74 protein-coding genes and 3 tRNA genes are annotated in these 88,424 nt (G+C 66.4%); 31 read left to right on the top strand and 46 right to left on the bottom strand.

Translation table 11 applies throughout. The features are described 5' to 3' along the window. Window positions 1-480 precede the first annotated feature (480 nt). Entirely contained in the window at window positions 481-1,299 is an 819-nt protein-coding gene (locus tag V3B48_RS02835) for a S1/P1 nuclease (RefSeq protein ID WP_010484081.1), read from the top strand. A gap of 11 nt (window positions 1,300-1,310) precedes the next feature. Then, complete coding sequence (locus tag V3B48_RS02830; protein ID WP_121504468.1) at window positions 1,311-2,111, top strand: MBL fold metallo-hydrolase; 801 nt, start codon at window positions 1,311-1,313, stop codon at window positions 2,109-2,111. Window positions 2,112-2,168: 57 nt separating this feature from the next. Here the strand turns inward: V3B48_RS02830 and V3B48_RS02825 are convergent, their stop codons facing one another. The 3 genes from V3B48_RS02825 to V3B48_RS02815 are packed head-to-tail and all read right to left on the bottom strand — an operon-like array spanning window position 2,169 to window position 4,289. Beyond that, a complete protein-coding gene (locus V3B48_RS02825) occupies window positions 2,169-2,732 on the bottom strand; it encodes a hypothetical protein (protein ID WP_329893122.1) in 564 nt (187 codons plus the stop codon). After that, a complete protein-coding gene (locus tag V3B48_RS02820; RefSeq protein ID WP_329893121.1) occupies window positions 2,729-3,931 on the bottom strand; it encodes a TonB family protein in 1,203 nt (400 codons plus the stop codon). The genes V3B48_RS02825 and V3B48_RS02820 overlap by 4 nt, the downstream gene beginning before the upstream one ends. Then, a complete protein-coding gene (locus tag V3B48_RS02815) occupies window positions 3,924-4,289 on the bottom strand; it encodes a BlaI/MecI/CopY family transcriptional regulator (protein ID WP_014648244.1) in 366 nt (121 codons plus the stop codon). The genes V3B48_RS02820 and V3B48_RS02815 overlap by 8 nt, the downstream gene beginning before the upstream one ends. Before the next feature lie 118 nt (window positions 4,290-4,407). Between V3B48_RS02815 and V3B48_RS02810 the strand changes: the two genes are divergently transcribed. Further along, window positions 4,408-4,965, top strand: coding sequence for a flavin reductase family protein (locus V3B48_RS02810; protein ID WP_285301627.1), 558 nt, complete (start codon window positions 4,408-4,410; stop codon window positions 4,963-4,965). A gap of 34 nt (window positions 4,966-4,999) precedes the next feature. Beyond that, entirely contained in the window at window positions 5,000-6,952 is a 1,953-nt protein-coding gene (locus V3B48_RS02805) for an acetyl-CoA hydrolase/transferase C-terminal domain-containing protein (protein ID WP_285301626.1), read from the top strand. Between the two features lie 125 nt (window positions 6,953-7,077). Here the strand turns inward: V3B48_RS02805 and tkt are convergent, their stop codons facing one another. From tkt to V3B48_RS02740, 13 genes are all read right to left on the bottom strand, one after another. After that, the gene (tkt, locus tag V3B48_RS02800; RefSeq protein ID WP_049461813.1) at window positions 7,078-9,075 is read right to left on the bottom strand and encodes a transketolase; all 1,998 of its coding nucleotides are present in this window, start codon (window positions 9,073-9,075) and stop codon (window positions 7,078-7,080) included. Between the two features lie 423 nt (window positions 9,076-9,498). Beyond that, window positions 9,499-10,818 carry a dicarboxylate/amino acid:cation symporter gene (locus V3B48_RS02795; protein WP_032127858.1) on the bottom strand — a complete coding sequence of 440 codons (1,320 nt, stop codon included), beginning with the start codon at window positions 10,816-10,818 and terminating at the stop codon, window positions 9,499-9,501. 57 nt (window positions 10,819-10,875) lie between these two features. Continuing rightward, window positions 10,876-12,591 (bottom strand): BatD family protein, encoded by a 1,716-nt coding sequence (locus V3B48_RS02790; protein WP_329893120.1) that lies wholly within the window; start codon window positions 12,589-12,591, stop codon window positions 10,876-10,878. Next, window positions 12,588-14,462, bottom strand: coding sequence for a tetratricopeptide repeat protein (locus tag V3B48_RS02785; RefSeq protein WP_329893119.1), 1,875 nt, complete (start codon window positions 14,460-14,462; stop codon window positions 12,588-12,590). The genes V3B48_RS02790 and V3B48_RS02785 overlap by 4 nt, the downstream gene beginning before the upstream one ends. Next, window positions 14,459-15,463 carry a VWA domain-containing protein gene (locus V3B48_RS02780; protein ID WP_032127855.1) on the bottom strand — a complete coding sequence of 335 codons (1,005 nt, stop codon included), beginning with the start codon at window positions 15,461-15,463 and terminating at the stop codon, window positions 14,459-14,461. Before V3B48_RS02780 ends, V3B48_RS02785 begins: the two co-directional genes overlap by 4 nt. Then, window positions 15,460-15,909, bottom strand: a complete 450-nt coding sequence (locus V3B48_RS02775) for a DUF4381 family protein (RefSeq protein ID WP_329893118.1) — start codon at window positions 15,907-15,909, stop codon at window positions 15,460-15,462. Before V3B48_RS02775 ends, V3B48_RS02780 begins: the two co-directional genes overlap by 4 nt. Continuing rightward, window positions 15,906-16,835, bottom strand: coding sequence for a DUF58 domain-containing protein (locus V3B48_RS02770; protein ID WP_329893117.1), 930 nt, complete (start codon window positions 16,833-16,835; stop codon window positions 15,906-15,908). Before V3B48_RS02770 ends, V3B48_RS02775 begins: the two co-directional genes overlap by 4 nt. 8 nt (window positions 16,836-16,843) lie before the next feature. Beyond that, window positions 16,844-17,869, bottom strand: coding sequence for a MoxR family ATPase (locus tag V3B48_RS02765; protein ID WP_032127852.1), 1,026 nt, complete (start codon window positions 17,867-17,869; stop codon window positions 16,844-16,846). Between the two features lie 196 nt (window positions 17,870-18,065). Beyond that, window positions 18,066-20,036, bottom strand: coding sequence for a type IV pilus secretin PilQ family protein (locus V3B48_RS02760; protein WP_329893116.1), 1,971 nt, complete (start codon window positions 20,034-20,036; stop codon window positions 18,066-18,068). 21 nt (window positions 20,037-20,057) lie between these two features. Further along, a complete protein-coding gene (locus V3B48_RS02755; RefSeq protein WP_329893115.1) occupies window positions 20,058-20,591 on the bottom strand; it encodes a pilus assembly protein PilP in 534 nt (177 codons plus the stop codon). Beyond that, the gene (gene pilO / locus V3B48_RS02750; RefSeq protein WP_005410857.1) at window positions 20,588-21,244 is read right to left on the bottom strand and encodes a type 4a pilus biogenesis protein PilO; all 657 of its coding nucleotides are present in this window, start codon (window positions 21,242-21,244) and stop codon (window positions 20,588-20,590) included. The genes V3B48_RS02755 and pilO overlap by 4 nt, the downstream gene beginning before the upstream one ends. Next, entirely contained in the window at window positions 21,241-22,119 is an 879-nt protein-coding gene (locus V3B48_RS02745) for a PilN domain-containing protein (RefSeq protein ID WP_329893114.1), read from the bottom strand. The genes pilO and V3B48_RS02745 overlap by 4 nt, the downstream gene beginning before the upstream one ends. Further along, window positions 22,119-23,177: a pilus assembly protein PilM gene (locus V3B48_RS02740; protein WP_010484061.1), complete on the bottom strand. Its 1,059-nt coding sequence runs from the start codon at window positions 23,175-23,177 to the stop codon at window positions 22,119-22,121. The genes V3B48_RS02745 and V3B48_RS02740 overlap by 1 nt, the downstream gene beginning before the upstream one ends. 219 nt (window positions 23,178-23,396) lie before the next feature. Here V3B48_RS02740 and V3B48_RS02735 point away from each other — a divergent pair, with 219 nt between their 5' ends. Both V3B48_RS02735 and V3B48_RS02730 read left to right on the top strand, forming a co-directional pair. Then, on the top strand, window positions 23,397-25,820 hold the full coding sequence (locus V3B48_RS02735; protein ID WP_071229171.1) for a penicillin-binding protein 1A: 2,424 nt from the start codon (window positions 23,397-23,399) through the stop codon (window positions 25,818-25,820). A 565-nt stretch (window positions 25,821-26,385) separates the two neighbouring features. Further along, window positions 26,386-27,030 carry a hypothetical protein gene (locus V3B48_RS02730; protein ID WP_329893113.1) on the top strand — a complete coding sequence of 215 codons (645 nt, stop codon included), beginning with the start codon at window positions 26,386-26,388 and terminating at the stop codon, window positions 27,028-27,030. A gap of 281 nt (window positions 27,031-27,311) precedes the next feature. On the opposite strand, the gene V3B48_RS02725 is transcribed toward V3B48_RS02730, so the two are convergent. The 9 genes from V3B48_RS02725 to V3B48_RS02685 form a co-directional block, all read right to left on the bottom strand. Beyond that, window positions 27,312-28,055, bottom strand: coding sequence for a hypothetical protein (locus tag V3B48_RS02725; RefSeq protein WP_071229172.1), 744 nt, complete (start codon window positions 28,053-28,055; stop codon window positions 27,312-27,314). A 69-nt stretch (window positions 28,056-28,124) separates the two neighbouring features. Continuing rightward, a complete protein-coding gene (locus tag V3B48_RS02720; protein ID WP_329893112.1) occupies window positions 28,125-33,239 on the bottom strand; it encodes an ESPR-type extended signal peptide-containing protein in 5,115 nt (1,704 codons plus the stop codon). Between the two features lie 59 nt (window positions 33,240-33,298). Further along, window positions 33,299-34,006, bottom strand: a complete 708-nt coding sequence (locus V3B48_RS02715) for a pilus assembly protein (protein WP_329893111.1) — start codon at window positions 34,004-34,006, stop codon at window positions 33,299-33,301. 18 nt (window positions 34,007-34,024) lie between these two features. Next, window positions 34,025-35,161, bottom strand: a complete 1,137-nt coding sequence (locus V3B48_RS02710; RefSeq protein WP_329893110.1) for a CfaE/CblD family pilus tip adhesin — start codon at window positions 35,159-35,161, stop codon at window positions 34,025-34,027. Next, the gene (locus tag V3B48_RS02705) at window positions 35,158-37,890 is read right to left on the bottom strand and encodes a TcfC E-set like domain-containing protein (RefSeq protein ID WP_329893109.1); all 2,733 of its coding nucleotides are present in this window, start codon (window positions 37,888-37,890) and stop codon (window positions 35,158-35,160) included. Before V3B48_RS02705 ends, V3B48_RS02710 begins: the two co-directional genes overlap by 4 nt. Window positions 37,891-37,942: 52 nt before the next feature. Then, a complete protein-coding gene (locus tag V3B48_RS02700) occupies window positions 37,943-38,449 on the bottom strand; it encodes a CS1 type fimbrial major subunit (protein ID WP_329893108.1) in 507 nt (168 codons plus the stop codon). Window positions 38,450-38,658: 209 nt separating this feature from the next. Continuing rightward, entirely contained in the window at window positions 38,659-38,805 is a 147-nt protein-coding gene (locus V3B48_RS02695) for a hypothetical protein (protein WP_329893107.1), read from the bottom strand. Window positions 38,806-38,839: 34 nt separating this feature from the next. After that, window positions 38,840-39,202 carry a NirD/YgiW/YdeI family stress tolerance protein gene (locus V3B48_RS02690; protein ID WP_329893106.1) on the bottom strand — a complete coding sequence of 121 codons (363 nt, stop codon included), beginning with the start codon at window positions 39,200-39,202 and terminating at the stop codon, window positions 38,840-38,842. Window positions 39,203-39,311: 109 nt separating this feature from the next. Further along, window positions 39,312-40,079 carry an alpha/beta hydrolase gene (locus V3B48_RS02685; RefSeq protein WP_329893105.1) on the bottom strand — a complete coding sequence of 256 codons (768 nt, stop codon included), beginning with the start codon at window positions 40,077-40,079 and terminating at the stop codon, window positions 39,312-39,314. A gap of 93 nt (window positions 40,080-40,172) precedes the next feature. On the opposite strand from V3B48_RS02685, the gene V3B48_RS02680 reads away from it, so the two are divergent. Further along, window positions 40,173-40,946 (top strand): helix-turn-helix transcriptional regulator, encoded by a 774-nt coding sequence (locus V3B48_RS02680; RefSeq protein ID WP_285301610.1) that lies wholly within the window; start codon window positions 40,173-40,175, stop codon window positions 40,944-40,946. A 156-nt stretch (window positions 40,947-41,102) separates the two neighbouring features. Here the strand turns inward: V3B48_RS02680 and V3B48_RS02675 are convergent, their stop codons facing one another. From V3B48_RS02675 to V3B48_RS02650, 6 genes are all read right to left on the bottom strand, one after another. Beyond that, window positions 41,103-42,380 (bottom strand): citrate synthase, encoded by a 1,278-nt coding sequence (locus V3B48_RS02675; RefSeq protein ID WP_032127838.1) that lies wholly within the window; start codon window positions 42,378-42,380, stop codon window positions 41,103-41,105. 296 nt (window positions 42,381-42,676) lie between these two features. Beyond that, window positions 42,677-42,919 carry a type B 50S ribosomal protein L31 gene (locus V3B48_RS02670; protein WP_005418951.1) on the bottom strand — a complete coding sequence of 81 codons (243 nt, stop codon included), beginning with the start codon at window positions 42,917-42,919 and terminating at the stop codon, window positions 42,677-42,679. An 88-nt stretch (window positions 42,920-43,007) separates the two neighbouring features. After that, the gene (locus V3B48_RS02665; protein WP_032127836.1) at window positions 43,008-43,946 is read right to left on the bottom strand and encodes a nucleoside hydrolase; all 939 of its coding nucleotides are present in this window, start codon (window positions 43,944-43,946) and stop codon (window positions 43,008-43,010) included. Window positions 43,947-44,349: 403 nt separating this feature from the next. Next, window positions 44,350-45,252 carry a sulfurtransferase gene (locus V3B48_RS02660; protein ID WP_329893104.1) on the bottom strand — a complete coding sequence of 301 codons (903 nt, stop codon included), beginning with the start codon at window positions 45,250-45,252 and terminating at the stop codon, window positions 44,350-44,352. Next, the gene (locus V3B48_RS02655; RefSeq protein ID WP_032127895.1) at window positions 45,249-46,052 is read right to left on the bottom strand and encodes a CoA pyrophosphatase; all 804 of its coding nucleotides are present in this window, start codon (window positions 46,050-46,052) and stop codon (window positions 45,249-45,251) included. Before V3B48_RS02655 ends, V3B48_RS02660 begins: the two co-directional genes overlap by 4 nt. A gap of 136 nt (window positions 46,053-46,188) precedes the next feature. Next, a complete protein-coding gene (locus V3B48_RS02650) occupies window positions 46,189-46,890 on the bottom strand; it encodes an FKBP-type peptidyl-prolyl cis-trans isomerase N-terminal domain-containing protein (RefSeq protein ID WP_032127896.1) in 702 nt (233 codons plus the stop codon). Window positions 46,891-47,057: 167 nt separating this feature from the next. Between V3B48_RS02650 and V3B48_RS02645 the strand changes: the two genes are divergently transcribed. From V3B48_RS02645 to nth, 3 genes are read left to right on the top strand one after another with little or no spacing between them, the layout of a single operon-like run. After that, a complete protein-coding gene (locus V3B48_RS02645; RefSeq protein WP_032127897.1) occupies window positions 47,058-47,840 on the top strand; it encodes an enoyl-CoA hydratase-related protein in 783 nt (260 codons plus the stop codon). Window positions 47,841-47,844: 4 nt separating this feature from the next. Next, complete coding sequence (locus V3B48_RS02640; protein WP_329893103.1) at window positions 47,845-48,198, top strand: hypothetical protein; 354 nt, start codon at window positions 47,845-47,847, stop codon at window positions 48,196-48,198. Beyond that, the gene (nth, locus tag V3B48_RS02635) at window positions 48,198-48,890 is read left to right on the top strand and encodes an endonuclease III (RefSeq protein ID WP_049463598.1); all 693 of its coding nucleotides are present in this window, start codon (window positions 48,198-48,200) and stop codon (window positions 48,888-48,890) included. The genes V3B48_RS02640 and nth overlap by 1 nt, the downstream gene beginning before the upstream one ends. Before the next feature lie 81 nt (window positions 48,891-48,971). Here nth and V3B48_RS02630 read toward each other — a convergent pair whose 3' ends face one another. Next, a complete protein-coding gene (locus V3B48_RS02630) occupies window positions 48,972-50,204 on the bottom strand; it encodes a porin (RefSeq protein ID WP_032127900.1) in 1,233 nt (410 codons plus the stop codon). A gap of 552 nt (window positions 50,205-50,756) precedes the next feature. Here V3B48_RS02630 and pstS (V3B48_RS02625) point away from each other — a divergent pair. The 11 genes from pstS (V3B48_RS02625) to rnt all read left to right on the top strand — a co-directional run bounded on the left by pstS (V3B48_RS02625) (window position 50,757) and on the right by rnt (window position 60,387). Beyond that, entirely contained in the window at window positions 50,757-51,773 is a 1,017-nt protein-coding gene (gene pstS, locus V3B48_RS02625) for a phosphate ABC transporter substrate-binding protein PstS (protein WP_329893102.1), read from the top strand. A gap of 413 nt (window positions 51,774-52,186) precedes the next feature. Further along, the gene (gene pstS, locus V3B48_RS02620; protein WP_329893101.1) at window positions 52,187-53,275 is read left to right on the top strand and encodes a phosphate ABC transporter substrate-binding protein PstS; all 1,089 of its coding nucleotides are present in this window, start codon (window positions 52,187-52,189) and stop codon (window positions 53,273-53,275) included. 82 nt (window positions 53,276-53,357) lie between these two features. Then, window positions 53,358-54,326, top strand: coding sequence for a phosphate ABC transporter permease subunit PstC (gene pstC, locus V3B48_RS02615; protein WP_008267250.1), 969 nt, complete (start codon window positions 53,358-53,360; stop codon window positions 54,324-54,326). Then, window positions 54,326-55,189 carry a phosphate ABC transporter permease PstA gene (gene pstA / locus V3B48_RS02610; protein WP_032127902.1) on the top strand — a complete coding sequence of 288 codons (864 nt, stop codon included), beginning with the start codon at window positions 54,326-54,328 and terminating at the stop codon, window positions 55,187-55,189. The genes pstC and pstA overlap by 1 nt, the downstream gene beginning before the upstream one ends. 19 nt (window positions 55,190-55,208) lie before the next feature. Continuing rightward, window positions 55,209-56,039, top strand: coding sequence for a phosphate ABC transporter ATP-binding protein PstB (pstB, locus tag V3B48_RS02605; RefSeq protein ID WP_005408788.1), 831 nt, complete (start codon window positions 55,209-55,211; stop codon window positions 56,037-56,039). Window positions 56,040-56,136: 97 nt separating this feature from the next. Beyond that, window positions 56,137-56,844, top strand: coding sequence for a phosphate signaling complex protein PhoU (phoU, locus tag V3B48_RS02600; protein ID WP_008265615.1), 708 nt, complete (start codon window positions 56,137-56,139; stop codon window positions 56,842-56,844). A gap of 205 nt (window positions 56,845-57,049) precedes the next feature. Next, on the top strand, window positions 57,050-57,409 hold the full coding sequence (locus V3B48_RS02595) for a hypothetical protein (protein ID WP_049421602.1): 360 nt from the start codon (window positions 57,050-57,052) through the stop codon (window positions 57,407-57,409). Further along, window positions 57,396-58,271 (top strand): DUF692 domain-containing protein, encoded by an 876-nt coding sequence (locus V3B48_RS02590; RefSeq protein WP_180855169.1) that lies wholly within the window; start codon window positions 57,396-57,398, stop codon window positions 58,269-58,271. The genes V3B48_RS02595 and V3B48_RS02590 overlap by 14 nt, the downstream gene beginning before the upstream one ends. Beyond that, window positions 58,264-59,019: a putative DNA-binding domain-containing protein gene (locus V3B48_RS02585; protein WP_180855167.1), complete on the top strand. Its 756-nt coding sequence runs from the start codon at window positions 58,264-58,266 to the stop codon at window positions 59,017-59,019. Before V3B48_RS02590 ends, V3B48_RS02585 begins: the two co-directional genes overlap by 8 nt. Window positions 59,020-59,045: 26 nt before the next feature. Further along, window positions 59,046-59,567, top strand: a complete 522-nt coding sequence (locus V3B48_RS02580) for a DoxX family protein (RefSeq protein WP_121503829.1) — start codon at window positions 59,046-59,048, stop codon at window positions 59,565-59,567. Between the two features lie 235 nt (window positions 59,568-59,802). Beyond that, window positions 59,803-60,387: a ribonuclease T gene (rnt, locus tag V3B48_RS02575; RefSeq protein ID WP_005408782.1), complete on the top strand. Its 585-nt coding sequence runs from the start codon at window positions 59,803-59,805 to the stop codon at window positions 60,385-60,387. Between the two features lie 95 nt (window positions 60,388-60,482). On the opposite strand, the gene V3B48_RS02570 is transcribed toward rnt, so the two are convergent. The 3 genes from V3B48_RS02570 to V3B48_RS02560 all read right to left on the bottom strand — a co-directional run bounded on the left by V3B48_RS02570 (window position 60,483) and on the right by V3B48_RS02560 (window position 65,831). Then, window positions 60,483-63,509 (bottom strand): two-component regulator propeller domain-containing protein, encoded by a 3,027-nt coding sequence (locus V3B48_RS02570; RefSeq protein WP_329893100.1) that lies wholly within the window; start codon window positions 63,507-63,509, stop codon window positions 60,483-60,485. A 177-nt stretch (window positions 63,510-63,686) separates the two neighbouring features. Then, on the bottom strand, window positions 63,687-65,096 hold the full coding sequence (locus tag V3B48_RS02565; protein WP_329893099.1) for an ATP-binding protein: 1,410 nt from the start codon (window positions 65,094-65,096) through the stop codon (window positions 63,687-63,689). A 6-nt stretch (window positions 65,097-65,102) separates the two neighbouring features. After that, window positions 65,103-65,831, bottom strand: a complete 729-nt coding sequence (locus V3B48_RS02560; RefSeq protein ID WP_005408779.1) for a response regulator — start codon at window positions 65,829-65,831, stop codon at window positions 65,103-65,105. A 204-nt stretch (window positions 65,832-66,035) separates the two neighbouring features. On the opposite strand from V3B48_RS02560, the gene V3B48_RS02555 reads away from it, so the two are divergent. From V3B48_RS02555 to V3B48_RS02545, 3 genes are read left to right on the top strand one after another with little or no spacing between them, the layout of a single operon-like run. Further along, window positions 66,036-67,277, top strand: coding sequence for an efflux RND transporter periplasmic adaptor subunit (locus V3B48_RS02555; protein WP_329893098.1), 1,242 nt, complete (start codon window positions 66,036-66,038; stop codon window positions 67,275-67,277). After that, complete coding sequence (locus V3B48_RS02550; protein WP_329893097.1) at window positions 67,274-69,232, top strand: MacB family efflux pump subunit; 1,959 nt, start codon at window positions 67,274-67,276, stop codon at window positions 69,230-69,232. The genes V3B48_RS02555 and V3B48_RS02550 overlap by 4 nt, the downstream gene beginning before the upstream one ends. Next, window positions 69,229-70,668 carry a TolC family protein gene (locus V3B48_RS02545; RefSeq protein ID WP_049463608.1) on the top strand — a complete coding sequence of 480 codons (1,440 nt, stop codon included), beginning with the start codon at window positions 69,229-69,231 and terminating at the stop codon, window positions 70,666-70,668. Before V3B48_RS02550 ends, V3B48_RS02545 begins: the two co-directional genes overlap by 4 nt. 76 nt (window positions 70,669-70,744) lie before the next feature. On the opposite strand, the gene rlmB is transcribed toward V3B48_RS02545, so the two are convergent. From rlmB to rnr, 3 genes are all read right to left on the bottom strand, one after another. Then, window positions 70,745-71,488: a 23S rRNA (guanosine(2251)-2'-O)-methyltransferase RlmB gene (rlmB, locus tag V3B48_RS02540; protein WP_005408775.1), complete on the bottom strand. Its 744-nt coding sequence runs from the start codon at window positions 71,486-71,488 to the stop codon at window positions 70,745-70,747. A 93-nt stretch (window positions 71,489-71,581) separates the two neighbouring features. Beyond that, window positions 71,582-72,076: a GFA family protein gene (locus tag V3B48_RS02535; protein WP_279943068.1), complete on the bottom strand. Its 495-nt coding sequence runs from the start codon at window positions 72,074-72,076 to the stop codon at window positions 71,582-71,584. Window positions 72,077-72,159: 83 nt separating this feature from the next. Then, window positions 72,160-74,625: a ribonuclease R gene (rnr, locus tag V3B48_RS02530; protein WP_032127913.1), complete on the bottom strand. Its 2,466-nt coding sequence runs from the start codon at window positions 74,623-74,625 to the stop codon at window positions 72,160-72,162. A 128-nt stretch (window positions 74,626-74,753) separates the two neighbouring features. Between rnr and V3B48_RS02525 the strand changes: the two genes are divergently transcribed. Next, window positions 74,754-74,838 (top strand) — tRNA-Leu (locus tag V3B48_RS02525). 54 nt (window positions 74,839-74,892) lie between these two features. Here V3B48_RS02525 and V3B48_RS02520 read toward each other — a convergent pair. The 3 genes from V3B48_RS02520 to V3B48_RS02510 all read right to left on the bottom strand — a co-directional run bounded on the left by V3B48_RS02520 (window position 74,893) and on the right by V3B48_RS02510 (window position 76,818). After that, a complete protein-coding gene (locus tag V3B48_RS02520; protein WP_329893095.1) occupies window positions 74,893-75,279 on the bottom strand; it encodes a cupin domain-containing protein in 387 nt (128 codons plus the stop codon). A 75-nt stretch (window positions 75,280-75,354) separates the two neighbouring features. After that, entirely contained in the window at window positions 75,355-75,771 is a 417-nt protein-coding gene (locus V3B48_RS02515; protein ID WP_329893094.1) for an AraC family transcriptional regulator, read from the bottom strand. A 486-nt stretch (window positions 75,772-76,257) separates the two neighbouring features. After that, window positions 76,258-76,818 carry an XRE family transcriptional regulator gene (locus V3B48_RS02510; protein ID WP_032127916.1) on the bottom strand — a complete coding sequence of 187 codons (561 nt, stop codon included), beginning with the start codon at window positions 76,816-76,818 and terminating at the stop codon, window positions 76,258-76,260. A gap of 101 nt (window positions 76,819-76,919) precedes the next feature. Between V3B48_RS02510 and V3B48_RS02505 the strand changes: the two genes are divergently transcribed. Continuing rightward, on the top strand, window positions 76,920-77,831 hold the full coding sequence (locus tag V3B48_RS02505; protein WP_279913209.1) for a DMT family transporter: 912 nt from the start codon (window positions 76,920-76,922) through the stop codon (window positions 77,829-77,831). Between the two features lie 38 nt (window positions 77,832-77,869). Beyond that, window positions 77,870-77,954 (top strand) — tRNA-Leu (locus V3B48_RS02500). A gap of 78 nt (window positions 77,955-78,032) precedes the next feature. On the opposite strand, the gene V3B48_RS02495 is transcribed toward V3B48_RS02500, so the two are convergent. Beyond that, window positions 78,033-78,779, bottom strand: a complete 747-nt coding sequence (locus V3B48_RS02495) for a sulfite exporter TauE/SafE family protein (RefSeq protein ID WP_049461873.1) — start codon at window positions 78,777-78,779, stop codon at window positions 78,033-78,035. Window positions 78,780-78,878: 99 nt separating this feature from the next. Between V3B48_RS02495 and V3B48_RS02490 the strand changes: the two genes are divergently transcribed. Together V3B48_RS02490 and V3B48_RS02485 are read left to right on the top strand one after the other, a co-directional pair. After that, window positions 78,879-79,778, top strand: a complete 900-nt coding sequence (locus tag V3B48_RS02490; protein ID WP_329893091.1) for a LysR family transcriptional regulator — start codon at window positions 78,879-78,881, stop codon at window positions 79,776-79,778. Window positions 79,779-79,828: 50 nt separating this feature from the next. Continuing rightward, a tRNA-Leu gene (locus V3B48_RS02485) sits at window positions 79,829-79,913 on the top strand. A 174-nt stretch (window positions 79,914-80,087) separates the two neighbouring features. Here the strand turns inward: V3B48_RS02485 and emrB are convergent. From emrB to emrR, 4 genes are read right to left on the bottom strand one after another with little or no spacing between them, the layout of a single operon-like run. Then, on the bottom strand, window positions 80,088-81,674 hold the full coding sequence (gene emrB / locus V3B48_RS02480) for a multidrug efflux MFS transporter permease subunit EmrB (RefSeq protein WP_032127920.1): 1,587 nt from the start codon (window positions 81,672-81,674) through the stop codon (window positions 80,088-80,090). Window positions 81,675-81,681: 7 nt separating this feature from the next. Further along, window positions 81,682-82,860, bottom strand: coding sequence for a multidrug efflux MFS transporter periplasmic adaptor subunit EmrA (gene emrA / locus V3B48_RS02475; RefSeq protein ID WP_049399501.1), 1,179 nt, complete (start codon window positions 82,858-82,860; stop codon window positions 81,682-81,684). An 11-nt stretch (window positions 82,861-82,871) separates the two neighbouring features. Further along, window positions 82,872-84,365 carry a multidrug efflux transporter outer membrane subunit EmrC gene (gene emrC, locus V3B48_RS02470; protein WP_180867856.1) on the bottom strand — a complete coding sequence of 498 codons (1,494 nt, stop codon included), beginning with the start codon at window positions 84,363-84,365 and terminating at the stop codon, window positions 82,872-82,874. Next, window positions 84,362-84,805, bottom strand: a complete 444-nt coding sequence (emrR, locus tag V3B48_RS02465; RefSeq protein ID WP_126928107.1) for a multidrug efflux system transcriptional regulator EmrR — start codon at window positions 84,803-84,805, stop codon at window positions 84,362-84,364. The genes emrC and emrR overlap by 4 nt, the downstream gene beginning before the upstream one ends. Before the next feature lie 172 nt (window positions 84,806-84,977). On the opposite strand from emrR, the gene V3B48_RS02460 reads away from it, so the two are divergent. Then, window positions 84,978-85,859, top strand: a complete 882-nt coding sequence (locus V3B48_RS02460) for a helix-turn-helix transcriptional regulator (protein ID WP_049399506.1) — start codon at window positions 84,978-84,980, stop codon at window positions 85,857-85,859. Between the two features lie 60 nt (window positions 85,860-85,919). After that, window positions 85,920-88,163 carry a DNA topoisomerase IV subunit A gene (gene parC / locus V3B48_RS02455; RefSeq protein ID WP_121503835.1) on the top strand — a complete coding sequence of 748 codons (2,244 nt, stop codon included), beginning with the start codon at window positions 85,920-85,922 and terminating at the stop codon, window positions 88,161-88,163. The last annotated feature ends 261 nt before the right edge of the window (window positions 88,164-88,424 follow it).

Raw genomic sequence — 88,424 nt, 5'->3', positions numbered from 1 at the left:
GATCCTGGTTACGGATCGTCGAGATCTAGGCTCGCACGGCGGCCCACGCCGGCTCTCGACGCCTACGCTGCCAGATTCCGATCAGATAAGGCTCGATCGGCGCATCCATGCGGCGAACGGTCCCGATCACCCCACCCTCTCCACCCTTCCCATCTGCGCGCGCGTGCCAGCTCAAGCAAAGGCAAGAGCAGAAACAGAACCTGAACATCCGAGGCGTAGTGGTTGCCTGTAATTGCAGGAGGCCGATTTTGATCCTGCATTTGTTTTTGATGTTGCCTTTGACGTTTGCATCCGTCTTCGCGGCCATGTTTGGAGGGGAGCGCAGCGGGAGGGGCGGCGGGACCGTTGGTGCCATGGATGGCGCCATCGAGCCCCCATGGATGGGTTTACGGCGTGTCCCGCCGCCCCTCCCGCTGCGCTCCCACTTCGGAACAGGAACGCGCCGCTCTTCAATCCACCTACCCCCGCTAGAATGTGCGCATGAAAGCCCTGCACTCCCTGTTCCTCGCCGCCGCCCTGGCGCCGGCCCTGCTGTCCGTCTCCGCCCCCGCCCATGCCTGGGGCGCGCAAGGCCACCGTCTGGTCGCCGAAGTCGCCGACGCCCGCCTCAACCCCACCGCCCGCGCCGAAGTGGACCGCCTGCTGGCCACCGAACCGGATGCCACGCTGGCCAGCATCGCGCCGTGGGCCGACCAGCTGCGCGCCAAAGACCCGGGCCTGGGCCGTCGCTCGGCCGGCTGGCACTACGTCAACATCGCCGAAGACAACTGCCACTACGAAGCACCGAAGCACTGCAAGAACGGCAACTGCATCGTCGAGGCCCTGAAGGCACAGAGCGCCATCCTCGGCGACCGCAGCCTGACCGACGGCGAGCGCCTGCAGGCGCTGAAGTTCGTCGTGCACCTGGTCGGCGACATCCACCAGCCGATGCACGCCGGTTACGCCCACGACAAGGGCGGCAACGACTTCCAGCTGCAGTTCGGCAACCGCGGTACCAACCTGCACTCGCTGTGGGACAGCGGCATGCTCAACACCCGCAAGCTGGACGACGCAGGCTATCTCCCGCTGCTGCAGAGCCAGCGCGCGCCGAAGCTGGCGCGCCAGTCCAACCCGCAGCGCGACCCGCAGACGTGGGCCGAGGCCAGCTGCCGCATTTCCATGCAAGCTGGCGTTTATCCGGCCACGCGTAAAATCGGTGACGAATACACCGAGCGCTACCGGCCGCTGGCCGAAGCGCAGCTGCGACTGGCCGGTGAGAACCTGGCGCAGTTGCTGAACCGCGTGCTCGGCACGCGCTGAGGAGAGTTCCGATGCCGGTCCAGGTGCAGTCGTTCTTCCACCGTGACAGCAACACCTTCAGCTATCTGGTCAGCGACCCGGCCAGCGGCGAGGCAGCGCTGATCGACCCGGTCCTGGACTACGACCCGGATACCGACGCCAGCAGTGAAGCGCCGCTGCATGCCGCGTTGCAGGCCATCGAACAACAGGACCTGCAGCTGCGCTGGCTGCTGGAAACCCACGCCCACGCCGACCATGTGTCGGCCGGGCGCCGCCTGAAGGAGCGCTTCCCGCAGGCCACGCTGGCCATCGGCGAAGGCATCCGCGCGGTGCAGGCCACCTTCGCACCGCGCTACGGCCTGCAGCTTCCTGCGGCCGATGAGATCTTCGATCACCTGTTCAGCGATGGCGAAACCTTTGCTCTGGGCGAACTGCGCTGTCAGGTGATCGCCGTGCCCGGCCATACCAGCGACAGCATCGCCTACCTGATCGACGATGCGCTGTTCACCGGTGACTCGCTGTTCATGCCCGACGGCGGTACCGCCCGCTGCGATTTCCCGGGTGGCGATGCCGCGCAGCTGTACCGTTCGATCCAGCGCCTGCTGGCCCTGCCCGATGCGACCCGCGTGTTCGTCTGCCACGACTACGGTCCGGGTGGTCGTGCATTCGCCAACGAAACCACCATCGGCGAACAGCGCGCACACAACATCCACGTGCATGACGGCGTGGCCGAGGCGGAGTTCGTCAGCGTGCGCCAGGCACGCGATGCGACGCTGGAAGAACCCAAGCTGATGCAGCCCGCGGTGAAGGCCAACATCCAGGGCGGGGCCTGATCCACGCCGCTGCGCTCGCCGGGCATGGCCCGGCGCTGCCCCGGTCATCGCAAGCGGTCATTTTCCCTGCGTACGCACCACGTGCTGTCCCTTCACGATCTCGAAGGTGAAGGCATACTGCAGGGTGACCGCCACCGGCTCGACGCGCTCGGCGCCGCGACAGTCGCCACGGTCGGCAGGCACCTTGCCAGCCGCGAAGTGGCAGACCGCTGCGGACGAGTACTTCCACATCGCCACGGCTTCCTGCGCCGCCTGCAGCAGGGGCGCATTCTCGCCTGCAGCACCTGCCGCGCACTCAGGGCGATCGGTCAGCGGCACGCTGCGTTCGACACTGCCCTGTGCATCAACCACCACCTGCAGGCAGATGGTGGTCGGTGCCAGCTCCGCACGCGGGTCACGATCACCGACCTCCGGATCCGGCGCCGCGTACAACTGCGGCATCCGGTAGCCCTCGCTCGCGCCCAGCGAATACGTCTGCACTTGCCCGCTGCCGCCACCGGCCTGCGGCCGCAGGCGCTGATGGCCGACATTCTCGCTGCGGGTATCAACGGTGGTCAGGCGATCCTGGGTCGCGCATCCTGCCAACAGCGCCGCCATCATCAACAGCGGCGCGGTCTTCACTGGGAGTCCTCGGTGTTGTCCATGGCATAGGTGATCGGAATCTTCACAGCCCCTGCAACGGGCTTTCCGTTCTTTATCGCCGGACGATAGGTCCAGCTCCGCGCAGCGGCGATCGACACCGCATCGAACACACCCGGATTGGTTGCGCTGAGCACCTGGACGTCAGTCGGATGGCCCTTGGCATCCACTTCCACGCGCAGGTTCACCACGCCCACCTGTCGCTGTTCGAACGCGGACTTCGGATAGGACGGCGGCGACATCTTGTCGACCTCTATCTCCCGATCCATGGCGGCCACTGTCTGGCCGTCTGCGGCTGCACCGCCCTGGCTGGCCCACGCCACCGCGCCCATTCCCAGACACAACCCGACCACCAGCACCTGCCCCGACACCCACGGCAATGCCTTCCGCTTGGACTGCTTCAACATGGCGATACGCTCCTTCAACACGGGTTGGCTGCGCCAATGGCAGACCGCTGGCGCAACCGGATGGACCAGCTGCGCCTTCAGCAGCGTGCTGGCGTAGAGACCGCGCAGCGCAGGCTGCGGGGCAATGGTGCGGGCATCGCAGGCCAGCTCCTGGTCACGCAGGAATCGGCGGGAGGCCCACGGCAGAAGCGGATGGAACCAGAACACCGCGCGTGCCATCAGCAGCGCCCCATTGGCCCAGTGATCGCCATTGCGACGGTGGCTGCGCTCGTGCTGCAGGATCAGGCCCTGCTCCTGTGCGGTGAACTGCTGGTCGAAATCCGGGCCTACCACGATGCGCGGACGCCACAGGCCGACCAGCGCGGGCAGGCCCGGGTCGGCGCTGGCCTGCCAGCTGCCATCGGCGCGTGCACACAGTTGGCCCATGCCACGTTCAAAGCGCCGCTGCGCACGTAGATCGCGTAGCAGACAAAGGACCGCTCCCACCATCCATGCCAGCAGCAACAGCCCGGCCCACGGCAACGACTGCCCTGCCATGCCTTCGACGGCGCCGGGTACCACTTTCAGCGGCAGCGTTGGCACATGCTCCAGAAGTGCCACCTGCGGCAACGGCAGCATCAGTGCCAGCAGCAGCAACGGCAGCAGCCACCAGCTGCGGTAGGCCAACGCCACGCCCCCCAGCCGCACCAGCAAGGGTCGCAGCACCGCCAGCACGACCACGCCCACCGCCAGCCACAGGCTGGCCTGCCACAGCCCATCGAGCAGCTCAGTCATGGTCCAGCTCCTGGATCAGTTTCTTCAGTTCGGCGATGTCCTGCGCACTCAACTGGCCGCGTTCGCTGAAGTGCGCAACCAACGGCGCAACGCGCCCTTCGAAGACACGACCAATGAAGTCCTGGCTCTGCGCCTCCACCCAGGCCTGCCGCTGCAGCAGCGGCCGGTACAGGTAGCGCCGGCCATCGCGCTCGGCAGTAATCGCGCCCTTGGTCAGCAGGCGGTTGAGCAGGGTCTTGATGGTCGGCTCGGCCCAGTCGCGGTGGGCCAGTGCGGCGACCACGTCATCGGCGCTACGCGGTGCCTGCTGCCATAGCACCTCCATCACAACGGCTTCGGCTTCGCTGATCGGAGTCATGGTTTACATCCGTAATCGACGACCTGATTACGCGCGTAATCGAATCGTCTGTCAAGCCCCTCGACTCCAGGTTCATCCCGGCTGCGCCAGCATCGATTCCTCCCGCCCCAGGCCCCGGATGAAAGCGCTGCCCAAGAAGGAATTCCCGGTCGAGCAGGCCCGCCGCTTCCTCGAACCCGGGCCGGTCGTGCTGGTCAGCACCGCCTGGCGCGGCCAGCGCAACCTGATGACGATGGGCTGGCACATGGTGATGGGCTTCTCGCCTTCGCTGGTCGCCACCTACCTGTGGGACGCAAACCACAGCCATGCGCTGGCGCGTGGCAGCGGCGAGTGCGTGATCAATGTGCCGGGTGTGGAACTGCTCGATACCGTGGTGGACATCGGCAACTGCAGCGGCCGCGAGGTCGACAAGTTCACCCGTTTCGAGCTTGATGCGCTGCCCGCGCGCGAGGTCGGCGCGCCGCTGGTCGGGCAATGCCATTCGTGCTTCGAATGCCGCTTGTACGACGACAGCCAGGTGGCGTCGAACAACCTGTTCATCTGGGAAATCGTACGCGCCCATGTTGCGCCCCGGCCGAAACTACCGCGCACGATGCATTACCGGGGCGATGGGCAGTTCATGGTGTCTGGCGCCGAAGTCTCCCGTCGACGGCGGTTCAAGCCCGACATGCTGTAATGCCCGCACTCCCCCACACGCAGGACCGCCGCGCATGACCGAACACCTCACCGACCTGGACGCCGCCGTCGACTGGTTGTTTGCGCGCGTGGACGGGCCGCTGCGGATCGGGGCACCGCTGGCACTGGGCAAGCCGCATCGGCTGCTCAATGCCCTTTACGCACGCGTCGAGCACGATCCGTCGCGGCCGCTGCAGCTGTATACCGCGCTGTCGCTGAACCCGCCGAAGGCGCGCGGCAACGGCCTGGAAGCGCGCTTCATGGCGCCGTTCGCGCAGCGCCATTTCGGCGACGATTTCCCGCGCCTGGCCTATGCCGATGCGATCGCGCGCGACGCGTTGCCGGCACATGTGCAGGTGGAAGAGTTCTACATGCAGTCCGGCGCCCTGCTCGGCTCGCGGCAGGCGCAGTCCAGCTATACCAGCCTGAACTACACCCACGCCGCCGATGCGGTGGCGCAGCGCGCGCCGCAGGTGATCGTGCAGAAGGTGGCGATGCGGCCGAACGACCGCCGGCTCTCGCTGTCGTGCAACAACGACATCACCCAGGACACGCTGGATGCGATGACCGCTCGCGGGCTGCCTCGCCCGCTGCTGATCGCCGAGATCGATCCGCAGCTACCCTACCTGGGTGGCTCGGCCACGGTCGATGTGTCGTTCTTCGATCTGGTGATCACCCCGCCACCACCGTACCCGGCGTTGTTCGGGCTGCCGCGGCAGCCGGTCGGCGATGCCGACTACGCCATTGGCCTGTATGCCAGCACGCTGGTGCGCGACGGTGGCACCCTGCAGATCGGCATCGGCACGCTGGCTGATGCACTCAGCCATGCGCTGGTGCTGCGCCACACCGACAACGCGCGCTACCGGCGCGTGCTGCATGCGCTGGATCCGCAGCTGGCCAGCCACCCGCTGGTGCAGGAAATCGGCGGACTGGATCCGTTCGAGGTCGGCCTGTATGGCTGCAGCGAAATGCTCAACGAGGGCTTCCGCCGGCTGGTGCAGACCGGCGTGATCAAGCGCAAGGTGCACGATGACCTGGCGCTGATGCAACGCATCGAGAACGGCAGCACGCTGTCCATCGACCACGCCACCCTGGCTGCCGAGGGCGAGTATCTGCATGGCGCCTTCTACCTGGGCTCGCCGGAGTTCTACGAGTGGTTGCGCACGCTGCCGGAAGACGAATGCCGTGCGATCGGCATGCGCCGCATCAGCGAGATCAACCAGCTGTACGGTGGCAACGAGACACTGGAACGCCTGCAGCGCCGGCACGCGCGCTTCTTCAACTCCTGCATGATGGCCACCGCGCTGGGCGCGGCGGTGTCGGATGCGCTGGATGATGGACGTGTGGTGTCCGGCGTGGGTGGTCAGTACAACTTCGTGGCGATGGCACATGCGCTGCCGGAAGCGCGCAGCGTGCTGATGTTCCGCGCCGCGCGCGATGACAAGGGCCAGCGCGAATCCAACGTGCGCTGGAACTACGGGCACACCACCATCCCGCGCCACCTGCGCGACATCTACCTCAACGAATACGGCATCGCCGACCTGCGCGGCCTGACCGACGAGGACTGCGTGCATGCGATGACCGCAATCACCGAGGCCCCGTTCCAGGGCGGCCTGCTGCAGCAGGCACACGCCGCGCGCAAGCTGCTGGCGGCCACGCAACCGGATCCGGAGCGCCAGCAGCGCAACACGCCGCAGGCACTGGCCGCGGCACTGGCACCGTTCCGCGTCGATGGCAGCCTGCCCGACTATCCGTTGGGCAGCGACTTCAACGAGATCGAGCAGGTGCTGGTGAAAGCGCTGGGCTGGCTGAAGGCCAACACGCAGACCCGCGGCGACAAGCTGCGCACGGTCTGGGCGGCGCTGCGGCAACCGGCTGGCGACGGCGATGCGGTGTACCTGCAGCGCATGGGCCTGCAGGCACCCAAGGATTTCGGCGAACGCCTGGACGCGCGACTGCTGCGCCTCGCACTGGCACGCACCGCCTGAAAAAAGGGACGGAGGGGATTAAGTCGTTTGTGCATAAACGACTTAATCCCCTCCGTCCCCTTTTTCTTGCGGCAAAGAAAAGGCCGGCGTGCGCCGGCCTTTCCCTTCCTGCTTCGCGAGGCTGCTTACAGCGCCTTGGCCGCTTCCACCACGTGGGCGGTGGTGATGCCGAAGTGCTTGTACAGCTGGTCGGCGGGGGCCGAGGCACCGAAGGTGTCGATACCAATCACCGCACCGTCCAGGCCGACGAACTGGCGCCAGAAACCGGTGACACCGGCTTCCACCGCAACGCGCTTGCGCACGGCGTTCGGCAGTACCGATTCACGGTAGGCCGCATCCTGGCGCAGGAACACGTCGGTGGACGGCATCGAGACCACGCGGGTCTTGAGGCCGGCCGCATCCAGCTGGGCCTTGGCTTCGGTGGCCAGCGAAACTTCCGAACCGGTGGCGATCAGGATCACGTCCGGGGTACCGGCGGCATCGGCCAGCACGTAGCCACCGCGCTCGATCTGGGCGATCTGCTCGGCGTCGCGCGGCTGGTGCGGCAGGTTCTGGCGGCTGAACACCAGGCAGCTCGGACCATCCTGACGGGTGATCGCAGCCTTCCAGCTCACCGCCGACTCGACCGCATCGCACGGACGCCACACGTCGTTGTTCGGGATGTAACGCAGCGAAGCCAGGTGCTCCACCGGCTGGTGGGTCGGACCGTCTTCGCCCAGGCCGATCGAGTCGTGGGTGTAGACGTGGATGGCGTGGGCCGGGATCAGCGCGCTCATGCGCACGCCGTTGCGGGCGTAGTCGCTGAACACCAGGAAGGTGGCGTCGAACGGAATGAAGCCACCGTGCAGGGCCAGGCCGTTGGCGATGGCGGTCATGCCGAACTCGCGCACGCCGTAATACACGTAGTTGGCGTTGGCGTCGTCGCTGGCAACCGACTTGCTGCCCTTCCACAGGGTCAGGTTGGAGTGCGCCAGGTCGGCCGAGCCACCGACGATTTCCGGCAGCAGCGGGGCGTAGGCTTCGATGGCCAGCTGCGACGCCTTGCGCGAAGCGATCGTCGGGCCTTCAGCGGCCACCTGGGCGATGTAGGCATCGGCCTTGGCAACGAAGTCGGCCGGCAGCTCGCCGTGCGAACGGCGGGTCAGCTCGGACGCTTCAGCCGGGTACTGGCTGGCGTACTTGTCGAACAGCTGTTCCCACTCGGCCTGGCGCAGGGTGCCAGCGCCATTGGCGCGCCAGCCGTCGTAGATCGCCTGCGGAATCTCGAACGGACCGTACTCCCAGCCCAGCTGCTTGCGGGTGGCTTCCAGCTCGTCCTTGCCCAGCGGAGCGCCGTGGCTGGATTCCTTGCCCGCCTTGTTCGGCGAACCGAAACCAATGGTGGTGCGGCAGCAGATCAGGGTCGGCTTGTCGCTCTGCGACAGCGCGGCCTCGATGCCGGCCTTGATGCTTTCCGGGTCGTGGCCATCGACATCGCGCACGACGTTCCAGCCATAGGCCTCGAAACGCTCCGGGGTATTGTCGGTGAACCAGCCCTCGACGTTGCCGTCGATGGAGATGTGGTTGTTGTCCCAGAAGCAGACCAGCTTGTGCAGGCCCCAGGTACCGGCCAGCGAAGCGGCTTCATGCGACACGCCTTCCATCAGGCAGCCATCGCCCATGAACACCCAGGTGCGGTGGTCGACCACTTCCAGTTCCGGGCGGTTGAAGCGCTGTGCCAGCAGCTTCTCGGCCAGGGCGAAGCCCACGGCATTGGCGAAACCCTGGCCCAGCGGGCCGGTGGTGGTTTCCACGCCCGGGGTCTCGTGGCGTTCCGGGTGGCCGGCGGTGTGGCTGCCCAGCTGGCGGAACAGCTTCAGCTGCTCGATCGGCAGGTCGTAACCGCTCAGGTGCAGCAGCGCGTACTGCAGCATCGAACCGTGGCCGTTGGACAGCACGAAACGGTCGCGGTTGAACCAGTGCGGGTTGCTCGGGTTATGGCGGAGATAGTCGTTCCAGAGGACTTCGGCAATGTCGGCCATGCCCATGGGCATGCCGGGGTGGCCGGACTTTGCGGTTTCAACCGCATCGGCGGCAAGGAAGCGGATGGCGTTGGCCAACTGGCGACGGGTAGGCTGCGTCATGGTTCTGTCGGAATCGGGAGGCGGCCGCGGACGTGCGGGCGGCCTATTGTCCCATAGTCGCCGGGCGGGGGGTCGGTTCACCTTGCCCGGTCGTGGGGGGGGGGGGGGGGGGGGGGGGGGGGGGGGGGCGGGGGGCGGGGGGGGGGGGGGGCGCCGGGCGGGCGCGCCCCCCCCCCCCCGTGCCGGCCGCTGGCCGGCAGTTGCGCAGAATTCAATGAAGATCATGAAGTTGCCGGCCAGCGGCCGGCACTACCCGCCCCCGGAGTTCGGGGGCTGCGCCATAGGCGCCGGGGTGTGGAGGCCGGTAAGGGGGGCCCGCGATTCGCATCGCGAAACGTGGGAGCGGCAGCGCGCATGCGATGACGCGTACCCGGCCAGCGGCCGGCACTACCGCCCCGGAGTCCGGGTGACGGGAATCCGGTCTCAGTCCTGCTGCGGGCCCAGCGCCGGGCCGTCGTGGGACTCGCCCTTGGCCACCAGCGTGGTCAGGGCCAGGTCGCCGGTCACGTTCAGCGCGGTGCGGCACATGTCCAGGAAGTGGTTCACGCCCAGGATCAGGCCGATGCCCAGCGGGTTCACGCCGACCATCGCGCAGATCATCGCGACCACCGGCAGCGAGCCCGACGGCACACCGGCAGTGCCGATGCCACCGAGGATGCAGACCGCCATCACCATGATCTGCTGGCCGATGCTCAGGTCCACGCCGAAGAACTGGGCCAGGAAGATCACCGTCACGCCCTCGAACAGCGCGGTGCCGTTCTGGTTGGCGGTGGCGCCCACGGTCAGCACGAAGCGCGACACGCGCTGCGGCAGGCCCATCTGGTCGGCCACGCGCAGCGCGGTCGGCAGGGTGGCGTTGCTGGAGGCGGTGGAGAACGCCATCACCGTCGCTTCCTGGGTATCGCGGAAGAACGACAGCGGCGAACGACCGGACAGCCATACGGCCGTACCGTAGCTCACCACCATGTGCAGGCCGAGTGCCAGCACCACCACGCCCACGTAGGCACCGAGGCGGATGATCAGCTCGAAGCCGAACAGCGCGGCCAGGTTGAACATGAAGCAGGCCACCGCATACGGGGCCAGGCGGATGACCAGGTTGATCAGGGTCATCGAAATTTCGAACACGCCTTCGATGGCGCGGCGCAGCGGCGCGACCTTCTCGTTGTCGGTCAGCACCATGCCGATGCCGAACATCAGCGCGAAGAACATCAGCGACAGGATCGCGCCGTTGTCAGACGCGGCCTGCAGCACGTTGCTCGGCACGATCGACAGCAGCATGTCCATGCCCTTCGGCGTGCCGTGGATGCCCGCGACAATCTCCTTGCTGCGCTCGGCGTTCTCCGACAGCATCATCGCAGCGACCTGCGGGTCGACGCCGACACCCGGCTTGAGCAGGTTCACCAGCACCAGCCCGATTCCCACGGCAATGCCGGACAGCAGCACGGTATAGGCCAAGGTCTTCCAGCCGATGCGGCCAAGGGCGCGGATGTCGCCCATCTCCGACACACCCATGATCAGCGCCGAGAAGATCAGCGGCACGATCAGCATGAAGATCAGGTTGAGGAACAGGCCCGACGCCGGGGTGGTGATGTAGTCCATTACCCACTTGGCACCGGCCTGCAGACCATCGACGCTGCCGCCCAGGGCGTGCACGATCAGTCCCAGGATCAGGCCGATCGCAAAGCCGATGCCCATCTTCCAATGCAGGGGCAACTTCTTCTTGTCGGCAGCAGCTGCTGTCATGCGCGGGTTTCCTCGAAAAATGAATGCACTCTAACAAAGCGCGCAAGCGGCGCCGGTTCAGGTTCGCCGCGGCGGATACAGCGGCGCCAGGCCAGTGTCAGCGGTGCCGGCAGCCGCCGACCAGTGCGGTCCGTCACGGAAGGCCTCGCGCAAGCGCGCACGCAGCGACGCCAGGTCGCCCTGCCCACCCCAGCGCGCCTGCTGCAGTTCCTGCAGCACCTGGCGCTGGGCGGCATCCTCAAGCCGCGCGATGACCTGCTCGATACGTTCGACACCGGCCATCGCACACAGCTGCGCTTCCACCTGATCAAACCCTTCACCATCCAGCGCGCGGCGCAGTTCGGCCACGCCGGCACGTCCAGTCGCCACAGCCGGCACAGCGCCCTTGGCCGCCACGGGCGCCGCCACGCGCGGGCGACGGCCTCGCTGCCAGCCCCACAACAGCGTCAACAGCCACAGCAACGCCAGGCCGATGGCGGCGCCCATCCACGGCCATGGCCGCTCGGACAAACCACTGGCGCGCGGATCGGTCGCCGCGATACGGCTGTCCTGGCCATCGCCATCCGGCAGCGCCGCATCGGTGTCGATCGGCGGCAGCGGTGCAGGTGGCGCACTGCCAGCCCCGTTACCGGCCACCACGGCCAGCGTCAGGTCCGGCAGCTTCGCTTCCTGTGCCTTGCCATTGCGCACGTCCCACCACGGCAGGCGCGGCCCCGGCACCACCAGCGAACCCGGCTGGCGCGGCACGATCGAATAGCGGCGGGTGATCTTCAGCCGCGGCGTACTGCCATTGAAGGTCTCTTCGTACTGCGCAGGTTCGGCGAACACCTGCGCGGCGTTGCCGACGTCGGGCACCGGCAGATCGGTGAACTGCGCGCGGGTGGCGCCTTCGGCAATCGCCTCCACCACCACGTTGGCCGCCTCGCCGGTACGGGCGCTGGTCGGTGCACTGGTGTAGCGCAGCTGCAGGCCCTGCAGCGGCAGCCATGGCTGCGGCGCGTGTGCCGGTTGCGCCTGCACCTGCAACGTGCGATCGGCGCCGGTGGCATTCATGCGCCCGTCGCCGCCGCCGAAGAAATCGTCGAAGAAGCCACCGGCACTGCGCCCGCTGAAGCGCGCACCGGCCAGCCGAAGTGCACCGCTGCGCTCGGGGATCAGCAGGAAGCGCCGCTCGACCACGTTGTAGCGGCGGCCGTTGACCTGTCGCACATCGGTGCGGTCATCGCCCACCCGCTGCAACGACGCGCCGGCCGGTGTATCCAGCACCAGTTCGCCGGAGGCCAACTGCGAAGCGAAATACAACCGCACCACCACGCCTACGCTCTGCTGCACATACGGTGTCTCGTCATCGACAGCGGTTTCGATGAACGCCACCGCATTGCTGTCGGGACCGGCCACGGCAGCGGCATCCACCTGCAGGGTCAACGGTGCGGTACGTACGCTGCCCACCTGCAGGCCCGGCACCACCAGTGCACCGCTACGCCGTGGCGTGAGTGCCACGCCATACAGATTGCGCTGCTGCATGCTGCCATTGCTCCACGCTACCTGGCGGCTGCTGGTCTGCCCGCTGAGGTCGAAGTCGGTGCGCAACGGTGTGAAGTCAGGGGCGCCCTGGTCGCTCTCGACATTGAGCGTGACCGTGTCGCCCATCGCGATGCGGTCGCGGTCCAGCCACGCACGCGGCTGCGCCCAGGCCAGCAGCGGCAGCCACAGCAGCAGTGCCGCCAGTACCTGTCGGGGCCAGTGCCCGTGCATGTTGATCGCCCGCGTCATCGCCCTTCCCTCTTCCTGCGTTCGTTTTCCAGCTGGAACTTGGCCCGCAGCAATGCGCCCGGATCATCCGGCACGCGTCGCATCCACGCCTCCACCGCCTGCTGCTCCTCGCGTTGGCGTGGGGTGGTGCCGTCGCTGCCTGGCACGGGCTTGCCATCCTGATCGCCTTTGCCCTCACGTGCCTGCTGAATGGCCTGCTGCATGCGCTGGCGCTGCTGCTCATCAGCCTGGGCCTGCGCTTTGGCATCCTCCACCTGTGGTGGCGCCTGCTGTCCATCGCGGCCGCGCTCGCCGGGCTGCGGGCTCGACTGGTTCTTGTCGTCACCGGGATTGGGCTGGCCCTGCTGACCCGACTGCGGCTGTCCCTGACCGGGATTCTGCTGGCCCTGCTGCGGCTGCTGGCCCTGCGGATTCTGCTGGCCCTGCGGATTCTGCTGGCCCTGCGGATTCTGCTGGCCCTGTGAATCGTTCTGCTGCTTCTGCTGCCCGTTCTGCGGTGGCTTCTGCTGATCCTGGCCTTTGCCGCCCGACTGCTTGCGCTTGCGCGCGGCATCGACCACGGCACGGTTGGCGACCGCATCGGCCATGCCGGGATGCAGTGCCAGCGCGCGGTCGTAGGCGGCAATGGCTTCGTCGTAGTTGCCCTGGCGGGCCAGCGTATTGGCCAGGTTGTACCAGCCCGCATCGCTGTCGATTCCCTCGAACTGCTTGCGGGCACTGGCGAAATCACCGTTGCGGTAAGCCTGCGCACCTTCGGCCAGACGCTGGTGCTGCACCTGGTCGGCGCGCTTCCACAGCGTGCCCTGCGCCGGCGGTGCGGCCGGCACCGCAGGCGCCTGCGCCTGCACATCACTCATCCATGGCAGCAGGCCCACCGCCAGCACCGCCGCCAGCAGCGCGCGGCGACGGAAAGCGAGCAGCGCCAGCAGCATCACCGGTGGCAGCAACCAGAACCCTTCATCACGCCATTGCTTGCCCTCGCCGGGCCGCTGCGCTGCAGTACCCTCGCGTGCATCAAGTACGCCCAGCGCACGCAGATCACTGTCATCGGTGGCGATGCGGGCATAGCGGCCTCCGCCTGCGGTCGCCACCGCACGCAGGCTGCCTTCATCCAGCGCGGCCTGGCGGATCTGCCCAGTGCCATCCCGGTACGCCGCACCGGCAGATGTGCCCAGCCCCAGTACCGACACCTGCATGCCGAGGCTGCGCGCCTGCGCTGCGGCCAGTGCCGCTTCATCATCCGCCTGATCGCTGACCAGCAGGATCTGCCCCCGCAATGCCCCGATCTGGCGCATCAACCGCGTCGCCCAGTCGATGCCACGGTCGGCGCGTTGTCCGTCGCGCGGCATCACATCCGGCGACAGCGCGTCCAGATACAGCGCGACGTTGCTGCCGTCATCGGTCAGCGGTGCCACGGTGTAGGCATCCTCGGCATAGACCACCAGGCCCACCTGGCCACCCTGGCGGGCACGCAGCAGCTCGCCCACTTTCGCCCGAGCCTGCAGCAGGCGCGACGGCGGCAGATCGGTAGCATTGATCCGGCTGGACAGATCCAGCACGACCAGCAGCGGTGCGCTGGCCTGGAACATCGGTTGTGCCTGCTGCCGCCAACTCGGCCCAGCCATGGCCAGCGCTGCCAGGGTCCAGCCCAGCAGCACGGCCCAGGGCAGGCGTGCACGGCGGCGCGTGCCCGCAGCCAGCAGATGCGGCAACAGGTGGGCATCCACCGCTGTTCGCCACACGTCGCTGCGCCGCTGCCGATACAACGCCACCGCGATGATCAACGGCAGCGCCAGCAACGCCCACAGCCATTCCGGACGCAGGAAGTGCAGCGCGTTCCAGTCGGGAAGATTCGAAGCAAGCGCGATCATCGGCGACGCTCCGGCCACAGCCAGGCCAATGCGCCCAGCAGCAAGGCCAGGCCCAGCGCCCATGCATAGCGTTCCTCGCGCGGTCGCAGGCTTGGCCCCTTCGCGGCGATCGGCTCCAGCCGGTCCAGTTCGGCATAGATGCCGGCCAGCTGTGCAGTGTCGCGGGCGCGGAAGAACTGGCCGCCGGTCATGCTCGCGATCTTCTTCAAGGTAGCCTCGTCGACCGGATCCTGGTCGGCGGAAATGGGAATACCGAACAGGCGCATGCTGCCATCACCGCCAAAGGCGACGGTGTGGATACGCACGCCCTCGGCACGCGCGACTTCGGCGGCACGCAGCGGTTCCAGCACGCCGGCATTGCTGACGCCGTCGGTCAGCAGAATCAGCACGCGCTGGCCTTCAGGCTGGCTGCGCAGGCGCTTCACCGCCAGGCCGATGGCATCACCGATGGCGGTCTCGCGCCCGGCCAGGCCGACCACGCTGTCGCGCAGCTGGTCGCGCACGCTGGCCAGATCGGCCGTAAGCGGCGTCAACGTGTAGGCGCGGTCGCCGAAGATCAGCAGGCCGATGCGATCACCGGCGCGGCGATCGAGGAAGTCGGCCAGCACCGCCTTCGCGGCAGTGAGGCGATCCACCGCCTGCCCGCCCAGCACCATGTCGCCCTCGCCCATGCTGCCGGACACGTCCATCGCCAGCATCATCTGCCGGCCCTCCTGCGGCGGCGTGATCGCTTCACCCAGCTGTTGCGGGCGAGCCAGTGCGACGCACAGCGCGCACCAACCCAGCCACAACAGCAGCGTGCGCAGCCACGACACGTCAACGCGGCCGCCACCGGACAGCGCTTGCAGTTCCGTCGCCGCATAGGGCACCCGCAGCGCAGCGCCGGGATCGGCACGACGCTTCCACCAGCGCATCAGCAACGGCAACGGCAGCGCCAGCAGGGCCAACGGCCACGCCAGCTGCAGGTCCGGCCATGGCCAGTAACTTGCCAGCAGATTCATCGGCGCCGCTCCAGCAGCATGGCCAGATAGCGCTCGCGCGCCCAGCTGCGCAGCGCCGCCACATCGTTGGCGTCCACCAGTGGGCGATAGGCGCCTTCCGCCAGCAGACTGCGACGTGCCGCGGGCAGCGTGCCTTTCGGATCCACGCGCTGCCACCAGGCGTCATCGCGCAGGGATTCACTGCCGGGCTGCGCCAGGCGTGCGGCGCGACGCAGCAGTCCGGCGATGGCCGCCAGTTCCGCAGCAGCATCGGCGGTAGATGCCAGCTCCTGATCGAACAGCTGCAACCAGCGCTGGCGGCGACGGCGACGTTGCCACCAGAAGAAGGCCGCCACCACCAGCAACAGCAGCACCACGCCGCCGATCATCAGATAGCCCGGTGCCGGCGGCCACCATGATGGGGCGGGTGGCACCTGCACATCGCGCAGCGGCAGGTTCGCGCTCATGCCGGCACCTCGGTCGGTGACGGCGCCAGCCAGGCGTCGCTGGCTGCATCGGTGGACAGTACCTGCACGTCGACGCGGCGTGCGCCGAGCTGGCGCCGCAGCGCCTGCAACGGTTCGACGAAGTGCGCCTGCCAATGTGCCTGCACCTCGCTGCGGCGCAGGTCGAGACCGATGCGCTGCTGCGCGGTCTGGAACTGCAGCGCGGCCGAGGGCGGCTGCATCTCCAACGGATCGACCAGCAGCACCAGGCTGAGGTCATGGTGCTGGGCCAGCGCGCCCCAGCGCGCCGGTGGAATGCGGATGGCCTGCTGCGGATCGGCCAGCACCAGCACACGTGCACCCGGGCGCAGGACGCGACCGGCATGGTCCAGCGCACGTTCCAGGCCAAGGTCATCGGCCGGGGGCTGCGCATACCAGCGGGTGAGCGCGTCCAGCACGCGCAATACGCCGCGCGGGCCGCCTGCCGGTGCAATCGGTGGTTCACGGTCGCTGCCACGCAGGGCGCCGATGCGATCGCCACGACGCTGCGCCGACCACGCGGCGACGGCGCCCGCGCGTGCAGCCTGCACCGATTTGAAGCGCACGCGGGTGCCGAAGTACAGGGCCGGCGAGGTATCGGCCACGATCAGGCTGACCCGCTCGCGTTCGGCCTGGAACAGCTTGGTGTGGGCACGTCCGGTACGCGCGGTCACCCGCCAGTCGATATGCCGTGCATCATCACCGGCCACGTACTCGCGTGACTCGGCATATTCCATGCCACGCCCGCGCAGCGGCGACGGCGCCTGCCCGGCATTGCCGGCGCGGCCACGGCGTGGCGGCGGCGGTCGCTGTGCAAGGCGGCGCAGCGCCACCAGTTCGGACAGTTGCGGGCGCAGCCCGTCACCGTCACTGACGGAGGAGGCGTGGTGCAGGGATGGATCGGTCATGCGCAGGCTCAGGGTGCCGGCACCCGGGCCAGCAGCTCCTGCACCAGGCGCTCACCATCCCAGCCTTCAGCGGTGGCTTCGTAGCTGGGCAGCACGCGATGGCGCAGCACGTCGGCAGCAACCGCTCGCACGTCATCGGGGGTGACGAAATCGCGGCCAGCCAACCAGGCGCGCGCACGCGCGCAGCGCTCCAGCGCGATGGAACCGCGCGGGCTGGCGCCCCATGCAATGCGGCGGCCAAGGCCAGCGTCATAGCGCGACGGATCACGCGAGGCCAGCACCAGCTCGATCAGGTAGCGTTCCAGCGCCGGCGCCATGTGCAGGTCCAGCACTTCGCGGCGGGCATCGAACACATCCTGCATCGGCAGCTTTTCCGGCGCTTGTGCGGCTTCGCCCAACGCACCACGGGCGCGCTCGCGAGCCAGGCGCAGGATCTCCGATTCGGCGGCCTGGTCCGGGTAGCCGATGCGCACATGCATCAGGAAACGGTCCAACTGCGCTTCCGGCAGCGGGAAGGTGCCTTCCTGCTCGATCGGGTTCTGCGTGGCCATCACCAGGAACAGCGGCGGCAGCGCGTAGGTGTGGCGGCCCACGGTGACCTGGCGCTCGCCCATCGCTTCCAGCAGTGCCGACTGCACCTTGGCTGGCGCGCGGTTGATTTCATCGGCCAGCAGGATCGGATGGAAGATCGGGCCGGGTACGAATTCGAAGCGGCCTTCCTGCGGGCGCCAGATCTCGGTGCCGGTCAGGTCGGCCGGCAGCAGGTCCGGGGTGAACTGCACGCGGGCGAAGTCGGCCTCCAGGCGCGAGGCCAGCGCGCGGATCGCCGTGGTCTTGGCCAGGCCCGGAGCGCCTTCCACCAGCAGGTGGCCATCGGCCAGCAGCGCGATCAGCAGGCGTTCGACCAGCGCGGCCTGGCCGACGATCTCGGCCGACAATGCGTCGCGCAGCTGGCTGAAAGCGGCATGCAGGCGGGAGGTGGCCGGCGCGGACGGCGGCGAGACGGTTTCGGGCATCGGCGGTGGCAGGTTCATGGGGGCCTTTGACCGGCGCGGGACGGCACGGGTTCCCGACATCATCGCAGGGTGCCCTGCGAATGGCATCAAGAACGGCTGAACGGCCCATCCACGCATGGCGTGGATCTACTGGACATGGGGGCGTGGATCTACCTGTGCGAACGCAGAAGGGCCGCGCATGGCGGCCCTTCTGCGTTTCGCGGGTGACGCGGGCTCAGTTCTGCTTGGCCACGCGCAGCACCTTCGGGGTCACGAACACCAGCAGCTCGGCCTTGTCCTTGCTGCGGCCACGCTTCTTGAACAGGTTGCCGAGGAACGGGACATCACCCAGGAACGGGACCTTGCTGATGCTGTTGCGATCGGTGAACTCGTACACGCCGCCGATGACCACGGTCTGCCCATCCTCGACCAGCACCGCGGTATTGACCTCGCGGCGGTTGATCGACGGCACGGTACCGTAGCCTTCCAGCTGGATCAGCCGATCCACTTCATCCTTCTTCACCTGCATGTTGAGGAACACGCGGTTGTCGTTGGTGATGGTCGGGGTGACCTTCAGCTCCAGCACCACTTCCTTGAACTGCACATTCGGCGTGGCGACACCACCCGCACCGGCACTGATGGTCACGTAGCCGATTTCCTTACCCTGCTTGATCAGGGCCTCGCGCTGGTTGGTGGTGACCACGCGCGGGTTGGAGATCACTTCGCCACGCGACTCTTCCTGCATGGCCGACAACTCCACGTCCAGCAGGTAGCCCGCATTGAGAATCGACAGTGCCAGCGAGCCTGCCGGGTTGGTCGATGCCGCCGGCATGGCCCAGTTCAGGCCACGGGTGATCGCCGAACCGACCGGAATCGGCGCCGGGCCGGTGCTGCCGCCCGCCACCCAGTCGCGGTACGCCTTGGCGTTGGTCGCATTGGCTTCGACCTGCGCCTTCCGGGTTGCCTCATTGGCTTCCAGATTGCCACTGAAGTAGGCGTTGTCACGGCTGCCGCTGATGCCGAACCGCGCACCCAGCTCACGTGCGAACGTATCGGTCGCGATGACGATGCGGCTCTCGATCAGCACCTGGTCGACCGGGCGGTCGATCACGTTGATCAGCTCACGCATGCGTGCGATCTTCTTCGGAATGTCGCTGATCATCAGCGTGTTGGTGCGCTCGTCGGCGACGATGCGGCCACGGCCGGACAGGAAGCCACTTTCCTCCTGCGACGACCCACCACCACCGCCACCTGCACCACCCCCACCGCCACCACCGCCGATGCCCTTGGCTTCGGTCAGGGCTTTGAAGATCTGGGTGGCGCTGTGGTAGTTGATCTGGACGTAATCGGTCACCAGGTCTTCGCGGTTCTCGATGGCGATGCGAGCGTCTTCCTTCTCCTGCTCGAACTTGGCCAGTTCGGCCTGCGGGCCGACCCAGATCACGCTGCCGTCGCGTCGCTTGTCCAGGCCCTTGGCACGCAGCACGATGTCCAGCGCCTGGTCCCACGGCACGTTGACCAGGCGCAGCGTCACATTGCCCTGCACCGAGTCGGAGGCCACCACGTTGAGGTTGGACTCTTCGGCGATCAACTGCAGCACGGTGCGCACCGGCACGTCCTGGAAGTTGAAGGTCACCGGCTTGCCGGTGAAGCCACGCTGGCCGACGGCCTTTGCCGCCTGGGTGACGCTGCCTGCGGTCACTGCACCGACGGCGGCCGGAGCCTGCCGCGCGCTGATCTCGACCACGTATTCGTTGCCGCTCTGGTAGGCCAACGACTCCACCGCACCACCGGTGCTCAGCACCAGCTGGGTGCCGGCGCCGGACGGTTTGGCGTCGATGCGCTGCACCGGCGTGGCGAAGTCGACGACATTCAGGGGCTTCTGCAGGTTGGCCGGCAGGCGGGCATTGCCGACGTCGACCACCACGCTGTTGCCCTGCGTGCGCAGGTCCGGGATCGCGCCTTGGCCGTCAAACTGCACGATCAGGCGGCCCGCGCCATCATCGCCGCGCTTGAAATCGATCTTGGCCACCGACAGGCCGGCGGGTGCCGCGGCCGGTGCGACGGTGGTGCCCACCGGCTTCTCCGCCGGTGCGGCGGCCAGCGCCGGAGCGCAGGCCAGCATCAGCGCGACTCCCAACGCGCTGACACGGTTCAAGGTAGAGCGCCGGATGGGACGCAGCCCCTTGGCTTGGTGAAAGGTCATCGTGCTATCCCCAGTAAACGATCATTGATCTTCAAGCGAGAGCGTTGCCGGCCGTTCCAGCCAGCCGCCCGCGCCATCCGGCACCAGCTCGATCAGCTCCACACGGTCTTCGAAGACCGCAGTGACCCGCCCGTCGCTCTGCCCCAGGTAACCGCCCGGGCGCACCCGGTAGGTCACCTTGTCCGGCCCCATCACCAGCGCGACGGTGCCGCCGCCGGTGCCGATGGTACCGACCATGTCCAGTGCGTCCAGCGGGAAGCCCTCCAGGGGCTCCTTGCGCCGGTTCGGATCCGGCCGCAATCCGCCATTCCCCTGCGGATTGGTCCAGGCATCGGTGAACGGATCACGCAGGCCCTGCGCGGAGTACTCGAAGGTCTCGAACTGCTGCATCACAGGCAACGGTTCCAGCGGCTGCGCCGGCCGGGCACGTTCGCTTTCCACCCACTTCTCGAGATTCGGCGCGTCGCCCGGCGTGCTGGTCACGCCACGGCCGCAAGCGGCCAGCAGCAACACGGCAGCGACCATCCCGCAACGTGCAAAGAAGGAACGGATCACTTGCTGCCCTCCTTGCCGGCTTCAGCCTTCTGCTGTTCCTGCACCTCGGTCTCGTCGAGATACCGGTAGGTCTTGACCGTGCCGGACAACTCCAGCGCACCGGCACGTGAACCGCCACCCGCCTTGTCCGCAGGCTTCAGGTTGATGTCGTGCATGGTCAGGATCACCACGCGCGGCAGCGAGGCCACGCCACTGACGAACGCACCGAACTGGTGGTAGCTGCCCACCATCTTCAGCTTGATCGGCTTCTCGGCGTAGAACTCCTTGACCTGCTCCTGTTCCGGCTCGAACAGCTGGCTGGTCAGGCCGCTGGACAGCGCGGTCTGCGAAATGTCGATGATCAGGTCCGGCATTTCGGTCTTGCTGGGCAGCTGCCGCAGCATCTGCTGCAGCACCTGCTCCATCTGCGCCAGCTGCTGCTTCAGCGGCCCCAGGTTCACCGCGCGTTCCTGCTGCTTGGAGAACTCGGTACGCAGATCGCTTTCCTTCGATTCCAGGCTGGCCAGTTCATCGCGCTTGCCGCTGATCAGCAGCATCCACGCAACGAACATGATGACCAGCGCCAGCAACGAACAGAAGACGATCTTGGCCTTCTGCGGCCAGTTGCCGATGTCGTTGAAATCCAGGTTCTTCAGATCGATTTTCTGGCTCATGCGCGATCCCCCTGCAGCGGGGCGTAAGAGGCCTGCGGCGGCTGCGCCAGGCGGCTGCCCTCAGGCCTGGCGGCCGGTGCCGGTGCAGCGGGCTGGTTCGGCTTGGCCGGTGCAGGCGCAGTGGCCGGAGCGCTGGCGGGCGCTGCTGCCGGGGCCGCCGCCGGTGGGGCCGGAGCCGATGCTGGTGCAGCGGCCGGGGCCGCCGCATCGGGGCCGGCGGCAAGCGCCGCCACGGCGGGCGTCGCAGCCGGCGCGGCCGCCACGCTGCCATCAGCATTCAAACCGGGGGTGCCGGTCTCTTCACTCTGCGCAGGCAGCTTCACCGTGACCTTGAACATGTACGGCAGTGCCTTGATGTCCGATACCGGGCCGGCTGCACTCTTGTCTCCGGCACTGGCCTGGATGATCGACAGCTCCGGGTTGGTCATCCAGCCGGAGGTTTCCAGGTTGCGCATGTAAGCCGACACGCGTGCATTGGACTGGGTGCGTCCCTCGAGGGTGAGCATGTCCCCTTCCTGCTGCAGGGCGGTCAGCACCACGCCGTCAGGAATCGTACGCACCAGCGCATCGAACAGGTGCACCATCTGCGAGCGCTTGGCCTGCAGTTCCTCGATCACCTTCTTGCGGGCCAGCAGGCGGTCCTTCTGGGCGTCGAGGCGGTCGATCTCCTTGTTCTGTTCCTTGACCTTCTCGATCTCGGCTTCCAGATAGGCGTTGCGGTCCATCTGGCCGCTCACCTGGCGGTCGTAGTAGAACCAGATCACCAGCGACAGCAGCAGGCCACCGATCGCGGCCATGCCCAGCATTGCGTAGAACTCGCGCTGGCGTTGCTTGCGCCGCTCGGCGCGCCAGGGCAATAGATTGATGCGTGCCATCAGTCGAAGCTCCTCAGCGCCAGACCGGTTGCGATCATCAGCGCGGGGGCATCCTGGGCCAGCGCATGCGCGTTCACCTTCGGCCCCAGGGTCATCTGCGCCAGCGGGTTGGCGACCACGGTCGGCACGCCCAGCTGTTCCTCGACCATTTCCGGCAGACCGCCCAGCACGGCGCAGCCGCCGGCCAGCACGATGTGATCAACGCGATTGAACTCGCTGCCTGCGTAGAAGAACTGCAGCAGGCGGCTGATCTGCTGGACCGTGGCTTCCTTGAACGGCTCCAGCACTTCCATCTCGTAGCTTTCCGGCAGCCCGCCCTGGCGCTTGGCCAGTCCGGCTTCCTCGTAGCTCAGGCCGTAGCGGCGCATGATCTCGTCGGTCAGCTGCTTGCCACCGAACACCTGTTCGCGGCTGTACAGGCTGCGGCCGCCGCGCAGGACATTGAGGGTGGTCATGGTGGCACCGATGTCGACCAGCGCGACCACACCCTCGATGGATACCGGCAGCTCGCTGGCGACCAGGGCATAGGCGTTCTCGACCGCGAAGGCCTCCACGTCCATCACCTTGGCCTGCAGGCCACCCAGCTCCAGCGCCGACTGGCGCAGTTCCACGTTCTCCGAACGCGACGCGGCCAGCAGCACCTGGACCATCTCCGGGTTGTTCGGGATCGCCCCGATCACCTCGAAGTCCAGGTTCACTTCCTCGATCGGGTACGGAATGTAGTTGACCGCTTCCAGCTCGATCTGGGCTTCCATGTCGTTCTCGTCGAGCTCGGCCGGCATCGGGATCACCTTGGTGATCACCGCCGACCCAGCGACGGCGGCAGCGGCCAGCTTGGCCTTGCTCCCCGAGCGGTTCATCGCGCGGCGGATGGCCTCACCCACGGCCTCCACTTCCACGATGTTCTTCTCCACCACCGCATTCGGCGGAAGAGGTTCCACAGCGTAATGTTCCACACGAAAACGATTGCCACTGCGGGACAGCTGCAAAAGCTTTACCGCAGTCGAACTGATGTCGACGCCTACAAGCGGCGACTGACTTTTTGGGATGAGCCCCACGGTTTCTCCCCTGCCGACGGGCACTTGGACGCAAGACCTGCGCCCGAGCATTAATAACGTATTCTTAGCAAATGGCAACGGCCCTGCTGTGAAGTCCCTCACGGATTCACCATGCAGCCCCTGACTGTTCCCCTTGCGCTCCCCGGTGCCGACCCCAGCCGCCACCTTGCGTAATCTATACTCTGCGACCACGAAATTCGCAATCGGAATCTGAACCCGATGACTCGACTCCGCCGCTGGCTGCGCTGGATCTTCCTGATTGTCCTGGTCCTGGCGCTGATCGGCGCGGCCGCCGTGGGCGGTCTGTACTACGCCGTGTCCTCCAAGCTTCCCGACGTGCAGACCCTGCGCGACGTGGAAATGCAGGAGCCCATGTACGTCTATGCCGCCGACGGCAAGCTGATGGCGGTGTTCGGCGAGACCCGTCGTACCCCCATCACCATGAAGGACGTGCCCGAGCGCCTGAAGCAGGCGTTCCTGGCCACCGAGGATGCCCGCTTCTACGAGCATGGCGGTGTGGACTACATGGGCATCGGCCGCGCGGTGTGGCTGCTGGCCACCACCAACGACAAGCGCGTGCCGGGTGGCTCCACCATCACCCAGCAGGTGGCCCGCCAGTTCTTCCTCAGCTCCGAGTACAGCTACACCCGCAAGCTGGCCGAGATCCTGCTGGCGCGGAAGATCGAGTCCGAGCTGAGCAAGGACGAGATCTTCGAGCTGTACCTGAACAAGAGTTTCTTCGGCAACCGTGCCTACGGCGTGGCCGCCGCCGCCGAGTTCTACTACGGCAAGAAGCTGAACGAGCTGGACCTGGATGAAATGGCCTCGCTGGCCGGCATCCCCAAGTTCCCGTCTTCGGGCAACCCGATCTCCAACCCGGAACGTGCCCGCCAGCGCCGCGACAACTACGTGCTGCAGCGCATGGCCGACCTGAAGTTCGTCAGCCAGGCCGAGGCCGACGCGGCCAAGGCCGTGCCCATGCACGCCACCGCGCATGAGCCGCCGGTGCAGGTCGATGCCCCTTACGTGGCCGAGCTGGTGCGCCAGGAAATGATCGCCCGCTTCGGCGGCGATGTGGTCAACAAGGGTTACCACGTCACCACCACCATCGATGCCACCCTGCAGACCGCCGCCAACCAGTCGGTGCGCGACGGCCTGCTGCTGTACGACCACCGCCACGGCTGGCACGGCGTGGAGAAGCAGGTGCAGGTGGGTGCCGGCGAAGACGCCGCTGCCCTGGCCGAGCACCTGCGTGGCATGTACGGCCAGGCCGGCCTGCTGCCGGCCATCGTCGCCAGCACCGGTGCCGATGGCAGCGCAACGGTGGTGCTGGCAAACCGCAGCGAGATCGTGCTGCCGGCCGGCGCCGCCAAGTGGACCAACAAGACCCCGGGCAAGCTGGTGCAGCGCGGCGACATCGTGCGCGTGCGCGCCGGTGCCAAGGAAGGTGAGTGGCTGCTGGACCAGATCCCGCGCGGCCAGTCCGCGCTGGTCTCGCTGGATGCCCACAACGGCGCGCTGAAGGCGCTGGTGGGTGGCTTCAGCTTCTCCGGCAACAAGTTCAACCGCGCCACTCAGGCCCGTCGCCAGCCGGGTTCGAGCTTCAAGCCGTTCGTCTACGCGGCTGCCTTCGACAAGGGTTACAACCCGGCCTCGATCGTGCTCGACGCCCCGGTCGTGTTCCGCGACCGCCGCGGCAAGACCTGGGCCCCGCAGAACGACGGTGGCGGCTTCCGCGGCCCGATGCGCCTGCGTGAAGCGCTGGTGCAGTCGCGCAACCTGGTCTCGGTGCGCCTGCTCGATGGCATGGGCGTGGACTACGCGCGCAAGTACATCAGCGAGTTTGGCTTCGCCGAATCGGAACTGCCGCCGAACCTGTCGATGTCGCTGGGTACCGCCTCGCTGACCCCGCTGTCGGTGGCCCGCGGCTACGCCGTGTTCGCCAACGGCGGCTCGCGCGTGGATACGTGGCTGATCGACCAGGTCAATGACCGCGACGGCAACCTGGTGTTCAAGGAAAACCCGGCACTGGCCTGCCGCGACTGCGCCGGCAGCAGCGACCAGCCGGTCAACCAGGTGGTGGACGGCTTCAACTTCGGTGCCCCGGCCCCGAAGGTGGACCCGGCCGCTGCCGCCAAGGCCGAAGCCAAGACCGAAACCCCGGCCGCGCCGGTCAACCCCGATGCCCGCACCGCTCCGCGCGCGATCGACGCCCGCACCGCGTACCAGCTGGTGTCGATGATGCGCGACGTGGTCCAGCGCGGTACCGGTGCCCAGGCCAAGGTGCTCGGCCGCGAGGACGTGGGTGGCAAGACCGGCTCCACCAACGACCACCGTGACGCCTGGTTCTCCGGCTTCGGCGGCCCGTACGTGACCACCGTGTGGGTGGGCCGCGACGACTTCCGTTCGCTGGGTTACCGCGAATACGGTGGCAAGGCCGCCCTGCCGATCTGGATCGACTACATGCGCACCGCGCTGAAGGACACCCCGATCGCACAGAACGAACCGCCCAGCGGCATGGTCCAGGCCACCCTCAACGGCGCCACCGAGTGGGTGAAGGTGGAAGACATGGACCGCCTGACCGACTACGACCTGAACCTCAATACGCCGCAGGCCGACGCCGCCGCGTTCGATATCTTCTGAGGAAGGGTTCGGTAGGTGCCGCTCTGGTAGATGCCAACCTCGGTTGGCGCCGATGCCGCCCCGGTAGTTGCCAACCTTGGTTGGCGCCGATGCCGCCCCGGTAGTTGCCAACCTTGGTTGGCGCCGATGCCGCCCCGGTAGCTGCCAACCTTGGTTGGCGCCCCGTGCCGACCAAGGTCGGCACCTACCAAAGCGTTGGTGGGTGCCAACCTTGGTTGGCACCGATGCAGCTCTGGTAGCTGCCAACCTTGGTTGGCGCCCTGTGCCGACCAAGGTCGGCACCTACCAAAGCGTTGGTGGGTGCCAACCTCGGTTGGCACCGATGCCGCCCCGGTAGTTGCCAACCTTGGTTGGCGCCCTGTGCCGACCAAGGTCGGCATCTACCAAAGCGTTGGTGGGTGCCAACCTCGGTTGGCACCGATGCCGCCCCGGTAGTTGCCAACGTCGGTTGGCGCCCCGTGCCGACCAAGGTCGGCACCTACCAAAGCGGTTGCATCCGCCATACCCACGCAGATGTCACATCCGTGCGCTAGTCTGTAGCCAGGTCGCAACAGGGAGTCATCGCATGCATCGCGCCCGTCAGCATGCTGCCAGCCAGACCCGCGAGCGGCGCCACCGCCTCGCCCACGAAGCCGCCCGCCTGATGGCCGAAGGCGGCATCCGCGACTACCACCAGGCCAAGTTGAAGGCCGCCAGCCGGCTCGGCATCCACGACGATGCCTCCCTGCCCCGCAATACCGAGATCGAAGACGCCCTGCGCGAGTACCAGCGGCTGTTCTCCGGGCCCCAGCACGGCAACGAACTGCAGCGCCGCCGTGAAGCCGCCATGCGTGCTCTGGAGTTCCTGCACGGCTTCTCCCCGCGCCTGGCCGGTCCGGTACTGGACGGCACCGCCGACGCCAACAGCCCCGTGCAGCTGCACCTGCACAGTGACGACCCGGAAGCCGTGCATCGCTTCCTGGACGAACACGGCATCCCCGCCGAATCGCGAACACGCCGCCTGCGCATGGACCGCGAACGCTGCCTGGACGTGCCGGTGTGGGTGTTCAGTGCCGAAGAGCTGACCTTCGACCTCGCGGTGCTGCCGTACGACGCCCTGCGCCAGGCGCCGCTGTCGCCGGTGGATGAGAAGCCGATGCGGCGCGCATCCGTGACACAGTTGCGGCAGGTGCTGGCCGAGGCGGAGATCACCGCGTATATCGGCGGGTGATGGTAGCGCCGGTCCATGGCCGGCGAGCGCAGCGGTGCCTGCCTTGGGTGGGTGCGGACCGTTGGTCCGCACTGTGCTTCGGGCATTTCGATGGCTGACCGGAGAGCAGTCGAGCATGGCTCGACTCTACAGGGGCGCTGCACCCGTGTTTGGTAGGTGCGGGCCGCTGGTCCGCACTGTGCTTCGTGCATTTCGATGGCTGAGCGGAGAGCAGTCGAGCAAGCTCGACTCTACAAAAGCGGTGTTACCTGCTCTGGCAGATGATGCCCATCTTGCTCCCGCTACCAGACAAAACGGGTATCGCGCAGCGGGTCGCTGAGCAGCCGCGGCAACCACGGTGCGGGGGCACGCTGCGGATACTCCCGCATCATCTGTGCGTGCATTGCCTGCAGGTCCCGCAACACCCAGGACTGGTAGTAGATGTCGTTGAACCCATCCGACCAACCACTCTTCACCCGCTCATGCTCGTCTGCCTCCAACGACGGCATCTGGTCCAACGACACCTCCAGGATCGTCGCCAGCGCAGCGTTGATCTGCGCATTCTCAACACCCGCCTGGCGCACGTAGTCCAATCGATCGAGGACCCGCCGGCAATCGTAGGGAAAGCACCCACCTGTGGCCATGATGTAGTCAGCGATGTCCGCCAGCATGTCGGCTTTCAGCCGCCACACCACTTCGCTGTCCATCACCTGCCGTACCCGTATCGTGCGCAGCGTGCTTGCCCGCACCTCCTCCGGCGTAGTGAACGGAGCACCCGGCGTGCTGCCCGCGTGGCGCACCAGCACGATGCGATGGATCGCCTCCCTGGTGACACCCTCGATGCGCAGCGCCGCTGTCTCCGGGTGCACGCGCGGCGTCGGCACGCTCAGCATCCGCCACATGTACCACAGCACCAGCAACAGACCGGCGATGCACAGCCCGCTCATCAGCGTCCACAGATCCAGGTTCCGTGTGTAGTAGCGATAACGCGCCCGCCAGATGTAGAACGTGCGATAGCTGATGATTCCCTTTACCCATCTGTACATCGCCATCTCCTGGGCGAGGACCCCGGCGCGGCGGGGTGGAGTACGCGCGTCACGCCGGGGCTCCATGGCTTACCAGCCGATGCCCACACCGACGCCCATGCTGCGCTCACCGCTGTTGGTGAACGCCCCATTGAGGCTGAAGGTGGCCGAGCCCTTCTCGTTGAGCACGCGCTGGTAGCCCACCGCCATCGCCGACTCACCCTCGCTGTAACCCACGCCCGCACCGAGGCGGTTGTAGGTAGCCAGGCCGGCGGTGTTCATCGCCATCGCGCTCTGTGCACTGCTCATCGCCGCCATGCGGTTGAAGCGCTTGTCCATCTTGTCCAGGCGACGCTCGAAGTTGCTGATCGCACCGTCGGTGTACTCGTTGGCGCGGGCCAGCATCTTCTCCAGCTCGGCGGTGTCGACCTGCGGCTTCGGCGAGTCGTCCTTGTTGGCCTTCGGCTGCGGCGCTGGCTTGTCGCCCTCGCCTACCGAGGCGACCTGCTGGGAGTCCTTGCCTTCCGGAAGCACAGGAGTTTCCTCGGCCTGCGGCTTCGGCACCGAGGACGACGCCAGTGCACGCGGAGCCGGGGCGTCGTCGATGCGCTGCTCCAGCCCATCCATGCGGCCGTTGAGCTGCTGCTGCATCGAATGCAGCTGGCCACCGTTGACCGCGTCACGGCTGCCGGCCGCGATCAGGCCGTTTGCCACGTTGGAAATGACCACGCCGTTGGCACCGGCGAGGGTGAGCTGGTTGACACCATCGGCGCGGACCGAGGGGGTGTCCTGGAACACGGAGCGGAGCTGGGTTTCGACCTTGTCCACGCGCGAGGTGTTGGTGACGACCGCACCATCCAGCGCCTCCAGTGCACCATTCAACGTGGACCGCGCCTGGCCCTGGACATTGAAGCTCGGGCCGACGATGTTGCCGTTGGCATCCACCTCGCCGCCGAGGGTGGAGAGCGCACCGCGCAGCTGGCCGACGGTGGCGGCGTTGTGGTTAGCGGTGCCGTTGGCGATGTTTACGAGGCGGCGCTTCGTTCCAACATTACCAAACGATGCAACTCCTGCCTCGGTCGCATGAGAGCTGGTTCCGAACGCGATAGAACCGTGGGCTCCGGGTTCGACCCTTGATCCAACGCCGAACGCAATGGCTCCGATTGCACCCGGCTCGCCAGCCCTACCAACCTCAGCTCCAGTCCCGATGGCAAAGCTGGAATCTGAGCCTTCGTAGACAGTAGATGCTCGTCCGAGGGCAATTGAGTTTCTTCCCATTGCTTTGGCGAATGTTCCAATCGCCGTGCCACCCTCAATGCCCGTCTTTGCCAAGTTTCCAATGGCGAGACCAGCCGGACCAGCCTGAGCCTGACCATATTCAGGAGCCGTGCCCACGCTGAGGTATTGACCGATGCCTTCCAAGGCCGACACACGGCTATTGGTCTTATAGAGCTGACTGCCGCGCACTACGTCCGAGCTATCAGCCGAAAGCTTCCCCTCGGCCACGCCAGTCAAACGCGCACCACCGAAGTCGATCGGGCCGTTTGCATCCATCTCTCGCATCGCCTGCTGCCCCATCTCCCGCTCCTTGCGCATCGCCTCCAGATCATTCCGATTCTGCGAGATCTTCTGCTCTGCGGCGTACAGCTGGTTGCCCGTTACGGCATCACGGCTTCCTGGGGCCACCCGGCCGTCGGCAAGATTGGTCAGCACCATGCCATTCACGCCATTCAGCGCGATCTGGCTCATGCCGTCGGCACGGGCCGAAGGTGAATCCTGGAAGATCGAGCTGAACTGACCTTCCACCTTGTCCGCGCGACGGCCGGCGGTGATGACGGCGCCGTCCAGTGCCATCAGCGCATCCTCGACGGTGCTCTGCGTTCCGCCCTGTACCGTGTAGGCCGGGGCAATGATGTTCCCGTTACCGTCCATGCCTGCTCCGCCGCCGAGGGTGGCGAGAGAATCCCTGAGCTGAGAAACGGTGGTGGCATTGTGGTCGGCGGTGCCTCTTTCAACATTGACAAGTCGGCGCTTTAGCAGCCCACCACCGACAGAAACCGTGGAAGCCTCCTCAGCGATTGAACCATTGCCAAGCGCAACGGAGTTCGTAGCTCCCTTCTGCACGTAGCTGCCTGCGCCAACCGCCAGCCCATTCGCTTCCTCAACTCGCGAGCGTGACCCTAATGCAAAACCGTTCTCCGCATCCTCAGCAACTCCGGACGCGCGCCCGATCGCTACCGAGTTTGTTGCCCGCGCCTTCGCATAACTTCCGATAGCAACACCACCCTCGCCAACAAGTGACGCCTCCGCGGAATCTCCAAGTGCAATCCCCAAGCGACCAGCCTGCGCCTTCACATCATCTATCGGCGCGCCAACCGCCATGAATTTCGATTTTCCCTCAATCTCCCCAATCCTACGACCGGCTTCTTCAACAGCGACCGTGGCTGCCTGCACTGCGGTGTTGGTCGTATACAACTGCCCACCATTCACGGCATCGTTGCTCCCTAGACTCAACACGCCGTTCGCGACACCCGTAATCCGTCGACTCAAACCGAGGCTGTTATGCACATCCAGTAGGCTGCCGCTGTTCCTCTCACCCAGACGCACACTGCCAGCCGGAGAAGCTTGTGCTACCAGCCCGCCCAGCACCGCTGTCTCGGCCAGCGCCTTGGACGCATCCCCCTTTGCGGCCGCAGCTTCCGTGCCCGCAGTCTTGGCAATGCCCTCCACCGTCGCCACCTTGTCATTGGTGGCGTTGAGCTGCCTGCCGTTGACGGCCTCATAGCTGCTGGCGCTGACCACTCCATCAGCCACACCAGTCAGCTTCCGGTTCGCGTTCGCGCTGTTGCGCACATCCAAAACGGTGCCGCTGTTCTTCTCACCGATACGGACATTACTGCTGGCACTGGCCTGGCTGAGCAGCCCGTTGAGCGTTCCTACCTGGGTCAGAGCGGTGTTTGCGCTGGTCTTGGCCGCGCTTGCATCACTCAGCGCAATACTGACGTTGCTGTTGGTCGCATTGAGCTGCCTGCCCGTCACCGCATCGGTGCTGGTGGTGGACAACGCTGCATCGGCAACACCGGTGATCTTACGACTCGCATTGGCGCTGTTCCGCACGTCCAGAACGGTGCCGCTGTTGGCTGCGCCCAGGCGGACATTGCCCGACGCAGAGTTCTGGCTCAGAAGCCCGGAGAGAGTATTGGCCTTGGTCAGCGCAGTGTCTGCATTGGTCTTCGCGGTATCAGCAACGGATCGTGCGGCCGTGACATTGCTGTTGGTCGCATTCAGCTGCTTGCCTGACACAGCGTCAGTGCTCGTCGTACTCAGCGTGGCGTCTGCCACGCCGGTGATCCTGCGGCTGGCGTTTGCGCTGTTGCGGACATCCAGAGCCGTACCACTGTTGCCTCCACCCAGTCGCACACTGCCTGAAGCAGACGTCTGTGCCACCAGGCCGCCCAGCGCTTCGGTTTCCATCAGCGCCTTGGTGGCGCTCACCGTTGCAGCTTCAGCTTTCGACTGCGCGGTGCTGGCCAAGCTGTGTACCGAGGCAACCCGCTCGTTGGTGTAGTTCAGCTGGTTGCCTGTCACCGCATCGGTACTGCCTTCGGCGACGGTGCCATCGGCAATCCTCTGGATTTTCCGCAGCAACGAATCACTGCCTACAGAAACCGAGTCAGCGGTATAGGTAACCGACCCTGCCCCCAGGGCGACAGCGTTTCTGTGATTGGCCAACGCCCGATCTCCCATCGCCACGGAGCTGGCGCTAAGCGCTCTGGCACCGTAGCCGAGTGCGGCGGCGTACTGTGCATCGGCCTCGCTGGAGGCCCCCAACGCCATCGCGTGGGCAGCCTTGGCCTTGCTCGAATAGCCGAAGGCCATGCTGTACTCGGACTGCGCCTGGGCACCAGTGCCTACCACCACCGCAAAACCACCTGATGCATTGGCGTTGAATCCCACCGCCACGGCACCGTTGCCACTCCAGGCATCTGCACCGAGTGAGACACCTGCGTTCGACCCGGAGAGCTTGTTGCCTGCCGCATCCACGCCGGTACGGGCGCCGTGGCCCACCGCTACGCCGCGTCCGTTGTAGGCCACCGCATTGCTGCCAATGGCCGTACTTGGGCCGTAGCTGCCAGCCTCCGCAATGGAACCTTTTCCCACAGCAAGGTTTGTGGCATCAATCCTGTTGCTGGCGTTCTGCGCCAGGGTGCGTACGGCGGCTACATCGGATTTGACGGTGCCAATCGCACTTTCGGCCGTTTCCAGCTTCTTGTTGGTAGCGTGAAGCTGCTTGCCCGCTACCGCATCCGTGCTGGCATCGTTAACGCGGGCGTCAGCGACATTAACGATGCGACGCTTGATGGACGCACTTCCAACGGAGACCGTCGCCTCCTCGGTCGCAACCGAGCCCCGCCCAAGCGCAGTTGCGTTTGCAGCATATGCCTTCGCCTCATAGCCAATGGCGACGCTGTCATAACTTGCCCAGGTCTGCCCACCGAGCGCGATTGCGCCGGTCCATCCATTCGTGCCAGCGGATGCATTTCCACCAATTGCAATCTTGGAGATGCCAGCTCCCGAGTTGGTCTTCGCTCCACTACCAACGGCAATCGAGTTCAGTGTAAGTGCGCGCGCATCGTGCCCCACCGCGACAGATCCGATTCCATCAGCCAAGGAGTCTGCACCAAAGGCTGAAGCATGGCCGCCCTTCGCAGTTGCCCTGTATCCCATTGCCGAACTCAGTACGCCATCAATGCGCGCCCTTGGGCCAAATGCAGCGCTCTTCTCCCCGGCAACTGTTGTTGTATACCCGAATGCGGCGCTGTAGTCGCCCTGAGCTTTTGCTGCAAAGCCAAAGGCACCGCTGTAGCGACCTGGCGCGTCAGCGGCGTCGCCGTACGTAGTTGACCACGGTCCCGCCCCCATAATCCCAGAGCCCACAGAGAGAAATTCGGTGATTGGCTTTGCCGCACGAAAGATCAGCACATCGTTACCATCGAGCTCGCACTTTGGACCGCTGCTGTGCGCTGAGCAGCTCAAGGTATCGGCGTGCACTGCCGGCACACCAGTAGCCATCGACAGCACCAATGAACCACGTACAAGGCGAGCTACGCGTGCGTTCTTACGACCTCTGGCCGAGGTGATCTCGCTTGCCACCACCCAACACTGCTTGGCTGTATTCCAGATACGACGGTAGATGTGATTCATGCTCATTCCTTAACAAGACAAGGGAAATGAAGCCCCGCGCTTACGCAGGGCGATAGAGGTCAGGCGCTCGGCGCCAGAGTTGTTACGTGATCGCGATAGCTGTCGTTCGACAGTCGGTACTGCAGCTGCAGAGTGCTGCCCGACTGGAGCTGGAACGGCAAGGTCAGCGCAGCATCGGGGTAGAGACTTCTGGACAGCTCAAGTGGCGTGCACACACCACTGGTACTGCACTCGGCAGCACCGGTGATGCCCACACGCAGCGTGCCGGTGTTGCGCAGGGTGTTGCCCTGCAGTTGCAGATCCACGCTGCCCTTGGCAGGCACGACGTTCACCAGCGCACCCCAGACCAGGCTGACGCCGACGTTGGCCTGCGCCGCCTGCTCATCGCCTTCCAGGATGGTGCCGTCGGGGCCCTTCACGCCCTCGAAGTAGATGCGATAGGCCGCCTCTTTTTCGACGGTCTGCAGCGGAATCACCCGTATCAGGCGATTGCCACCACCACTGAGTGCGAACTTGCCGGGGGTGATGGCAATCGCCGCATCGGCGGCTTCCACTTCGATCTCTTCCTCACCCACCTGCGCCGGGTTGTTGATGCGCAGCAGCCGCGCCTGCACGTACTGCGGCTGGGTGGATTGCGAGTACACGCGGATCTTTGTGCCGTGCTTTGCATCCACCGCTGCACGCATCGGATGAATGGACAAATTGGCCTGTGCCGGTGGGACCAGCAGTGCGCTCAACGGCAACAGGCAGAACAGCAGCTTCTTCATGATGAGCCTCCGTGGGGATCAGGGCTTGGCGGTCGGCACGCGCAGCTCTACCGTCAGCTCGCCGTCGTAGAGGCCGGGGCGTTTGCTGGCGATGGGCGTTGGCGGTGTTTCCAGCGTCAGGGGCGTGGGCACGCAGTACACGGGTTGGCTGATGCCCGGCAGCAGCACCATGCGCAGTTGGGCGCTGTCGATATCGCGCAACAGCTGCTCCTCGCCGTGCTTCATCGCCAGGCGATTGCCGCCATAGTTCAGACCGACTTGATAGTCGAGGCGCTGGGTGTCATCGCTGCCGCCGTCCTGATGCCAGACCGCAAAGTCCCGACCTGGTGGTGGCCGCGGCCCGCTGTCGCGCACGGTGACGCCGAGGAACTCGCTCTGCGAACCCAAGCCGTCGTACAGGCACATGTCTACGTCCTTGCGCCCGGCGACCTCCTTGCGGATGGGGTCGTAGCGCAGGTCCATGTTGACCAGGGGTGCAACGCCGTCGAAGCCCGGGAAGTAGATCGAGATCGCGTCGTAGTCGGTGACGGTGAAGTCGAAGTTGAATACGTACTTTGCTAGATGCTGGGCTGGCGGCTTCCTCAGATAGAGATCAAGCGCGCCCTGCCAATGTCCTGCTGTTAGATGAGTTAGCTCAGGGGCAAGAATTCGAAGTCCTGCTCCCGTCCCCGCGGGCGGATTCCAATCGCAGGGAGCGCCAAATGTAGTCCATGGGACATACGGTTGGTTGGACCAGTAGCTCGATTCACAGGCCGCAGTCTGATCGGCGCGGTAGACGGATGCCAGAAGCGTTAAATCTTCACTCAAGCCGCCGCGCTGCTCAACCAACCGAACGACTACCTTTCCCTCTACTGCCGAGGGCTCAGAAGTATTCTCCGTTGGGCAACGACCGGTGGTCGAATCCGTCGCCGAAGCACAAGTGATGAAGAGCGCTCCATATTGCTTCAGTGGATCACGGTCGTATGCGACTAAAGTCTTTCTCGCCCAAATCTCGATATCCCCCGGCATCGCCGAGCGATCCCACGCCATCTTGATGTCGCGCACAATCACACCACTGGGTGGATCCGTATCTGGCGGTCGTTGCGCCCAGGCCCTCGGCGCCAGCACCACCAGCGCACACACCAGCATCAACACCAACAACACACGCCGGTTCATGGCGTTCCTCCTGCAGCAGCGGTCTGGGGCGTGGCGGCAATCAACGCGCGTTCCTGCAGCAGGCGGGTCACGCGGGCCTGCTGGCGGATCTCGGCCGGCAGCTGGGCCACGGCCAGCGGCTCGCAGTGCACGGCGCCGACCAGCAGCACCACCTGGCGGCGCTCGCGCACCTGCAGCGGGCAGTGCAGCAGGCGGTCGTCCTGCAGCAGGTACAGCGTTGTCTCGCGACGCGGGAAGTCGGCAACGAAGCCGCCGTTGGCGCTGGTGCCGGGCACCGGCGCGTTGAGGATGCGGGCGCCACCCAGCGGCGCTCCGGCAAGATCCTTGGCGTTGCCGATGAAGGTGTAGGTCACCTCGATCGGCACCGGCATGCGCATCAGCCGCCCGGGGCTGAGGAACATCGGCCGTGCGCCACCCACGCCGGTCACGCGGATGGCGGCGATGCTGTCCAGCGTGCTGGCGTCCTGTACTTCGGCGCGGTGCGATTGGTACGACGACAGCGGCAGCAACCGGCGCTCGCCAATCTGCAGGCGTTGCCGGCGCAGGCCGCCCACCTGCAGTTCGGCCGCCACGCCACGCAGGTCGATGTCGTCGGTGTCGGCCACCTGCACGGCCAGGCCGGCGTCGGCACCGTTGCTGCCGCTCCAGTAGAAGCCGCGCTTGCCCAGTGCGAAGCCGGAGCTGTGCATGCCGCTGTAGGCGGTCTCGCTGCGACCGCGCTGCTGGTAGTGCGCCAGCGTGGCGCCGCTCTGGCCCAGGCTGTTCTGCAGCTGGCCGCTGAGCGTGGCGCTGTAACGGTCGCTGTTGTTGGCGCGCAGCTCGGCCGACAGCTCGCGGTACTGCGCGTCCACCTCCTGGCGCAGGCTGTGGCCGACGCTGTAGTTGATGTCCGGGCGCTGATGCTGCGGTTGGCGCACGTCAACGCTGTAACGGCGCTGGCCGCTGCCGGCGGTGCCGCGCAGCAGGCGGGTCAGGCTCAGATTGAAGTAGATGCCGCGGTCGCGCTGGTCACTGCCGCGCAGGCTGTCGCTGGCGCGCTGCTGCCACACACCCACGCGGGTGGAGACGCTGAAATCCTGCCAGCGATGGCTGCGGCTGAAGCTGGCCTGCCAGGTACGGCTGAGTTGCGGCTCGCGACGCGGTTGCCATGGCGGCGGCGGTGGCAGCAGCGGGTCCAACCCAGCCAGCGGATCGCCCTCCGCACCGGGAAGCTCGCGCCCGGCGCGCCAGGTCTGGCGCCGCGTGTAGCCCACATAGGCACTGCCACCGGCCAGCGGCAGCGCCATCGATGCACTGAGCGAGTTGGTGCAGCCCAGCTGGTCGCGGGCGTCGGCCTCGAACTGGCAGGCCTTGCCGCGCATGCGCTGCTGGTAGATGTTCCAGGATGCGGTGCGGCGGTACGACAGCTGGTGCTGCTGGCCGGTGCTGCCATCGTTGCCGCGCATGCCGCCAAAGCTGGCGCGCAGTTCCTGGGTGGCGTACAGGCGGCGCAGGTCCACGCGCAGCTCGCCGTAGCGGAAGCCGCCCAGGTCGGCGGCGCCGGCCACCATCGCCACGTCGCGGCCCAGCGGCACGCGCATGCCGGCCACGGCCACGCGTTCGCCATCGAAGCGGTCACTGCGACGCTCGTTGCGCTTGCCGCCCTGCACGAACCACTGCCACTGGCTGTTGGTCCAGTCGCCGCCCTTGTCGAACGGCGCATCTTCGCTGCGCACCAGTACGCCGTCTTCGTAGATGCGCAGGGTGACGTTGTAGTTGCCGAACGGGAAGTTGCGGGTGTCGATCTGGTTGATGCCGGCCTGCAGGTAGGAGGTCTGCAGCAGGCGCGTGCCGTCGTAGGCATCCACGCGTGCGTCGCGCGCCAGCAGCACGGTCAGCGGCGTGGCCTGCACGGCGGCATCGGCATCCACATAGGCCTGGGTAGTGCCCACGCGCAGGCCCTGCAGGCGGTCCAGCGGCAGCATGCTGAAACTGAAGGTGCCGCCCTGCGGGCTGGACAGGTTGCGGCGGTCCATGCGCCCGGCCTGCAGGTAGTGCGCCTGCCCCAGGTCATGGCGGTAGTAGACGTTGTCGAACTGGAATTCGCTGTCACTGCCGCGGCTGCGGTAGCGCTGCTGGTTGAAGTTCCATTCGGCGGAAACATGCCCGCGATCGAACAGGCCCAGCACGCCGGTGCCGCGCGCGGACAGCGTCTGGTAGTCGTGGCTGCCACTCACATTGATCACCTGCTGGTGCAGGAAGGCGTTCTCGGCGTTGGCGCTGACGGTGTGGAAGCGTTCGGCAGCCGGCTTGCCCGGAATCCACTGGCGGGCGACGAACAGGCGCACCGCGCCCTCGCCTTCGTCGTACAGCGCGCGCACGGCGGCGGGGTCCTCCGGCGGGTCGAGATAGCCGCAGCCGGCAGTGGCGCCACCGAAGCGGCAGGCCAGATGGCTGTTGCGCGGCATGGGCTGCGACAAGGCGGGCAGCAGCGCGGCCTGCGCCTCGGCCGGGAGGTCGAGCGCCTGCAGCACGCTTGCTGGATCTTCCAGTTGTACGTGTTCCAAGGTCACGCGCACCGGCGACAGCCCGGCCGAGCGGCCGAACAGCTGGATGTCGAGTTGTTCGGTCTGGCCTTCGACCAGATCTTCGAAGCCGGGCGGGACGCCGCGCGCCGCCGCCAGCGGCGTTGCCAGCGCCAGGGCGAGCGCGACCGCCAGCCGGGTGATGGCGGGGGCGTGTGGGGTCATTGGGGGTACCGCTGGAAAGGCAGCCGGCCCGGCGTACGGGCCGGCGCGGGGATTACGGCGTGGTGGCCTTCTGGTTCATGACGATGTAGACCACACCTTCATAGCGACCTTTGACCGTAAGCGGCCCGCCGGCACCGGCCTGGGCGATGGTAAGCGGCATGGCGATGGAAGCACCCGGCGTCGAGCTGGCACCGTTGAACAGGTCAGCCGCCTTGAACTCGGTGCCCGAGGTGCTCAGCGCATCAGAGTTCAGGCTGACGTCCAGCGGCACGCGGGTGCTGCCATTGATCAGCAACGGATCGTGGCGCAGACGAACGTCAATGTCTGCCTTGTCATCGTTCGAGTGGATGCGCACCTGCTGCGTCGACGGCAGCAGCCCTCGCAGAGGATCGTGGGTCATCTGCACAGTGTCTGGCAGCGGGGTGCCGTCATCACGAAGCAGGGCCAGGGTCGGGTCGACGTCGGCATAGACGGAGATCTTGGTTTCCACGGCGTGCGCGGACAGCGAAGCCGTGGCCAGCGCTGCAGCGAGCGCGGCCTTCTTGAGAATGGCGTGCATGGGTTGTCTCTCTCGGACAAGGGGGGAATGAGAAAGCCCCCCTCCCCTAAGGAGAAAGGGAGGGAGGCGCCGCCCGCAGAGGTGGTTGCGGGCGACGGAGAGAATGTTAGGAACCCATTGTCCTGCAGGCCATTCAAGCATTCCTAAAACGTTGAGCGTTAAGAAGAATCTTTGAATTAGTTCAACGTTCCAGGCTTATGCAATTTCCCTCATTCGGTAAATGCAAAAAATCTCATTGCATCGCCTTTGTAGAGTCGAGCCATGCTCGACTGCTGTTCGCGCTGTTCGCGCTGTTCGCGCTGTTCGCGCTGTTCGCGCTGTTCGTGCTGTGCGTGCTGTGCGTGCGAGTCGAGCATGGCTCGACTCTACATATTGCAACCCGCGCGAGCCTCAGCCTGCGGGCACCACGGTGACGCGATCTACATCGATGTCGGTCGGCTTGAACCGATGCGTGTCGACCTTGCCATGCAGTTCCACCACGGTGTCCGCACCAATGGCCTGCGGCGGCAGGTCTTCGTCATCGATCTCCACTTCGATCTGACCACTGGCATCGCGGAACTGGTAACGCTCGTGGCCAAGCTTGGCGACCAGGGTGCCACGCAGCACCACCGGGTGGTCGTCGCGCTGGGCGCGCGCATCGGCCACGGTGCTGGCAGCGGTGCCCGCACCCGGGCCGGTGTACTGCGCGGATGCGTGCGGGCTCAACAGGGCCAGCGGCGTGGCGATGAGGGCAATGGCAAGCAGTCGATTCATGGCGTTCTCCATGGCTGAGTAAGTGCCCTCAGGTTCTATCGCCCCGGATGTGATGCCTATGCAATAGATCCGAAAAGATGTGAAAGCGACATTCAGTGTCAGAAATCATTCATGCCGGATGAGCCTCTGCTCTCAGGAACGACTCCATGGCCGCCACCAGTGCCAAGGGTGTCTCATTCATCGGGTAGTGTCCTGCATCCTCCAGAACCTCCAGCGTGGCCTGCCGGTAGCGGTGCAGATAGGTGCGCCCCATCAGTGAACGGTTGAAGGTGGGATCATTCCCACCCACCACCACCTTCAACCGATGGTCACCGACGATCTCATTGCTGAAGTCCGTATCTGCCCACGCAGGAAGGTATGCAGCAAACGCATCGGGCGCGGAGTGCTGCATTGAATAACGGGCCTTCCAATCCAGCCAGGCTGCGGGGAGCCGCCCGCCGGTACTGCGATCGATGATGGCCCTTCGGCTGGCCACGCTGCCGGCAGCGCTCTCCAGAAGTCCTCGCGTGGATGCGTCATAGGCAATGCCACCACAGGGGACGGGTGCGATGGCCAGCATGGAGCGCACCCGCTGGGGCGCGAGCACGGCGATGCGCTCGATCGCCATGCCTCCCATGGAATGCCCCGCTACGCTGAACGTTTCCAGCTGAAGTGCATCGGCGAGCGAGAGCGCGTCACGGGCGATTTCGTCGATGCTGTACTGCCCCGCCACATCGCGCATGCCGCCGTAGCCACGGCAGTCCATGAAGATGTAGCTGAAGTGGTCGCGTGACAGCCATGGCTCGATCGGTTCGAACGCGTGTGCGTCGCCGAACCAGCCATGCAGGACCAGGACGGAGTGAGGCCCCTGCCCCACGCGATGAAAAGTGTTGGCCATGAAGAATTGCCGCAGTGAGGAGGAGTGTTGATGCTAGGCAGCGCAGGCCCAGCCCACCGTCGATGACAGGTCAACCGCTATAGAATCCGGGCCATGCGCAATTCGCTGCTCGATCCCTATGAAGACCTGCCGCGCGATGTCGTGGTCACCTCGAACGATTACGCAGCATCGTCCACCTTTCCCCGCCATGCCCATCGACGTGGGCAGTTCGCGTTCGCCGCGCGCGGCACCATCAGCGTGACGACACCGCAGGGGCGCTGGCTGGTGCCGCCACAGCGCGCCTGCTGGGTTCCCGCCGGGCTGGCCCACGAGATGACGATGCGCGGGCCGGTGACGATGCTCAACGCCTTCCTTTCCATCGAGGCCGCTGCTGCGGTGACGATGCCGGCGCAGTGCCACGTGTATGCCGTTTCGCCGTTGCTGCGGCAGCTGCTGGAAGGCGCCGTGGACCTGCCCGCGCTGTACGACGAGGACGGGCGTGCGGGCAAGCTGATGCAGTTGCTGGTCGCGGAGATCGCGTCGATGCCGATGCTTTCCCTGCATGCGCCGTTGCCTGCCGATGCACGCCTCGCGCGCGTCTGCCGGGCGCTGTTCGATGCGCCCTCGCTCGCCATCGGGCTTGATGAGGTGGCTGCGGATGCAGGCATGAGCCGGCGCACCTTCACGCGGACGTTCCGCGCAGGTACCGGGGTGAGTTTCGCCGAGTGGCGGCAGCAGGTATGCCTGCTGGCAGCCATCGAACGGCTGGGCCAGGGGCAGGCGGTGACACGCGTGGCATTGGACCTGGGGTATGCGAGCCCCAGCGCGTTTTCTGCCGCGTTCCGGCGTGAGCTGGGGTGTTCGCCGAGCCGGTATTCCGAGGTGTAGTGCCGGGTAGGTGTTTGGTTGCCGTGCGGACCAACGGTCCGCACCTACCACATGCCGGGAATCGTGCGTGCCAACCAAGGTTGGCAGCTACCAGAGCCGAAGCAAAAAAAACGCCCCGCAGATGCGGGGCGTTCTCGGCACAACCTACGCGGGCGATCAGCCCTGGTAGTCGCGCACGTCGCTGCCGGTGTAGACCTGGCGCGGACGGCCGATCTTCATTTCCGGGTCAACCTGCTGTTCCAGCCAATGCGAGACCCAGCCGGAAGTACGGCCCAGGGCGAACATGACGGTGAACATTTCGGTCGGGATCTGCAGCGCCTTGTAGATGATGCCGCTGTAGAAATCGACGTTCGGGTACAGCTTGCGGGCGACGAAGTACTCGTCCTGCAGCGCGGCCTGTTCCAGCTTCACGGCCACGTCCAGCAGCGGATCCTGCACGCCCAGCTGCTTGAGCACCTTGCTGGTCATCTCGCCGATGACCTTGGCGCGCGGATCGAAGTTCTTGTAGACGCGGTGGCCGAAGCCCATCAGGCGGAAGCCGGAGGTCTTGTCCTTGGCCTTGACCACGGCGGACTCGACGTTGTCAGCGCTGCCGATCTCTTCCAGCATCTTCAGCACGGCTTCGTTGGCACCGCCGTGGGCCGGACCCCACAGCGCGGTAACGCCAGCGGCGACCGACGCGTACGGGTTGGCACCGGTCGAGCCGACCAGGCGCACGGTCGAGGTCGAGGCGTTCTGCTCGTGGTCGGCGTGCAGGATGAACAGCAGGTCCAACGCCTTGACCACGTCCGGGTTCAGATCGTACTGGCCATCAGCCGACTCGAAGGTCTGCTTCAGGAAGCGGCTGACGTAGTCCAGCGAGGTGTCCGGCTTGTTGGCCGGCAGGCCCTTGCCGTGGCGGTAGATCAGCGCCGACAGGGTCGGCACCTTGGCGATCAGGCGCACAGCGGCCTGGCGGCGCTGTTCGGCGTCGGACAGGTCCAGCGAGGCGTGGTAGATGCCCGACAGCTGCGCGATGGCGGCGGTCAGGATGGCCATCGGATGTGCATCCTTGGCGAAGCTGCCGATCAGGGTGTTGATCGACTCATCGACGTTGGCTTCAGCCGCCAGCTCGTCGGTGAAGGCCTTCAGCTGCTCGGCGCTCGGGCGCTCGCCGTTGATCAGCAGGTAGGCCACTTCGACGTAGCTCGACTTTTCCGACAGCTGTTCGATCGGGTAGCCGCGGTACAGCAGCACGCCCTTGTCGCCGTCGATGTAGGTGATGGCGGACTTGCAGCTGGCCGTCGCGGTGAAGCCGGAATCGTAGGTGAAATACCCCGTTTCCTTGGTCAGCTTCGCGATGTCGACGCAGTCGTTGCCAAGGGTGGGTTTGATGACGGGCAGAACGACCGACTTATCGCCGGCGTTGAGCGTGACCTGATCAAGATCGGACACTGTGTGCGCTCCTTCATGGGAAGGCGCCTGCCCAAGCGCATTGGTCAGGCACGTGAATGACGTCCTCGGCCTGTGCCGGGGATCAGGTCATTATCGCACAGCAGCATTTGCCCGGCGCTAGACAGAAGTCGTATACGACAGGCGGCCAGACGCCGGCCGTTGAGCGGCCCGGATCGGCAAAAGTGTTGTCACACGAACGCAGTGTTCCGTCCATCCAAACGCCCGTTGGGTTGGCGTTGGGGAAAAACAAACGGCCGCGCAGAGCGCGGCCGTCGGTTCGAAGCTGGATCGACAGATCAGCGCGCGTAGCGCTTCTGGAACTTGTCGATACGGCCCGAGGTGTCGATGACCTTGTGCTTGCCCGTGTAGAACGGGTGCGAAGCAGAGGAAATTTCAACCTTGACCAGCGGGTATTCGTTGCCGTCTTCCCACTGGATGGTTTCCTTCGTGCCCATGGTCGAGCGGGTCAGGAACTTGAAATCGGAGGTGACGTCATGGAAGACGACGTCGCGGTAGTTCGGATGGATATCGGCCTTCATGGGCTCACACCGTAAATGGGCTGGTGGTCAAGAGCGGCATTATAAGCACCGGTTGCCGCTCGGGGCAACCGGTGCGGGTCAACAGACTTCAGTCCGCGCCCAGGGCCTGGCGCACCAGGGCCTCGAAACGCTGCTGGTCGTAGGCCATCAGCAGATCGCAGTTGTCCGGCTGGCCGGTCTGGCGGTTCCAGTCGACGATGGTGGCGCCGCGGCTGAACGTACCGTTCAGCTCCACGTTCAGCGGCCGCGATTCGACCTGCAGCTGCCCTTCCGGGTTCAGCGCCCAGGCCATGGCGACCGCATCGGCGGTATACCAGCGGCCGCCCTTGCTGTCTTCGGACAGGCCACGGGTCTTGCGCGAGATCAGCTCGTAGAAACGGGCGCGATCGGAATCAGCCTGCAGCCACTTTTCAGCATCCTGCAGCGGCAGGCCATGGGCGACGGTGGCCTCCCAGTCCGACACCAGCAGGTGCTTGAACGAAGTGAACACCACGTGCGCCGCTTCCGGATCGAACGCGATGTTGAATTCGGCGGCCGGGGTGATGTTGCCGTGGCAGGTGACCGCGCCGCCCATCACCACGATGCGCTTGATGCGCTCGGGCAGGGTCGGGTCCAGCTTCAGTGCCAGGGCCAGGTTGGTCAGCGGGCCAAGCATCACCAGCATCAGTTCACCGGCGTGCTCGTGCGACAGGCGCAGGATGGCCAGTGCGGCGTGCTCGGCTTCAGCCTGGCGGCTCGGCGGCGGCAGGTCCACGTCGCCGTAGCCGTCACGGCCATGCACGTGGGCGGCGTCAACGGAGGGATGCAGCAGCGGATCCGGGCTGCCGGCAAACACCGGTACGTCGGCGCGGCCGACGATGTCGCAGAGCTTGAGGGCGTTGCGGACGGTGTACTGCAGGCCGACATTGCCGGCGGCGATGGTCAGGGCGACCACGTCATGCCGTTCATCGGCAAAGGCCATCAGCAGGGCCAGGGCGTCGTCCACACCGGGGTCGGTGTCGATCAACAGGGGGATCTTGTGGGTCATCGTTGCCGTCTTCAGATCGGCAACGAAGTGTGGACCGGGATGATGACCGTTGCAAGTACGGGGGAGGTGAGGTTCGGCAGGGCTGCGCCCTGCACCCGCCGAATCAACGGCAAACGCCAGAGCAACAGCAAAAGCTGGTTTCCTGGGGGATGGCGGGGTGGGTCCGGTTGCGGGGGACGCTGCAAGTACGTCCATGTAAGCTCGGTCGCCGCATCCATGCGGCTCACGCCCCCGCAACCGGACCCACCCCGCCTTCGACAGATTCCTGCTGCTGTTGGTGGGTGCCGACCGTTGGTCGGCACGGGGTCGGATCCCGTTGCTACGCAACGGGCTCTGACCCCGATTTACGCTCGATGGGGTCGGATCCGTTTTCCGTTGGAAAACGGATCCGACCCCGCACGCCTCAGGCGCCGGTCGCCACCGGGCGGCTGCTGTCGCTGACCCAGCCGCTCCAGGAATCGGCGTAGATGCGTGCGCCGGACAGACCGGCCGCTTCCATCGCCAGCAACAGGTGGCAGGCGGTCACGCCGGAGCCGCACATCAGCACCACCTGCTGCGGATCACGGTTGCCGATCACGCCCTGCAGTTCGGCGCGTAGTTCCTGTGCATCACGCAGGCGGCCGTCGGCGACGTTCAACGCAAACGGACGGTTGACCGCGCCGGGCACGTGGCCGGCGACCGGGTCCAGCGGCTCCACTTCGCCGCGGAAGCGCTCACCCGCGCGTGCATCGACCAGCCAACCGGGTGCATGCTTCAAGCGTGCAGTGATTTCATCGGCATTGGCGATCTGGGTGGTGTCGAAACGGCCCGGGTAAACCGGCAGCGCGGTCACCTCATCCTGCCCCGTCGCCAAGGGATGCCCTGCGCCCTGCCATGCGGCGATGCCACCATCAAGCACGGCCACCTTGCTGTGCCCGATCAGGCGCAGCAGCCACCACAGGCGCGAGGCGGCCATGCTGCCATCGCTGCCGTCGTAGACCACCACCTGGGTTTCGGGACCGATGCCCCACTGGCCGAGCTTCGCGGCGAAGGCATCCCTGTCCGGCAGCGGGTGACGGCCGTGGCCGCTGCGGGTCAGATCCGACAGGTCCCGATTGAGGTCGGCATACACCGCGCCCGGAACATGCCCCGCCAGATACTGGCCGTTACCCGCCTGCGGATCGGACAGCGAGGAACGTGCATCGACCACGCGTACGGCGGTACTGGCAGTAGCACGTGCGTCGACCACGCGAACGCCCTCGCCCAATGCAGCGGCCAAGGTGGCGACATCGACCAGGGTGGTCCACGGCGGATCGATCGGCTTCATTGCACTTGCTCCAGGCGGCGACGCAGGTTGTAGAGGATGGCGGCGGTGGCGCCCCAGATGCGCTGGCCGGGCCAGCCATATTCGAGGACGTGGCGGACGCGGCCGCGATGATTGATTTCGACCTGGTGCAGGTTGTCGGCTGCCATCAGGTAATCGAGCGGCACTTCGAACACTTCGGCTACTTCACTGGGCTGTGGCACCGGTACGAAATCCGGATCGACCACGGCCACCACCGGCGTGACCCGGTAGCCGGTGATCGTCACGAAGGGATCGAGATAGCCCAGCGCCTGCACCTGGCCGGGCGCCAATGCGATTTCCTCCTGGCTCTCGCGCAGTGCAGCGGCCAACGCATCGCGGTCATCGGGTTCGGTGCGGCCACCGGGGAAACCGACCTGGCCACCATGGGTACGCAGGGTTTCGGTGCGACGGGTGAGAATGACCTGTGCGCCGTTGGCGCGCGGCACGATGCCGGCCAGTACGGCGGCTTCCACCGGGGGCCCGGGCGGCAGCAGATCGATCAGTTCACTGCGGTTCCAGCCGTCGCCGGCCGGCGGCTCGGCCAGTGGATGCAGCGCGCGCATCAGGCGCTCGTGATCAGCCAGCGAGCCGCGCAGTGATTGCTGCAGCTGTTCACGCAGAGGTTGCACGCGATGCAGGATGCGGCTGCGTTCCTCGTTGCTCATCGACGACCACCGCGCGATCTCATCGATATGCCGCCCGCAGCCGGTGCATTGCCGGTGCGGATCCAGCGTGCACACTCCGATGCAGGGACTTGCGACAACACGCGCCGTTTTTTCCATTGTTTGCACCCGGCAACAGTAGCGCGATCGGGCTGAATTTGCGCGGGGTCAATATGCAGTGCACGGCAGCGTCGCGCTCCGCGCAAACAAAAACGCGCCGGTGGGATCACCGGCGCGTTTCGTTTACCGCTTCGATTTACTTGACGCTGACCAGCTTGATCTCGAACTGCACAGCCACGTTCGGCGGGAACGGGGTGCGCGGGTCGGCACCGTAGGCCTGGTCCGGCGGCAGGGTGACTTCCCACTTCGAGCCAGCCGGCATCTGCAGCAGGGTCTCGCGCATGGCCTTCATTTCGACTTCGCTGACCTTGATCGACGGAATCTGCTGGGCCGGGCGGGCTTCGGTCGGGCGCTGGCCGTACGGGAACGGACCGGCCACTTCCAGCTGCACGGTGCTGGCCTGGGTCGGCTTGGCGCCCTTGCCGGCTTCGATCACGCGGTACTGGACGCCGCTCGGCAGGGACTGCACGCCGGCCTTGGCCTTGTTCGCCGCGATGAACTGATCGCTCTTGGTCTTGTTTTCGGCAGCAGCCTTTTCGTACTCGGCCTTGGCAGCCTGGGCACGGCCCTGCTCGCGCTTCTGGAACGCTTCAACGGCCGGCTTCAGCTGGTCGGCGGTGATCGCCGGCTGCTTCTTGGCGTAGGCGTCCTGCAGACCCTTCACCACCGAGTTGATGTCCAGCTGCTCACCACGACCGGTCAGCTCCGCCAGGTTGTTGCCGTAGTCGTAACCGAAGTAGTAGCTCAGCTTGCCCTTTTCGGACGAGACGTCCTGGGCGAAGGCATTGCCCGTCAGGGCCAGGGCCGCGACGGCGACCGCGATAGAACGCAACTTCATCAAACAGTTCTCCAGGGGTGGTAACTCAGGGACGTTCTGCGCCGCCCTGAGGCGACGGGTTAGGATAACGGGCACAACGTGTAACCGCTACTCACGATGCAGGCTAAGACCCGTCTGCGTTGGCGGAGTTCAATCTCACTTTTTTTTAACGTTTCAGGAGTTTCCCCGTGGCCGATGCCCTGATCGCTGTCGCCGACGACGGCGCCATCCGCACCGTGACCGTCCAGCGCCCGGACAAGCTCAACGCCTTGAATGCCGCGACCCTGCAGGCGCTGACCGAGGCGTTCAGCGCTGCCGCCGCCGACCCGGACGTGCGCGTGGTGGTGCTGACCGGTGCCGGTCCGAAGGCTTTCGTGGCCGGGGCCGACATCGCCGAGATGAACACACTCAGTGCGGTTCAGGGACGTGATTTCTCCCTGCTCGGCCAGGCCCTGATGCGCCAGATCGAGCGCATGCCCAAGCCGGTGATCGCACGCGTGAACGGCTTCGCCCTGGGCGGCGGGCTGGAGCTGGCCATGGCCTGCCACCTGCGCATCGCTGCCGATACGGCCAAGGTCGGGCAGCCGGAGATCAATCTCGGCCTGATTCCCGGCTTCGGCGGCAGCCAGCGCCTGCTGCGCCTGTGCGGCCGCGCCGCCACCCTGGAGCTGTGCCTGCTGGGTGCACCGATCAACGCCGCGCGTGCACTGGAACTGGGCATCGTCAACGAGGTGGTGCCCGCCGATGCGTTGGACAACCGTGTACAGGACATCGCGCGCCAGCTGGCACGCTCGGCCCCGCTGGCCCTGCGTGGCCTGCTCGACGCGGTACACGTGGGTGGCGAATGCAGCCTGGAGGCTGGGCTGGAGTACGAAAGCGCGCAGTTCGGCCTGCTGTTCGCCACCGAAGACATGCGCGAAGGCACCAGCGCCTTCCTGCAGCGCCGCCCGCCGGCCTTCCAGAACCGCTGACGCCATGGCATCCCGACCCAACCCCGCGCAGCTGTTCGCCCGGGTCCAGGCAGACGATCTCGATGGCGCCCTGCAGGCCGGTCTCATGGACTACGTTGCCCGTGCCGGCGACGAACAGCTGCTGCCCGGCCACCCGGACCTTCCACGACGCCTGCAGCAGGCCCAGCAGCAGCTGCACGCGGCCTGGGCCGCACGCGAACGCTACCGTGCCCGTGCCGTGCGCCTGGCGCGCCGCGAGGCCGAACGCGATGCGCGACGCACGCCAGCCCCGGCGCCGGACATGAAGCCCGCCCTGCCCCCGGCCGCCGCCGCGATTCTCGCCCGGGCCAAGGCCCGCGCCACCGGCAAGGAGCAGTAATGGCCGCTGCGAAGAAGACCCCGCGCGCGCCGGCGCGACGCGGTGGCAGCATGCCGCGCGCCGATGTGGTGGAAATGTTCACCCGCCTGCGCGAACTCAATCCGCACCCGAAGACCGAACTGGAGTACAGCTCACCGTTCGAACTGCTGGTGGCGGTCGCGCTGTCGGCGCAGGCCACCGACGTGGGCGTCAACAAGGCCACGCGCCGCCTGTTCCCGGTGGCCAATACCCCGGCAAAGATCCTCGCGCTTGGCGAGGACGGGCTGAAGCAGTACATCGCCACCATCGGTCTGTTCAACGCCAAGGCGAAGAACGTGATCGCCACCTGCGCGATCCTGCTGGAGAAGCACGGCGGTGAAGTGCCGCGCGATCGCGATGAACTGGAAGCGCTGCCGGGCGTGGGCCGCAAGACCGCCAACGTGGTGCTCAACACTGCGTTCGGTGAGCCGGTGATGGCGGTGGACACGCATATCTTCCGCGTCTCCAACCGTACCGGCCTGGCCCCGGGCAAGAACGTGCGCGAAGTGGAAGACAAACTGGTGAAGGTGATTCCGGCCGAGTTCCTGCTCGACGCGCATCACTGGCTGATCCTGCACGGACGTTATGTGTGCAAGGCGCGCAAGCCGGATTGCCCGGGCTGCGTGATCGCCGACCTGTGCCGGTTCAAGGAAAAGACCACGGCCGAGGCGTGAACGCGTTCGTGGTGTGACAAAACAAGGACGGCGGGCACAGGGCCCGCCGTCTTTGCTTGTAGACAAGAGTGCTTCAGGACATCAGAACGACAGGTCGCCCCAGACGCCGAACTCCTTGGTCTTGTCGTTCTTCTTGTCGCTGGCGTTGGCCAGGTGCGTGTACTTGTACACGGTCGACAGCTTGAGGTTCTTCATGACCGGGAACTCGACGCCGACGTTCCAGTACTTGTCGCTCAGGGTCGGGTCCAGCGTCTTGCTGACGTCGGTGTCATCGTAACGACCGAACACGTTGATGCCGCCGTCGGTGACGCGCACGCTGCCCCACACCGACCAGCCGCTGGTCTTGTCGGTGGCAACGGTCATCACGTTGTTGAGGTTCTTGGCCTGGAAGTACTCGCCACCGACGCGGAAGTCGCTGCTGGCGTAGGCCACCATCGCGTTGGCGCGGGTGTAGGTGTTCTCGGCGCTCTGGATGTCGGTTTCCTTGCCCAGCTTGCCACTGTAGCCACCGACGGCAACCACGAAGTTCTCGTTCGGGGTATAGGCCGCGCGGCCTTCCACGTCCATGCCCTTGCTGCGGGTCGGGTTCTTGTAACCGGCGCCGGACACGACCGAGACCGCGTAGTTGAAGTTGTTGCCCAGGTTGCCGAAGCCATGCAGACCCCAGTCGGACGAGTTGCCGTACTTCAGGCGATCGGTCAGGGTGTTCTCGACATAACGCATGCCGTAGAACTTCTCGACGTACGGAATCCACGGCATGTCGGCGGCACCGACGCGCAGATTGAAGGCCGGGTCGAAGCTACCCTGCACGTAGGCCTTCTTGACGAACAGTTCGGTGTTGCCGATGGCCGAGCTGTACTGGAAGTCGGTGGTCAGGTTGGCCGACCAGATGTCGTTGAACTTGTGGTCGACGGTCAGGTAGAAGCGCTTGACGTCCAGACCCGTGCCGCTGGCGGCGGTGTCCTTGCCGTTGCTGGTCTTGTCGATGTTGGTCAGGTCGAAGAACATGCGACCGCCGATCTTGTTGTCATTGACCAGCTTGGCCAGCTTGTCGACGCTGGTCTGGGTCTTCTGCGCACCTTCCAGGGCCTGGGCCTGGGTGATGTTCACTTCGGACTGCGCGTCAGATTGTGCCTGCAGCGCCTGCGAATCGTTCTGCAACTGCTGGACCTGGGCCTGCAGGGCAGCGATCTGCGCCTGCAGCTGCTGCAGCTGTGCCTGGGATACGCCCGTGCTGGCGGGAGCTGCGAAGGCGTCGGCGGAAACCAGACCGAGGCTTGCAACGACCGCGGCGGCGAGCAAATGGGAACGCATTTTGGATTTCTCCAGAGGGTTGGAATGGCTTGGGCAGAACGCCACGCCGGCTGGCCGGTCAAGCGTTTTGCGAACATTCCGTTAAAACCATGACAGCCGAATGACAACCTGAGCACCAACCACAGATTTCTTCGTGCGGTCATGCGTACGACTCATTTGCCGCCACATGCTTGTCGATCCCTTGCGGCATATGGCGTCATGTATCAGCGTCTCGGCCCGGACCGACCGCCGCGACGCTCTCACCTGCATCGATGGTTTCGTGTGGATGACGCAGCATCACTGCGGAATGCCAGGCCGGGATGGCATTGACGACCACACTGGGCAGGCCATCAGCGACATATAGAACGTGATCGCAACCGGGCCACGTCCGTCTCCGGCGCATGGTCATCACGTTGCCCGCAGCACTCAGAACCTTCACGCCCCTGGCTGTGCGGGCGCCGGGCAGCGCTGTAACGGTTGCGTCATACAACGGTCCCTGCGCTGTCATCGAACCGTTATGGAATGTGCGCCGGGCGGGTAACCCCGCATCCCAATCAACCCAGGAGCCACCCCGTGATCCACGCCTTCAAGTCGCGCGTTGCCGTTGCCGTCTTCGCAGCGTCGTCCGTGTTCGCCGCCAACGCCGCTGAAATCACCGGCGCGGGCGCCTCGTTCATCTACCCGGTGATGTCGAAGTGGTCGGCCGACTACAACGCCGCCACCAGCAACAAGGTCAACTACCAGTCGATCGGTTCCGGCGGTGGTATCGCCCAGATCAAGGCCAAGACCGTTGATTTCGGCTCCTCCGATGCTCCGCTGAAGCCGGAAGAACTGGCTGCTGCGGGCCTGGCCCAGTTCCCGTCGGTGATCGGCGGCGTGGTGCCGGTGGTCAACGTTGCCGGCATCGCCCCGGGCGCGCTGAAGCTGGACGGCACCGTGCTGGCCAACGTCTTCCTGGGCAAGATCAAGACCTGGAACGACCCGGCCATCGCCGCACTGAACCCGGGCGTGACCCTGCCGAGCGCCAAGATCACCGTCGTGCACCGCTCGGATGGTTCGGGCACCACCTTCAACTTCGTCAACTACCTGTCCAAGGTCAGCCCGGAGTGGAAGAGCTCGGTCGGTGAAGGCACCTCGGTCCAGTGGCCGGCCGGCATCGGCGGCAAGGGCAACGAGGGCGTTGCTGCCTACGTGAAGCAGATCAAGGGCGGCATCGGCTACGTCGAACTGTCCTACGCGCTGCAGAACAAGCTGTCGTACACCGCGATGAAGAATGCCGCCGGCCGCTTCGTGCAGCCGAGCGACGCCTCGTTCGCCGCCGCTGCTGCCAGCGCCGACTGGGCCAGCGCCAAGGACTTCTACCTGGTGATGACCAATGCCCCGGGCGCCGAGTCCTGGCCGATCACCGCCACCAACTTCATCCTGGTGCACAAGAAGCCGAAGAACCCTGCCAACGGCAAGGCCACCCAGGAGTTCTTCCGCTGGGTCTACAAGAGCGGCGATGCCCAGGCCCGCCAGCTGGACTACGTGCCGCTGCCGGACAGCCTGGTCCGCCAGATCGAGACCTACTGGACGCAGAACCTGAAGTAAGCAAGCGCGTTCCCCCGCAGGAACGGGATCGGCGGGTCCTCTCTCCCCCGCCGATCCCACCCCGGGCGCGAGATCCTCGAGATCTCGCGCTCTTCTTGTTTTTGGGGGCACCTGCCTCTGTAGAGCCGAGCCCACGCTCGGCTGGGTGCTGGAGCGTGCGGACCAACGGTCCGCACCTACCGAGGGCAGGGAGCAGCTGAGCGTGGGCTCGGCTGTACCTTGTGCCTGCCGTCATATCGGTGCGCAGATCCGGGGTCTCCGGGGAGCTTCCGGATGGAGGCCAACCCCGTGAAACCCTTGTCAGAACGTGATCCAGGACACCTCTGTCATGGTCGTAATACGGCTGTAACAAAAACATCATTTCATAGCCGCATCCGCCGACGACGTCGGCTCTTCCCCGCTATGGAGTGACCATGAAACTGCACTCGGCCGGCCTTGCCGCCCTTTCCCTGGCCATCGCCCTGGGCCTGTCGGCCTGCGGTGGCGACAAGCAGGCCGCGCAGCAGCCGGCTGCCGACGGTGCCGCCGCCCCGGCCGCTGCCGGTGCCAAGGTGACCGCCGAAGTGTCCGGCGCGGGCGCGTCCTTCATCTTCCCGCTGGTCTCCAAGTGGTCGGCTGACTACAACAGCAGCACCGGTGCCAAGATCAACTACCAGTCGATCGGCTCCGGTGGCGGTATCGCCCAGATCAAGGCCGGCACCGTCGACTTCGGTTCCTCCGACAAGCCGCTGAGCAGCGAAGAGCTGGCCCAGGCCGGCCTGGCCCAGTTCCCGTCCGCCATCGGCGGCGTGGTGCCGGTGGTCAACATCGAAGGCCTGGAAACCGGCAAGCTGCGCCTGAGCGGCGCCCTGCTGGCCGACATCTTCCTGGGCAAGGTCAAGACCTGGAACGACCCGGCCATCGTCGCCGCCAACCCGGGCGTGAAGCTGCCGGACGGCAAGATCACCCTGGTCCACCGTTCGGATGGTTCGGGCACCACCTTCAACTTCTCCAACTACCTGTCCAAGGTCAGCCCGGAGTGGAAGAGCAAGGTCGGCGAAGGCACCTCGGTGCAGTGGCCGGACGGCGTCGGTGGCAAGGGCAATGAAGGCGTCGCGTCCTACGTGAAGCAGATCAAGGGCTCGATCGGCTACGTCGAATTGGCCTACGCGCTGCAGAACGGCATGCCGTACACCGCCATGCAGAATGCGGCCGGCAACTGGGTCGAACCGAGCGCGGAAACCTTCGCCGCTGCGGCTGCCAGCGCCGACTGGGCCAGCGCCAAGGACTTCAACCTGGTCATCACCAACGCCCCGGGCGAGCAGGCGTGGCCGATCACCGCCACCAACTTCATGCTGATGCAGAAGCAGCCGAAGGACGCCAAGCGCAACCAGGACACCCTGGCCTTCTTCAAGTGGGCCTTCGAGAACGGCCAGGCCCAGGCCAACGAGCTGCACTACGTGCCGCTGCCGGCCGAACTGGTCAAGCAGATCGAGGCCTACTGGGCGACCGACCTGAAGTGATGGACACGACGGTGCCCGCCCCGCGCGGGCACCGCTTCTTCCACGCCGTGCCGCCCCGCCCCTTCCTGGCCCTGCCGTCCCCATGAATGCCATCGCCCAGCCTGTAGCCGCCCCGTCCACGCGTGATGCGCGTGATGCCCGCAACGACAAACTGTTCCGATGGGTGCTGGTCGGCACCGTCATCTTCGTCCTGATCGCGCTGGCCTGCGCCGCGCTGTCGATGCTGTGGGGCGGCCGCCATGCCCTGCAGATGCAGGGCCTGAGCTTCTTCTTCTCCGCCGACTGGAATCCGGTCGAAAACAAGTTCGGCGCCCTCGCCCCGATCTACGGCACCCTGGTCACCGCACTCATCGCGATGGTCATCGCCGTGCCGGTCAGCTTCGGCATCGCCTTCTTCCTCACCGAAGTCGCGCCGCGCTGGCTGCGTGGCCCGGTCGGTACCGCCATCGAACTGCTGGCCGGCATTCCCTCGATCATCTACGGCATGTGGGGCCTGTTCGTGCTGGTGCCGGTGATGACCGAGTACGTCACCCCGTTCCTCAACGAGACGCTGGGCGAATGGCCGATCATCGGCCCGATGTTCCAGGGTCCGCCGCTGGGCATCGGCATGCTCACCGCCGGTTTCGTGCTGGCCATCATGGTCATTCCGTTCATCTCCTCGGTGATGCGCGAAGTGTTCCTGACCGTGCCGACCCGCCTGAAGGAATCGGCCTACGCGCTGGGCTCCACCAAGTGGGAAGTGAGCTGGGACATCGTCCTGCCCTACACCCGCTCGGCAGTGATCGGCGGCATCTTCCTCGGCCTCGGCCGCGCCCTTGGCGAGACGATGGCGGTGGCCTTCGTGATCGGCAACAGCGTGCGCCTGTCGCCGTCGCTGCTGGAACCGGGCACCACCATCGCCGCGCTGATCGCCAACGATTTCGGCGAAGCCACTGAAACCTATCGCTCGGCCCTGCTGCTGCTCGGCTTCGTCCTCTTCATCGTCACCTTCGTGGTGCTGGCCATCGCCCGCCTGATGCTGATGCGCCTGTCCCGCAAGGAGGGCAACTGATGTCCACCACCGCTGATTCGCTGTACCTGCGCCGTCGCATCGGCAATGTCGTTGCGATCACCGCCTCCTGCGCCACCGCCCTGTTCGGCCTGTTCTTCCTGGGCTGGATCCTGTTCACCCTGGCCTCCAAGGGCCTGGCCGGCATCAACTGGGATCTGTTCACCAAGATGACGCCGCCGCCGATGCAGGAAGGCGGTCTCGCCAACGCCTTCTTCGGCAGTGCCGTGATGTGTGCGCTGGCGATCGGCATCGGCACCCCGCTGGGCGTGCTTGCCGGCACCTGGCTGGCCGAGTACGGCAACGCCCGCAAGGCCGGCACCGTGGTCCGCTTCGTCAACGACATCCTACTGTCTGCGCCGTCCATCGTGCTTGGCCTGTTCGTCTACACGCTGTACGTGATGCAGACCGGCGGCAACTTCTCGGCGTTCGCCGGTGCGCTGTCGCTGGCCTTCATCGTGCTGCCGGTGGTGGTTCGCACCACCGACGAAATGCTGCGCCTGGTGCCCTCGCAGATGCGCGAAGCGGCCCTGTCGCTGGGCATCCCGCAGTGGAAGGTGATCGTGCAGGTGCTGTACCGCAGTGCGTCGGCCGGCATCATCACCGGCATCCTGCTGGCGCTGGCCCGCATCTCCGGCGAGACCGCACCGCTGCTGTTCACTGCCTTCGGCAACCAGTACTGGAACAACAACATCTTCCAGCCGATGGCCTCGGTGCCGGTGGTGATGAACCAGTTCGCCGGCAGCCCGTATGAATCCTGGCAGGTGCTGGCCTGGGCCGGTGCCCTGGTGCTGACTGTCTTCGTGTTGCTGGTCAGCCTTGCCGCCCGCGGCATCCTGCTGCGCAACCGTATCTCCCATGACTGACCTTTCCGTGGATAACGCCATGAACGACCTTTCCAACGCCGTGCCGATGCAGCGCATCGCCGTGCCGTCCTCGCACGAGAGCCTGCACACGCCGTCGCCGGTGAAGCTGGCTGCGCGTGGACTGGACTTCTACTACGACAAGTTCCATGCCCTGAAGGGCATCAACCTGGAGATCCCGGAAAAGCGCGTGACCGCGCTGATCGGTCCCTCCGGCTGCGGCAAGTCGACCCTGCTGCGCATCTTCAACCGCATCTACGCGCTGTACCCGAAGCTGGAGGCGCGTGGTGAAGTGCTGCTGGACGGCGAGAACATCCTGTCGCCGAAGTACCCGATGAACCGCCTGCGCAGCAAGGTCGGCATGGTGTTCCAGAAGCCGGTGCCGTTCCCGATGACCATCTTCGAGAACGTGGCCTACGGCATCCGCCACCACGAGAAGCTGAGCAAGGCCGACATGGCCGACCGCGTCGAGCAGGCACTGCGCCAGGGCGCGCTGTGGGACGAAGTGAAGGACAAGCTGGGGCAGAGCGCACTGGGCCTGTCCGGTGGCCAGCAGCAGCGCCTGTGCATCGCCCGTGCCGTGGCCCTGCGCCCGTCGGTGCTGCTGCTGGACGAGCCGACCTCGGCGCTGGATCCGATCTCGACCAGCCGCATCGAGCAGCTGGTGGAAGAGCTCAAGCACGAGTACACCATCGTCATCGTCACCCACAACATGCAGCAGGCCGCGCGCGTGTCCGACTACACCGCCTTCATGTACCTGGGCGACCTGATCGAGCACGACCGCACCGAAGTGATCTTCTCGCAGCCGTCGCAGCGGCAGACCGAGGATTACATCACCGGTCGCTTCGGCTGAAACGTCAGTCGACAGACAGACAATGTCAGTCGAGCATGGCTCGACTCTACAAATCACGCCAGCCAGGCATGGCCTGGCTCTACCCGGATTGCAGACCATGAATCTTCCCAACGACCACATCGTCAAGAGCTACGACGAAGAACAGCAGCGGCTGGTGGCCGAAATCGTGCGCATGGGCGAGATGGCCGTCGCTCAGCTCGAAGCGGCGATGGACGTGATCGAGAAGCGCGACGAGAACGCCGCCCATCGCATCATCGCCAACGACGAAGCGATCGATGCGCTGGAGCAGCAGATCAGCCATGACGTGATGCGCCTGGCGCTGCGTGGGCCGATGGCGCGCGACCTGCGCGAGATCCTGGCCGGCCTGCGCATCCCGGCCGACATCGAGCGCATCGGCGACTATGCGGCCAACGTTGCCAAGCGTTCGATCGCGCTGGGCAAGGTACCGCCGCTGCCGCAGATCCAGGGCCTGCGGGCGCTCGGCCGCCTGGCCGCGCAGCAGGTCCGTCGTGCCATTGCCGCCTACCGCGACAACGATGCCGATGCTGCGCTGGCGCTGCGCGAGGACGACGCCCGACTGGACGCGCAGTACACCGCGCTGTTCCGCGAGCTGCTGACCTACATGATGGAAGACCCGCGCAACATCACCCCCTGCACGCATCTGCTGTTCATGGCGAAGAACCTGGAGCGCGTGGGCGACCACGCCACCAACATCGCCGAGAACGTGTGGTTCCTGGTGCATGGCGAGCAGCCGCTGCCGCCGCGTGAAAAACGCGATGAAACCTCCAGCACCGGCCAGCCCTGACGCTGCACTGCAACACCGGAGTTGACTCCAAGGTGGCCGCTGTCCTGGTGACAGCGGCCCTTTTGTTGTGGGCGTTCCGGCCACCGGTCTCCCGCTCTGTAACAAATCTCACGAAAATTTGAGTTCTTGGCGAGGATTCGTTGAGTAGGATCGCTGCACCATCGATTCACCCCGGGCGCCTGCCCACCACCTAGGAGTAAGACCGATGAGCAGTTCCAACAAGACCCTGTCCCTGCTGACCGCTACGGCCCTGGCCGCCGGCCTGGGCATGACCGCCAGTGCCTCGGCCCTGAGCATGAGCGACCTGGCCCAGGGCTACCTGGTGGCTGGCCAGGCGGCAAAGGCTGCCGATACCAAGCACGCCGAAGGCAAGTGCGGCGCCGACGGCAAGACCGCTGAAGGCAAGTGCGGCGGTGACAAGGGCAAGGCTGCCGAAGGCAAGTGTGGCGAAGGCAAGTGCGGTGCCGACAAGGGCAAGGCTGCTGGTGCAGCCGCTGCCAAGACAGGCGACAAGAAGTCGGCTGAAGGCAAGTGCGGCGAAGGCAAGTGCGGTGGCAAGCACTGACGTCCGCGCCAGCCTCGTCCACCCGCGGTCGCCGCTTCGTGCGGCGGCCGCCGGGTTGGGCCTGCGCCGGGCGCTGCTACAGGACCTGCGTGACGCCCCGGCAGGCGACTTCGATTTCCTCGAATGCGCGCCGGAGAACTGGATCCATGTCGGTGGTCCCGCCGGGGATGCACTGGCCGAACTGGCGCAGCGCCATCCGTTGAGCTGCCACGGCCTGTCGTTGTCGCTGGGCGGCAGCGCGCCACTGGATACGCAGCTGCTGGAACAGGTCGGCCAGTTCCTGGAAAAGCACCGCGTGCCGCTGTACAGCGAGCACCTGAGCTACTGCAGCGACGACGGCCACCTGTACGACCTGCTGCCGATTCCGTTCACCGACGAAGCCGTGCGCCATACCGCCGCACGCATCACCCACGTGCAGGACCTGCTGGGTCGCCGCATCGCGGTGGAGAACGTGTCCTACTACCTGGCGCCGGAGCCGGCGATGGACGAACTGGCCTTCACCAATGCCGTGCTCGCCGAAGCCGACTGCGACCTGTTGCTCGACGTCAACAATGTCTACGTCAACGCCTGCAACCACGGCTACGATGCCGACAGCTTCATTGCCGGGCTACCCGCAGAGCGCATCGTCTGCCTGCACGTGGCCGGGCACCTGGACGAGGCACCGGACCTGAAGATCGACACCCATGGCAGCGCGGTGATCGACCCGGTCTGGGAGCTGCTGGCGCGTACCTACGCGCGCATCGGCCCACGCCCCACCCTGCTCGAACGCGATTTCAACTTCCCCCCGTACGCCGAGCTGCAGGGCGAACTGCAGACCATCCGCCGCCTGCAGTCCCGCCATACCGGTATCGCCCATGGCTGATACCTCCCACACTCTGCGCGCACAGCAGCATGCGTTCACCGCACACCTGCGCGATCCGCAGGCGGTGGCCGCACCCGCCGGGCTGGAACCACGCCGGGTCGCGGTGTACCAGCGGCTGCTGTTCAACAACCTGCTCGGCCTGTTGAGCAACGGCTTCCCGGTCTGCGTGCGCCTGCTCGGCGAACCGGCCTGGAGCGACCTGGTGCGCCACTACTTCGCCACCCATCGCTGCCAGACGCCGCTGTTCACCGAACTGGCCGCCGAATTCGTGCAGTGGCTGCAGGCACAGCCGCAGCTGCCGCACCCGGCGTTGGCCGAGCTGGCCCACTACGAGTGGGTGGAAACCGCGCTGTACCAGCTTTCTGCCGAGCCGCTGCCGGTGCGGGGTGAGATCGATCCGCTGCGGGTGCCACTGCAACGCTCGCCGCTGGCGTGGCCGCTGCTGTACCAGTGGCCGGTGCACCGGCTGGGCGCCGAGGATGCACCAATGCAGCCGCCCACCGAGCCGACCGGCCTGCTGGTGCGCCGTGAGGCTGACGGCGAAGTGCGCTTCGCCGCACTCAGCCCGCTGGCGGTATACCTGCTGTCCAGCATCGGCGAACAACCCGGCCTCGATGGACATGCCTATCTGCGGCAATTGGCCGCCGCGCACGGCCTGGCTGAGGAGGCGCTGGCCGAACCCGGTGCTGCACTGCTGCAGCAGTTCCTGCAGGCCGGCGTGATCGGCCCGCTCACAGTCCCTGGCTGACGCCCCTTCCCCCCGGAGAACCACCGATGAACCTTCCGACCCTGGCCGCCGCGCGCGGCCAGCTGGACCGTCTCGCCCCCTGGCTGGCCCCGCTCGGCCTGCGCCTGCTGCTGGCCTGGGAATACTTCGAATCCGGCCGCGAAAAGCTGCACGGCCAGAACTGGTTCGCCGACCTGCAGGACGCCTTCCCGTTCCCGTTCGACCAGCTGCCGGCCACCCTGAACTGGCAGCTTGCAACCTGGTTCGAGCTGATTGGCGCGGCCTGCCTGCTGGTTGGCTTCGGCACCCGGTTTGCCGCCGCCAGCCTGCTGGTGCTGACCGTAGTGGCCACCTATGCGGTGCATTGGCCGATGGAGTGGAACTCGCTGGCCGACCTGGCCATGGGCTACGCGATCACTGACCAGGGCTTCGGCAACTTCAAGCTGCCGGTGCTGTTCATGGCCATGTTGCTGCCGCTGATCTTCACCGGCGCCGGCAGGCTGAGCGTGGATGCGTGGTTGGCGCGGTGGTCTCCCTCGGCCACGCCTGCACGGCCAGCAGTCCGGTAATCGCCAAACCTGGTCGGCGCACCGTGTGCCAACCAAGGTTGGCACCTACCGGAATCCTGAGCGCGCGGTGCCCCGGTAGGTGTCGACCTTGGTCGACACACGCCCGCGCAGGGAACGCATGCACCGAGGGCTGGCCGGGCGCTCAGGGTCGCTCTGCTAGAATTCACGCATGACTGACCCCACCCCCGCACCTGCCGCCGCTCACGATTCCGCAGTCCCCCAGGCGCAGCGCGCGATGTCACAACGCTTCCGCGGCTTCCTGCCGGTGGTGGTGGACGTGGAAACCGGCGGCTTCGACAGCCAGCGCAACGCGCTGCTGGAAATCGCCGCCGTGCCGATCGAGATGGACGAGAACGGCCTGCTCTACCCCGGCCAGACCGCCAGTGCCCACGTGGTGCCGGCCGAGGGCCTGGAGATCGACCCGAAGTCGCTGGAAGTGACCGGCATCATCCTCGACCACCCGTTCCGGCTGGCCAAGGAAGAGAAGGCGGCGCTGGACCACATCTTCACCCCGGTACGCGCGGCCATGAAGAAGTACGGCTGCCAGCGCGCGATCCTGGTCGGCCACAACGCGCATTTCGACCTCGGCTTCGTCAATGCAGCGGTGGCGCGGACCGGCCACAAGCGCAATCCGTTCCATCCCTTCAGCGTGTTCGATACGGTGACCCTGGCCGGCATCGCCTACGGGCAGACCGTGCTGGCGCGTGCGGCCACCGCCGCCGGGCTGGGCTGGGATGCCAACGAGGCGCACAGCGCGGTATATGACACCGAGCAGACCGCGCGGTTGTTCTGCACCATCGCCAACGCCTGGCCGCGGTAAGCCAGCCAACGGCGCAACCGCATCCACGCAGTGCGGACCAACAGTCCGCACCCACCACTCACCGGACGGTAGATCCACGCCATGCGTGGATGCAATCAACCGATGCTCGTTCGATCCCGGCCATCGCTCTTGGCGCGGTACAACGCGCGGTCGGCACGCTGGTACAGCAACGCCGGGGTACGGTCGTCGGCATCCAGCTCCACCAGCCCTGCGCTGAAGGTCACGCGCAGGCCGTCCACGCCGGCCCAGTCGGGGTGGTCGTGGAACAGGCCGCGCAGGCGCGCGCACAGCTGTGCGGCTTCCTCCAGACGGGTGTCGTTGAGCAGCAGCGCGAACTCTTCGCCGCCGGTGCGCGCCGGCAGGTCCGAGTCGCGGCTGGCGGCGGCGATCAACCGCGCCACCTGCACCAGCACCGCATCACCGATGCTGTGGCTGTGGCGGTCGTTGACGTCCTTGAAGTGGTCGATATCCAGCACCACCAGGCACAGCGGATGACCGCTGCGCTGCGAACGCGCGAAGTCACGCGCCAGCGTTTCATCGAAGGCACGGCGGTTGGCCAGGCCAGTCAGTGCATCCTCGCGGGCCTGCCGTTCGAATGCCTCGGCCTGGCGTGCGAGGCGCTCGGCCAGTTCGGTCTTTTCCTGGTTCAGCGCCTGCAGGTGCACGGTCTTGGCCTGCAGGTCGAAGGTCGCCTCGTCCACGCGCCGTGCCAGGCGCAGGTTGCTGGCCTTCAGCTGCTGCAGCAGCAGCCGGTACAGCGCCACCAGCCCGGCCAGCAGCAACAGGCCACCCAGCACCTGCACGCTGCGTCGCTGCCACCAGAACGGCTCCACGGTGAAGCTCCATACCGCTTCCTGCTGGCCCCAGCTGCCACTCGGATGGGCAGCGGCCACGTGCAGGGTGTAGTCGCCTGGCGGCAGGCCGACGAACTCCACGCTGCGCTGCGGGCCGCGTTCGACCCACCCCGTATCCAGGCCGTCCAACCGCGTGCGGTAGCGGATCCGGTCAGACATCAGGTAGCTCAGGCCGACATAACTCACCGCCAAGCGGCGGCCGCCGGGAATGTAGTTGCGGTCCGGGCCTTCCCAATGCACCGGTGCGCCATCCACCTGCACGCTTTCAATCGCTGCCGGCGGTGAAAGACGCTCGCGGAAACGCTGCAGGCGCTGCGGATCGACGGTGCTCAGGCCTCCGGCGGTGACCACCCAGAACGTGCCGTCCTGGCGCAGGATCGCCGATGGCCCGGAGCTGCCGTTGGCCTGCGCGTTGGCCATGCCGTCAATCTCGTTGTAGCGCTCCACCACCACCCGGGGTGCGCGGCCATCGGCCACGGCGTTGAGGGTGGCCATGTCGGTGCGCAGCACGCCGCGGTTGCTGCTTATCCACACGTTGCCAAGGCGATCCGGCACCAGTTGGAACACCGCATCCACCGGCATGCCCTGCTCCAGCCCCACCCGTGCCAGCGTGCCGTTGCGCCAGCGGTACAGGCCACGGTCGCTGCTGATCCACATCGCGTCACCCAGCTGATGGAAGCCGAACACGCTGCGGCCACCGCCCATCGGCGCGAGGTCGATCGACTGCACGTGGTCGCCGCGCAGTACGCGGATGCCCTCGATGGTGCCGATCCACAGGTTGCCCTGGTGATCGTGCTCAAGCGCGGTGATCAGGCCGCTGGGCATGCCCGCAACGCTTGATACCTGCACGCGGTCGCCGTCGATGCGGACCACGCCCTTCTGGGTGCCGGCCCAGACCACACCCTGCGGGTCCACGCTGATCGCGCGGATGTTGCCGCCCGGCATGCCATCGGCGGCGGCATAGTTGTGCCGCAGCCGGCCATTTGGGCCAAGACGGTAGACGCCATCACCGAACGTTCCGACCCACAGGTCACCGTCCGGACCCTGCGCCAGGCTGAGCACCGACGGTGCCTTGCCGCCGCGGTTGTGCAGCGGCATCGCGCGGAAGCGGCCATCAGCAGTCTGCAGGTCAAGGCCGCTGGCACTGCCGACCCACAGCTGGCGTTCGCGGTCCTCGAACACGGTCCGCACATAGTCGCCACTGAGGCCATCGCGCTCGGTGTAGCTGCTGAACAGTGTTTCGCGCAGGCGGTACAGGCCACCGTTGGCACCCACCCAGATGCTGCCCTCGGCATCCTCGCGCAGGCTGACCACGCGCCCACCCGGCAGGTTCAGGCCCGCCGGCAGGCGCTCCAGGCCATGCGCTGAGATCCGCAGCAGGCCCTGGTTCTCGGTGCCCAGCCACAGGTCACCATGGCGATCCTGCAGCATCGAGGTCAGGTGCAGCTGCCCCGGCAGGCGGTGCATCAGCACCAGCTGATCATCCTCCACCCGGTACAGGCGCTCGCCGGCGACGATCCACAGCGCGCCATCCGGAGCGCGGTACGGCCACGACAGGCCACTGCCGGCGCCCAGCCCCCAAGTCGCTGGCGCGCGCTTGAGCACGCCATCGTTGTCGCGCAGCACCAGTCCATCCAACGTGCCGGCCCAGACCCGGTCCTGCGCATCGACCACCAGCTTGGTGAAGCTCATCGCCATCGGCAGGTCGGCGGCCGGAGCGTGGTAGACGATGCCGGTGTCCGGCGTCAGATAGCCGATGCCCTTGCCTTCATACAGCAGCCACAGGCGGCCCTGGCTGTCCATCTGCATGGACTGGATCAGGACCTGCGGGGTATCGGCCTGGTGCTCCCAGACACGCCACTGGCCATCGTTGCCGCGATGGCTGACATTGCCCCGCGAATCACTGATCCACAGCCCACCCTGGCGGTCGACGAACAGCGCGCCGATGCCGTTGTCGCGCAGGCCCGGGCGGGTACTGCGGTCGAACACGGTGAAATCCAGCCCGTTGTAACGCACCAGGCCTTCCCAGGTGGCGAACCAGAGGTGGCCTTCGGGGGTCTGCGCGATGTCGCGCAGCGAGTTGTGCGGCAGGCCGTTGCGCGACGTCCATACATCAATGGCGTAGTCGCGCAGTGGCGGAGCCCCCTCCTGCGCTGCCACCGGCAGTGCAAGGGCCAGCAGCAGCCACAGCAGGCCCTGTCGCAGCCATCGACCGATATCTGATCCGCAGCGCTCCACCCAGCGCCCGATGTCCCCCTGTCCGGCCATCAGTGCAGCGGCGGCGGCCAGGCAGGGCTGCCGGGCCTGGCAGCATGCGGGAACTGCCGGGCAGCGCGGGACGGCATGCCGGCGGGGACGGGCTGGCTCATCGGGGGGGAACTGGGAAGATGCGCAGATGATAGGCCAAACCCTGCCCACGGCGTCACCATCGCCAGCCGCGAAGGCTCAGCCCGCGCGGCCCGGCGTCGTCACCTGTGCACTGGCCGGCCACTGCACTACCGCCTCCAGCCCACCTTCGGCGCGGTTGCGCAGCCACAGCCGCGCCCCGTCTTTCTCAGCCAGGGCGCGGGCGATGGTCAGGCCCAGACCGGCGCCGCCGGTTTCGCGCGAACGCGAGGTTTCCACCCGCACGAACGGGTCGAACACGGCTTCCAGCTGATCCTCGGCCAGGCCCGGGCCGTCATCGGCCACCACCACGGTGATCGCGCCACCACTACGCTCGACCCGTACCCGCACCCGGTAGGCATACATCACCGCGTTGTCCACCAGGTTGGAAAACAGGCGGTGCATGGCCAGCGGACGCAACATCAACACCGCTCCGCTGCCACCTTCAAAGACGACATCCCCGCCGCCCTCGGCCGTGTCTTCAACGATGCTCTCCAGCAACGAATCCAGGTCCAGTGCGGCGCGCTGCTCGGCGCTCTCAGCGCTGCGCGCCAGCTCCAGGCCTTCGCGCACCAACGCCTGCATCGCGGCCAGATCGCCGATCAGGCGCTCACGCAGCACCTCGTCGCTGACATTCTCCAGGCGCAGGCGCAGCCGGGTCAGCGGGGTCTGCAGGTCATGGGTGATCGCCGCCAGCATCTGCGTGCGCTCGGCCAGGTGCCGCTGCAGGCGATGCTGCATGGCGTTGAAGGCTTCGGCGGCGCGCTGCACTTCGCGCGGGCCGCGCAGCGGCAGTGGATCGCGCTGCAGGTCGTCGCCCAGGTCTTCGGCGGCTGCGGCCAGTTCCTGCAGCGGCGCGCTGGCCATGCGCGCGACGATATAGGCCAGCACCGCAATCGCGAGCACCAGCAGGGTCAGGAACCACGGGTCCACGGCGAGGATGCCGTTGTGTGCCACCGCCGGCGAATCCAGCGCCAGCTTCAGCAGCGTGCCGTCGTTGAGGGTCACGTCGACCGCACGGCACTTGGGCGGGATGAACGCCGGATCACGTTCGCGCGGATGCTTGCGATGCCCCGGTGGCGGCGGGGGCAGCAGGTCCTGCAGCTTGGGAATGCAGGAGCGAAACGAAGCGAAGTGCACATGCGCGCGTGCGACCGGGCCGGGCCGGTCATCGAGCACTTCCATCAACGCGGTATCGGCCCGTCCCAGGCGTGCGCCGGGTTGCAGCGCACGCACGCTCGGCCCACCGATTTCGAGCAGGCGCTCGCGCAGTTCGGGGTTGCCGTCGAGCAGGTTGACGTAGCCCTGGAGGCGGTCGGCGATGCGGTTCAGGTTCTGCCGCTCGAACTCCTGCTGGCGCTTGGAGGTGGCCAGCATGGTCGCGCCGATCGCGGCCACGCTCATGCCCAGCAGCAGGATCACGAACAACCGCCCGACCATCGAGGACAGGAAATGGCGCAGGCGCTTCATCGCGGCTTATTCCAGGTTCACCGAGGAGGCCAGTACATAGCCTTCGTTGCGAACGGTCTTGATCAGTCCGTCCGGGCCACCGTCGTCGCCCAGCTTGTTGCGCAGCCGGCTGACCTGCAGATCAATGGCGCGGTCCTGTGCCTCGTAGTTGCGGCCGCTGCTGAGCGCGACCAGCTGCTCGCGCGACAGCACCTTGTTGGCGTGGGCGATGAACACCCGCAGCAGGCGGAACTCGGCGCCGGACAGCACCACCACGCGATCGTCCGGGTCCACCAGGTGGCGATGCTCCAGATCGAACACCCAGCGCGAGAAGCGCGCACGGCGCACCGCCAGCGGCTCCAGGTTCGCCGGCAGCGCCTCGGTCCGGCGCAGCACGTTGCGGATGCGTGCCAGCAGCTCGCGCGGTTCGAACGGCTTGGCCAGGTAGTCGTCGGCGCCCATTTCCAGGCCCAGCACGCGGTCGATCGGCTCAGCACGCGCGGTCAGCATGATCACCGGCGTGTTCGAGCGCGCGCGCAGGTCGCGGCACAGGGTCAGGCCATCCTCGCGCGGCAGGTTGAGGTCGAGCACGATCAGGTCCACGTGTTCGCGGTCCAGCAGCTGGCGCATGGCGGTGCCGTCTGCCGCCGTGCTCACCTGGTAGCCGGCCCGGCCGAGCTGTTCGGCCAGCAGGGTGCGGATGTCGTTGTCGTCGTCGACGATCAGCAGTCGATGCATCGTGTTTTCAGTCTCCATGTCGCGATCATCCCGTGTCGGCAGCTGAACCGCATCCGGGGCAATGCGTACCAGTGTATCCAGCCATGGGCGGGATACCTGTGGTTACGCGTATTCACCGACAGTGTTACATAGAGACATACCCCGAGGATTGAGCCGCCCATCGCCCGGTCTTCACAATGCCCACCAACGCCGCCACCGCGGCCCCGAGAGTGAAGCCACGACGTGACGTTCCGCCTGCTGCCCGCGACCCGCCGGGGTCGCCTGATACTGATCGCCCTGCTCGCCCTTGCCGTTGCCGCAGCCGCCTGGTGGCTGCTGCGCAAGCCCGCCGCCCCGGCGGTGGCGACCACGCCCGTCAGCCGTGGTGACATCGAGCAGACGGTGGACGCCACCGGCGTGATCGACGCCTACAAGCTGGTCAGCGTCGGTGCGCAGGCCTCTGGCCAGATCAAATCGCTGAAGGTGCAGCTGGGCGATACCGTGAAGGAAGGCGACCTGATTGCCGAAATCGACGCCACCACCCAGCAGAACCAGGTGCTCAATGCGCAGGCCTCGCTGGACCAGGTCACCGCCCAGCGCGCCGTGCAGCAGGCCACCCTGCGCCAGGCCGAACTGGAATTCGCGCGCCAGCAGCAGATGCTGGCCGTCGAGGCCACCTCGCGCCAGGAATACGATGCCGCCGAAGCACAGCTGAAGACCGCACGTGCCCAGCTGCAGTCCTACGAGGCACAGATCAAGGGCCGCGAGACCGAGCTGGGCACCGCCCGCGCCAACCTGGCCTACACCCGCATCACCGCGCCGATGGACGGCACCGTGGTGGCGGTGGTGGCCGAGGAAGGTCGCACCGTGAACGCCAACCAGACCGCACCGACCATCGTCATGCTGGCGCGGCTGGACGTGGTCACGGTCAATGCCGAAATTTCCGAAGCCGACGTGGTCAAGATCAAGGCCGGCATGCCGGTGTACTTCACCACGCTGGGCGATCCGGATCGCAAGTACCACGCCACGCTGCGCCAGATCAATCCGGCGCCGGCCTCGATCGCCAACGAGAGTTCGTCCAGTTCCAGCAGCTCGTCCAGTTCCAGCTCCAGCAGCGCGGTGTACTACAACGCGTTGTTCGACGTGGAGAATCCGGATGGCACGCTGCGCATCGACATGACCGCGCAGGTCTCGGTACTGCTGAAGCAGGCCAAGGGCGTGCTGATGGTGCCGGCGGTGGCACTGGGGCCGAAGCGCCGTGGCGACGAGCGCATGGTGCGGGTGCTGGACGACAAGGGCCAGCCGCAGCCGCGCAAGGTTACCGTGGGCATCAACAACGGCGCCTCGGCCGAGATCCTGTCGGGACTGAAGGAAGGCGAGCGCGTGGTGGTCGGCGAAGCCGGTGCGGCCGGTGCCAGCGCCGGCGGCGGCAACCGCGGCGGCATGCAGATGCGGGTCGGCGGCCCGGGCATGGGGCGCCGATGAGCACGACGGCGCCGCTGCTGCGCCTGCGCGACCTGCGACGCGAATTCCCGGCCGGCGACGATGTGATCGCCGTGCTGCGCGACGTCAACCTCGACATCCACGCCGGTGAGATGGTGGCCATCGTCGGCCAGTCCGGCTCAGGCAAGTCGACGCTGATGAACATCCTCGGCTGCCTCGATCGTCCCACCCGTGGCAGCTACCAGGTGGCCGGCCGCGAAACCGGGAAGATGGAGCCGGACGAGCTGGCCGAACTGCGCCGCGAGCATTTCGGCTTCATCTTCCAGCGCTACCACCTGTTGGGCGACCTCGATGCGCGCGGCAACGTGGAAGTGCCGGCGGTGTACGCCGGCAGCCCCGGCCCGGTGCGCAACGCGCGTGCCGAGCAGCTGCTGCAGCGGCTGGGCCTGAGCGACCGCATGCACCACAAGCCGGGCCAGCTGTCCGGCGGCCAGCAGCAGCGCGTGTCGATCGCCCGTGCCCTGATGAACGGCGGCGAGGTGATCCTGGCCGACGAACCGACCGGCGCGCTCGACACGAAATCCGGGGAGGAAGTGATGGCGATCCTCGGCGAGCTGCACGCCGAAGGCCACACCATCATCATTGTCACCCACGACATGAGCGTGGCCGAACACGCGCAGCGCATCATCGAGATCCGCGACGGCGAGATCATCGCCGACCGCGCCAACCCGAATGCACCGACCTACCGCGCGCAGCGCGAGGCCAGCACCGGCGTCGCCCGCGGCAACAGCTGGCGGGCCGCGCGCGACCGCTTCACCGAAGCATTCCGCATGGCGTTGCTGGCGATGAATGCACATCGGCTGCGCACCTTCCTGACCATGCTCGGCATCATCATCGGTATCGCCTCGGTGGTCTCGGTGGTGGCGCTGGGCAACGGCTCGCAGCAGCAGATCCTGCAGAACATCAGCGCGCTCGGCACCAACACCATCGATGTCTACCCCGGCCGTGGTTTCGGCGACATGCGCTCGGCCCGTGTGCAGACGCTCAAAGCCAGTGATGCCGATGCGCTGGCCCGGCAGAGCTACGTCGACAGCTCCACGCCCAGCGTGTCGACCTCGGTCACCGCGCGTTACCGCAACCAGTCCTCCACCGCCCAGGTCAGCGGCGTCGGCGAGCAGTTCTTCCGGGTCAAGGGCGTGACCCTGCTCAGCGGCAGCTTCTTCGATGCCGATGCGGTGAAGAGCCTCGGCCAGGTCGCGGTGATCGACGAGAACACCCAGACCCAGTTCTTCCCCGATGTCGATCCGATCGGCCAGGTGATCCTGCTCGGCAACGTGCCGGCGCGCGTGGTCGGCGTGGCCAAGCGCCAGAGCTTCGGGTTCGGCGGCAGCACCAGCCTGAGCGTGTGGCTGCCGTACACCACGGTGATGTCGCGCATGCTCGGCCAGAGCCACGTGTCCAGCATCACCGTGCGCGTGGACGACGCCACGCCGATGGACGCCGCACAGGAAGCGATCACCCGACTGTTGACGATGCGCCATGGCACCGAGGACTTCTTCCTCAGCAACAGCGCCGAGATCCGCCAGACCATCGAGCAGACCACGCGCACGATGACCCTGCTGATCGGCGCCATCGCCGCCATCGCACTGCTGGTCGGTGGTATCGGCGTGATGAACATCATGCTGGTGTCGGTGACCGAGCGTACCCGTGAGATCGGCGTGCGCATGGCCGTCGGTGCACGGCAGAGTGATATCCGCCAGCAGTTCCTGATCGAAGCAGTGCTGGTGTGCCTGCTCGGTGGCGTGCTCGGCATCGGCCTGGCCCTGCTGCTGGGCTCGATGATCGGCCGCTTCGCCAGCGACTTCCAGGTGCTGTTCTCTACCGCCTCGATCGTCGCCGCCTTTGCCTGCTCGACCCTGATCGGCGTGGCGTTCGGCTTCCTGCCCGCGCGTAACGCCGCGCAGCTCGACCCGGTGGAGGCCCTGGCCCGCGAATGAAGATGATGACCCGACTGCCCTTCCCTGCCCCCTCGCGCCTGCTGCTGGCGGGCGCTGTACTGCTCGCCCTGTCCGGCTGCGCATCGATGGGCCGCTATCCGGTGCAGGCCCCCGACGTGGCGGCGACCTACGGTCGTGGCGACGCCACCCTCAATGCGCCGGCCGACGATCCGCGCAGCAGCCTGGATACTCCGGGCCGCGACATCCGCCAGGACACCTGGTGGACCGGTTTCGGCGATGAACGTCTCGACCGTCTGGTGGCGCAGGCGCTGGCCGCCAACAGCGATCTTGCCGCCGCTGGCCTGGCCGTGCAGCGTTCGCGCCTGCAGGCCGGCCTGGCCAGCAACGCGTTGTGGCCGCAGCCTTCGTCTTCAGGTGTGAGTGGTAGCGCCAGCCGCGCCACCGACCAGGCCGACGACTGGCGCCGCAGCTATTCCACCGGCGTCTCGCTGGGCTGGGAAGTGGACCTGTGGGGCCGCCTGCGCACCCAGCGCGACATCGCCCGCTGGGAAGCCGAGGCCAGCGAGGAAGACCGGCAGAACACCGCGCTGCTGGTGATCAGCGACACCATCAACCAATACTGGAACCTGGCCTATCTCAACCAATCCATCGCCACCGGCCAGGCCAACCTGGAGCGGCTGGAACGTACCCGCGAACTGGTCCAGGCCCGCTTCGACGCCGGTGCAGTATCGCGCCTGGAAGTACGCCAGGCACTGCAGAACCTGCAGTCGCAGCGTTCCTCGCAGAGTGCGCTGGAACAGCAGCGGGTGGAGGCCCGCAATGCACTGACCGTGCTGCTGGACGGCACGCCCTGGCCGCAGCAGGACGAACCGCAGGACCTGCTCGGCGCACGCAGCCCCAGCATCGCGGAGGGCCTGCCGACCGACCTGCTCGGTCGCCGTCCCGACCTGCGCGCGGCCGAACTGCGCCTGCGCAACAGCCTGAAGACCATCAAGGTGACCGCTACCCAGTACTACCCGGCGCTGAGCCTGACCGGCAGCCTCGGCTCCAGTGCAACGTCGCTGGGTGACGTGCTGCGCAACCCGGTGGCCACGCTGGGCGCCGGCCTGTCGCTTCCGTTCCTCAACCTGCAGCGCGCGCAGCTGGATACCGATATCGCCGGCACCGCCTACCAGATCGCCGCGACCAATTTCCGCAAGACGCTGTATACCGCGCTCTCGGAAGTGGACAACGCGCTGTCGGCACGCGAGCAGCTGGCGCGCCAGGTGGCGGCCTCGCAGGCTTCGTACGACGAAGCGGTGGAAGTGGAACGGGCGCAGGAAGTGCGCTACCGCGTGGGTGCCACCGACCTGCGCACCTGGTTGGAAGCGCAGCAGACCCGGCGCGATGCCGAGCTGTCGCTGGCGCGCGTGCGCCAGGGCCAGCTGAACAACGACGTCACCTTGTTCAAGGCACTGGGCGGCAGCGCGGGGTGAGGCGGCAAGAGCGCCAACCAAGGTTGGCGACTACCTGGTGGGTGTCGACCTTGGTCGACACAGCCGCTGCTGCCGATCAACCGCGCTGGCGCACGGCCTCAAACAGGCTGACACCGGCCGCGACGGAGACGTTCAGGCTCTCGATCTCGCCCGGCATCGGGATCTTGACCAGGCCATCGCAGTTCTCGCGGGTCAGGCGGCGCAGGCCATCGGCTTCACCGCCCAGCACCAGGGCGATGTTGCCCTTCAGGTCCAGCTGGTACAGCGAGGCGGTGGCTTCGCCGGCCAGGCCGTAGATCCACACGCCCTGCTTCTGCAGGTCCTTCAGGCAGCGCGACAGGTTGGTCACCGCCACCACCGGGATCAGATCGGCGGCACCCGCCGAGGTCTTGCGCACGGTGGCATTGACCGTGGCCGACTTGTCCTTGGGGATGATCACGGCAGTCGCGCCGGCGGCAGCCGCCGAGCGCAGGCAGGCGCCCAGGTTGTGCGGGTCCTGCACCTCGTCCAGCACCAGCAGCAGGGCCTTGCCCTCGGCTGCAGTGACCAGGCCTTCCAGCTCGTTCTCGCTGTAGGTGCGGGCGGCGGCATAGCGCGCGGCCACGCCCTGGTGGCGTACCGAACCGCCGACACCGTCCAGCGCCTGGCTGTTCACCTTGCGCACGTCGATGCCCTTGCGGCGGGCGTTTTCCTCGATCTCGGTCAGGCGCGGGTTCTTCGCACCGGCCTCGACCAGCACTTCGCGGACGTTCTCGGCGTCGTTCTCGATGGAGGAGGCGACGGCGTTGACGCCGACAATCCACTGGCTGTTCTTGCTCATGCGGGCGGGGACCGGAAAGGGGGTGGCTATGGTAGAGCATCGGCGCCGACCGCGCTGCGCGCTCGCCGGGCACGGCCCGGCGCTACCCGCCGCTCAGCCTTCGGCGGAGCGGCTGCGTGGCGGCCAGTGCGGGGTGTCGTGGTCCGGATGCTGGTGGGACACGATGGTGGCCAGGAACTCCAGCGCCGCGACGTCTTCCTCGGTACGTCGCGCCGGCAGGCTGGACAAACTGTCGACGAACGGCAGCTTGCGCTCCACCCCGTACTGGATGGTCGGTGGCAGGCGTTCCGGCTCGTCGAAGGCACCAGCGGCCACGGCCACGCCGTCGGGGGCTTCATAGGTCAACGGGGTACCGCAGTCGGCGCAGAAGCCACGCCGCACCACGTTGGACGACTGGAAATAGCGCGGCTGGCCGCGGGTCCAGCTGAACTGCACGCCGCGCACCGACACCAGCGGCGCATAGTAGGCACCGAAGGCCTTCTGGCACATCCGGCAGTGGCAGATCGAGCTGTCGGTCAGCTCGCCTCGCGCCTGGAAGCGGATCGCGCCGCACTGGCAGCCGCCGCTGTATTCGGGTTGGCCCTGCATGGTGCGTTTCTCCGTAGCGTCGTGCCAACCAAGGTTGGCACCTACCAGATGAGGTAGGTGCCGACCGTTGGTCGGCACACCTTTCAATACTGCTTCTTGGTGCGCTTGGCCGGCTTGCCACGCTCCGGCAGCGGCGGCAGGCCATCACCCTCGTCCTCGCCCTTGTGCTCGACCAGTCGGAAGTCGATCTTGCGCTCTTCCATGCTGGCCTTCAGCACCAGGATCCGCACGCGGTCACCCAGCCGGTAGCTGCTGCCGCGGCGCTCGCCGGTCAGCGTCTTGCGGGTCGCGTCGAACTTGTAATAGTCCTGCGGCAGCTGGGTCACATGGACCAGGCCCTGCACCTTCGACTCGTCCAGTTCCACGAACAGGCCGAAGCTGGTCACGCCGCTGATCACGCCGTCGAACTGGCCGCCCACGTGCTTTTCCATCCACGCCGCGCGGTAGCGCTCGTCGACTTCGCGCTCGGCTTCATCGGCACGGCGCTCGCGCTCGGAACACTGCAGCGCCAGGGCTGCCATTTCGCGTGCGTTGTAGGTGAACTTGTCCAGCGGCTTGCCGGACAACGCATGCTTGATCGCACGGTGCACCAGCAGGTCGGGGTAACGGCGAATCGGCGAGGTGAAATGCGCGTACGCCTCCAGCGCCAGGCCGAAGTGACCGTGATTCTCCGGGCTGTAGATCGCCAAGCTCTGGCTGCGCAGCAGCACCGATTCCAGCAACGTGGCATCAGGACGGTCGCGGATCTTCTTCAGCAGCTTGGTGTAATCGCCCGGACGCACCTTGGACCACGGCGGCAGGCTCAGCTTGAACTCCTTGAGGAATTCCAGCAGGTCGGCGTACTTGGTTTCCGGCGGCTTCTCGTGGATGCGGTACGGGGCCGGCACATGGCGCGACAGCAGGTACCTGGCCGCCTCGACGTTGGCCGCGATCATGCATTCCTCGATCAGCTTGTGTGCGTCGTTGCGCACCAGCATGCCGGCCTGGGTGACTTCACCGCGGTTGTCCAGCACGAAGCGCACTTCGCTGCTTTCGAACTCGATGGCGCCGCGCTTGGCACGTGCCTTGGACAGCACCTTGTACAGCTGGTGCAGGCGCTGCACCTGCGGCAGCAGGTCGCCCATCCAGGCCTTGGTATCGGCATCGTCCTCGCCCACCGCCTTCCACACCTGGGTGTAGGTCAGGCGCGCGTGCGAGTTCATCACCGCTTCGTAGAAGCGCGAATGCGTGACCAGGCCGTCGCGGTCGATCTGCATGTCGCAGACAAAGCACATGCGGTCGACCTTCGGCATCAGCGAGCAAATACCGTTGGACAGCGTCTCCGGCAGCATCGGCACCACGAAGCCCGGGAAGTACACCGAGGTGGCGCGCTTCTGCGCCTCTTCATCCAGCGGCGTGCCGGGGCGCACGTAGTTCGAGACATCGGCAATCGCCACCACCAGGCGGAATCCCTCGGCATTCGGCTCGCAGTACACCGCGTCGTCGAAGTCCTTGGCATCCTCGCCATCGATGGTGACCAGCGGCGTGCTGCGCAGGTCGACGCGGTCGCCGATCATCGCCGGTTCGACCACCAGCGGTACCGAGGCGGCTTCGTCCAACACTTCCTGCGGGAACTCGAACGGCAGCTCATGACCGTGGATGGCGGTCTCCACCACCAGCGAGGCGGTCAGCTTGTCGCCGAGCACGGCGATGATGCGGCCGATCGGCGGGCGGCGGCTGTCCGGCGCCTGGGTCAGTTCACAGACCACCAGCTGGCCATCGCGCGCACCACCGGTCTGGTCCGGCGGCACCTGCACGTTGCGCTGCACGCGCTTGTCGTCGGGCACCACGTAGTTGATGCCCATCTCGATGCTGAAGCGGCCGATCAGGCGGGTCATGCCGCGCTCGAGCACGCGGGCGATGCTGCCTTCGCGACGGCCACGATGGTCGATGCCGGTCACACGGGCCAGCACCTTGTCGCCGTGCATGACCTTGCGCATTTCATACGGCGGCAGGAACAGGTCGTCACCGCCCTCGACCGGGCGCAGGAAACCGAACCCTTCCGGGTTGGCGATCACCACGCCAGTGACCAGGTTCAGGGTCTGGATCGGGGCGAAACCGCCGCGACGGTTCTGCACCAGCTGGCCGTCGCGGACCATGGCACCGAGCCGGCGCGACAGCGCCTCGGCCCGGTCCGGCGCGGTCAGGCCCAGGCGCGCGCCCAGTTCTTCGGCGGTCTGCGGCCCTTCGCAGCGCTCCAGCAGGGCCAGGATGGCCTCGCGGCTGGCGATGGGTTGTTCGTACTTCTCGGCTTCGCGGGCGGCATAGGGATCGTCGATCACCTTGCCTGTCGGCGGCAGCTTGCGGCCCGGGGCCGGGCCCGGAGCGGCGGCATCGGCGCTGCGGACCTTGCGACCACGCGGTGGTGCGCCGCCTTCATTCAATTCGGGGAACCAGCCCGGCAACGGCTTGCCCGGCTTGGTGGTGCGGGCCGTGCCCGCCTTGGCGCCCTTCTTCGGGGCCTGGCTGCGGGAGGTGCTCCCGCCCTTGCTTGGTTTTTTGGTAGTCATCGCCCTACATGGTAGCCGCTGACGGCGTGCAGAACGGGTCAGCGGCTGTCTTGAAGGCCTTGCATGAAAAATATTCGGGAAGTCGTTGACAGCCTGCGGATTCATCTTCACAATTGCGCCTCTGGAACGCCCAGGTGGCGGAATTGGTAGACGCACTAGTTTCAGGTACTAGCGGGTAAAACCGTGGAGGTTCGAGTCCTCTCCTGGGCACCACTGATAAAGAACCCCTGAGCGATCAGGGGTTTTTTGTTGTCCGGCGCCTCCGCCTCATATCCAGACATCGTTCTGCGCAGTGCGCTCGCCGCGCGAATCGCCCGTATTGAGCACGCCTCGCGGCTCGACCAGCATCAACCACACTTCGTGATCGGCACAGGTTCTGTGCTCCACCCCTTTAGGCACGACGTACAGTTCGCCTCGTCGCAGCAGGATGTGCCCGTCGCGGAATTCGATGCGCAGCTCTCCTTCGACCACCAGGAACGCCTCATCGGTGTCGGCGTGCACGTGCCAGACGAATACGCCCTCGATGTGTACGATCTTGAACTGGTAGTCATTCATCTCGGCGATGACCTTGGGTGCCCACTGCTCGGTAAACAGCGCAAATTTCCGGGCAAGCGAGACCGGCTGGGGCAGAGGAGAGGGATCAAGGTGTGACATGCGGATGCTCCTGGCGACATGGAAGAGGAAGCATGGAAAACTCCGCCGCGGGGTTCTTGTACGATCGTGCAACGATCAACGGCGCCGGCCCCGCATGCCCATCCGCTTGAGCCACAGCGCAGGCGTGACCCCGTAGGCAGGCAGGAACTGCCGCGCCATGTGGCTCTGATCGAAGAAGCCCGTATCGAGTGCAGCCGAGGCGATTGATTGCCCGGCCAGCAGGGCCCTGCGCACCCTGTCGAGCCGCCGAAGTGTCAGGAACCGATAGGGGCTGGTACCCAGCAGCGCGCGAAAATCACGACTCAGCTGCCAGCGATCCATGTCGCTGACCTGCTCCAGCGCATCCAAGGTCACCTGCTGCCCGAGCCTGTCCATCAGGTAAGCGCGGGCCCGCCCCACCCCGGCCGCATCGGGCCTGCGCATGGCACGCGGGCGCCCGGCCACCGCGACAAGGCTGTGCGATAGATCATAGAGCGCGTCAGCCTCTTCCAAAGGGTCCAGGCAGGCCTGTAGTGCGCCAGTAGAGGCAGAATCGCGGCCCTCAGGCGAGGGGCGCTGGATACCCCACCCTGCACGAAGGGAAGCGGTGCACCACCAAGCACCTGTTGCACCTGCCAAGGTGAGACATAGGCCATCCTGTAGCGGAATCCGGCGGCCGTGCCCGCCTCACCATCGTGCAGTTCATCAGGATGCAGCACGAGCACCGATCCAGGCACGCCATGCCGCCGTGAGCGCTGGTACTGGAAACTCTGCACCCCAGCCAGCGTGAATCCGATGGCATAAGTGTCATGTCGATGAGGCGCGTAACCGTGGCCTTCGAAGAACGCCTCGATGCGCTCAATGCCACCGTCACCCTCCCCGTGCTTGACCCAGTCACCTGGCGAAGCCTTCTCAGTCATTTCCACGCTCCATCAGGCACCACCACTCCAGCATGGATGTCGACGGGGATTCTCTTACCAGCGTTCCGGCCGTCCGGGTTCAGCGATGCTCGATCAACATCACCGCGGTGACCGGTTCCGACATCGCCTCCAGCACATGCGCGACATCGGCCGCATAGCTGATGTAGTCGCCCGCCCCCAGTTCGACGCACTGCCCCACTGGCCCCAAGCGCGCGCGGCCACTGCATAGCACCACGTGCTCCACCGTTCCCGGCGGATGCGGTGCGGATTCACGGATGGATGCAGGCTCGACCACGACCCGATAGATATCGCGGCGCGCCCCCGCGGGGCACGCGGCCAGCAGATGCACGACGTAATCAGCCTGCTCGGAGGCCAAACGAGCGCCCTCTCCAGCACGTATCACCTGCACCGGCTGCTGCGGCGGAGCGATCAGCTGCGATACCTGAACCTCCAGCGCCGAGGCCAGCGCCCACAGCGTTTCAAGGCTGGGATTGCCAATACCAGCCTCCAGCTGGGAAAGCGTGGACTTGGCAACGCCAGCCCGCTTGGCCAGCTCAGAAACAGACACCCCCAAATGCTCGCGCTCCCGCCTGAGGGCACGGGCGAGGACATCAATGGGCGCGAACGTGGATGAAGACATGAATACTCCATATCGAACGAATGTTCGACTTGACGAACACTAGTGATCACTTCTATCTTAGCGGCCAATCGTTCGACATATCGAACACCGCTGGAGGTGGCATGCAGTCCATCCGCGTTGGCGCGTTGCAGATGGCGGCAGCGATGGTGATATCCGGCAGCGTGGGTTGGTTCGTGGTGGAAACCGGACTGCCCGCGCCGACCGTGGTGTTCTGGCGCTGCCTGCTGGGCGGACTGGCCATGCTGCTGGCCTGCGTCGTACTGCGCCTGCCGCTAGGGGATGCGCGCAAGCGGCGCTGCCTACCCTGGATTCTTGCTGGCGGTGCAGCCCTGACCCTCAACTGGATCTGCCTGTTCTCCGCCTACCCGTATGCGTCGATCGGCGTGGTGACCGTCACCTATCACACCCAACCGTTCCTGCTGGTGGCCCTTGGCGTGCTGGCCTTCGGCGAACGCCCACGCCCCGCTCAGTGGGGCTGGCTGCTGCTGGCCTTCGGCGGCGTGGTGATGATCGTTGTTGCCACCCCCTCAGGCACCACCCCTTCGGCCAACTACTTCACTGGCATTCTGCTGGCGCTGGCGGCCGCCCTCCTCTACGCCATTGCCGCAGCCATCGGCAAACGACTGGTGGACGTGCCCACGCCCGTGGTCGTAACGGTGCAGCTCCTGATGGGCAGCCTGTTGCTGCTGCCCTTCGCGCGCTGGCCGGGCGACGCTCCGTCGCATGGATGGGCACTGCTGCTGACGCTGGGCTTCGTGCATACTGGCATGATGTCGACGCTGTTGTACTCAGCCCTGAAGAAACTACCGACCCTGCTGGTTGGCGTCCTGTCCTTCCTCTACCCGGTCATCGCCATTGCCATCGATGCGGCGGCATTCGGCCATGTGCTGGGGCCGGCCCAATGGATGGGCAGCGCGGCGATCCTCGGCGCCGTCGCCGGCATGAACCTGCTGCGGGCGGGCGGAATGCAGGGCGGCACAGCGAGTGACGCCGAACACGACCAAAAGTGTTGACACCCCCGTAACAACACCCCATAATCTCGCTCCTCGACGCCCAGGTGGCGGAATTGGTAGACGCACTAGTTTCAGGTACTAGCGGGTAAAACCGTGGAGGTTCGAGTCCTCTCCTGGGCACCACGTCGAGAATGAGAAAAACCCGCGAAAGCGGGTTTTTTCATGCCCGTGATTCGGCATCGCCGTGACCGGCGGCCGGCATCACAACAGCGGCCGCAGCACCAGCTCCAGCCCGAGCAGCAGCAGGAATCCCAGGAAGCAGGCGCGGAACACCCGCGCACTGATGCGCTGCCGGATCACCTGCCCCAGCCACATGCCCAGCAATGCCGGCAGCACCGCCAGCGTACTCAGCCCCAGCTGCTGGATGCCGAATGCGCCGTGCAGCACCAGGCCAGTGGTCAGCGAAATCGTCGACACCGTGAACGCCAGCCCCAGCGCCTGCACCAGCTCCTCGCGCTGCAACCCCAGCGACTGCAGGTACGGCACCGCCGGCATCACGAACACGCCGGTGGCGCCGGTCACCACACCCGACAACGCCCCCACCAGCGGCCCCAGCCATCGCTCGCGTCGCTGCGGCACGCGGAACACCGGCGCAAGCAGGGCATAGGCCGCATAAACCACCAGCGCAACGCCCAGCGCAGCACGCGACCAGGTGCGATCGACCCGCACCAGCAGCGCTGCCGAACCCAGCGTCACCACCACCACGGCCAGCATCATCGGCCACAGGCGCCGCACGATGTGGCCCAGTGAGGGGCCGGACAACAGCTGCCACGCATTGGTGACGAAGGTGGGGATGAACAGCATCGATGCCGCCGCCACCGGCGACAGCGCGCCACCGAGCAGACCCATCGCCACTGTCGGCAAGCCCATGCCGGTCACGCCCTTGACCACACCGGCCAGCACGAACACCACCACCAGCAGCACGTAGAAGTACATCGATTCATTCATGCCTTCATTGGATCGGCCGGCCGCTCGGCGCACAATGCGGTCTTCCCGGCCTCGCCTTCGGCTGATCCGAAGGCGCAGGCGTTGCGATGAGGGCATCACATGCGGATGGATATCGCCGACCTGCGCCTGTTCCTGGCCATTGCCGAGGCGGGCAGCATCACGGCCGGTGCCGCGCAGGCAAACCTGGCACTGGGCTCAGCCAGTGAGCGCCTGCGCACGATCGAAGCCGATGCCGGTACCCCGCTGTTGAACCGGCACCCACGCGGCGTCAGCCTGACCGAAGCCGGTGCCGCGCTCGCCCACCATGCACGCTTGATCCTGCAGCAGCAGGCACAGCTGCGCGGTGAACTGCAGGCGTTCGCGCACGGTGCGCGCGGCACCCTGCATCTGTATGCCAACACCGCAGCGCTGACCAACTACCTGCCTTCGCGGCTCGCACCATGGCTGGCCGAACGCCCGCGCCTGCACGTGGAACTGCTGGAGCGCACCAGCCCTGAAGTCGTGCGTGCGATCAGTGCTGGCCAGGCCGAGGCCGGCATCATCAGCGATGCCGTCGACGCTGCCGGCCTGCAGCAGCATGTGGTCGCCGAAGATCCGCTGGTGATGCTGCTGCCCGCAGACCACCGCTTCGCATCGCGGCGCAGCGTGGCCTTCACCGATGTTGCCGGCGAGACCTTCGTCGCACTGGCCGATGGCAATGCACTGCAGACCTACATCGAGGACCAGGCGCGCGACATCGGGCGGCGCCTGGATGTACGCATCCGCATGAAGACCTTCGAAGGCGTATGCATCATGGTCGGCCACAGCATTGGTGTCGGCATCGTGCCGCGGACCATCGCCCGCCAGCATCGGCGCAGCACGCATACCGTCGCCGTACCGCTCGCCGATGCATGGGCACAGCGCCGCCTGTGTGCCTGTTTTGCCGAGTGGGCGCAGTTGTCATCGGCGATGCGCAGCCTGCTGCTTCACCTGGGCGTACAGCCGCAGAAAAAGGTGTGAAATGTTGTTGACACATCTTCTGTCGCTCCCCATAATTCATCTCCTGAGTCGCCCAGGTGGCGGAATTGGTAGACGCACTAGTTTCAGGTACTAGCGGGTAAAACCGTGGAGGTTCGAGTCCTCTCCTGGGCACCACGACTCAAGATGATCAAACCCGCGAAAGCGGGTTTTTTCGTTTCCGGGGTTTGCAGCGTCAACGCGATGGCGACGCCCATCCACGCATGGATGCACTCCGTCGACGCCTGAGCACACAAACAAAAACCCCGCCTTGCGGCGGGGTCAAAATACAGCACGTGTTTCCAGGGAGTTTCAGTGTCCGCCACCGGCGGCCGCACCTGCGCCTGCGCCAAACGGCGGTTTGGCCAGCCACAGGAACGCGATGATCGCCAGGAAGATCCAGCCCAGCAGGAAGAAGATGTCGTTGAAGCCCATCTGCGATGCCTGGTGGTTGATCATGTTGTTCAGTACCGCTGCGCCATGTTGCAGGTCGCCCTGCCCCATCGCTGTCACCTGGTCCTGCATGCCCGGCTGATAGACCGAGATGTGCTCGGTCAGGTCGGCGTGGTGCACCTGGGTGCGCCGCGCCCACAGCCACGTCGTCAGCGACGCCGCGAAGCTGCCGCCCAGCGTACGCAGGAAGGTGGCCAGGCCTGAGCCCGCCGCGATCTCGCGCCCATCCAGGTCCGACAGCAGGATCTGCAGCACCGGCATGAAGAACAGCGCGACGCCGATGCCCATGATCAGCTGCACGCCCGCCACATGGTTGTAGTCCACCTGCAGGTTGAAGTTCGAACGCAGGAAGCTGGTCATCGACAACACAATGAACGCAATCGTAGCCAGCATGCGCATGTCGAAGCGCGATGCATACTTGCCCACGAACGGGGTCATGATCACCGGCAGGATGCCGATCGGCGCTGTCGCCAGGCCCGCCCAGATCGCGGTGTAGCCCATGTCACGCTGCAACCACTGTGGAATCAACAACGCCACGCTGAAGAACGCCGCGTAGGCCACCACCATCGCCAGCGTACCGGCGCGGAAGTTCCGATGCCGGAACAGCTTCAGGTCGACGATCGGATCCTTGTCGGTCAGTTCCCAGATCAGGAACACCGTCAGCGTGACCACGGCCACACACGCCAGCACCACGATCTTCATCGACGAGAACCAGTCCTCGTCGTTGCCCAGGTCGAGCACCAGCTGCAGCGCACCGACACCGATCACCAGGGTGACCAGGCCGACGTAGTCCATCTTCGGCTTCTCGATGTGCTCCGGGCGCCCCTTCAGCTGGTTGCCCACAACGAGCGCAGCGAAGATGCCCAGCGGCACATTGATCAGGAAGATCCATTCCCAGCTGTAGTTGTCGGTGATCCAGCCACCGAGAATCGGGCCGCAGATCGGCGCCACCACCGTGATCATCGCCAGCAGCGCCAGTGCCTGCCCGCGTTTCTCCCGTGGATAGATCGAGACCAGCAACGACTGCGTGATCGGGTACATCGGGCCGGCCACGAAACCCTGCAGCGCACGCGACAGCACCAGCATGCCCATGCTCTGCGCCAGGCCGCACAGCAGCGAGGTGATGACGAAGGCCAGCGTGGCCCAGACGAACAGCTTGCGTTCGCCGAAGCGGCGGCTGAGCCAGCCGGTCAGCGGCAGCGCGATGGCTGTGCTGACCGCGAACGAGGTGATGACCCAGGTCGCCTGCTGCGAACTGGCGCCGAGGTTACCGGCGATGGTCGGCAGCGAGACGTTGGCGATGGTGGTGTCGAGCACCTGCATGAACGACGCCATCGCCAGGCCGACGGTGCACAGGGCGACGCTGGGCGGCAGGAACCCGGAGGCCGCACCCGGCGCCGCCGGGGCGCCCGGAGCACCGGGCGCGGCTGGAGCTTGTGCGGACATGGCGACCTCAGCCCACCTTCGCCTGCTGCGGCAGGTTGCCCTGGATGATCGTGTGGATCACCTCGTCGGCATCATGCAGCTGCTTGGCATACACGTCGGTGTCGAACACCGTGCCCTTGGCCGGGGTGCTCGGCAGCACTTCGCCCTTCTGGTCGCGCAGGCTCACTTCGGCCTTCATCGACAGGCCGATGCGCAGCGGGTGTTCGGCCAGCTGCTTGGCATCGATGGCGATGCGTACCGGCACGCGCTGAACGATCTTGATCCAGTTGCCGCTGGCATTCTGCGCCGGCAGCAGCGAGAACGCCGAGCCGGTGCCCAGGCCCAGGCTCTGGACGCGGCCCTTGTACTTCACGTCACCGGCGTACAGGTCCGACTTCAGCTCAACTTCCTGGCCCAGGCGCATGTGGCGCAGCTGGGTTTCCTTGAAGTTGGCCTCGACCCACATCTGCTCGGTCGGCACCACCGCCATCAGGGCATTGCCCGGCTGCACGCGCTGGCCAACCTGCACCGATCGACGGGCGACGTAACCGGTGACCGGCGCGACGATGCCGGCGCGGGCATTGTTGAGGAAGGCCTGGCGCAGCTGCGCGGCGGCGGCCTGCACATCCGGCTGGGTGGCGATCACGGTGTCGTCGACCAGCGCGCGGTTGCGCTCGACGGTCTCGCGCGAACCGGCCACGGCGGCTTCGGCAGCGGCCAGCTCGTCACGGGCATGGGCCAGTTCTTCATTGGAAATGGCGCCGGTGGCGGCCAGATCCTTGCGGCGGGCGAAATCGTCGCGCACGCGCTTCAGGGTCACCTGGCGGGCGTTCAAATCCGCCTGTGCGCCTTCCACGCTGCGGTACAGGCCACGGGTCTGGCGCACGGTCTTGGCCAGGTTGGCTTCGGCCTGCTGCAGCGCCACCGACGTGTCGGACGGGTCCAGCTGCACCAGCAGCTGGCCGCGCTCCACGCGCATGCCGTCATCGGCGTTGATGGCGACCACGGTACCGGCCACCAGCGGGGTGATCTGCACCTGGTTGCCCTGCACGTAGGCGTCGTCGGTCTCTTCGAACCAACGGCCGAACATGAAGTACCACAGCGCCAGTGCGGCAAGCAGCAGCACGACGATCACGAACAGGCCGCGCAGCAGGTTGCCGCGGCGGTTGGGGGCGGCCGGGGCCGCAGTGTCTTGGGTCTGGCTCATGGCGGAAGTCTTCAGGAATGCGAGGAATCGGAATGGGAGGCGATCGGTGCGCGGTCGGCGTCAGATGGCTGGAAACCACCGCCCAGCGCCTTGCTCAGGCGCACCGAGGTCTGCACCTGCTGCGACTGCAGGCCGGCCAGCTGCTGCTGTGACTGCAGCAGGGTGGACTGCGCGGTCAGCACGTCCAGGTAGCTGCCGATGCCGGCGCGGTAGCGCTGCTGGGCCAGGTCGAAGGCGGAACGCGCGGTGTCCACCGCCTGCTGCTGCGAATGCGCCTGCTGTGCCAGCGAACGCACCGCGTTGACCTGGTCGGCCACGTCGCGCAGTGCATCGAGCACGGTCTGGTTGTAGTTGGCCACCGCCAGGTCGTACTGCGCATCGGTGTTGGCCAGGTTGGCGCGCAGCTTGCCGCCTTCGAAGATCGGCAGGCTCAGCGCCGGTCCGATGTAGGCGAAGGTCGAACTGCTTTTCAGCAGATCGCCCACGTTCGGTGCGACGACGCCAGCCAGTGCGGTCAGGTTGAAGCTCGGGTAGAACTTGGTCCTGGCGACCTTGATCTGCTTGTCGGCCGCTTCCACGCGCCAGCGCGCGGCAACGATGTCCGGGCGACGACCCAACAGTTCGCTGGGCAGCACGCCCGGCAGCTGCAGCGCCATCGGATTCAACGCCTGCGGGCGCTGGATCGACAGGCCACGGTCCGGACCCTTGCCGACCAGCGCGGCCAGCGCGGTGCGGGCCGCATCGATGCGCTGCTGCGCGGCCTGCACCTGCTGCTGCGCGGCGGGCACGCGGGCCTCGGCCTGGCGCACCTGCAGATCACTGTCGATGCCGGCGCTGCGGCGCTGGCGGGTCAATTCCAGCGACTTCTGCGAGCGGCCCAGCTCTTCTTCGGCCACGTCATTGAGCTGCCATGCATACGCCAGGTCGGCATAGGCCTGGGTGATGCCGGTGGACAGGTTCAGGCGTGCAGCCTGGGCTTCGACAGTGGCGGCATGGGCGCCGTCCACGGCCGCTTCCCAGGCAGCGCGCTTGCCGCCCCACAGGTCCACGCCATAGCTGAAATCAAACGCGACCTGGCTGCTGCCAGCGTAATGGCCACCCATCTCGCTGCCGGCCATCGACTCGGGCAGGCGCAGACCGGTGTAACCACCGGACACCGACAGGCTCGGCAGGCGATCGGCACGCGCGGTACCGACCTGCGACTGCGCCTGGCGCAGGCGCGCATCGGCAGCGTCCAGGCTCGGGTGGCCAGCCAGGCCCTCGGCGACCAGCGCGTCCAGCTGCGCATCGCCCAGCGCCTTCCACCAGTCCTGCGCCGGGAAGCCGGTGGCGCTCAGGTCGGTGTCAGCCAGGGTGCGTTCGCTGTGCAGGCTGTCCACGTCGAGCACGTGGCCCTGCGGGTTGAGGCCACGACTGCTGGCGCAGGCGGCCAGGGCCAGGGCCAGCGCTGATACCAGCAGCGCGCGCCCGGACCGGCGGAGAGTGGAATGCGGGATCGGGTTCATGGGGTCGTCAGTGAATCGCGGATTCGGGTAAGGAGGGACAGCAGCAGCGTGCGCTCATCGGCGGAAAGATCGCGCAGGGCGTAATCCATCACCGCGTCGCCGCGCAGCTTCAACCGCGCCCACAGCGCGCGGCCTTCATCGGTCAGTACGATCTGCAGTGCCCGCCGGTCCTGCGCATGCGGCTCGCGGCGGACGCAGCCCAGCGACTCCAGCTTGTCCAGCAGGCGGGTCACTGCACTGGGCACCTGGTCGATGGCCTGGGCCAGCTCGTTGGCCGTGCACGGAGCCATGTTGGAAAGCACCTTCAACCCGATGTAATGGGTGAAGCCGATACCCAGGTCTTCTTCAGCCATGGACGCGTCGAGTTGACGGACCAGGCCATCGCGCACCTGGCGCAGCAGCAGGCCGAAGCTGGGGGGAGTGGTTGCAGGACAGATCATGGGGGAGCATTCTCTTCCAAAAAAAATATTTCTCAATGGAAATATTCGATCTGGCATCGAATGCTGTGTTGCAGCAGCGGGCTGGATCAACGAAGGCGCCTACCTTAATGATCTGGTCAGGTGGCCCGGTAGTACAATTCAGCCAATGGATGACACATTTCAGCCAGCGGATATGATGAACAAGGCAGAAATCCCCCCTCCCAAGCGGTTGCTGCGCGACGACGCCCTGGATTGGTTCGAGCGCAATGACGGGCCACCGGTTGTCGCCTTCCGCTTCGACAGCCCCTTGGGCCTGGTCCGTGAAGTGGACTGGCACCACCATCAGCGCGCGCAGCTGATCTGCGTCGAACGCGGCCTGTTGACCACCCGCACCTCGCACGGGACGTGGTCACTGGCGCCAGGCTCGGCCGGCTGGATGCCGCCGCTGGAGCCGCATACGGTCACCCTCGACGGCCCGCTGCGTGGCTGGGGCATGGCGCTGGCCGCACCGGCCTGCGCCACCCTGCCCGCCGATCCCTGCGTACTGGGCCTGTCCAAGCTGGCGCAGGCGCTGGCCGACCGCATCTGCGAATGGCCGCTGGGCTACGACACCACGCCCGAGCGCCAGCACATCATCGAGGTGCTGCTGGACGAGATCCGTACCGCGCCGCGCCAGCGCATGCACCTGCCGATGCCGCATGACCGGCGCCTGCTGAAGATCGCCTCGCAGCTGCTGGCCGACCCGTCCGACGAGCGCAGCCTGGCCGAATGGGCGCACTGGGCCGGACTGTCGCCGCGCAGCCTGACCCGCCACTTCCGCGACGAGACCACGCTCAGCTTCGCCCAGTGGCGGCAGCAGGCCCGGCTGTCCGAAGCCCTGCGCCAGCTGACCGACGGCCGCAGCGTGGCCGATATCGCCCACGCGCTGGGCTTCAGCAGCGCCAGCGCCTTCGTCACCGTGTTCCGCCGCCACTTCGGGCTGCCACCGGGGCGCTACCTGGCACGGGCCGGACACGGCCTGGAAACCGGGTTGGACCCTGCGCGCGGCTTGGCATCCCCCGCCGCATCCGGATAATCACAGGATTGCGAGCGGCGACCGTCGTCGCCGCCTCCCGACAACAGGTAACAACGCCGCATGACCGAACTTGCCCGCCCCGTGTTCCACGGATTCGAACAACTGCCGCTGCGCGAGTACGCTGAACGCGCCTACCTCGACTACTCGATGTACGTGGTCCTGGACCGCGCCCTGCCGTTCATCGGCGACGGCCTGAAGCCGGTGCAGCGCCGCATCATCTATTCGATGAGCGAGCTGGGCCTGAATGCCGCGTCCAAGCCGAAGAAGTCCGCGCGCACCGTCGGTGACGTCATCGGTAAGTACCACCCGCATGGCGACAGCGCGTGCTACGAGGCGCTGGTGCTGATGGCGCAGCCGTTCTCGTACCGCTACCCGCTGATCGAGGGCCAGGGCAACTTCGGCTCCAGCGACGACCCGAAGTCGTTCGCGGCGATGCGTTACACCGAATCCAAGCTGACCCCGATTGCCGAAGTGCTGCTGGGCGAACTGGGCCAGGGCACCACCGACTGGGCACCGAACTTCGACGGCACCCTGCAGGAACCGACCTGGATGCCGGCGCGGCTGCCGCACCTGCTGCTGAACGGCACCACCGGCATCGCCGTGGGCATGGCCACCGACGTGCCGCCGCACAATCTCAACGAGATCGTCAGCGCACTGCTGCACCTGCTGGACAACCCCGATGCCAGCGTGCGCGACCTGTGCGAGCATGTGCAGGGCCCGGACTATCCGTCCAGCGCCGAGATCATCACCGCGGCCAACGATCTGCGGAACATCTACGAAACCGGCAACGGCAGCGTGCGCGCACGTGCGACCTTCACCAAGGAAGCACACAACATCGTGGTCACCGCGCTGCCGTTCCAGGTGTCGCCGTCGAAGGTGATCGAGCAGATCGCCGCGCAGATGCGCGCCAAGAAGCTGCCGTGGCTGGAAGACATCCGCGATGAGTCCGACCACGCCAACCCGGTGCGCGTGGTGCTGGTACCGCGTTCCAACCGCGTCGACGCCGAGCAGCTGATGGGCCACCTGTTCGCGACCACGGACATGGAGCGCAGCTACCGCGTCAACCTCAACGTGATCGGGCTGGACGGCCGTCCGCAGGTAAAGAACCTGAAGATGCTGCTCAGCGAATGGCTGACCTTCCGCAGCAACACCGTCACCCGCCGCCTGCAGCACCGCCTGCAGAAGGTCGAGCGCCGCCTGCACCTGTTGGAAGGCCTGCTGGTCGCGTTCCTCAACCTGGACGAGGTGATCCACATCATCCGTACCGAGGACGAACCGAAGGCCGCGCTGATCGCGCGCTTTGGCCTGTCCGACGACCAGGCCGAGTACATCCTGGAAACCAAGCTGAAGCAGCTGGCCCGCCTGGAGGAGATGAAGATCCGTGGCGAGCAGGACGAGCTGGCCAAGGAGCGCGAGAAGATCCTCGGCATCCTCGACAGCAAGGCCAAGCTGAAGAAGCTGATCCGCGACGAACTGACCGCCGATGCCAAGAAATTCGGCGACGCGCGCCGTTCGCCGCTGGTGCAGCGCCAGGCCGCGCAGGCCATCGACGAGACCGAGCTGGTGCCGAGCGAGCCGATGACCGTCGTGCTGTCGGAGAAGGGCTGGATCCGCGCCGCCAAGGGCCACGACGTCGATGCGTCCGCCCTGTCCTACCGTGATGGTGACGCCCTGCAGGGCGCGGTGCGTGCGCGCAGTACGCAGCAGGTCGCGTTCCTCGACAGCGAGGGCCGCGCCTACTCGACGCCGGTGCACACCCTGCCCTCCGCGCGTGGCAACGGTGAACCGCTGACCGGCCGCTTCTCGCCGGCTGCGGGCACCAGCTTCGTGACCCTGGCCAGCGCCGAGCCGGACACCCGCTTCGTGCTGGCCTCCACCCACGGCTACGGCTTCGTCACCCGCTTCGAGAACCTGATCGGCCGCAACAAGGCCGGCAAGGCGATGCTGAACCTGTCAGCCGGCTCGACCGTGCTGACCCCGTCGGTGGTGGCCAACGTCGCCACCGACCGCATCGTGGCGGTGACCAGTTCGGGCAACCTGCTGGCGATCGCCGCCAACGACCTGCCGGAACTGGACAAGGGCAAGGGCAACAAGATCATCGAGATCCCGAAGGCCAAGCTCGCCACCGAACGTGTGGTCGCCATCGTGGCGATCAGCCCGGGCCAGACCCTGCAGGTGCGCAGCGGGCAGCGCACGATGGGGCTGAAGTTCAACGAGCTTGACGCCTACCTCGGCGCCCGCGCCACCCGCGGCCACCTGCTGCCGCGCGGCTGGCAGAAGGTGGAAGGGCTGTCGGTGGAATAAAGGCTGGGGCATTGCTCCTGGTGGGTGTCAACCTTGGTTGACACGCCTTGCCGGAGACCAGACACGAAAAAGCCGGGGCATTCCCCGGCTTTTTCGTTGTCGGCTGGCGGGCGGTGGAGCGGCTGGCTGGCGAAAGCTGGCTGGCGATGCTCCGGTGCTGGCGGGCGACAGAACGCTGTGCTTCTTCTGGTAGAGCCGACCGCGGGGGGGGGGGGGTTTGGAGAGGCCCCGCCCCCCGGGGGGCGAGTCCCCACACCGGGG

This window comes from Stenotrophomonas sp. SMYL20, from assembly GCF_036320045.1.
GTDB lineage: Bacteria > Pseudomonadota > Gammaproteobacteria > Xanthomonadales > Xanthomonadaceae > Stenotrophomonas > Stenotrophomonas maltophilia_A.
Note: the sequence above shows the minus strand (reverse complement) of the source record. Positions and strands in the feature narration are given on the sequence as shown.

Coding starts and splice junctions, on each gene's coding strand:
- V3B48_RS02665 (WP_032127836.1), bottom strand. CDS start 43,946: ATGACCCACAAGATCCCCCTGTTGATCGACACCGACCCCGGTGTGGAC.
- V3B48_RS02725 (WP_071229172.1), bottom strand. CDS start 28,055: ATGTACAGATGGGTAAAGGGAATCATCAGCTATCGCACGTTCTACATC.
- V3B48_RS02745 (WP_329893114.1), bottom strand. CDS start 22,119: ATGGCACGCATCAATCTATTGCCCTGGCGCGCCGAGCGGCGCAAGCAA.
- V3B48_RS02690 (WP_329893106.1), bottom strand. CDS start 39,202: ATGAATCGACTGCTTGCCATTGCCCTCATCGCCACGCCGCTGGCCCTG.
- V3B48_RS02650 (WP_032127896.1), bottom strand. CDS start 46,890: ATGAAGTTGCGTTCTATCGCGGTCGCCGTCGCGGCCCTGGCCCTGACG.
- V3B48_RS02760 (WP_329893116.1), bottom strand. CDS start 20,036: ATGACCTTTCACCAAGCCAAGGGGCTGCGTCCCATCCGGCGCTCTACC.
- V3B48_RS02545 (WP_049463608.1), top strand. CDS start 69,229: ATGAAGATGATGACCCGACTGCCCTTCCCTGCCCCCTCGCGCCTGCTG.
- V3B48_RS02695 (WP_329893107.1), bottom strand. CDS start 38,805: ATGCTCGACTCGCACGCACAGCACGCACAGCACGAACAGCGCGAACAG.
- V3B48_RS02735 (WP_071229171.1), top strand. CDS start 23,397: ATGACTCGACTCCGCCGCTGGCTGCGCTGGATCTTCCTGATTGTCCTG.
- V3B48_RS02510 (WP_032127916.1), bottom strand. CDS start 76,818: ATGTCTTCATCCACGTTCGCGCCCATTGATGTCCTCGCCCGTGCCCTC.
- V3B48_RS02565 (WP_329893099.1), bottom strand. CDS start 65,096: ATGAAGCGCCTGCGCCATTTCCTGTCCTCGATGGTCGGGCGGTTGTTC.
- V3B48_RS02705 (WP_329893109.1), bottom strand. CDS start 37,890: ATGACCCCACACGCCCCCGCCATCACCCGGCTGGCGGTCGCGCTCGCC.
- V3B48_RS02830 (WP_121504468.1), top strand. CDS start 1,311: ATGCCGGTCCAGGTGCAGTCGTTCTTCCACCGTGACAGCAACACCTTC.
- V3B48_RS02835 (WP_010484081.1), top strand. CDS start 481: ATGAAAGCCCTGCACTCCCTGTTCCTCGCCGCCGCCCTGGCGCCGGCC.
- V3B48_RS02700 (WP_329893108.1), bottom strand. CDS start 38,449: ATGCACGCCATTCTCAAGAAGGCCGCGCTCGCTGCAGCGCTGGCCACG.
- V3B48_RS02775 (WP_329893118.1), bottom strand. CDS start 15,909: ATGAGCGCGAACCTGCCGCTGCGCGATGTGCAGGTGCCACCCGCCCCA.
- V3B48_RS02795 (WP_032127858.1), bottom strand. CDS start 10,818: ATGACAGCAGCTGCTGCCGACAAGAAGAAGTTGCCCCTGCATTGGAAG.
- V3B48_RS02460 (WP_049399506.1), top strand. CDS start 84,978: ATGATGAACAAGGCAGAAATCCCCCCTCCCAAGCGGTTGCTGCGCGAC.
- V3B48_RS02815 (WP_014648244.1), bottom strand. CDS start 4,289: ATGACTCCGATCAGCGAAGCCGAAGCCGTTGTGATGGAGGTGCTATGG.
- V3B48_RS02560 (WP_005408779.1), bottom strand. CDS start 65,831: ATGGAGACTGAAAACACGATGCATCGACTGCTGATCGTCGACGACGAC.
- rnt (WP_005408782.1), top strand. CDS start 59,803: ATGTCACAACGCTTCCGCGGCTTCCTGCCGGTGGTGGTGGACGTGGAA.
- rnr (WP_032127913.1), bottom strand. CDS start 74,625: ATGACTACCAAAAAACCAAGCAAGGGCGGGAGCACCTCCCGCAGCCAG.
- V3B48_RS02520 (WP_329893095.1), bottom strand. CDS start 75,279: ATGTCACACCTTGATCCCTCTCCTCTGCCCCAGCCGGTCTCGCTTGCC.
- V3B48_RS02490 (WP_329893091.1), top strand. CDS start 78,879: ATGCGGATGGATATCGCCGACCTGCGCCTGTTCCTGGCCATTGCCGAG.
- V3B48_RS02505 (WP_279913209.1), top strand. CDS start 76,920: ATGCAGTCCATCCGCGTTGGCGCGTTGCAGATGGCGGCAGCGATGGTG.
- V3B48_RS02630 (WP_032127900.1), bottom strand. CDS start 50,204: ATGCGTTCCCATTTGCTCGCCGCCGCGGTCGTTGCAAGCCTCGGTCTG.
- V3B48_RS02585 (WP_180855167.1), top strand. CDS start 58,264: ATGGCTGATACCTCCCACACTCTGCGCGCACAGCAGCATGCGTTCACC.
- V3B48_RS02535 (WP_279943068.1), bottom strand. CDS start 72,076: ATGCAGGGCCAACCCGAATACAGCGGCGGCTGCCAGTGCGGCGCGATC.
- pilO (WP_005410857.1), bottom strand. CDS start 21,244: ATGAGCCAGAAAATCGATCTGAAGAACCTGGATTTCAACGACATCGGC.
- pstA (WP_032127902.1), top strand. CDS start 54,326: ATGTCCACCACCGCTGATTCGCTGTACCTGCGCCGTCGCATCGGCAAT.
- V3B48_RS02570 (WP_329893100.1), bottom strand. CDS start 63,509: ATGGCCGGACAGGGGGACATCGGGCGCTGGGTGGAGCGCTGCGGATCA.
- V3B48_RS02670 (WP_005418951.1), bottom strand. CDS start 42,919: ATGAAGGCCGATATCCATCCGAACTACCGCGACGTCGTCTTCCATGAC.
- V3B48_RS02680 (WP_285301610.1), top strand. CDS start 40,173: ATGCGCAATTCGCTGCTCGATCCCTATGAAGACCTGCCGCGCGATGTC.
- V3B48_RS02810 (WP_285301627.1), top strand. CDS start 4,408: ATGAAAGCGCTGCCCAAGAAGGAATTCCCGGTCGAGCAGGCCCGCCGC.
- emrR (WP_126928107.1), bottom strand. CDS start 84,805: ATGATCTGTCCTGCAACCACTCCCCCCAGCTTCGGCCTGCTGCTGCGC.
- V3B48_RS02805 (WP_285301626.1), top strand. CDS start 5,000: ATGACCGAACACCTCACCGACCTGGACGCCGCCGTCGACTGGTTGTTT.
- V3B48_RS02770 (WP_329893117.1), bottom strand. CDS start 16,835: ATGACCGATCCATCCCTGCACCACGCCTCCTCCGTCAGTGACGGTGAC.
- V3B48_RS02495 (WP_049461873.1), bottom strand. CDS start 78,779: ATGAATGAATCGATGTACTTCTACGTGCTGCTGGTGGTGGTGTTCGTG.
- V3B48_RS02820 (WP_329893121.1), bottom strand. CDS start 3,931: ATGACTGAGCTGCTCGATGGGCTGTGGCAGGCCAGCCTGTGGCTGGCG.
- V3B48_RS02640 (WP_329893103.1), top strand. CDS start 47,845: ATGGCATCCCGACCCAACCCCGCGCAGCTGTTCGCCCGGGTCCAGGCA.
- nth (WP_049463598.1), top strand. CDS start 48,198: ATGGCCGCTGCGAAGAAGACCCCGCGCGCGCCGGCGCGACGCGGTGGC.
- V3B48_RS02655 (WP_032127895.1), bottom strand. CDS start 46,052: ATGGAAAAAACGGCGCGTGTTGTCGCAAGTCCCTGCATCGGAGTGTGC.
- V3B48_RS02595 (WP_049421602.1), top strand. CDS start 57,050: ATGAGCAGTTCCAACAAGACCCTGTCCCTGCTGACCGCTACGGCCCTG.
- V3B48_RS02550 (WP_329893097.1), top strand. CDS start 67,274: ATGAGCACGACGGCGCCGCTGCTGCGCCTGCGCGACCTGCGACGCGAA.
- V3B48_RS02785 (WP_329893119.1), bottom strand. CDS start 14,462: ATGATCGCGCTTGCTTCGAATCTTCCCGACTGGAACGCGCTGCACTTC.
- V3B48_RS02780 (WP_032127855.1), bottom strand. CDS start 15,463: ATGAATCTGCTGGCAAGTTACTGGCCATGGCCGGACCTGCAGCTGGCG.
- emrB (WP_032127920.1), bottom strand. CDS start 81,674: ATGTCCGCACAAGCTCCAGCCGCGCCCGGTGCTCCGGGCGCCCCGGCG.
- V3B48_RS02685 (WP_329893105.1), bottom strand. CDS start 40,079: ATGGCCAACACTTTTCATCGCGTGGGGCAGGGGCCTCACTCCGTCCTG.
- V3B48_RS02580 (WP_121503829.1), top strand. CDS start 59,046: ATGAACCTTCCGACCCTGGCCGCCGCGCGCGGCCAGCTGGACCGTCTC.
- V3B48_RS02715 (WP_329893111.1), bottom strand. CDS start 34,006: ATGAAGAAGCTGCTGTTCTGCCTGTTGCCGTTGAGCGCACTGCTGGTC.
- phoU (WP_008265615.1), top strand. CDS start 56,137: ATGAATCTTCCCAACGACCACATCGTCAAGAGCTACGACGAAGAACAG.
- emrA (WP_049399501.1), bottom strand. CDS start 82,860: ATGAGCCAGACCCAAGACACTGCGGCCCCGGCCGCCCCCAACCGCCGC.
- pstB (WP_005408788.1), top strand. CDS start 55,209: ATGAACGACCTTTCCAACGCCGTGCCGATGCAGCGCATCGCCGTGCCG.
- emrC (WP_180867856.1), bottom strand. CDS start 84,365: ATGAACCCGATCCCGCATTCCACTCTCCGCCGGTCCGGGCGCGCGCTG.
- pstC (WP_008267250.1), top strand. CDS start 53,358: ATGAATGCCATCGCCCAGCCTGTAGCCGCCCCGTCCACGCGTGATGCG.
- V3B48_RS02765 (WP_032127852.1), bottom strand. CDS start 17,869: ATGAACCTGCCACCGCCGATGCCCGAAACCGTCTCGCCGCCGTCCGCG.
- rlmB (WP_005408775.1), bottom strand. CDS start 71,488: ATGAGCAAGAACAGCCAGTGGATTGTCGGCGTCAACGCCGTCGCCTCC.
- V3B48_RS02660 (WP_329893104.1), bottom strand. CDS start 45,252: ATGAAGCCGATCGATCCGCCGTGGACCACCCTGGTCGATGTCGCCACC.
- parC (WP_121503835.1), top strand. CDS start 85,920: ATGACCGAACTTGCCCGCCCCGTGTTCCACGGATTCGAACAACTGCCG.
- V3B48_RS02790 (WP_329893120.1), bottom strand. CDS start 12,591: ATGACGCGGGCGATCAACATGCACGGGCACTGGCCCCGACAGGTACTG.
- V3B48_RS02720 (WP_329893112.1), bottom strand. CDS start 33,239: ATGAATCACATCTACCGTCGTATCTGGAATACAGCCAAGCAGTGTTGG.
- V3B48_RS02710 (WP_329893110.1), bottom strand. CDS start 35,161: ATGAACCGGCGTGTGTTGTTGGTGTTGATGCTGGTGTGTGCGCTGGTG.
- tkt (WP_049461813.1), bottom strand. CDS start 9,075: ATGACGCAGCCTACCCGTCGCCAGTTGGCCAACGCCATCCGCTTCCTT.
- V3B48_RS02730 (WP_329893113.1), top strand. CDS start 26,386: ATGCATCGCGCCCGTCAGCATGCTGCCAGCCAGACCCGCGAGCGGCGC.
- pstS (WP_329893101.1), top strand. CDS start 52,187: ATGAAACTGCACTCGGCCGGCCTTGCCGCCCTTTCCCTGGCCATCGCC.